Source organism: Streptomyces sp. NPDC020875 (assembly GCF_040641415.1).
Lineage (GTDB): Bacteria > Actinomycetota > Actinomycetes > Streptomycetales > Streptomycetaceae > Streptomyces.
Genome location: NZ_JBFADP010000001.1, coordinates 1 through 114014, shown reverse-complemented (window position 1 = coordinate 114014; position 114014 = coordinate 1). Strand labels below are relative to the sequence as shown.

Below are 114014 nucleotides of genomic sequence, written 5' to 3'. Positions count from 1 at the left end.
ATGGCCGGGCTCCTCGGCCAGGGCGGGGACGACCACACCGACCAGCGCGCCGTCCGGACTGACCGACGGGACGCCGGGTGCCCGGGGGGCGCCGAGGCCGCCCCGCCACGGTGGATGCGGCAGCTCCCAGCGGGTGGCGCCGTCGCCGCCGACGGCCCGTATCCGGTCCGGTTCGGCGAGTACGGCACCGTCGTCCAGGGGCGCCGCGGGGGTCTCGGCCGGGACGTCCACGCAGTGCAGCGGCTCCCCGCCGCCGAGGAAGGCCCCGGAGCCGTAGACCTCCAGCCGGTCCTCGCGCCGTACCGAGAGCCGTTCGCCCGGTTCCGGCAGGACCGGGCCCGGTGCGGTGGCCACCGTCCCGGCCGGGACGGCGTCGATGGATGTCTCCGCCGGGCTCGTCATGATCGTGATCGTGGCATGCGCCCGTCCGGCCCTCAAGGGCCGGAAGACCTCCGCAACCGGGTGGACACGGAGCTGAGACACGATCGTACGGATCCGGACGGAGCCGGTGCTCAGCGCCTCGGCGGCGGGGCGGTGGAGCCCCGGGTGACCAGCCGGACCGGGAGGTCGCCGACCGGGGGCGCCCCGCCGTCGATGGCGGCGATCAGGGCCGTCATCCCGCGCTCGCCGACCCGTTCGGCGGGCAGTGCCACGGTTGTCAGCTCCGGTTCCAGGGCCGTGGCCAGGGTCAGATCGTCGAAGCCGGTGACCGAGACGTGGTCGGGGACCCGCAGCCCCCGGCGCCGTACGGCCTTGCAGGCACCGGCGGCGATCATGTCGCTGTCGCAGACGATCGCGGTCGGCAGCGGATCCGGGCCGCCGAGCGCCGCCTCGGCCGCCGCGCGGGCCGGATCGACCGCCAGTTCCGTACGCACGGTCCGGACCGAGGCGTCCGGGGCGGCGGCCAGTGTCTCGGCCAGGGCCCGGGCCCGGACGTCGAAGGTCCAGGACCGTACCGACGAGGCCAGATGGAGGAACCGGCGGTGGCCGAGGGCGAGCAGATGCCCGGCGACCCGGCGCATCCCGTCCGCGATGTCGACATTGATCTGGGCCGCCGCGGTGCCGTCGGCGGGGTCGCTGTCCAGCATCACCAGCGGCAGCCCGGAGGAGTGCAGCGCGCCCAGGACCTCGGTCGCCATCGACGAGGCGATCACCCCGTCGAGGGCGGCCCGGGCCGAGCCGAAGGGGTCCCTGGCCCGTCCGTTGACGTCGGGGGCGGGATAGACGACCACGCCGAAGCCGCGTTCGGCGGCGACCGACGCGGCACCGGTGTAGACCCAGGCGAAGAACTCGTTGGTGAGGGCCGGGACCACCAGCAGCGCCGTACGGGTCCGGCCGAGCCGGAGGTTGCGGGCCGCGAGATTGGGGCGGTAGCCGAGTTCCCGCGCGGCGTCGCGTACCGCGTCGGCGGTCCGCTCCGAGACCCGGCCGCGCCACTTGCCGCCGAGGACCAGGGAGACCGTCGCCTGGGAGACCCCGGCGGCCCGCGCGACATCCCGGCTGGTGGGCCGGGGTGCGGCGATACCGGAGGGCGCGGCGGTGCGGTCGGCCTGGCCGTCTGCCATGGGTGCCTTTCTCGGGGCGTGGTGGAGCGCCCTCAACATAGCGCCGCCGTTCAGGGCGGCCCGTCCGGGGGCCGGGGGGCGAGGTTGTCCGGAAAGCCGTGGACCGGCGCGCCGGGGGCATGATACGTATAACCCCGTCAGTTATACGTAACACTCCGCCGACGCGGAGGGGAAGGAGCGCCATGGGCGCGGGGGGCGGGACCACCGAGGTCACCGAGGGCGCGGGGGCCACGGGATACACCGAGGTACTGAGGGCGCCGTACGCGGCGCGACTGCTCACCGGCACCCTGGTCGGCCGGCTGCCCGCGGCGACCGGGCCGGTCGCCATCGTGCTGTTCACCCGGGCGGAGGGCGGTGGCTACACCCTCGCCGGGGCGCTCGCCGCGGTCTACGGCCTCACCACAGCCGTCGGACAGCCCCTGCTGGGCCGGGCCGTCGACCTGCACGGACAGCCCCGGGTACAGCTGCCCGCGGCCGTGGTCTCCGCGCTCGGGATGGTGCTGCTGGCGGTGGCCGGGATCGGCGTACTCCCGGTCGCCTTCGCCGCGGTCGCCGTGGCCGGACTCTTCACCCCGCCGCTGGAGGGCGGGCTGCGGGCGCTCTGGCCGAGCGTGCTGAAACGGGAGGACCACGTCCACCGGGCGTACGCGCTGGACGCGGTGGCCCAGGAGGTCATGTTCACGGTGGGGCCGCTGCTGGTCACCCTGCTCGTCGCGGTCCACTCGGAGGCCGCGGCGCTGGTGGTGATCAACGTTGTGGGCGTACTGGGCGCGCTGGCGGTCGTGGCCAGTGAGCCCTCCAGGACCTGGCGGTCCGCGCCCCGCGAGGCGCACTGGCTGGGCGCCCTGCGCTCCCCGGGACTGCTGGCGCTCTTCGGCTCCTTCTTCTTCGTCGGACTCGCCCTCGGCTCGATCACCGTCGCCGGGGTCTCCTACGCCGACGACCACGGCCGGGACGAGCTCTACGGCTGGCTGCTCGCCGCCCTGAGCTTCGGCGCGCTGGTCGGCGGCGTCGGGTACGGCGCCCGGCGGTGGGCCGGGCCGCCCGAGAACCGGCTCCGGGTGATCGTCGCCCTGCTGGCACTCGGCTATCTGCCGCTGGCGCTCACCCCGGGACCGCTGCCGATGCTGGCGCTCGCGGCGCTCTCCGGGCTCTTCCTCGCCCCCGCGCTCGCCTGCTCCTTCGTCGTGGTCGACCGGCACGCCCCGAGGGGGACCGTGACCGAGGCGTTCTCCTGGCTGGTGACCGCCTTCGGGGTGGGCGCGGCGGCCGGGACCGCCGTCACCGGACCGGTGGTGGACGGCGCGGGCACCGCGTGGAGCTTCGCGGTCGCCGGGGCCGGCGGGGTGGCCGCCCTGCTGGTCCTGACGGCGACCGGGGGAGTGCTGAAGGCACCCCTGCCCCGGGCCGTCCCGGTACCCGGTCCCGGCGCTCCGGGCGCCGCCGGGCGGCCGGGCCCGGGGGAAAATGATCGCAACGGTGCGGCCGAACCCGGTTTCAGCACCGGGCGTGAGGCGTAATGTTCAGACATGGACCGCCGCATTTTCGGGCTGGAGAACGAGTACGGCGTCACGTGCACATTCAGGGGACAGCGCCGGCTGTCACCTGACGAAGTGGCGCGCTACCTCTTCCGCCGTGTCGTGTCATGGGGCCGCAGCAGCAATGTCTTCCTGCGGAACGGCGCCCGCCTCTACCTCGACGTGGGATCGCATCCGGAATACGCGACACCGGAATGCGACAACGTGACCGAACTGGTCACGCACGACAAGGCGGGCGAGCGCATTCTCGAAGGTCTGCTCGTCGACGCCGAACGCCGCCTGCACGAGGAGGGGATCGCGGGCGACGTCTATCTCTTCAAGAACAACACCGATTCGGCGGGAAACTCCTACGGCTGCCACGAGAACTATCTGGTCGCCCGGCACGGGGAGTTCTCCCGGCTCGCGGACATCCTGATCCCGTTCCTGGTCACCCGTCAGCTGCTGTGCGGCGCGGGCAAGGTGCTGCAGACCCCGCGCGGCGCGGTCTACTGCGTCAGCCAGCGCGCCGAGCACATCTGGGAGGGTGTCAGCTCCGCCACCACCCGCTCGCGCCCGATCATCAACACCCGGGACGAGCCGCACGCCGACGCCGAGCGCTACCGCAGGCTCCATGTGATCGTCGGCGACTCCAACATGTCCGAGACGACGATGCTCCTCAAGGTCGGCGCGACGGACCTGGTACTCCGCATGATCGAGGCGGGTACGGTGATGCGCGATCTGACCCTGGAGAACCCGATCCGGGCGATCCGCGAGGTCAGCCATGACATCACCGGCCAGCGGAAGGTCCGGCTCGCCAGCGGCCGGGAGGCGTCGGCACTGGAGGTGCAGCGGGAGTACTACGAGAAGGCCGTCGACTTCGTGGACCGGCGCGGCATCCGGACCGGCACCGTCGAGCAGGTGCTCGAACTGTGGGGGCGGACCCTCGACGCGATCGACGCCCAGGACCTGGACCGGATCTCCACCGAGATCGACTGGGTCATGAAGTACCAGCTGATCGAGCAGTACCGGGCCAAGCACCAGATGACCATGTCGCACCCCAGGGTCGCCCAGATAGATCTCGCGTACCACGACATCCACCGCCGCCGGGGGCTCTACTACCTGCTGGAGCGCAAGGGGCGGGCGGCCCGGATCTGCAACGACCTCAAGATCTTCGAGGGCAAGTCGGTGCCCCCGCAGACCACCCGGGCCCGGCTGCGCGGCGACTTCATCCGGCGCGCGCAGGAGCAGCGCCGCGACTTCACCGTCGACTGGGTGCATCTCAAGCTGAACGACCAGGCGCAGCGGACCGTGCTCTGCAAGGACCCGTTCCGTTCGGTGGACGACCGGGTGGAGAAGCTGATCGCCGGAATGTGACCGGTACGCCGCCGCGGCGACGGCGGAGTGTTCCGCGTCCCACCAAAAGGTGGAACGCGGCTCGGGCCCCGTACGTTCTTCGTGCGGGGCCCGAGGCACGCCCTAGAGTGTCCGGGACTCTTCACCATGACCATCTGAGATCTGAGGAACACGTGCGTCGACCTGCCGCCCTCCGGGCCGTGACCGGCCTCCTCGTCGTCCCCGCGCTCCTGCTGTCGACAGCGGCGTGCGGCAGCGACGACGACAAGGGCTCCGACTCCATCTCGTCCAAGGGCGGACTGCCCGCCATCACCGCCGGGGCGAAGTTCGGGGAGAAGCCCACCCTCGCCAAGGGGGAGGGCGCCGCGCCGAAGGAGCTGAAGATCGAGGTCATCAGCGCCGGCACCGGAGCGACCTTGAAGAAGGGCGACCACGCGCAGGTCAACTACTACGGCCAGGAGTGGGACGAGTCCGAGCCGTTCGACACCAGCTTCGGCAAGGGCCAGCTCTTCCCCGTCAACATCGGCGGCGGCGGGGTCATCGAGGGCTGGCAGAAGGCGCTCGACGGCCAGAAGATCGGCAGCAGGCTGGAGGTGTCCATCCCGCCGAACCTGGCGTACGGCGACACCGCGCGCGGTGAGATCAAGGCCAACGCCACCCTGGTCTTCGTCATGGACATCGTCAAGGGCACCAGCATCCCGGCCGCCGCCAAGGGCGTGGAGGTCCCGCAGCGGGACGCCGCCCTGCCGAAGGTCGGGGTGAACACCGACGGCAAGGCGCCCTCGGTGACCTTCCCTAAGGGGGGCGCCGCGCCGAAGAAGCTGGTCTCGGAGTACGTGATCGAGGGCACGGGCCCCGCCGTGACCGACAAGGACGACATCGTCGTGAAGTACGACGCGTTCCTGTGGGACGGCGGCCAGAAGTTCGGCGGCACGTACGGGAACGACATGACCGAGACGCTCAGCCTCGCCAACCTTCAGGTCAAGGGCCTCAAGGACGGCCCGGTCGGCAAGAAGATCGGCAGCCGGGTGCTGCTGGTCCTCCCGCCCGACCAGGCGTTCGGCGACCAGGAGCAGCAGGGCATCCCGAAGAACTCCACCCTGGTCTTCGTGATGGACATCCTGGCGAAGGTGTAAGACTGTCCCGGTTGCCCGTTCATCATTCGAGGAGCATGTAGACCGTGAGCATCGAGAAGCCCGAGATCGACTTCCCGGGCGGCGAGCCGCCGAAGGACCTGGAGATCAAGGAGATCTGGGAAGGCGACGGCGCCGAGGCCAAGGCCGGGAACTTCGTCAGCGTCCACTACGTGGGTGTGGCCTTCTCCACCGGTGAGGAGTTCGACGCCTCCTGGAACCGTAACCAGGCGTTCCAGTTCCAGCTGGGTGCCGGTCAGGTCATCGTCGGCTGGGACAAGGGCGTCCAGGGCATGAAGGTCGGCGGCCGTCGTCAGCTCACCATCCCCGCCCACCTCGCCTACGGCGACCGGGGCGCGGGCGGCCGGATCAAGCCGGGCGAGACGCTGATCTTCGTCGTGGATCTGCTCGGCGTCTGAGCGGACCCGGACTCCGGGTCACCCGGAGTCGGCGGAACCGATCGAGGGTCCGCACCCCGCGCGGGGTGCGGACCCTCGGCCCGTTCCGGGCCCGGCGCGGCCACCGCGCCCCGCCCCCGTCACCCGGCCCGCCGCCCGCCCGCGGCCCGCCCCGAACACCCCGTTCCGGTACGGCTCCCGATGGTTGTCCACAGCCCCGTCGGCCCGGCTTTCACCTTGGCGCCCCGGGACGGTACGGTCATCGAGCGGAAACGCTGGTTCGACCGGAACGATCTGAAGAGTCAGAAGAGGTGCGGGGCGTCGATGGCGATTGCCAAGGCCGAGCGGCTGATGAATCTGGCGCTGTGCCTGCTGGGGACGCGCCGCCCGCTGAGCAAGCGCGAGCTGCGTGAGTCCATCGAGGCGTATCTGGAGGCGTTCCGGCCCACCGACGCCTCGGCCGGCTCCGACGAGTCCTTCAACCGCATGTTCGAACGCGACAAGGACGACCTCCGCGAACTCGGCCTTGTCATCGAGACCGTGGAGAACCTGGACGGCGAGGTCGGCTATCTCGCCCGCCGGGACAGCAACCGGCTGCCGCCCATCACCTTCGACGCCGAGGAGGCCGCGGCCCTCGGGGTCGCCGCCCGGGTCTGGCAGCAGGCCCGGCTCGCCGGTGCCGCCAGCGGGGCGCTCCAGAAGCTCCGGGCCGCCGGAATGCCCGAGGCCGAGGACGCGTACGAGGACCGGGCCGGTGCCCTGGAGCCGCGGATCCCCGTCCACGAGGCCGCCTTCGAACCGCTGATGCTGGCCTGCCGCGACCGCCGCCCGGTCGTCTTCGAATACCGCAAGGCCAGCGCCGCCCGCCCCGAGCAGCGGCAGGTCGAGCCGTGGACCCTGGAGTGCTGGCGCGGCCACTGGTACCTCGCGGGCTGGGACCGCGACCGGGGCGCCGAGCGGGTCTTCCGGCTCTCCCGGATCACCGGCCGGGTCCGCTCCAGGGCCGGGTCCTTCACCGCGCCCGTACCCGATGTCTCCACGGTCCGGGAGACCGTGGAGAGCTGGGCCGGGGAGACCGCCACCCGGACCGCGCGGATCCGGCTGCGCACCGGCGCCGGATACCCGCTGCGGGCCAGGGCCGCCTCGGTCCGCCCGGCGGGCGACGGCTGGGACGAGCTGGAGATCCCGTACGGACACGGCCTCGACGCCTGGCTGGTGGAATTCGGGCCGGACGTCGTCGTGGTGGAACCGGCGGATCTGCGGGCCGATGTGGTGGACCGGCTGCGCGCCGTGGCCGCGGGCTGACGGCAGCCGAGGGAAGCTCAGGAAAAGGGGACCGGACCGTGGCCGCGAACGCCATCGACCAGACCAGGCGGATGCTCTCCCTGGTCACCTATCTTCGGGAACGCCCCGGCGCACGCGTCGAGGACGTCGCCCGCGCCTTCGGGATCACCGAGGACGAACTGATCTCGGACCTCGATCTGCTGCCGATGTGCGGGACGAGCTTCCGCGGCGGCGATCTGCTGGACATCGACACCGACGGCGACCGGATCTGGTGGCACAACCCGGACGATGTCGCCGAGCCGCTCCGGCTGGCCGCCGACGAGGCGACGGCCCTGCTGGTCGCCGCCCGCGCGGTGGCCATGCTCCCGGGTCTGCGGGAAAGCGACCGCGACGCGCTGCTGCGGGCCACCGCCAAGCTGGAGACCGCGGCCGGGGAGGCCGCCGGGGCGTCGTCCCGGCTGTCGGTGACCTTCGAGGCCGAGGGCGGCGTCTTCGCCGCCGTCGACCGGGCGATCACCGAGAAGCGCCGGCTCTGGGTGCGCTACTACTCCCCGGCGCGGGACGAGCTGACCGAGCGCGAGGTGGACCCGATCCGGCTGTTCGCCGTCGGTCACACCTATATGGAGGCGTGGTGCCGGCTCTCCGAGGCGCGGCGGACCTTCCGGCTCGACCGGGTCGCCGAGATCCGGCTGCTCGACGCCCCCGCCGCACCGCCCGAGATCGAACTCCGGGACCTCTCGGATCTGTCGACGGGACTCGTCCAGCCCTCCGCCGACGATCCCGAGGTGGTCGTGGAAGTGGGGCCCGGCGGCCGCTGGGTCGCCGAGTACTACCCGTACGACCGGGCCGACGAACTGCCCGGCGGCGGTCTGCGGATCACCCTGCGCACCTCGTCCCCGGCCTCGCTGCGACGGCTCGCGCTGCGGCTGGGCGCCGACGGACGGATCACCGAACCGGGGGATCTGGCGGAGAGCGCCCGCCGGGCGGCCCGGGAGGCGCTGGCCGCGTACGGGGACACCGCCTAGCCGGATTCGCGGGCGGGCCGGGCTCCGGCAAGATCCGAGCGAGACGACCCGGATCGGACGGGGCCGGGTGAGGTCCGCCGGAGGCGGCCGGGCTCCGGTCCGGAACCGGTTCGGCGCGGGCGTGGCGTGGCCGGATCGTACGAGGGCCGAGGGCGGCCGGGTCCGGCCGGAGCGGCGGGTTCCGGACGGTCTCGCCCGACCGTCGTGTTCGGTCTCCGGGAAATGTCCGGAAACGATGCCTCATCGTGGCGGGGGTTGTGTCGATTTCCGGCCGACGCGGACACGGGGCGGCCGGGCGCGGGATCATTCGGGCGGGAAGTACCGCTCACGGTTGAGGAGATTCGTGTCACATGTCGCTCATGTTCGATATCACGGCTACGGCCCCGGGTAGCGGCCCCGTGCTCTTCAGGGCCCTGTGCCCGGAGTGCCGGGCCCGCTGTGAGCTGACCGCCCAGGCGCTGCGGCTCGCCATCGGCGGCAGCCGCCGTACCACCTTCTACTCCTTCACCTGCCCCGAGTGCGACTCCACCGTCCGCCGTCCGGCGGGGGAGCGGATCGTCGAACTCCTCACCCGGGGCGGAGTCAGTACGCTCCGTCTCCAGGCCGTGGCCCCCGCGGCTCCCACCACCTCGAACGCCTAGGTACCGCCCATGTTCTGGCCCGTGCTCGCCATCGTCCTCGGTTTCCTCGGGATCGCCGTCCTCGGCGTCCTCGGTATCCGGGTCTTCCTGGAGGCCCGGCGGCTCGGGCTGGAGGTGACCAGGGCGGCCGAGCGGATCGGGGCCGCCGCCGGAGATCTGGAGCGGGCGGCCGAACGGGCGGCCGGGAACGCGAGCCGACTGCGCTGATCCGGGCCCGGCGGTCCCGGGCCCGCGAGCACCTGCCGCGTCCGCCGGGGTTCCGGCCGGGCCGACCGGGGAGCGGGTTCGCGCAGCCCGGGGACGATCCGTACCACCCCCGAACCGGAGCCGTCGGCCGACGGAATGCGAACGATCTTCGTTGGGCGGGTTCCGGCCGTGTGTACGCGCCCGCTACCAAGGGCGTTCAATTGCTAACAGCCCAGGTGAAGCCGGGGTTCCGGTCATTTGGAGGATGCACGGGCATTGCCCTGTGTTCACTGCTTGGGGTTACGATCGCTCACAACGCATCATGGTCGGACCCCTGTCCGCCCCCGGTGCCGCAGCTACACCCCAGCCGCCTCGGTGAGAAGGTACACAGTTATGTTCGGTGGACGGATCGGCCCTGCCGAGATCATTCTGGTCCTCGTCGTGATCATCCTCCTGTTCGGTGCCAAGAAGCTCCCGGACATGGCCCGTTCCCTGGGCAAGTCGGCCCGGATCCTGAAGAGTGAGGCCAAGGCCATGAAGGCCGAGAGCCAGGACTCCGCCGCCGCGGCGCCCCCGCAGCCGGGACCCGCCCAGGAGCAGCCCGCCCCGCGGACGATCAAGGCCGCGCCCGGTGATGTCACGAGCGCGCGTCCCGTGACCGAGCCGACGGACTCCGCTCAGCGCTGACACCGGGCCGCCCACAGGTCCGTCGGCCGCGACGGGCCTGCCGCACGAGATGAGGACGTGGGTTGCTCAAGCCTGCCCGCAAGAAGGAGAAGGACCCCGAGGGGCGGATGCCCCTCGTGGAGCATCTGCGCGAGCTCAGGAACCGGCTCGCGAAGGGCGTCCTGGCCATCGTGGTCGTCACGGTCGTGGCCGCCTTCTTCTACAACGACATCATCAACTTCTTCACCAAGCCGGTACTGGACTCGGTGGGCTGTGACCTGTCCTTCTCGGAGCTCCAGAAGAAGCCCGACGGGGCGACCTGTGCCCAGATCACCATCAACGGACTGCTGACTCCCTTCACCCTGATGCTGAAGGTGTCGCTGATGGCGGGCGTGGTCCTCGCCTCGCCGGTCTGGCTGTACCAGCTCTGGGCCTTCGTCGCGCCCGGACTGCACCGGAACGAGAAGAAGTACGCGCTCGCCTTCGTCGGCGCGGGTTCCCCGCTCTTCCTCCTGGGCGGCTACTTCGCCTACGTGGTCCTGCCGACCACGGCGAAGGTACTGATCGAGTTCACCCCCGTCGGCGTGGACAACCTGCTGCCGCTGGACGATCTGCTCGACCTGGTCACCAGGATGGTGGTCGTCTTCGGGCTCGCCTTCGAACTGCCGCTGCTGCTGGTGATGCTGAATATCGGCGGCGCCGTCACCGGCCGGCGGATGCTCGGCTGGTGGCGCGCGATGATCATGGGCATCACGATCTTCTCGGCCGTGGCCACGCCCAGCACCGAGCCCCTGACGATGATGGCGCTGGCCGCCCCCATCGTGCTGCTGTACTTCCTCGCCACCGGCATCTCACTCCTCAACGACCGGCGGCGACGGCTGCGGGAGCTGCGGGGACCCGGGGACGACGAGGCGGCGGAGCTGGATCTCACCCCCTCCGACATCGGCGCGGTGGAGGCGGTCGGCGCTTCGAACCGGGTGCCGGAGCAGTCGAGCCGTGAGGGCGACGGCGGCCGGGCCAACCGGGTCAACGGCTTCGACGACATCACCTGACGCGGAGAGCGTCCGACGCGCGGCCCCGGGGGCCGGACGGCCACAAGCCGTCCGGCCCCCGGGCGCGTACGGCCCTGCCCGGGCGCCCCGCGCCTCCGGGAACAGGGGGATCCCGCGCGGTGCGCCGCCGGGCCGGGCCGGGTCCGGCGACGCCCGCCCGCGCACTCTCCCCGTAGCCCTTCGGTCGCGGGAGGCCCCCGGCGTTTGCCGGGATTTCCCGAGTACCACCGGTACGAGGGGAGACGGCCCCGTGGCTCCACCGGGGACCCCCGCCGCCGTCCCGCATCGCCGGCACCGGACGCCGTGCGCCCCGCCCGCCTGGCGGACGCCGCCATGTGCCGGACCGGGTCCCGCACCGGAAACCGCGGGCGTCCACCGAACGGACGTTGCCATGAGCCGGACCCGGCCCCGGAGCCCGGTGCCGTCGGGCGCCCGGGACCGGAGCGGGGTCGCCGGTTCGTTGTTCGAGTACCGTCACCCGGGTGACTCATGAGATCACTCTCTTCGTCAACCCCACGGCGGGCCGCGGCCGGGGCGCCCATGCCGCCCAGCCCGCCGCCCGGGCCCTGCGGGACGCCGGGTTCTCGGTCCGTACCGTCCTCGGCGAGGACGCGCCCGACGCGCTGCGGCGGGCCCGGGAGGCCGTCGCCGCGGGCACCGGCGCGCTGATAGCCGTCGGGGGCGACGGACTCGTCTCCCTCGCGCTCCAGGCCGTGGCCGGAACACCCACCCCGCTCGGGGTGATCGCCGTCGGTACCGGGAACGACTTCGCCCGCACCCTCGGCCTGCCGGTCCGCGACCCCGCCGCCGCCGGACGGCTCGCCGCCGAAGTCCTCAAGGGCGGCGGGGCCCGGGAGATCGACCTCGGCCGGGCCGGGGACCGCTGGTTCGGTACGGTCCTCGCCTCCGGCTTCGACTCCCGCGTCAACGAGCGGGGCAACCGGATGGGGCGGATCGCGGGCCGCTTCACCTACGATCTGGCGCTCCTCGCCGAACTCGCCGCCCTGCGCCCGATCCCGTACCGGCTCGGCCTCGACGACGGCCCGGACCTGGAGGTCGAGGCGATCCTGGTCGCCGTCGGCAACGGCGACTCCTACGGGGGCGGGATGCGGATCTGCGCCGGAGCCGTCCCGGACGACGGACTCCTCGATGTGACGGTCGTCGCGGCCTGCGACCGCAGAACCCTGCTCCGGGTCTTCCCCCGGGTCTACCAGGGCACCCATCTCGACCATCCGAAGGTCACCGTTCACCGGGTCCGCTCCGTCCGGCTGGCCGCCGAAGGACTGACCGCCTACGCGGACGGGGAACGGCTCGGGTCGCTGCCGCTGACCGCCGAGTGCGTCCCGGGAGCGCTCCGGGTCCTGGCCCCGCACCCCGGCGAGCCCGGCCACCGCCCGTGACCGGCGTCGCGACGCGTCGTAGCGGCGCCGAGGCCCACCGGATTCCGTACGGCCCGGCCGTACGGGTCCCCGCCGGTCCGCCGCGGGGGGCTCGCGGGCGTACTCGCGCGCCGCAGGCGCGCGCCGGGCGCCCGACCGTGGGATAAGGCCGCGCTGACTGTCGTACCCGGCGGGTAGGCTCGTCAACAAGATGACCGAGGATCTCTCACCCGCCGAGCGCTACGCGGCCTCCCGCGTCCGCGCCGCAGAGCAGGCCACTGCCCTGTTCCCGTTCCGCGAGATGTACGAGTTCGATCTGGACCCCTTCCAGATCGAGGCATGCCAGGCGCTGGAGGCGGGCCGGGGCGTGCTCGTGGCCGCGCCGACCGGCTCCGGCAAGACCATCGTCGGCGAGTTCGCCGTCCACCTCGCCCTCCAGCAGGGCCGGAAGTGCTTCTACACCACCCCCATCAAGGCCCTGTCGAACCAGAAGTACACCGATCTCGTCAAGCGCTACGGCGCCGACAAGGTCGGCCTGCTCACCGGTGACAACAGCGTCAATTCCGAGGCGCCCGTGGTCGTGATGACCACCGAGGTGCTGCGGAACATGCTCTACGCGGGCTCGCAGTCGCTGCGGGGCCTCGGTTATGTCGTCATGGACGAGGTGCACTACCTCTCCGACCGCTTCCGGGGCGCCGTCTGGGAAGAGGTCATCATCCACCTTCCCGAGTCGGTGACCCTGGTGTCGCTGAGCGCCACCGTCTCCAACGCGGAGGAGTTCGGCGACTGGCTGGACACCGTACGCGGTGACACCGCGGTCATCGTCTCCGAGGAGCGCCCCGTCCCGCTGTGGCAGCACGTCATGGCCGGACGCCGGGTCTACGACCTCTTCGAGGAGGGCTCCGACCACGGCGGCCGGGGCACCGGGCGCCGCGAGGTCAATCCGGACCTGGTCCGGCTGGCCCGGACCGAGAACCAGCGGTCGTACAACCCCCGGGACCGCCGCCGGGGCAAGATGGTCCGCGAGGCCGACCGGGAGCGGGAGCGGCGCAGCCGGTCCCGGATCTGGACGCCGGGCCGCCCCGAGGTGATCGAGCGGCTGGACGCGGAGGGGCTCCTGCCCGCGATCACCTTCATCTTCAGCCGGGCGGGCTGTGAGGCCGCCGTCCACCAATGCCTCTACGCGGGACTCCGGCTCAACGACGACGCGGCCCGGGCCCGGGTCCGGGAGATCGTCGAGGAGCGGACCGCGGCCATCCCCACCGAGGACCTCAACGTCCTGGGGTACTACGAGTGGCTGGAGGGCCTGGAGCGGGGCATCGCCGCGCACCACGCCGGAATGCTCCCCACCTTCAAGGAGGTGGTGGAGGAGCTGTTCGTCCGCGGACTGGTGAAGGCGGTCTTCGCCACCGAGACCCTGGCCCTCGGCATCAACATGCCCGCCCGCTCGGTGGTCCTGGAGAAGCTCGTCAAGTGGAACGGCGAACAGCACGCCGACATCACCCCCGGCGAGTACACGCAGCTCACCGGCCGGGCCGGACGGCGCGGAATCGACGTCGAGGGGCATGCCGTCGTGCTGTGGCAGCGGGCCATGGACCCGGCCGCCCTGGCCGGTCTCGCCGGGACCCGGACGTATCCGCTGCGCTCCAGCTTCAAGCCCTCGTACAACATGGCGGTCAATCTGGTCGAGCAGTTCGGCCGGCATCGCTCCCGGGAGCTGCTGGAGACCTCGTTCGCGCAGTTCCAGGCCGACCGCTCGGTGGTCGGCATCTCCCGCCAGGTCCAGAAGAACGAGACCGGTCTCGAAGGCTACCGGGAGGGCATGACCTGCCATCTCGGTGACTTCGAGGAGTACGCGCGGCTCCGCCGCGAACTCAAGGACCGCGAGAACGAGCTGGCCAAGCAGGGCGCGGCCCAGCGGCGGGCGGCGGCCGCGGTCTCCCTGGAGCGGCTCAAGCCGGGCGATGTGATCCACGTCCCGACGGGCAAGTTCGCGGGCCTCGCGCTCGTCCTCGACCCCGGTATCCCCGCCGGGCGGACCAACGGCCACCGCGGCTTCGAACACCACGACGGCCCCCGGCCCCTGGTCCTCACCGCCGAGCGGCAGGTCAAGCGGCTGGCTTCGATCGACTTCCCGGTGCCCGTGGAGGCGCTGGAGCGGATGCGGATCCCCAAGTCGTTCAATCCGCGCTCTCCGCAGTCCCGCCGCGACCTGGCCTCGGCGCTCCGCACCAAGGCCGGTCACATCGTGCCCGACCGGCACCGCAAGCAGCGGTCCGGGGCGGCCGACGACCGTGAGATCGCCCGGCTGCGGGCCGATCTGCGGGCCCATCCCTGCCACGGCTGCTCCGAGCGCGAGGACCACGCCCGCTGGGCGGAGCGCTACCACCGGCTGCTGCGGGACACCCGCCAGCTGGAGCGCCGGATCGAGGGGCGTACGAACACCATCGCCCGCACCTTCGACCGGATCGTCGCCCTCCTGACGGAGCTGGACTATCTGCGCGAGGACGAGGTCACCCCGCACGGCCGCCGGCTCGCCCGGCTCTACGGCGAACTGGACCTGCTGGCCAGCGAATGCCTCCGCGACGACGTCTGGGACGGCCTCACCCCGGCCGAACTCGCCGCCTGCGCCTCGGCCCTGGTCTACGAGTCCCGCCAGTCCGACGACGCCGTGCCCCCCAAGGTCCCGGCCGGAGCCGCGAAGGCGGCACTCGGCGAGATGGTCCGCATCTGGGGCCGGCTCGACGCCCTGGAGGAGGACTTCAAGATCCACCAGGCGGAGGGCGTCGGCCAGCGGGAGCCCGATCTCGGCTTCGCCTGGGCCGCCTACCAGTGGGCCTCCGGCAAGAGCCTGGACGAGGTACTGCGCGAGACGGAGATGCCCGCGGGCGACTTCGTCCGCTGGTCCAAGCAGGTCATCGACGTCCTCGGCCAGATCGCGGCGGCGGCCCCCGCCGACCGGGGCACGGTCGCCAAGAACGCCCGCAAGGCGGTGGACGGCCTGCTGCGGGGCGTGGTGGCGTACAGCTCGGTCGGCTGATCGGCCTCCCGGGTCGATGGAGGCCGGTGGTCCACCCGGTGGACCACCGGCCTCCACCCGTACGGTGAGTGGGTCGCCGCGCCCTCGGTGCGAGGCGCTACGGGCATCGGCCCGCCGCCGCGACGTTTCAGGCCAGCAGCCGCCGGGTCAGCTCCGTCAGCCGGGGGACCCGCAGTGCGGGCTCGGTGAACCCCGGTAGCGGGACGTGCAGTTCGCCGAGCCACCGCGACGGGATCGCCGTGACGCCGTGGACCGCGCCCGTCAGCAGGCCCGTCACGGCGGCCACCGTGTCCGTGTCGCCGCCCAGGTCGATCGCCGCCGCCAGTGACTCCTCGTAGGAGGACGTGGTGCGCAGTGCCCAGACCGCCGAGCCCAGACACGGCCACACGGCGCCGTTGAACTCCGTGGCATCCGCCGGGGACCACTCCGGATCCAGTACGGTCTCCCACCGCTCCCGGTGTTCGGGGGCGACCGCGGCCAGCGTTCCCGGCAGCGCGGCCAGGGGGTCGTCACCGTCGAGCGCCACCCGGACCAGATCGTGCAGGATCGCCGTGCCCTCCCACGCGGCGGGGTCGCCGTGGGTCAGTGCCGCGAGGCGGCGGGCGGCCGCCATGGTCCCGGCCCGGCCCTCGGCGGCGAACCGGACGGCGGCGGTGGAGGAACGCATCAGACAGCCGTTGCCCGCCGCCCGGCCGGTGGTTTCGAAGTGCCGGGCGGCGGCCCGGTCCCACGGCTCGTCACTGGTGAGCACCTGCTCGGTCTGGAGCCCGATGTCCTTCGGATCGGCCAGCGCCCAGCGGCGGAACCGGGCGAAGACATCGGGGAGGTCGAGCCCGCCGCGCTCGGTCAGCGACCGGCCGACGAGAACCGCCATCTGGGTGTCGTCGGTGGCCTCGCCGGGGTCCCAGCCGCCGCCCCCGCACAACTCGCCCCGGCCGTCGGGGAACCGGGCCGAGAACACCCCCGGAGCACCGAACTCGAAGGGCGCGCCGAGGGCGTCGCCGACGGCCGAACCGATGACCGCGCCCAGGGCGCGGTCCGGGTAGGGAAGATCTTCGGCGGACATCCGGTCACCCTACGCGGCCCCGTGACCGGATCGGTTCAGTCGTCGAGACCGCGGGCGCGGGTGAAGCGGGCGCGGGCCGTGGCGAGGTCGACCAGGGGGGCGGGGTAGTCGAGGCGGGCCCGTTCGGACGGGGGGAGGGACGACGGGTCGTGGATCGCGCGGCCCGGGAGCGCGGCGAGTTCCGGGACCCAGCGGCGGACGTACGCGCCGTCGGGGTCGAACCTGCGGGCCTGGGTCAGGGGGTTGAGGATCCGGTTGGGGCGGGTGTCGGTGCCGGTGCCCGCGACCCACTGCCAGTTCAGCTGGTTGTTGGCGATGTCCCCGTCGACCAGCAGGGCGAGGAAGTGCGCGGCGCCGGTGCGCCAGTCGGCGTAGAGGGTCTTGGTGAGATAGCTCGCGGTCAGCAGCCGGGCCCGGTTGTGCATCCAGCCCTCGTGGCGCAGTTGGCGCATGCCCGCGTCCACGATCGGGCAGCCCGTACGGCCCTCGCGCCAGGCGTCGATCTCCTCGGGGGCGTCGCGCCAGTGGTCGTCGCGGGTGCGGTAGTCGACGGCGGCTGCGTCGGGGCGGGCCGCCAGGACCTGGTGGTGGAAGTCCCGCCAGGCGAGCTGGCGGACGAACGCCTCGGCCCCCGGGCCGCCCTTGTCTCGGGCGCGGCGGACGAGTTCGACGGCGGAGAGGGTGCCGAAGTGGAGATGGGGGGAGAGCCGGGACGTGGCGTCGCCCGCGAGGTCGTCATGGCGTTCCTCGTACGCCGTGACTCCGTCGCCGCTTCGGGCCAGCCAGCCGGTGAGCCGTTTCCGGCCCGCTTCCTCGCCGCCCTCGGCCAGGCCGGGCGACACCCCGGTGACCGAGGCGCGCCGGGGCAGTGGTTCGCCGGGGAGGTCGGGGACGGTGATCCGGCGGGGGGCCGTCACCACGGGGCGCGTACCGGCCGATTCCCAGCGGCGGAAGTACGGGGTGAAGACGGCGAAGTGGTCCCGGTTCGCGGGGGTCACCCGGCCCGGCGGCAGGGCCGTCACGACGCCGTCGTGGACGTGCAGCGCCGCGCCCGCCGGGCCGAGGGCGGCGCGCAGGGCGTCCTCGCGTGCCGTCGCGTACCGGCTGACGCCCGCCGCGACATGGACGGACTCCGCCCCCGTCTCCGCGACCACCCGGCACACCTCGTCGACGGCCGCGCCGGAGCGGACCACGAGCCGGCCGCCGCGATCGCGCAGCCCCCGGTCGAGGGAGGCCAGACAGTCGGCGAGAAAGGCCCGGCGGTTGGGCGCGTCGAAACCGGCGCCGCCGATTCCCGGGTCGCGGACGAAGAGGGGGATCACGGTATCGGCGTCCCGGACCGCGGCGGCGAGCGCCGGCTGGTCGTGGACCCTCAGATCCGAGGTGAAGAGCATGACGGAGACGGACATGAGCCGTCCCTATCAGGAACGTGGCGCGCCGGGCCGCATTTTCGGCCGGATGTCGCGGCTCGGGGCGGACCGGGGGCGGGTGCGCGGAGGGGAGCCGTACGGATAGCGATACGCGACGCTACCTAAGATGGCCGGGACGGACAGGGTCCCGGTGAGACGGCGGTGAGCGGACGTGCGGATCGGTGAGCTGAGTCGGAGAACCGGGGTACCGGTACCGACCATCAAGTACTACCTGCGCGAGGGCCTGCTGCCCGCCGGTGAGCTGACCAGCCCCAATCAGGCCGCGTACGGCCCCGGGCACGAGCGGCGGCTGCGGCTGATCCGGGCCCTGCTCGATATCGGCGGGCTGAAGATCGCCGCCATCGGCGGGGTGCTGGCGGCCGTCGACGACCCCGGCAAACCGCTCCACCACGTCCTGGGCTCCGCCTCCGATCTGCTGGTGGCGCGGCCGGTGAAGCCCGAGCCGGACGAGGCGGGGGAGAGCGCCCGGCGGACGGTCGACGCGCTGATCGACCGGCGCGGCTGGCAGGTGGAGGACGACGCGCCCGGGCCCGAACTGCTCGCCGGGGCGCTGGCCGCGCTGGCCCGGCTCGGACACGGCGACTTCGGGCGCCGGCTGCTGGACGACTACGCGGACGCCGCCGAACTGGTCGCCGACGCCGACCTCGGCTATCTCGCCGACCGGACCAGCCGGGACCAGCTCGTGGAGACCGTGATCGTCGGTACCGTCCTGGGGAACGCGGTCTTCGAGGCCCTGCGGCAGATCGCCCAGACGGACCGCTCCGCCCGGCGCTACGGCAGCCGCAGCGCGCCGCCGGAGGCCGGGACGGATACCGGTACCGGGACTCCGGGGGCGGGCGGCGAGTCGGCCGGCTGACGGGCGGCGGAGCCGGACCGGGGGCGCGGAGAGGTTCTCGTACGCCCGGATCCGGCCGCCGCCGACCGAGGGGTCAGGCCACTCGGCCGTCCGGCTCGGCGCTCTCCTGCTCGCGCTCCACCTGCTCGTTCCACGCCCGCTTCACCGCGCGCCACGCCTCGTCGTTCTGCCCCAGCCGCCAGTAGCCGGAGATCGACAGCTGGGCGCGGTCGATGCCCCGGTCCAGCCGCAGATGGCGCCGGAGCTCCTTCACACAGCCCGCCTCGCCGTGGACGAAGGCGGACACCCGGCCCGCCGGGAAGTCCAGTCCGGTGACGGCCTCGACCATCGCCTCGCCCACCGGGCGGCCGTTCCGGTGCAGCCACTGGACCGCGACCCCGGCCGGGGCCACCAGCTTCTGCTCCTCCGCCGGGTCCTCGATCTCCACGAAGGCATGGACCAGGGCGCCCTCGGGGATCCGCTCCAGCGACGCGGCGATCGCGGGCAGCGCGCTCTCGTCGCCGACCAGCAGATGCCAGTCGGCGGTCGGGTCCGGGGCGTACCCGCCGCCGGGGCCGATGATCCACATGGGGTCGCCGACCCGGGCCCTGGCCGCCCAGGGGCCCGCGAGCCCCTCGTCCCCGTGGACGACGAAGTCGATGGTCAGTTCGGCCGTCTCGGCGTCCCAACTACGGACTGTGTACGTCCGGTTGGACGGCCACTGCTCTCGGGGGAAGTCGGCCTTGATTCGGTCGATGTCCCACGGCTCCGGATACCGCACGCCCTCAGCCGGGAAGACGAGCTTCACATAGTGGTCGGTATAGCCGTCGAGCCCGAATCCCGCCAGCCCGGGGCCGCCGAAGACGATCCGCGCCATATGGGGGGTCAGACGTTCGGCATGCACGACATGGGCCTTGTAGGGCGTCGGTGACGTGCGGGCGGGTCGTTCGGTCACGGCGCTCTCCCGGGCTCGTGCTGCGCTTGCTTAGGCTTGCCTAAGTTAACACTCCGTGCCGGAAAGCTCAGCACGGGAGAGCCGCCGGTGTGCTCCGGGCCGGTGCGTACCGGTACGGGACGGGGCGAGGGGCGCGTACGGGAACGGGAGCCCCCGCGCGGGCGCGTACGGCCACGCGGGGGCACCGTATCGCCGCGGGGGCGGCCGTCGGGCGCCCGGCGGCCGGAACACGTCCGTACGGGCCGTACGCGTCAGGGGTTCAGAACGGCCAGCAGCCGCTGGAGGGAGCCGCCGAGGCCCCAGCGCTCCGCCAGCTCCTCCAGCGCCGCCGGATCACGCGGCTCGGACGGCAGCGCCGGATCGAAGGGCGGCAGCGGGACGTCCGGCGCCACCCGGACCACCTTCGGCGCGATCGCCACGTACTCCCGGGCCTCGGCGAGCCGCCGCCGCTGGGCCGGGGTCAGCCGGGACGCCGGATCCGCCACCGCCGCCATGATCCCGGCCAGATCGCCGTAGGCGTCGAGCAGCTTCACCGCGGTCTTCTCGCCGATACCGGGCACCCCGGGCAGTCCGTCGCTGGGGTCGCCGCGCAGCAGGGCGAGATCCGCGTACCCCGGGCCGTCCACGCCGTACTTGCCGCGCAGCCACGCCTCGTCGGTGATCTGGAGCGTGCCCACGCCCTTCAGCGGGTACAGCACCCGGCGCCGCCGGGCGTCGTCCACCAGCTGGAAGAGGTCGCGGTCGCCGGTGACGATGTCGACCGGGCCGGTGGCCCGCGCGGTGAGCGTGCCGATGACGTCGTCCGCCTCGTAACCGTCGGCGCCGACCCGGGCGATGCCCAGCGCCCGGAGCACCTCCGCGATCACCGGGACCTGCGGGGCGAGGGTGTCCGGGGTCTCCTCCTCGTCGGGGCCCGTATCCGTCTCCTCGGCCACCCGGTGCGCCTTGTAGGAGGGGATCAGCTCGACCCGCCAGTGGGGCCGCCAGTCGTTGTCCCAGCAGGCGACGAGATCGTCCGGCCGGTGGTCCTGCACCAGGCGGGCGATGAAGTCGAGCAGTCCGCGGACGGCGTTGACCGGTGTGCCGTCGGGGGCGCGCACCGAGTCGGGGACCCCGAAATAGGCCCGGAAGTACAGGGATGCGGTGTCGAGGAGCATCAGGCGTCGGGTCACACCCCGATCATGCCGTACGCCACCGACAGCGGCTGGGAGGCCGTACGCCGGCCGGGACCACGGACCCGGGCCGTCCGGGGCCACGGATCACGGACCACGGGCCGGCCGGCGCCGGGCCGTGAGCCGTCCCGGCGCCGCCGCACCCCGGAGTCGGCGGGCCGGTAGCCGGGCGCGTACCGGCTCCCCGGCCGCCTCCGCCGGTCCCCCCCCCGGCGGAGGCGGGGGAACCGCTCGGCCCTCTCGCGCCGCCCCTCCCGGCCGGAGGCCCCGCCGCCACCGGGGCGGCCGGTGCCGGACGGCCGGCCCGGGTCCCGGCCGCCCGGAGGCCCCGCCGCCGGGTCCCCGCCCGGCCCGCGAACCGGCTCCGGCCCTTGAGCCCGGTCCCCGCCGCCATCCGCCGAAAACCGTCAGGACGGCTCTTTCCGGCCGTCACTGTTGCGTGATGTGGATCACTGTTGCGTTTGGCGGTACAGGCCGGGGGCAGGCGCGCCGCCGGAGCCGACCCGTGGCGCCACGGCTCCGAAGCCGTGCGCGGGCCGGGGGCGGGCGGATCCCGCCGGGCTCCGCGATCCGCCCGGATGGGGGTGGCGGATCGATTCCGTACGAGACGTGAGGTGTATGTGTCCAGGCTCGAGGCGGAGCATCTGTACAAGGTGTTCGGCAGACGACCCGAAGCAGCGGTACGGCGACTCGAAGGGGGCGCGGGCCGCGACGAGCTGCGCGCCGACGGAACGACGGCGGCGGTCATCGACGCCTCGTTCACCGTCGAGCCCGGGCAGATCTTCGTGGTCATGGGCCTCTCCGGCTCGGGTAAGTCGACCCTGCTGCGAATGCTCAACGGACTGCTCGAACCCACCGCGGGCCGGGTCCTCTTCGACGGTCGTGATCTGACCGCCCTCAGCGCCCGCGAGCTGCGCTCCGTACGCTCGCGGCGGATCAGCATGGTCTTCCAGCACTTCGCGCTCTTCCCCCATCGAAGCGTGCTGGAGAACGCGGCGTACGGGCTGGAGGTGCAGGGCGTCGAGCCGGCGGAGCGGAAGCGGCGGGCCACCGAGGCGCTGGCCCTCGCCGGGCTCGCGGGCTGGGAGGACTCCTGGCCCGACGAACTCTCCGGCGGGATGCAGCAGCGCGTGGGCCTGGCCCGGGCGCTGGCCACGGACGCCGATCTGCTGCTGATGGACGAGTCCTTCAGCGCCCTGGACCCGCTGATCCGCCGGGATATGCAGGACCAGCTGCTGGAGCTCCAGAAGACCCTGAAGAAGACCATCGTCTTCATCACCCACGACCTCAACGAGGCCATGCGGCTCGGCGACCGGATCGCGGTGATGCGGGACGGCCGGATCGTCCAGCAGGGCTCCGCCGAGGACATCCTGGTCACCCCGGCCGACGACTACGTCGCGTCCTTCACCCAGGACGTCGACCGCACCCGGGTCCTGACCGCGGGCGCGATCATGGCCGAGCCGGAGACCGCGTACGGCACCCGCACCGACGAGGGCGAGGAGCTGGGCTCCGCCGAGCAGGTGATGGCCGCCGCGCCCGCCGTCGTCAAGGCGGACACCCCGATCACGGAACTCTTCACCCCCTGCTCGACCAGCGGGGTGGCGGTGGCCGTGACCTGCGAGAAGGGCGAGCTGATCGGAGTCGTGCCGAGGGCCCGGCTGCTGGCCGTGCTCGGTGAGCCGATGGCTCCGGCCGAGGAGTCCGAACCGGGGGAGACGACGGGGAGTACGGAGCCGGACGGCTCCGACGGAGCCCCCGAGTCCTCCGGCGCCGGGGCGGTGGCCCATGCCTAGACTGCCCCTCGGGGAATGGACCGACAGCGCCGTCGAATGGCTCCAGACCCATCTGACCTGGCTCTTCGACGCGATCAGTACCGTCGTCACCGGAATGTACGACGGACTGGACACGGTCCTGTCCGCCCCGGAACCACTGCTGTTCGCCGGAATCCTCGCGGTACTCGCCTGGTGGCTGCGCGGACTCCTCGCCGGACTGCTGGCCTTCGCCGGATTCGCCCTGATCGACTCGGTCGCCCTCTGGGACGAGGCCATGTCGACGCTCTCCCTGGTGCTGGTCGCCACGGTCGTCACCCTGGCGATCGCGGTACCCCTCGGCATCTGGGCGTCGCGTTCGGCGACCGTCAGCGCCGTCGTCCGGCCCGTACTCGACTTCATGCAGACCATGCCCGCGATGGTCTACCTGATCCCGGGCATCATCTTCTTCGGTGTCGGCGTGGTCCCCGGGATCATCGCCACCATCGTGTTCGCCCTGCCGCCCGGCGTACGGATGACCGAACTCGGCATCCGCCAGGTCGACAAGGAACTCGTCGAGGCGGCCGAGGCGTTCGGCACCACGCCCCGTGACACCCTGCTCCGGGTCCAGCTCCCGCTCGCCCTGCCCACCATGATGGCCGGGGTCAACCAGGTCATCATGCTCGGCCTCTCCATGGTCGTGATCGCGGGCATGGTCGGCGGCGGCGGGCTCGGCGGCGAGGTCTACAGCGCCATCGGCAATGTCGACATCGGTCTCGGCTTCGAGGCCGGTCTCTCGATCGTCATCCTCGCCATGTACCTGGACCGGATCACCGGCGAACTGGGCCGTCAGGTCTCCCCGCTGGGCCGCCGGGCGATGGCCAAGGCCCGCGCCCTGGCGGGCGGCCCGTCGATCTGGCACCACCGGCCCCAGTCGTCCGTCGCCGTGGTCGGACTGGTCGTCCTGGCGCTGGTCGCGGGCGGTTTCTCGGTCTTCGGCCCGTCCTCCACCGGCTCCACCTCGGTGACGGGTGAGGAGAACGTCGGCAAGGGCGAGAAGGTGACCATGGGTTACATCCCGTGGGACGAGGCCATCGCCTCCACCTACCTCTGGAAGGAGCTGCTGGAGCGGCGCGGCTTCCAGGCCGAGGCCAAGCAGCTGGAGACCGGGGCCCTCTACACCGGTCTCGCCAACGGGCAGATCGACTTCCAGACGGACTCCTGGCTGCCGGTGACCCACGCCTCGTACTGGAAGAAGTACGGCGACCGGCTGGAGGACCTCGGCGCCTGGTACGGGCCCACATCCCTCGAACTGGCGGTGCCGTCCTACGTCAACGGGATCGACTCGCTCGCCGACCTCAAGGGCAAGTCGTCCACCTTCAAGGGCCGGATCATCGGTATCGAGCCGAGCGCCGGGATGATGGGCCTGCTGAAGGACAAGGTGCTGAAGGAGTACGGCCTCGAAGGCGAGTACGACGTCGTCGACGGATCCACGCCCGGCATGCTGGCCGAACTGAAGCGCGCCTACGCCAAGAAGGAGCCGGTCGTCGTCACCCTGTGGTCGCCGCACTGGGCCTACAGCGACTACGACCTGAAGAAGCTGAAGGACCCGAAGGGCGCCTGGGGCAAGGGCGACGGGGTGCACACCCTGGCCCGGGACGGCTTCTCGGCCGACCACCCCGAGGTCGGGAAGTGGCTCAAGGACTTCCGGATGACCGAGAAGGAGCTGACCGACCTGGAGTCGGAGATCCAGCGCACCGGCAAGGGCAAGGAGCAGCAGGCCGTCCGCGCCTGGCTGGAGAAGAACCCCGGCTTCGTCGAGAAGACGGTTCCGGTCACCGGGTGACGTACGCGTTCACCCGGGGGTACGGGGTGGTTCCGGACAGTGTCCGGGCCACCCCGGCCGTTTTCGGCCCCCCTCGGGGGTGATCGCGGAGGTAGCCGCGCCGGAAGCTGCGTAAGGTTGTACAGAACGCAGGAAGGGGAGCCGGCGCATGGACGCTGACGCCAAGGACGGCAGGGACCCGAAGGAGACCGAGCGTCTCCGGGTCGGCACCGCCGTGCGCAGGCGGCGGCGGGCCCTCGATCTGACGCTGGCCTCCGTCGCCGAGCGCTCGGGACTCTCGGTGCCCTTCCTCAGCCAGATCGAGAACGACCGGGCCCGGCCCAGCCGCCGCTCCCTCCAGCGGGTCGCCGACGCCCTGGAGACCACCGCGGACCGGCTGATCGCTGCCTCCGACGCGGCCCGGACCGTCACCGTCTCCCGCGCCGTCGAGTCGGCCGCGACCGACGACGGAACCCCCGCCGCGCCCCGCACCCGCCGCCTGGTCTACGGACGGCATCAGCTGGAGGCGCTGGAGTTCAGCGGCGAACACGACACCGAGGGCGAGTTCCAGCACCGCAACGACGAGCTGATGTACGTCGCCGACGGCACCGTCGAGATTGAGGCCGAGGGCCGCGCCTACCGGCTGGGCCGGGGTGACACGCTGTTCCTCTCCGGTGGCGTACGGCACCGCTGGCGGGCCGGGGGCGCGGAGACCCGGGTCGTCGTGGTCACCGTCGCCGAACACATCGAGACGCCCCCCGGCGGCTGACCGGGATGCGGGTGGTCTCCCTCGTACCGTCGCTGACCGAGGCGATCGCCGTGACCGCCCCCGGGCTGCTGGTCGGCGCCACCGACTGGTGCTCCCACCCCGCCGGGCTCGACGTCGTCCGGATCGGCGGCACCAAGAACCCCGACACCGACGCCGTACTCCGGCTGCGGCCCGATCTCGTCGTCGCCAACGAGGAGGAGAACCGGGCCCCGGACCTGGACCGGCTGCGCGCCGCGGGTCTCGACGTCCTGCTCACCGAGGTCCGCGACCTCCCGGGCGGGCTGCGCGAGCTGCGCCGGGTCCTGGCCGACGGCTGCGGGGCGCCCGTGCCCGGCTGGCTGGACCGGTCCCGGGCCGCCTGGGCCGCCGTCGGGCCCGTCGCCGACCGGCCCGTACCGGCGGTGATCCCGATCTGGCGCCGCCCCTGGATGGTGCTGGGCCGGGACACCTTCGCGGGCGATCTGCTGGCCCGGCTGGGCGTGGTCAATGTCTACGCCGGTCACCCCGAGCGCTATCCCCGGATCCCCCTGGACGAACTGCGGACGTCCGGCGCCGAACTCGTCGTGCTGCCCGACGAGCCGTACCGCTTCGCCCCCGACGACGGCCCGGAGGCGTTCCCCGGACTGCCCGCCGCCCTGGTCAGCGGGCGGGCGCTGACCTGGTACGGGCCGTCGCTGGCAGCGGCGCCCCGGGAGCTGACGGCGGCGCTGCGGGCAGCGCTCCGCTGAGCAGCCCGCGCACGGTCCGCCAGCCCGCCACCGCCCAGCCCGTCACCAGCAGGGCGTAGAGCGCCGCCGCGACCACCCACAGCAGGGTCAGACCGGTCCGCTGGGCGAGCGCGGCGGCCCCGGTCACACAGGTGCCCACGGGGAAGGTGAAGGCCCACCAGCCCAGGGTGAACGGCAGCCCCCGGCGGGCCGCGCGCACCAGCATCGCCGCGGTCAGCGCCAGCCACAGCAGGGCGAAGCCCATCACGGGCACTCCGTAGCCGACCGCCACGAGTCCCGCGTAAGGCCGTCCCGGCAGTGCGTCCGCCAGCTGGTTCGCGGCGGTCGTGGACTGTCCCAGCGGCCCCAGGACCAGCAGCAGCGACGGGGTGAGCGCGAGCGGCAGCGGCCCCCGCCGGAACAGCCGGGCCAGGACCAGCGGCAACACCACGAGCGCCGCGACACCACTGGCACCGGCCAGCCCCAGACTCACCACCAGCAGGGTCCGCCGCGGTTCGCCGTCGGGGGCCGCGGCCGCCAGCAGCGGGCCGAAGGCCGCCGCGACCATCGGCGCGACCAGCGGCAGCAGCCACACCGGCGACGGTTCGTCCGCAGGGCCGCCGGGCGCCGGACGGTCCCGTACCACCAGCAGATACGGCACCGCCGCCGCGGCGAGCACGGCGACGGCGCAGCCCACCGCGAACAGGGCGACGGCGACCGGGAGCGCGGCCCCGTCGCCGACGACCTCCCGGCCCGGCCCGAGCGCGCCGATCCCGACCGCCAGGGGGGCCATCGCGGCACAGCCGTAGAACGGCACGACGGCCGGGTCGTGGAGATGGGCCCGGGCCCGGTCGCGGTGGTGGCGCCAGTGGAGCGCCCGCGCGGTCGCCACGGCGGCCAGCAGTACCGCGGAGAGCGCCCAGACGGCGGCGAGCGGGGCCCGGACCGGGCCGCCCGAACCCGTCACGGCCCATCCGGCGACGGCGACGCTGGCGGTCCCCATCACGGCGGCGTACCACTGCGGCCCGAACTCCCGCAGCCGGGGGAAGGCCCCCGCGCCACGGGGAATCGGCCCCGGGCCGTCGGCGGAGACCCGGCCGGGCGGCCCGGCCGCGGGGTTCTCCGGGTCCGCGAGTGCCACGGGGGAGGGGGTGCCCGCCGGGCCCGGGCCCGTGCTGGAGCGGCCCGGTGAGTCCGCCGTCGTGACGGCTCCCGGGACGGCCCCGGTGACGGCGGAGGCCACCCGGGCCGGGCCGGTGACGGCCGGGGCCGCGGCGTTCCCTTCGGCCGCCCCGGGGGCGGACCCCGAGCCGGACGCGGTGGCGGGCCCGACCACGGGCGCCGCCGGGCCCGGCGCCCGGTCCGGGGCGAGGCCGAGGGGACTGCCGTCGGGGTGTGCGGCGGTGGGCGAGGGGCGTACGGGCTGTGCGGCGGTGGCCATGGTCTCCACTGTCGTCGCAGGTCACCGGCGTCACCAGGGACGTATCCGCTATGACCTCATAAGCTGGGCCGATGAGCGATGGCAGCCCCGAAGGAGCGGCGGACCGGGCCGCGCGGCGTCCGCCGCTGGCGCACCGGGTCCCCGACCTGGGCGCCCTCGAACTGCTGCTGGCCGTCGCCCGGCACGGCAGCCTCGGCCGGGCCGCCCGTGAAGTGGGCATCAGCCAGCCCGCCGCCAGCGGCCGGATCCGGTCCATGGAACGACGGCTGGGCGTGGCCCTGGTCGACCGCTCGCCCACCGGCTCCCGGCTCACCCCGGCGGGCGTCCTCGTCACCGACTGGGCCCGCCGGATCGTGGAGGCGGCGGAGGCGTTCGACGCGGGCGCCCAGGCGCTCCGCGGCCACCGGGACTCCCGGCTGCGGATCGCCGCCTCGATGACCATCGCCGAGTATCTGCTGCCCGGCTGGCTGGTCGCCCTGCGGGCGCTGCGGCCCGATACCGCGGTCTCCCTGTACGCCGGGAACTCGGCCGCCGTCGCCGACCGGCTGGCCTCGGGCGAGGCCGACCTCGGCTTCGTCGAGGGGCTGCGGATCCCGGCCGGGCTCGACGGGGCGACCGTCGCCGAGGACCGGTTGCTGGTGGTGGTCGCCCCCGGGCACCCCTGGGCCCGGCGCCGTACCCCCGTACCCCCGGCGGAACTCGCCGCGGCGCCGCTGGTGCTGCGGGAACCCGGCTCCGGCACCCGGCAGGTGCTCGACGCGGCGCTGGCCCGCTACGGCGGCCCGGCGGCGCCCCTGCTCGAACTGGCCTCCACCACGGCGGTGAAGGCGGCGGCCGTCAGCGGCGCCGGGCCGACCGTGCTGAGCGAACTGGCCGTCACGGACGAACTGGCCGCCCGGCGGCTGGTGGCGGTGGAGCTGGCGGACGTTCCGCTGCGCCGGGCGCTGCGCGCGGTCTGGCGGCGCTCCCAGCGGCCCGCCGGACCGGCGCGCGAACTGCTGGCGCTCACCACCGGGCCGAGGCCCGCCGGATGACAACCGGATGACAACGGGATGAAACCCGACGGCCGCCCCAACCGGCCACAGCCGTAAGGGGATTGCCGTACGAAGCCCTTCGTGCCGCTCTGGCCTGCGGAAACGTCCTGCCGCTGAGGCTGTCCGGAACCGCGTCTCAGCATCTGGTTGTACTTGACATTAGTTCACCTTATGGAAGATAAAGATCAGGCTTTGGGTTGAACGTCGCCGCCTGTGACGAATGGGCGGTGTGCCCGGAGCATCCGTATGCCCGTACGTCCCCCCGGCTTCGTCCCCCCTTCGCCCGATGTGAGTGAGTGCCGCCGTGTCCCACCCCGCCCCCGTACCGCCGGTCAGCGACCCCGCCGGGGCCTGGGAGGAATGGCGCGCCGAGCGCCACCGGGCCGTCACCTCGCCCACCGGCAACCTCGCCCTGGTCGAGACCCGCTGGCTGCCGGCCGGGGAGCGCCCCGACCCGGCGGCGGCCGGCGCCGGACTCCCCGACGGCGACACCGTCACCACCGTCGAACGGACCGACCTGGTCACCGGCGCCCCCGAGTACGGGCTCCGCTTCTGGTCCGCCGACGCCCCCGCCCTCCGCGCCTACCAGCGCACCGAGGTCTTCCCCTACGACCCCCGCTGGGTCTTCGACGCCACCTTCACCCCCGTCCCCGGCGCCCGGCGGATCCCCTTCGAACACATCAGGGACAACGGCGGCACCCGCGACCTCGTCGTCCCCGGTGACATCGCCCTCACCCTCGACGGCCGGGAGTACACCCTCAGCGCCTTCGACGACGACGGCACCCTGCTGCTGGTCTTCGGCGACCCCACCAACGGCGCCCCCGGCGACGACGGCACCTACGGCGCCGGGCGGTTTCTCTTCGTGACCCGGACCGGGGACGGCTCCGTACGCCTCGACTTCAACCGGGCCTTCGTGCCCCCGTGCGGCTACTCCGATCAGTACAACTGTCCGATGCCGCCGCGGCAGAACCGCCTCCACCTGCCCGTCACGGCCGGTGAGAAGCGGGTCGTCAGCCGCGGCGGCGCGACCGCGACGCACTGATCCCCTCCCGCCGTACCTCCGCACGAAAGCGCAGCCCCGTCATGAGCAGCACCACCCGCACCCGCCGTCACGTCCTGCCCGCCGTCACCGCCGCGGCCCTCGTCCTCGCCCTCACCGCCTGCGGCGGCGACCCCGTCGGCGGCAGCGGCGGAAGCACCGGCGCGTACGATCCGAACGCGACCGTCACCATCGGCTCCCTCTACGAGCCGCAGAACCTCGACAACACCGCGGGCGGCGGCCAGGGCGTCACCGAGGCCCTGCACGGCAATGTCTACGAGGGCCTGTTCCGGCTCACCGACACCGGGAAGACCGAGCCGCTGCTCGCCGCCTCCCACCAGGTCAGCCCGGACGGACTCACGTACACCTTCACCCTCCGCGACGGCGTCACCTTCCACAGCGGCAAAAAGCTCACCAGCGCCGACGTCAAGCACAGCCTGGAGCGGGTGATCGCCCCCGACTCCCAGTCCGCGCGGAAGAAGAACCTCTCCGTCATCAAGACGGTCACCGCCCCGGACCCGAAGACCGTCACCGTCACGCTCTCCCAGAAGTCGATCTCCTTCGTCTACAACCTGAGCTATGTCTGGATCGTCAACGCCGAAGCCGGTGACCTGCGGGCCGCCGCCGACGGCACCGGACCGTTCGAACTCGGGAACTGGACCCGGGGCTCGTCCCTCGGACTCGACCGCTTCACCGGCTACTGGGGCGCGAAGGCCGCCAGCAAGAAGATCGTGCTGCGCTACTTCAAGGACGCGTCGGCGCTCAACAACGCCCTGCTCAGCAAGGGCGTGGACCTGGTCACCAGCCAGCAGTCGCCCGACGCGCTCGACCGGTTCAAGAAGGACCCGGCGTACAAGGTGACCGAGGGCGCCTCCACCACCAAGCTGCTGCTCGCCTTCAACGACAAGGCCGAACCCTTCACCGACGTCCGGGTCCGCCGGGCCGTCGCCGCCGCCATCGACGACAAGAAGCTGCTGGAATCCGTCTGGGGCGGCCACGGCAAGCTCATCGGCTCCATGGTCCCGCCCACCGACCCCTGGTACGAGGACCTCACCGGTACCGACCCGTACGACCCGGCCCTGGCGAAGCGGCTGCTGACCGAGGCCGGACACCCGGACGGCTTCGGCTTCACCCTCCAGACCCCGTCGTACGACCCGCACCCCACCGCCGCGACCTTCATCGCCTCCCAGCTCGCCGCCGTCGGTATCAAGGTCAAGATCGAGCCCATCACCCCCGACCAGTGGTACACCAAGGTCTACAAGAACAAGGACTTCGACGCCACGCTCCAGGAGCACGTCAACGACCGCGACCTGGTCTGGTACGGCAACCCCGACTTCTACTGGGGCTATGACAACCCGCAGGTCACCAAGTGGGTCGAGGAGGCCGAGCGGTCCTCGACCCCGGCGGAGCAGACCGAGCTGCTGAAGCGGGTCAACCGGACCACCGCCCGTGAGGCGGCCAGTGAGTGGCTCTACCTCTACCCCCAGATCGTGGTCGCCGACAGCCGGGTCTCCGGCTACCCCCTCAACGGGCTGAACTCCCAGTTCCACGCCTACGGGATCAAGAAGAACCGATGACCCGCTACGTCCTGCGACGGCTGGCCCTGCTGCTGGTCTCCCTGGCGCTGGCCACCGTCGTACTCTTCGTCCTGCTGCGGATGCTGCCGGGCGACCCCGCCAACGCGCTCACCGCCGTCGGCGCCACCGACGAGCAGATCGCCGCCGCCCGGGCGTCGATCGGCTCGGACCGGCCGCTGCCCGAACAGTTCGTCCACTGGACCGGGCAACTCGTCCGCGGCGACTTCGGCACCTCCTTCGTCAGCTCCCTGCCCGTCGGACCCGAGATCGCCACCCGGCTCCAGGTCACCCTCCCGCTCACCCTCGCCGCGTTCCTGCTGGCCGTCGCCGTCGCCGTGCCCGCCGGGTTCGTCGCCGCCCGCAAACGGCACACCTGGTACGGGGCCCTGCTCAGCGGCGTCTCCCAACTCGGCATCGCGATCCCGGTGTTCTGGCTCGGGATGATCCTGGTCGCCGTACTCGCGGTCAACGCCCGCTGGTTCCCCTCGGGCGGCTTCCCGCCCGACGGCTGGGCCGACCCCGCCGAGGCGGTCCGCGCCCTGACCCTGCCCGTCATCACCGTTGCCCTGGTGATGAGCGCGTCCCTGATCCGCTACGTACGCTCCGCCACGCTCGACGTCCTCGGCAGCGACTACCTCCGCACCGCCCGGGCCCTCGGCGCCTCCTTCGGGTCCGCGATGTGGCGGCACGGGCTGCGGAACGCCTCCGTACCCGTCATCTCCGTCCTCGGCATCGAACTCGCCTCCACCCTCCTCGGCGCGGTCGTCGTGGAGTCCGTCTTCGCCCTGCCCGGCCTCGGCTCCCAGCTCACCACCGGCATCAGCCAGCACGACTACCCGGTCATCCAGGGCGTCCTGTTCGTCTCCACCCTCGCGGTACTGCTGATCGGCTTCGCCGCCGACATCGTCCAGCGCGTGGTCGACCCCCGGCTGCGGACCGGACTCGCGGGAGGCACCCGATGACCGCCGCCACCACCGTCATCCCGCGGGCCGGTGCCCGGCCCCGGCGGTCGTACACCCTGATCACCGGGGCCGTACTCGCCGGAACCGTCGCCCTCCTCGCCCTGGTCTCCCTCTTCTGGCTGCCCTACGCCACCGACGACACCTCCGGCGGACGGCTCGCCGCGCCCGGCGGCGACCACCTCCTCGGCACCGACAAACTCGGCCGAGACCTGCTCACCCAGGTCATGAACGGCGCCACCATCGCCGTCCAGGCCGGACTCGGCTCCGTACTGATCGCCGCCGCCCTCGGCACCGCCCTCGGACTGCTCGCCGCCTTCGCCCAGGGCTGGCTCGACGACACCCTCTCCGCCTTCCTCGATCTGCTGATCGCCTTCCCCACCCTGCTGCTGGCGATGCTGATCGTGGCCGCCCGCTCCGGCAGCCTCGGCTCCGCGATCCTCGCCATCGGCATCGCCCAGAGCGCCGTCGTCGCCCGGCTCGTCCGGATCCTGGCCAAACGCGTCCTCGCCCAGGACTACATCACCGCCTCCCGGACCTCCGGCACCACCTGGCCGAGGATCGTCACCGGGCACGTCCTGCCCAACATCTGGCCCACCCTCGTGGTCAACCTCGCCCTCCAGTTCGGCCTCGCCGTCCTCGCCGAGGCGGGCCTGTCCTACCTCGGCCTCGGCGCGCCGCCGCCCAACGCCTCCTGGGGCCGGATGCTGCTGGACGCCCAGGCCACCTTCACCACCGCACCCGCCGGGGCCCTCGCCCCCGGCATCCTCCTCGTCGTCCTGGTCGTCGGCGTCAACCTGGTCGCCGACGGACTGCGCGACACCCTCGACCCCACCAGCCGCGGAAGGCGCGCATGACCCCCCTCCTCGCCGTCCGCGGGCTGACCGTCCGCACCCGCGACGGCCGCGCCCTCGTCGACGGCCTCTCCCTCGACATCGCCCCCGGCGAACGGCTCGGCCTGATCGGCGAGTCCGGCTCCGGGAAGTCCCTGACGGCCCTCGCGACCCTCGGACTGCTGCCCGGCGGACTCACCGCCGAGGGCAGCGTCCGGCTCGCCGGGACCGAGATCGTCGGCGCCCGCGAGAAGCACCTCACCGCCGTCCGGGGCCGGGACGCGGCCGTCGTCTTCCAGGAGCCGCTGACCGCCCTCGACCCGCTGATGCGGGTCGGCGCCCAGATCGCCGGACCCCTCGCCCGGCACCGCCGCCTCAAGGGCGCGGCCCTGCGGACGGCCGTCACCGCCGAACTGGAGCGGGTACGGCTCCCGGAACCGGACCGGATCGCCCGGTCCCGCCCGCACGAACTCTCCGGCGGCCAGCGCCAGCGCGTCGCCCTCGCCATGGCCCTGGCCTGCGCGCCGAAACTGCTGATCGCCGACGAACCCACCACGGCCCTCGACGTCACCGTCCAGGCCGAACTCCTCGAACTGCTGGACACCCTGGTCCGCGAACGGGACATGGCGCTCCTCTTCATCAGCCACGACCTGGCCGTGGTCGCCGCGGTCGCCGACCGGGCGCTGGTGATGAAGGACGGCCGGGCGGTCGAGGAAGGCCCGGTCCACCGGGTCGTCACCGCCCCCGGCGCGCCCTACACGGAGGCGCTGGTGGCCAGCGCCAGGACCCTGGAGAACGCCCTGACGGGACGGAGGACGCCCCGATGACCGCCACCGACGGCCGCCCGGCCACAGCCGGCCCGTCCGACACCGTCGCCGCCGGATCCCCGACGACCGCCGCCCCGGACGCCCGTACCGCCGCCGGATCCCCGGGCGGCGAGCCCGTCCTGGCCGCGGACCGGGTCTCGTACGCCTACCGGGGCGGCGCCGCGAGCGTCCTCACCGACGTCTCCCTCGCGGTCGCCCCGGGGGAGAGCCTCGCCGTGGTCGGCGAATCCGGCACCGGGAAGACCACCCTGCTCCGGCTCCTCCTCGGACTCGCCCGCCCCACCGCCGGGACGGTCCGCTACGAGGGCGCGGAACTGAGGCCCCGCGACCGCGCCCTGATCCGGCACTTCCGCCGGGGCGTGCAGTGCGTCTTCCAGGACCCGTACGCCTCCCTCGACCCCCGCCGCCGGGTCGGCGACTCCGTCGCCGAGCCGCTCCGCTCCCTCGGCCTCGCCACCCGCCGCGAGGCCGCGCCCCGGGTGGCCGCCGCGCTCACCGCCGTAGGACTGCCGCCGGACGCCGCCGACCGCTATCCGCACGAGTTCTCCGGCGGCCAGCGCCAGCGCGTCGCGATCGCCCGCGCCACCGTCTGCGACCCCCGGGTCCTGCTCGCCGACGAACCCGTCAGCGCCCTCGACGTCACCACCCGGGTCAAGGTCGTCGAACTGCTCCGCGAACTCCGCGAGGACCGCGGACTGGCCCTGATCATGGTCTCCCACGACCTGTCCGTGGTCGCCTCCCTCTGCGACCGTACGGCGGTCCTCAGCGGCGGCCGCGTGGTGGAACAGGGCCCGACGGACCAGGTCCTGACCACCCCCGAACACCCCTACACGGCCCGCCTGGTGGCCAGCGTGCCCCGGCTGCCGTCGGTCTGACGGCCGACGCCGAAGCGGTCCGGCTCTGTCCGAAGATCCGGTTCCCGGGGTATACCCATCCGTCGTATCTTCGGGTCGACCGCGACCGGCCCGGCCCCGTTCACGAGGGTTCGGCCGGAAGCCCGGTGACCGGCCGACGGGAGTGGCGATGTGGGCGTGGGCGTCCACGGACGACATAGCGACGGGGGAGCGCGCGGACTGGTTCCACGACCTGGTGTCCCGGACCGTCTCACCGCACCGGCTGGCGATCACCGACCGCGCCACCTTCACGGCCAGGGCCGGTGTCCTGAGTCTGGGATCCGTGGAGATGTCCCTCCACGCCAACTCGGGCCATCTCGCCTGGCGCACCCCGCGATTGATCCGCCAGGGCGATCCCGGGCACTATCTGCTGGGACTGATCACCCGGGGCGCCAAGTCCGTCTCACAGCGCCGCGCGGAGAGCCGGCTGGCGGCCGGGGACCTCATCCTCTGGGACACCTCCCACCCCTACGTCGCCGAGTCCCCCGCCTCCGGACAGACCTGGATGACGGTCCTCCACATCCCCCGCACGGCGATGCTCCTCCCCGGGGACCGGCTCGACGCGGTGCTGGGCGGCCGGTTCACCACCAGGATCGGGGTGGCTGCCGTACTCCGGGACTTCCTGGTGTCACTCCGCGCCCACGCGGGCGAGTGCTCCCCGGCGGAACGGGCTGAGCTGGAACGGACGGCCCTCGATCTCGTCACCGGAGTCCTCGCCCAGCAACTCGATCTGACGGACCGGGTACCGCCCGACACCCGCAAGGAGGTCATGCTGCGGAGGATCGACGCCTTTGTCGAGCACCACCTGGGCGACCCCCGGCTGACACCCGGCCTCATCGCGGCCCGCCACCACATCTCCGTCCGTACGCTGCACGCCCTCTTCCGGTCCCGTGGTGAGTCCGTGGCCGCGTCCGTGACCCGGCGGCGTCTCGAACGCTGCCGCGCCGACCTCGCCGACGCCGGTCAGGCCCACCGCCCGATCCACGAGATCGCGGTCCGCCGGGGCTTCTTCCGGCCCGACGGCTTCAGCCGGGCGTTCCGGGCCGCCTACGGGGTGTCGCCCCGGGAGTTCCGGCGGCTGGCCGGTTCGGCGGAGCCCACCAGGGGCGGGCCGGAGAGCTGAACGAAGGGGAGGTCCCCCGCCGACGGTCGACCGTTCCGACGGCGGGGGACCGGCTCGATGGGCGCGCGAGGTCAGAGCCAGACCGAGAGGCTGCCCTCCGCTCTGACGGCCCCGCTGATCGGCACCGTGGGCGAGAAGCAGACGACCCGGATGTCCGGATTGAGCCGCGAACGCGGGCAACTCGCGGAGCTGGGATAGCCGATCAGTCGGACGGAGGCTGCTACATCGACGGCCGCGCCGCGGCGATTGATCACGATCAGGGCGGCCTGTGCCGCACGTCGGTCGCTGGTCCTGAGAGCACAGACCTGGAAGTACACACCGGACACGGGTTCGGCGGTGGACGTGCAGTTGTCCTCGGGGCCGATCGTGGACGTCCACCGCTGCCACGAGGCCGTGGGACGGACCTCCTGCGCGCTCGCGGGCACGGCCGCCAGGGCGGTGGCGGCCAGGGTGGCGACGGCAAGCGCCGCCGCGGTGACAACTCTGGGCATTCTCATGGTTCCCCTCCGGGACCGGTCCGCCTGTGGTGCTGTCACCGTGACGCTATCCCCGGCCGCGGCGGGCGACTTGGCCGTGCGTGCGCACTTCTCCGGCCCTGAGCGCACGCCGTCGTTCCGCGACGTTTTTCAGCGGGACTTACTCGCCCGGACCAGGGCCTCGGTGACCGTCAGGTCGTCGCCCATCTCGGGGTGCCACTGGACGCCCAGGACCCAGGCCGGACCCGGGAGTTCCACCGCCTCGACCGTGCCGTCGTCCGCGTGCGCCGAGGCCGTCAGGGGCGGGGCCAGGCGGTCGACGGCCTGGTGGTGGTAGGTGGGGACCCGTACGGGGGCCGGGGCCGCGGCGGCGTAGCGCGTGCCGGGGACCGGGGTGACCCGGTGGCTGCCGAAGACGCCCTCGCCGCCCGTATGGCCGTCGATGTGCTGGGTGAGGGTGCCGCCGAGGGCCACGTTCAGCAGTTGCATGCCCCGGCAGATGCCGAGCAGCGGGGTGCCCGACTCCAGCGCCGCGTCGATCAGGGCCAGTTCCCAGGCGTCCCGGTCGCGGGCGGGCGGGCCGGTCCTGGCGTCGGGCACGGCCCCGTACCGTACGGGTTCCACATCGGCGCCGCCCGCGACGACCAGGCCGTCGATCCGGGCCACCGCGTCCCGCGCGGCGTCCGGGCCCGGGTCGGGCGGCAGCAGGGCCGCGAGCCCGCCGGAGCACTGGACCAGCTCCGGGTAGGCCGCGGGCAGCAGCGCGGCGGGCAGCTTCCACACTCCCCAGGCGGCCGGGTTCAGATAGGTCGTGACGCCGATCAGCGGCTTCGGCACGGCGACGCTCCTCTTCGGTGGGTGTGGTACGGGCGGTGGCGGGTCAGTTCCGGTCGAGTTCGGCCTCCGCCGCCGCGAGGGCGGCGAACTCCTCCTCCGGGGCGCTCGCCACCAGACGGTGACGGCTCCAACAGGCGAAGTAGCCGAGGGCCACGCCGTACACCAGCAGGGCGATCAGCGCCGCCACCACATCCACCAGGAACGTGGCCACCAGTGCCGAGAGCGCGAGGACGAAGGCGACGGACGAGGTGATCGCGCCGCCCGGGGTGCGGTACGGGCGGTGCAGCCCCGGCTCGCGGCGGCGCAGCACGATATGGGAGAGCGCCATCAGGGCATAACTGATCGTGGCCCCGAAGACCGCGATGTTCAGCATCCGGCCGCCGTCGCCGGTCGACGCGGCGAGGGCGAAACCGATCGCGCCCGGGATCACCAGACCGAGATAGGGCGACCGGCGGCGGCTGGTCAGGGACAGGAACCGGGGCAGATATCCGGCCCGGGAGAGGGCGAACAACTGGCGGGAGCCCGCGTAGATCAGGGAGAAGAAGGACGCCACCAGGCCCGCCAGCCCGGCATAGTTGACGATCCGGCTCAGTGTCGTCGGCTCGCCGTCCCCCTCCAATGCCACCACCAGCGGATTGCCCGCCTCCTGGATCGCGGCCGAGCCCCGGGCCCCGGTCGCGGCGAAAAAGGTGACCAGGGCCAGCAGCACCAGCACGGCCATGGCGATCGCCAGCGCCTTCGGCAGCGACCGCACCGGGTCCTTCGCCTCCTCGGCGGCGAGCGGTACACCCTCCACACCGAGGAAGAACCACATTCCGAACGGGAAGGCCGCCCAGATCCCCAGCAGCCCGAACGGCAGCCAGGAGTTCGACCCGAACGCGTCCCCGTCCACCGGGATGTCGTTCAGCCCCGACGCGTCGAAATCGGTGAAGGCGCCGATCGCGAAGATCAGCAGCGCGGCCACCGCGATCGCCGTGACGACCAGGCTGAACCGCAGGGCCTCGCCCACACCCCACAGGTGGATCCCGATGAAGACCGCGAAGCAGGCGAGATAGACCGGCCAACCCGTCTCCAGGCCGAACAGGCCCAGCGATTCGACGTAGTCGCCGATGAAGATGGAGATCGCGGCGGGGGCGAGGACGTACTCGATCAGAATGGCCGTACCGGTCAGGAAGCCGCCCCAGGTGCCGAGGGCCCGGCGGGCGAAGCCGTAGCCGCCGCCCGCGGTCGGCAGGATCGCGGAGAGTTCGGCGAGGGCGAAGACCAGACAGGCGTACATCACCCCCATCAGCAGCATCGCGACGGCGAGCCCGCCGAAACCTCCCTTCGACAGGCCGATGTTCCAGCCGGAGAAGTCCCCGGAGACGACATACGCCACGCCGAGTCCGGTCAGCAGCAGCCAGCCCGCGCTGCCCCGGCGCAGCATCCGGCGGCGGAGATAGGCGTCGTCGCGGGGCGCGGCGGGCCCGGGGAGTGACGGCTGGGTGGATTCGGGTCGGCTGGTGGTTCCTTCGGCCATGCTGGATCACTCCCGGCAGTCAAAGGTTTAGGCCGACACCATTGCGGTACGTCCGGGGGGCGCGCAAGACCCGTGCGGCGATGTCCTCCGACCGGGGCGTCCGGGCGGGGCGTCCGGGCGGAGGCGTTCCGGCCGGGGTGCCCGGCCCTGCGCGTGGCCGGGCCGGGGGCGGAGGTCTCGCGCGGACGGTCCGCCGGTCCGGGCGTCAGGACAGGAAGCCCCGCAGCAGCGCCGCCGTGCCCGCGCAGTGTTCGCGCATGGTCTCCCGCGCGGCGTCCGGGTCGCCCGCGAGCACCGCCTCCACCACGGCCGTGTGCTGCTGCTGGGAGTGCTCCAGGTTCCGGACCAGCAGCGGAATGCAGTCCAGCAGGTCGTTGAGGGTGGCCCGGACGCCCGCGTACCGCCCGGCCAGTGACGGCGAGCCGGACAGTTCGGCCAGGGTGAGATGGAGGAGCGTGTCCCGGCGGCGGTACTCCGCGAGCGGCGCGTCGTGGGTGGCCGCCAGCGCCGCCCGCAGCCGGTCCGCGCCCTCGTCCGTCAGGCCGTGCGCGGCGCACAGTTCGGCGGCGCCGACCTCCAGCACCTCCCGGAAGCGCAGGGTGTCCTCCACGTCCCGGCCCGCGAGCCTGCGCCGCAGTTCCTCCTCGCCGTAGGCGGCCGGGCGCGGCAGGACGAACGTACCGCCGTAGCGCCCCCGCCGGGGTTCGACCAGACCCTGATCGGTGAGGACCTTCAGCACCTCCCGGAGGGTGACCCGGCTGATCCCCATCAGCTCGGCCAGCTCCCGTTCCGCCGGGAGCCGTTCACCCGCCGGGACCAGGCCGAGCCGGAGCAGCTGGAGGATCTGCTCCAGCGCCTCCTCGAAGCCGTTGCCCGCCCGTACCGGCCGCAGGACGGCCGCCGGGCCGCCCGCCGCCCCGGCCCCGGCACCGGATTCGGCCGCCCCCGGCGTCCCGTACGTCTCCTGCTTCCCGTACGCCTCGCCCACCGCGCCGGTCACCGCCGCGCCCGACGACCCGTCCGCCGCATCCGCCGCCCGCCCGGCCGCCGGTATCCCCGCCGGTCCCGGTTCCCCCGGGCGTGTTCCCGTCCGCGCCACGTGACCGACCCCCTTCCCAATCAATGGTCTTCAGCAATACCTTATGGCTCCCGGCCGATCCGAGGAGGCGCGACCCCCGTGGCAGACCGCACACCCCCGCTCCCCGTCGGCGAGTTGCGCGCCCTCGTCGCCAGCGGCGAGATCGACACCGTCGTCCTCGCCTTCCCCGATATGCAGGGACGGCTCCAGGGCAAGCGGTTCGCCGCGCCCTTCTTCCTCGACGAGGTCCTCGCCCACGGCACCGAGGGCTGCAACTACCTCCTCGCCGTCGACACCGAGATGAACACCGTCGACGGCTACGCCATGTCCTCGTGGGACCGGGGGTACGGCGACTTCGCGATGCGCCCCGATCCGGCCACCCTGCGCCGGGTGCCCTGGAACGAGGGCACCGCCCTCCTCGTCGCCGACCTCGCCTGGGACGACGGCGCCCCCGTCGTCGCCGCCCCCCGCCAGGTGCTCCGCGGCCAGCTCGCCCGGCTCGCGGAACACGGCTGGACCGCGAACGTCGGCACCGAGCTGGAGTTCATCGTCTTCAAGGACACCTACGAACAGGCCTGGGACCGCGACTACCGCGGACTGACCCCCGCCAACCAGTACAACATCGACTACTCCGTCCTCGGCACCGGCCGGATCGAACCCCTGCTGCGCCGGATCCGCAACGAGATGGCCGCCGCCGGACTGACCGTGGAGTCCGCCAAGGGCGAGTGCAACCCGGGCCAGCACGAGATCGCCTTCCGCTACGACGAAGCCCTCGTCACCTGCGACCAGCACACCGTCTACAAGACCGGCGCCAAGGAGATCGCCGCCCAGGAAGGCGTCTCCCTCACCTTCATGGCCAAGTACGACGAACGCGAGGGCAACTCCTGCCATATCCATCTCTCCCTCGCCGACGCCGACGGCACCAGCGTCATGGCCGGGGACGGGCCCGGCGGGATGTCGCCGGTGATGCGGCACTTCCTCGCCGGACAGCTCGCCGCCCTGCGCGAGTTCAGCCTGCTCTACGCGCCCAACGTCAACTCCTACAAGAGGTTCCAGCCCGGCTCCTTCGCCCCCACCGCCGTCGCCTGGGGCCGTGACAACCGCAGCTGCGCCCTGCGGGTCGTCGGCCACGGCCCCTCCCTGCGGTTCGAGAACCGGCTCCCCGGCGGCGACGTCAATCCCCATCTCGCCGTCGCCGGGCTGATCGCCGCCGGGCTGTACGGAGTCGAACAGGAGCTGGAACTCCCCGAACCGTGCGCCGGAAACGCCTATACGGCGGGGTACGCCAGGGTCCCCACCACCTTGCGCGAGGCCGCCGAACTCTGGGAGACCAGCGCCGTCGCCAAAGCCGCGTTCGGCGCCGAGGTCGTCGCGCACTACCTCAACATGGCCCGGGTCGAACTCGCCGCGTACGACGCCGCCGTCACCGACTGGGAACGGCGCCGCTCCTTCGAACGCCACTGACCCCTCCGAACGGCGCCGCCCGGTCAGGGCCGCCGCCCGCGCCGTATCCCCGTACCGCCGAAAGGAACGCCGTGCCCGCCGCGTACCACGAGGTCCTCAACCCCGCCACCGGCGCACTCGTCGAACGGGTCGCCGCGACCACCCCCGCCGAGGTCGACACCGCCGTCGCCCGCGCCACGGCGGCCCAGCGCGGCTGGGCCGCCGCTGCCCCCGCCGACCGGGCCCGCCTGCTGCGCCGGTTCGCCGCCGTTGTCGACGACCACATCGAGGAACTGGCCCGGCTCGAAGTCCTCGAAGCCGGTCACCTCATCGGCAACGCCCGCTGGGAGGCGGGGAACGTCCGCGACCTCCTCGACTACAGCGCCGGGGGAGTGGAGCGACTCACCGGCCGGCAGATCCCGGTCGCCGGGGGCCTCGACATCACCCTCCTCGAACCCCTCGGCGTCGTCGGCGTCATCGCCCCCTGGAACTTCCCCATGCCGATCGCCGCCTGGGGCACCGCCCCCGCGCTCGCCGCCGGGAACGCCGTCCTCCTCAAACCCGCCGAGACCACCCCCCTCACCGCCCTCCGGCTCGCCGCCCTCGCCCTGGAGGCCGGACTCCCCGAACACCTCTTCCAGGTCCTGCCCGGTGCGGGCGACATCACCGGCACCGCCCTGGTCGACCATCCCGGCGTCGCCAAAATCGTCTTCACCGGCTCCACCCGGGTCGGCCGGAGCATCATGGCCCGCTGCGCCGGGACCGTGAAGCGGCTCACCCTCGAACTCGGCGGCAAGAGCCCCAATATCGTCTTCGCCGACGCCGACCTGGAGACCGCCGTCGCCGCCACCCCCCTCTCCTTCCTCGACAACAGCGGCCAGGACTGCTGCGCCCGGACCCGGATCCTGGTCGAACGCTCCGTCCACGACCGGTTCCTCGAACTCCTCGCCCCCGCCGTCGAAGCCGTCACCGTCGGCGACCCGGCCGACGAGACCGTACAGATGGGCCCGCTGATCTCCCGGGCCCAACGGGACCGGGTCCGCTCCTACGTCCCCGACGACCTGCCCGGCATCCGCGGCACCGCCCCCGAAGGCCCCGGCTTCTGGTTCCCGCCCACCGTCCTCACCGGACTCGGCCCCGAGGCCCCAGCCGCCCGTGAGGAGATCTTCGGACCCGTCGCCGCCGTCCTCCCCTTCGACGGCGAGGCGGACGCGATCCGGCTCGCCAACGACACCCCGTACGGCCTCTCCGGCTCCCTGTGGACCCGCGACGTCGGCCGCGCGATCCGGGTCTCCCGAGCCGTCCGGGCGGGCAACATCTCCGTCAACTCCCACTCCAGCGTCCGCTACTCGACCCCCTTCGGCGGCTATCGCCAGTCCGGCCTCGGCCGGGAACTGGGACCCGACGCCCTCACCGCCTTCACCGAGACCAAGAACGTCTTCTTCAGTACGGAGGTCTGACCGCATGCCACAGCCACAGCCCGACGCCGAATCCCCCTCCGGTACCGGCCCCCGGGACGCCGTCTGCCGCCGTCTGGTGGGCCGTACCGCCGTCGTCACCGGCGCAGGCAGCGGTATCGGCCTGGCCACCGCGCGGCGGCTCGCCGCCGAAGGCGCCCACGTCGTCTGCGCCGATCTCGACGAGACCACCGGCGAAGCGGCGGCCGACGAGACCGGCGGCCTCTTCGTCCGGGCCGACGTCACCGACCCCGAACAGGTCGAAGCCCTCTTCCGGACCGCGTACGACACCTACGGCTCCGTCGACGTCGCCTTCAACAACGCGGGCATCTCACCCCCCGACGACGACTCCATCCTCACCACCGGCCTGGAGGCGTGGCGACGGGTCCAGGACGTCAACCTCACCTCCGTCTACCTCTGCTGCAAGGCCGCCATCCCCTATATGCGCCGCCAGGGCCGGGGTTCCATCATCAACACCGCCTCGTTCGTGGCCGTCATGGGCGCGGCCACCTCCCAGATCTCGTACACCGCTTCCAAGGGCGGAGTCCTCGCCATGTCCCGGGAGCTGGGCGTCCAGTTCGCCCGCGAGGGCATCCGGGTCAACGCGCTCTGCCCGGGCCCGGTCAACACCCCACTGCTGCGGGAACTCTTCGCCAAGGACCCCGAGCGGGCCGCCCGCAGACTCGTCCATATCCCCGTCGGGCGGTTCGCCGAGGCCGACGAGATCGCCGCCGCCGTCGCCTTCCTCGCCAGCGACGACTCCTCGTTCGTCAACGCCACGGACTTCCTGGTCGACGGCGGGATCTCCGGCGCGTACGTCACCCCGCTGTAGCCGCGCCCGGGACGGGGCGGGACGGGACGGGGCGGGTCAGAGGTCAGAGGAACGTCCGCCCCTCGCCCCGGTACGTCGGCACCGACCCCACCACCCGGTCGCCCTCCACCAGATGCAGCACGTCGAACCGCTCGCACAGCTCCCCGGCCTTGGCGTGCCGGAACCACACCCGGTCGCCGATCAGCAGATCGTCCGCCGGGGAGCCCAGCAGCGGAGTCTGCACCTCGCCCGCCGCCTCCCGCCGGTCGTACCGCAGCCCCGGCGGCAGATACGGCTCCGGCAGCCGGTCCCGCCCCGCGGGCCCCGACGCCGGATAGCCGCCGCCGAGCACCGTCACCACCCCCACCCCCGGCCTGCGCACCACCGGCAGGGCGAACAGCGCCGCCGGACGCCCCTCGAAGGCCGAGTAGTGGTCGAACAGGCGCGGCAGATACAGCCCCGAACCCGCCGCGACCTCCGTCACCGCGTCCTCGGCCGCCGTGTGCTGCACACTGCCCGTACCGCCGCCGTTGACGAACTCCAGGTCCGGCACCACCGCGCGGACCGCCCGTACCGCCTCCGCGCGCAGCTCCACCAGCTGCCGCCGGGCCGCCCGCTGCATCAGCCGGATCCCCCGGGACACCACCGGATACCCCTCGACCGCGTCGCCGACCCCCGCGACATGCCCCTCGTACGCCATCAGGCCCACCAGCCGGAACCCCGGCCGCCGCGCCACGGAACGGGCCAGCTCCGCCAGCCGCTCCGGAGTGCGCAGCGGGGAACGCCGCGCCCCCACCCGCACCCGGCCGCCCAGCAGCCGCAGCGCCGTGTCCAGCTCCAGACAGACCCGGATCTCCTCCGCCCCGCCCGCCCGCGCCGCGTCGATCAGCTCCAGCTGCGCCGGATCGTCGACCAGTACCGTCACCGCCGACGCCAGCTTCGGATCGGCCGCCAGCTCGGCGAAGCCCGCCCGGTCCACCGACGGATACGCCAGCAGGACGTCCCGGAACCCGGCCCGGGCCAGCCAGACCGACTCCGCGAGCGTGAACGACATCACCCCCGCGAAGCCGTCCCGGGCCAGCACCCGCTCCAGCAGCGCCCGGCACCGGACCGACTTGCTGGCGACCCGGACCGGCTTGCCGCCCGCCCGGCGGACCAGATCCGCCGCGTTGGCGTCGAACGCCGCCAGATCGACGACGGCGAACGGCGCATCGAGCTGGGCGGTGGCCCGGTCGTACCGGGCCCGGTCTGCAGCGCGGTGAGTCATGGACCGAGCCTGCCAGACCCGATTACCGCTGGGTAGGGGGACGATCGGGGCAGATCAGCCGTTCCCGAGCCGGGCCCGTGCTCCCGGTCCCTGACCGCCCGCGACACCCCGTAGAGTGACGCACGCGCGGAGACGAACAAGCATGCTGCGAGGGGCGATCCGACGACGGCACGGGTACGGGAAAGCGGGGGCGGCATGAGTACGGAGACACCTGGCGCCGCCGGACGGACCGCCTCCGCCCCCGAGGACGCCGCCCCGCCCGCCCCCCGCTCCCGGCTCACGGACGCACTGCCGCCACCCCGGCCCGAGCAGCCGCCCACCGCCCCGACGGGCCCGTCCGGCGCCCCCACGGACCCCTCCGCGCGCCGCCCGCCCGCGCCCGTGCCGACCACCCGCCGCCGGGACGAGCCGACCCGCCCCCTGCGTACCCAGCCCCCGCGCGACCCCGCCACCGCGCGACTTCGCGCCACCCCTCCCCACCCCCGCTCCGCCGAGCCCGGCCCGCCCCGTCCGCCCGCCGCCCCCGCGCCCGGAACCGAGCCGCGCGCCGTCCGCCCGCCCGCACCGGGGGCGGCGACGGCACCGCCCCGGACGGACGCGCCGCCCACCGGCCCCGCGCCCGCGACCGGTCCCACGACGGCCCCGATACGTCCCCCGGCTCCGCCGACCGCCGCGCCCTCCCGGCCCGCCCCGGCGACCGGCCCCGTTCCGCCGCCCCGCCCGGCGACGGCCCCCGCCCCGGCCACCGCGCCACGCCCCGTCCCGGCGCCGGACGCCGGATCGAAGGCGTCCTCGGTACGGCCCCCCGCGCCGGTGCCGCCCCCCGCGCCGAACACCGCCGACGGCCCGCGTACGGCACCCACGGCCCCCGGCACTACGAACGGCGCGCCCGCGCGACGGGGCGCGGCACCCGGCGGCTCCACGGCTCCCGGTGCCGCGCCGTCCGGGACCACCGGACGGCCCCCCGCCCCCCGGAGCCCGTCCGGAACCGCCAGGTCGACGGACCGGCCCGCCGCGGTGCCCCCGCCGTCCGCCGCGAGGCCGGACGCCCCGGCACGCCGCGACACCGGGACCGCCGGGACACCGACCGCCGCGCCCTCCCGGCCCGCGCCCGCCGTCGCCGCCCCCGGGCCCGGTGCGGGCGGGAACGACCGGCCCACCGCCCCGGCTGCCCGTTCCGGTGGACAGCCGACCGCCCCGGCGGCCCCGCCCGGAACCCCGCCGCGCGCCGCACGGCCCACCGCGCCGGTACCTCCGCCGCCGACCGCTCCCGCCCGCCCCGCGCGGGCCCCGGGGCCCGCCCCCGTACGCCCAGCCCCGGACGCCCGCCCACGGCCCGCGTCCGCCCCCGCCCCGCCCGTACACCCCGCCCGGGTGCCCGGAGCCGGTGGACCCGGGACCCGTACCGAAACCCGTGCCGTGCCGGACGCGCCCCCGTCGCCCGGCCGGGCGCCCGATCCCGTACGACCGGCTCGGCCGATCCCCTTCGCCCCCCCGCCCGAGACGTACTCCGAGATCACCACCCGGCTGCGACCCGTACCCGCCCGGCGGCCCGTACGGACCGTCGCCGCCGTCGTCTGCGCCGTACTCGGCCTCGGACTCATCGGCGGGGCCGCCACCGCGGGCGCCCTCACCAGCGGCGCCGGGGCGGGCGGCGCGGACGACTCGGCCTACGACCGGGCCCACACGCTCTGGCACACCGCCCCCGTCGACGCCCTCTTCCCCAGGACTCTGCGCGGCGAGAAGGCCGGGCCCGGCAAGGCCGACCGGGTCTGGACCCGGATCGCCGTGGCGCCCGACGGCGACTGCGCGAGCGCCCTCGACCCGAAGCTGGCCGCCACCCTGACCAGGACCGGCTGCGCCCGGGTCGTCCGGGCCACCTACACCGACGCCACCTCCACCCATGTGACCACCGTCGGCCTGGTCTTCACCGGCGCCGACGAGCACGACATGGCCTCGCTCTCCCAGCGCGTCGACGCCCAGAGCCTCGACGAACGCCCCGATCTGATGCCCCGTGCCTACGGCGCCCGGGGCACCGTCGCCGAACGGTTCGGCCCCCGGCAGCGGGCCAGCTGGGCGCTGCGGGTGCTCCCCGACGTGCCCGTCGTCGTCTACGCCGTCTCCGGGTTCGCCGACGGCCGGATCCCCGAGGCACCCCAGCCCGCCGCGACCGCCCGGGACGCCAAGTCGACCTCCCCGATCGCCCAGGCCGGACTCGGCCATGAGGCCGTCGGTGTCGCCACCGGAGCCGAGCGGGCCCTGCGGTCGGCGCTCGACCCGCCATCGGAGGAGGCGAAGTGACCCCGAATCCGACTCCGGCCCCGACCGGCGGCCGGACCGAGCGATCCGGCGCGGCGGCCCATCCGGCCCGTTCCGCCCGCCAGGCCCGGAACCGGCGGCGCCGCCACCGCGCGCTCGCGCTCGCCGCCGCCGCCTCGTTCGCCCTGCTGCCCGCCGTGCCCGCCAGGGCCGACAACATAAGGGTCCAGCAGTGGGGCCTCGAAGCGCTCAACACCGACGAGGCGTGGCGGACCACCAAGGGCGCGGGCATCACCGTCGCCGTCCTCGACACCGGCGTCGACGACCAGCACCCCGATCTGCGGGAGAACGTCCTGCCCGGCAAGGACTTCATCGGCTTCGGCGCCGTCCGGGGCGATCGCGCCTGGGCCCGGCACGGCACGGCCATGGCCGGGATCATCGCCGCCCACGGGCGGGGCTTCGGCAACGAGTCCGGTGTCATGGGCATCGCCCCCGAGGCCAGGATCCTGCCCGTCCGGGTCATCCTGGAAGGCGGCGACCGGGCCCGCGAGAAGGCCCGGAAATCGCGTGGCACGGCCCTCGCCCAGGGCATCCGGTGGGCCGCCGACCAGGGCGCCGACGTCATCAACCTCTCCCTCGGCGACGACAGCGAGTCCGCCCACCCCGAACCCGGTGAGGACGCCGCCGTCCAGTACGCCCTCGCCAAGGGGGCCGTCGTCGTCGCCTCGGCCGGGAACGGCGGGGAGAAGGGCGACCGGATCTCGTACCCCGCCGCCTACCCCGGTGTCATCGCCGTCACCGCCGTCGACCGGTTCGGCAACCGGGCCTCCTTCTCCACCCGGCGCTGGTACGCCACCGTCTCCGCACCCGGCGTGGATATCGTCATACCGGACCCGGACCGTAAGTACTACGAAGGCTGGGGAACGAGCGCCGCTGCCGCGTTCGTCTCCGGCGCGGTCGCCCTGGTCCGCTCCGCCCACGGCGATCTCACCCCGGCACAGATCAAGCGGCTCCTCATCGACACCGCCCGGGACCGGCCCGATTCCGGCCGGGACGACTCCCGCGGCTACGGCACCGTCGACCCCGCCGCCGCGATCGAGGCGGCCGGATCGCTCCGCCCCGGCGACCCCAAGTCGGCCACGGCGGGCTATGCCGGAAGGCACTTCGGGCCGGGACCGCAGCCCGAGGAACCGGAGCCGCGCCCGGCCGGCTGGCTCGCCCCGCTGGTCGGGGGAGTGGGCGCGCTGGTCCTGGCGATCGCGGTCGTACTGTGGCGCGGCATCCGCCCCCGGAGCCTCTGACCGCCCGGTCAGCCGAGGCCGCGTACCGCCCGCCGGGCCGCCTCCTCGACCCGGGCGATCCCCGCCTCCTTCGACGGATGGCCGTCCGACAGCACCGCCACGAACCGCCCGCCGACCCGCCCGACCGAATGCACCACCCACAGCCCGGTCGCCCGCATCGGCATCCAGCCGTTCTTCAGCGCCGCCCGCTCCGGGCCCGCCGCCGACACCCCCCACGCCTGGTCCGGGACGACCTGCCCCATCAGACGCCGGAGATACGCGTACCGGGGCTCGCGGAACACCGTCCGCAGCAGGGTCAGCTGGTCCCGGGCGGTGGTCCGGGTGAGACCCCAGGCCGGATCGGCGTACGTTTCCGTCAGCCCCCACTCCGCACACGCCTCGTCCAGCGCTCCGGCGCCCCCGAGCACCCGCCACAGGTCCGTCGCCGCGTCGTTGTCGCTGCGCAGGATCATCGCCCGTGCCCGGGCCCGCTGCCGGGCGTCCGGCTCGGGCCCGCGCCGCAGCAGCGCGGCCAGGATCGCGACCTTCACGACGCTCGCCGCCGGGAAGTCCGGCCCGCCGCCCGCTCCGTACGGGACATCGTCCCCGGCCCCGGCGGCCACCACCGACAGCCGCACCCCCGTGCCCTCGCCCGTCCCCGTCCCTGTCCCCGTACCCATGCGCGCCAGACTAGGGCGGCCGGGGTACCCCGGGGCAGGGCCCCGGCGCGCGGGAACTAGGCTCGGTACGTGGCGCTCAAGAACATCCCGGACTCCGGCTTCTCCGACGACGACGGCTCCGCCGACCCGCAGCTCACCGCGGCGCTCGCGGCCTGGGCCGGGGACCGGACGGCGCACGGCCCCGTACTCGCCGCCCTCACCGGCGCGCGGCTGCTGGTACCCGTCGTCGCCGTCCTGGGCGAGGTCGAGACCGACGAGAACGGGCTGCGGCGCGAGAAGACCAGCGAGATGGCCGTACCGACGCTCACCGCGGGGGACCGGCGGGCGCTGCCCGCGTTCACCTCGATGGAGAGCATGGCCCGCTGGGACCCCTCGGCCCGGCCCGTCGCCGTACCGCTCCACCAGGCGCTCCAGGCCCTCGCCCACGAGAAGGCGGACACCCTCGTCCTCGATCTGGCCGGACCGGTGCCGTACCAGCTCAGCGGCGCGGCGCTGCTGGCCGCCGCGGAGGGCCGGACCACGGCCGACCCGCTGGCCGACCCGGCCGTCATCGCGGCGGTACGAGAGGTGATGGCGGCCGAGCCCGCGGTACTCCGGGTCCATCTGCTGCCCGGCGACGGCACCGACGGAACCCTCGCCCTCGTCCTCGCCGACGACGCGGTACCGGCCGAGGCGGCGGGCCGGGTCGCCCGGGCCGTCGCGGGCCACGAAGCCCTCCGGGCCCGGCTGGTCCGGGGCCTCGACCTGGCACTGCTGCCCGCCGGGGCCACCCCGCCCGGCGAACCGTTCTACGCCCGCGCCTGAGCCCGCCCGGCCCCACCCCGGCGCGCCCGTACGCCCCCGGTTCCGCCCCGGACAGCCGTACGCCCCCGGAAGGAAGCCCTCCGGGGGCGTACGCGACGGTCGGCCGGGAGGCCCGGCCGGGAGGCCCGGCCGGGAATCTCTAGCCGTAGACCGGTCCCGTGTACTTCTCGCCCGGACCCTGCCCCGGCTGGTCCGGGACCAGGGACGCCTCGCGGAAGGCGAGCTGGAGCGACTTCAGACCGTCGCGCAGCGGCGCCGCGTGGAAGGAACTGATCTCCGTGGTGCTCGCGTCCAGCAGCCCGGCCAGGGCGTGCACCAGCTTCCGCGCCTCGTCCAGGTCCTTGTACCGGTCGCCCTCCTCGGTGAGGCCCAGCTTCACGGCGGCGGCGCTCATCAGGTTGACCGCGACCGTGACGATCACCTCGACGGCGGGCACCTCAGCGATGTCGCGGGCCATGGCGTCGAAGTCGGGCGATTCGGGAGAAGACTCGCCGGGGGCGGCGGAGCCGGGAACAGGGGTCGCGTCACTCATGACGCCCACGATATGCCCCGCTCCCGGCCGCCCCGCCGGGGCCACCGGTTAGCCGGTCCCCGCCGGAGCTGATATCTTTGTGTGACGACCGGCCGGACACTCCTGTGCCCGGCCCACAAGTGGAGGCTCCGATCTCCCACCTGGCCGCTCCCCGGAGCGGCGGGTCACCGGTCAGGTGGTCACCATCGTTCCGTACGGACGATGGAGCCGCCCGATGTGCGCCCCGCGACCGTTCGCGGCGGTGCTCCGGTATTCGAGGAGCTGCCGCCTGTGTCCCGTCCGGGGCATTTTTTCTGCTCCTGCGCGGTTGGTCACCCATAAAGACGTCTCGCGGCTGTCTGCCAGTCGGCCGCGCGGTGCTACCGAGGAGGATCCATCAGCGCCGAGCCCCGCATCAACGACCGGATTCGCGTTCCCGAAGTGCGGCTTGTCGGTCCCAGCGGCGAACAGGTGGGCATCGTCCCGCTCGCCAAGGCCCTCGAGCTCGCTCAGGAGTACGACCTCGACCTGGTCGAGGTCGCGGCGAACGCCCGGCCGCCCGTGTGCAAGCTCATGGACTACGGGAAGTTCAAGTACGAGTCGGCCATGAAGGCCCGTGAGGCGCGCAAGAACCAGGCGCACACGGTCATCAAGGAGATGAAGCTCCGGCCGAAGATCGACCCGCACGACTACGACACCAAGAAGGGTCATGTCGTCCGGTTCCTCAAGCAGGGCGACAAGGTCAAGATCACGATTATGTTCCGTGGTCGTGAGCAGTCCCGCCCCGAGCTGGGCTACCGACTGCTCCAGAGGCTCGCGTCCGACGTCGAGGACCTCGGCTTCATCGAGTCGAACCCGAAGCAGGACGGCCGGAACATGATCATGGTTCTCGGGCCGCACAAGAAGAAGACCGAGGCCATGGCCGAGGCGCGTGAGGCCCAGGCCGCACGCAAGGCGGGTCGGGACCCGAAGGCTCCGGCCGACGAGGCTCCGGCCGACGAGGCCGAGGCTCCGGCCGAGACGCCCGCCGAGGGATGAGCCCCGGGGCAGCCCGACGGCGCCCCGGGTCCGCTTCCCGGACTGACAAGACGAACTGGACGCTCCCGCGTGCCCGGTGCCCGCGCACCGGGGGAGAGCGCCACTGACGAGGAGATACGGCGCGATGCCGAAGAACAAGACGCACAGCGGTTCCAAGAAGCGCTTCAAGATCACCGGCTCCGGCAAGGTGCTCCGTGAGCGCGCCGGCAAGCGCCACCTGCTCGAGCACAAGCCGTCGACGCTGACGCGCCGCCTCACCGGCAACGCCGAGATGGCTCCCGGCGACGCCAAGAAGATCAAGAAGCTTCTCGGCAAGTGATGTCGCACCCCGCCTCCGGGGACCCGTCATGACGGGGGTGAGGACGGGGAGCCGACGTCGGGACCGGGACCTATACGAATTCGGGTCGTGCCGCCGCACGCACGACCCCGCTACAAGGAGTTAACAAGTGGCACGCGTCAAGCGGGCAGTCAACGCCCACAAGAAGCGCCGGGCGATCCTCGAGCAGGCCAGCGGCTACCGCGGTCAGCGTTCGCGCCTGTACCGCAAGGCCAAGGAGCAGGTCACCCACTCCCTGGTCTACAACTACAACGACCGGAAGAAGCGCAAGGGCGACTTCCGTCAGCTGTGGATCCAGCGGATCAACGCCGCCGCCCGCCAGAACGGGATGACGTACAACCGCCTCATCCAGGGTCTGAAGGCCGCCAACATCGAGGTGGACCGCAAGATCCTGGCCGAGCTGGCCGTCAACGACGCCAACGCGTTCGCCGCGCTGGTCGAGGCCGCGCAGAAGGCGCTGCCGGCCGACGTCAACGCGCCGAAGGCCGCTGCCTGAGCGACGGCGACGCCGATCGCCGCGTGATCGTCACCGGAGCGCCCGTGCGCGCGCCCCGATGACGTCCGCCGCAGCATCCCGGACCCGCAGGCCCTGTGGCCTGCGGGTCCGTGTGCGTCCACGCCGTCCCCGGTCCGGCGGGCCCGCCCGCCCCGGGGCCGTCGTGCGTGTCCGTCTCCCGATCACCGTGTCCCTCGCGCGGACCGCGTACAGCGCGTCAGCCGCCGCGGCGACCCGTCCCCCGGAAAGTGAGCCCATGGCCGCCCCCGAGACCATCTCCCCGCGCTCCCCGCGCGTCGCCGCCGCCCGGCGGCTGGCCCGGCGGAACTTCCGCGGCAAGGAGCGGCTGTTCCTCGCCGAGGGACCCCAGGCCGTCCGGGAGGCCGCCGGACACCGCACACCCGCCGGGGAACCGACGCTCACCGAACTCTTCGCCACCCCCGAGGCCGCCGAACGCTACGCGGACATCGTCGAAGCCGCCCACGCCGCCGACGCCCGGGTGCACCTCGCCGACGAGACCGTGATCGCGGACATCTCCACCACCGTCACCCCCCAGGGGCTGGTCGGCGTCTGCCGCTTCCTCGACGCCCCCTTCGACACGATCGTCGCCGCCCGCCCCCGGCTGGTCGCCGTACTGGCCAATGTCCGCGACCCCGGGAACGCGGGCACCGTACTCCGCTGCGCCGACGCCGCCGGAGCCGATGCCGTGGTCCTCACCGACGCCTCCGTCGACCTCTACAACCCGAAGGCGGTCCGGGCCTCCGTCGGCTCCCACTTCCATCTGCCGGTCGCCGTCGGCGTGCCCGTCGAACGGGCCGTGGCCGAGCTGCGGGCCGCCGGGGTAAGGGTCGTCGCCGCCGACGGCGCCGGGGACGACCTGGACACCGAACTCGACGCCGGGACCATGGGCGGCCCCACCGCCTGGATCTTCGGCAACGAGGCATGGGGCCTGCCCGAGGAGACCCGCGCCCTGGCCGACGCCGTCATCCGGGTCCCCATCCACGGCCGCGCCGAAAGCCTGAACCTGGCCACGGCCGCCGCGGTCTGCCTCTACGCCTCCGCCCGCGCCCAGCGCGCCTAGGCCCGTCTCTTACGGACGGCCTGATCCGAAAGGACGGCCGGGCGGCCGTGACTCCGGGGCGCGGGGCTGTTGGAGGGGTGGTACAGGGGGCGCACTCGCGCAGGGGGTCCGGACCGTCACCTTGAGCTAGTAGGGTGACGGGCCCGGGTACCCACTGCGGCGCCCGGGAGAGGTGGGGGTTACGGGTATGGCGGTCGGGACCAGCAGGCTCGCGGAGACGCACGGGACGTTCCTGTGCGCTTCCACCAATCCCGAGGCCCTGGCCGTCGACCCCGACGACCTCCCGGACGGGCTGGTCGTCGCCGACGAGCACGGCCGGGTCGTCTGCTTCAACGCCGCCGCCGTACGGATCACCGCCACCCCCCGCGCCGAGGCCATCGGGCTCCCGCTGGAGCGGGCCCTGCCGCTGGAGGACCTCAAGGGCCGCCGCTGGTGGCCGCTGACCGACCCGTACGGCGGACTCGCCACCCGGGTCGGCCAGCCCGAGCGCAATCTGCTGCTCCCCGGCGGGCGCGAGGTCTTGGTCTCCGCCCGCTACGTCCGCGAGTACCCCAAGGGCCCGCTGCGCCGCCTCGTCGTCAGCCTGCGCGGCACCGAGGCCCGGCGCCGGACCGAACGCAGCCACGCCGAACTGATCGCCACCGTCGCCCATGAGCTGCGCTCCCCGCTGACCTCGGTCAAGGGCTTCACCGCCACCCTGCTCGCCAAGTGGGAGCGGTTCACCGACGACCAGAAGCGGCTGATGCTGGAGACCGTCGACGCCGACGCCGACCGCGTCACCCGGCTGATCGCCGAACTCCTCGACATCTCCCGGATCGACTCCGGCCGGCTGGAGGTCCGCCGTCAGCCTGTCGACATCGCCGCCGCCGTCGCCCGGCACGTCCAGGCCCACATAGCCAGCGGTCAGCGCCCCGACCGGTTCGCCGTTCGGATCCACCCGGGGCTGCCCGATCTCTGGGCCGACCCCGACAAGGTCGACCAGGTGCTCGCCAACCTGCTGGAAAACGCGGTGCGCCACGGCGCCGGAACCGTCACTATCGACGTAGCGCCGACCGCGGCGCGCCACGACGACGAGGAAGGGACGGCGGTCACCGTGACCGACGAGGGCCCCGGCATCCCCGAGGAGTCGATGGCCCGCGTCTTCACCCGCTTCTGGCGCGGCAGCAAACGCGGCGGCACCGGTCTCGGCCTCTATATCGTCAAGGGCATCGTCGAGGCCCACAGCGGCACGATCACCGTCGGCCGGGGGCCCGGCGGCGGTGCCGAGTTCCGATTTATCCTGCCCGTCGGCGCACCCGCTCATCTGAGCTGAGGCCGCCCTCGGGCCACCACCGCAGGCCCGGCCCCGCCGGGCCCGGGACGTACCCCGCCAGCGGGCGGGCGCCCCGCCGCCGGTTTCCGACCCTTTAGACTCAGCCATTGGCACCTCTGCGTCCTTCGGCTGCGTCCGTCGTCCGTCGTCGCCGAGCGGGGCCGCGCCCACCAAGCCAACCGGAAACACGGGAAGAGATGTCGGCACCCAACAAGTCGTACGACCCTGTCGAGGTCGAGGCACTGAAACCGGAAGAGATCGAGCGCATGCGGGACGAGGCGATCGCCGCCTTCGCCGCCGCGGGCGACCTCGAAGCGCTCGCCCACGCCAAGGTCGCGCACACCGGTGGCACCTCGCCGCTCGCACTCGCCAACCGGGAGATCGGCGCGCTCCCCCCGCAGGCCAAGGCCGAGGCGGGCAAGCGGGTCGGCCAGGCGCGCGGCGCCGTGAACAAGGCCCTCGCCGCCCGCCAGACCGAACTGGAGGCCGAGCGCGACGCCCGGGTCCTGGTCGAGGAGGCGGTGGACGTCACACTGCCGTACGACCGGATCCCGGCGGGCGCCCGCCACCCGATCACGACCCTCTCGGAGCGGATCGAGGACGTCTTCGTCGCCATGGGCTACGAGGTCGCCGAGGGCCCCGAGGCCGAGGCCGAGTGGTTCAACTTCGACGCGCTCAACATCGGCCCCGACCACCCCGCGCGCGGCGAGGCCGACACGTTCTTCGTCCGGGGCGGTGACACCAAGGACACAGAGGGCTCCGGGGTCGTACTGCGCACCCACACCTCCCCGGTGCAGATCCGCTCCCTCCTCGACCGCGAGCCGCCGGTCTACGTGATCTGCCCCGGCCGCGTCTACCGCACCGACGAGCTGGACGCCACCCACACCCCCGTCTTCCACCAGGTCGAGCTGCTCGCCATCGACGAGGGCCTGACCATGGCGGACCTCAAGGGCACCCTCGACCACATGGTCCGGGAGCTGTTCGGCGGCGAGGGCATGAAGACCCGGCTGCGGCCGAACTTCTTCCCCTTCACCGAGCCGTCCGCCGAGATGGACATGGTCTGCTACGTCTGCCGCGGCGAGTCCGTCGGCAACCCTGACCGCCCCTGCCGTACCTGCTCCAGCGAAGGCTGGATCGAGCTGGGCGGCTGCGGCATGGTCAACCCCAAGGTGCTGGTGGCCTGCGGGGTCGACCCCGAGAAGTACAGCGGATTCGCCTTCGGGTTCGGCATCGAGCGGATGCTGATGTTCCGCCACAACGTCGAAGACATGCGAGACATGGTCGAGGGTGACATCCGGTTCACCCGGCCGTTCGGGATGGAGATCTGATGCGGGTCCCGCTTTCCTGGCTGCGGGAGTACGTCGACCTGCCGGCGACGGAGACCGGCCGTGACGTACAGCGGAAGCTGATCGCGGCCGGACTGGAGGTCGAGACCGTCGAACGGCTCGGCGCCGGTCTCACCGGCCCCCTGGTCGTCGGCGAGGTGCTGTCGATCGAGGAGCTGACCGAGTTCAAGAAGCCCATCCGGCACTGCATGGTCGCCGTCGGGGCCGCCAACGGTACGGGCGAACCGCAGGAGATCATCTGCGGCGCCCGTAACTTCGCCATCGGCGACAAGGTCGTCGTGGTCCTCCCCGGCGCCGAGCTGCCCGGCGGTTTCAAGATCGCCGAGCGCAAGACGTACGGCCGGATGTCCCGCGGCATGATCTGCTCCTCGGGCGAGCTGGGCATGGGCGACGACGGCAGCGACGGCATCATCGTCCTCCCGCCGGAGTACGAGCCCGGCACCGACGCGATCGAGCTGCTGGGGCTCTTCGACGAGGTCCTCGACATCGCCGTCACCCCCGACCGCGGCTACGCCCTGTCGCTGCGCGGTGTCGCCCGCGAGACCGCCACCGCCTACGGGCTGCCGCTGCGCGACCCGGCGCTGCTGGACGTCCCCGGCCCCAACGGCCGGGGCTACCCCGTCCAGGTCGCCGACCCCGTCGGCTGCGACCGCTTCACCGCCCGCACCGTCACCGGCCTCGACCCCGAGGCGCGCTCCCCGATCTGGCTCCGCCGCCGCCTCCAGAAGGCGGGCATGCGCCCGATCTCCCTCGCGGTCGACATCACCAACTACGTGATGCTGGAGCTGGGCCAGCCGCTGCACGCCTACGACCGGTCCCTGATCGAGGGCCCGATCGGGGTCCGCCGGGCCGAGCCCGGGGAGAAGCTGACCACCCTCGACGGCGCCCACCGGGTGCTCGACGCCGAGGACCTCGTCATCACCGACAGCCGCGGCCCCATCGGGCTCGCGGGCGTGATGGGCGGTGCCCACACGGAGATCGCCGACGCGGTCACCGACCCGGAGACCGGGCAGGTCCGCGGCACCACCGACGTGGTGATCGAGGCCGCCCACTTCGACCCCGTCTCCATCGCCAGGACCGCCCGCCGCCACAAGCTGTCGTCGGAGGCGTCCCGCCGCTTCGAGCGGGGTGTCGACCCGCTGGCGGGCGCCGCCGCCGCGCAGCGGACCGTCGATCTGCTGGTCCTCCTCGCCGGGGGCACCGCCGAGCCGGGTGTCACCGAGGTCATCGCGCCCTCCGCGCCCCGTACGGTCACCATGCGCGCCGACCATCCCGACCGGGTGGCCGGGGTCGCCTACGGCCGGGAGACCGTCGTCCGCCGCCTCCAGGAGGTCGGCTGCGACGTCTACGGGCAGGACGAGCTGATCGTCACCGCCCCGTCGTGGCGCCCCGACCTGGCCGCGCCCAACGACCTGGCCGAGGAGGTCATGCGGCTGGAGGGGTACGAGAACCTTCCCTCGACGCTGCCCAGGCCCGCCTCCGGCCGGGGGCTGACCGACCGGCAGCGGCTGCACCGCCGGGTCGGCCGGGCACTGGCCGGAGCCGGTTATGTCGAGGCGCCGAACTACCCGTTCATCGGTGAGCAGGTCCTCGACAAGCTCGACCTGGCGGCCGACGACCCGGCCCGCCGGCTCGTCACCCTCGTCAACCCGCTCTCCGACGAGGAGCCGGCGCTGCGGACGACGCTGCTGCCCGGACTGCTGGCCGCCCTCCGCCGCAACGACGGCCGGGGCAGCCACGACCTGGCCCTCTTCGAGACCGGTCTGGTCTTCCACCCGGCCGCCGGGGACCGGCGGGCCCCCGCCCTGCCCGTCGACCGGCGCCCGGCCGACGAGCAGCTCGCCGCACTCGACGCGGCCCTGCCCGAGCAGCCCCGGCACGCCGCCGTGGTGCTCGCGGGCGCCCGTGAGCAGTCCGGCTGGTGGGGCAAGGGCCGCCCGGCCGACTGGGCGGACGCCGTCGAGGCGGCCCGTACCGTCGCCGGTGAGGCCGGTGCCGAACTGGCCGTCGAGCAGGCCCGGTACGGCCCCTGGCACCCCGGCCGGTGCGCCGGACTCTTCGTCGTGATCGACGGGGCGAAGACCCTCGTCGGCCACGCGGGCGAACTGCACCCCCGGGTGGTCAAGGCGTTCGGGCTGCCCGCCCGTACCTGCGCCATGGAGCTGAACCTGGACCTGGTCCGCCGGGCGGGCGAGGGCGCGGTCACCGCACCGCGGATCTCGTCCTTCCCGGTCGCCACCCAGGACGTGGCCCTGGTGGTCGACGCCGAGGTGCCCGCGGCCTTCGTCGAGCACGCCCTCGCCGTGGGCGCGGGTGAACTGCTGGAGTCCATCCGGCTGTTCGACGTCTTCACCGGTGAGCAGATCGGGGAGGGGAAGAAGTCGCTGGCGTACGCGCTGCGGTTCCGCGCCCCCGACCGGACGCTGACCGTCGAGGAGGCCACGGCCGCCCGTGAGGCGGCGATCGCCGCTGCCGCCGACGCGGCGGGCGCGGTCCTCCGCGGCGTCTGACCGGTCCGACCGGCTCGCCTCCGGCCCCCGGAACCCATCGGTTCCGGGGGCCGGAGCGTTTCCGGGACCGCACGGGCCCCGCGCGGCTGATACCCGCGGCACCCCCGCCCGGTGGGACCGGTGGTCAGTGGTGCCAGGGCAGCCGGACCGGCTCGGCGGGGATTCGCCCGGCGATCAGACCGGCCGTCAGCGCCGGGAGGCCGTACGGGTAGACGATCTCGTCCCCGTCCGCCAGCTCATCCCGGGTCCACCAGCGGTGCCCGGCGTGATACCGCAGCTCGTCCGCCCGCTGCCCGCCGATGTCCACCCGATGGGTCCCGACCCGGAGCAGGAAGAAGTCGTCCCGGAACACCCCCGAGGCCCAGCCGAGGTCCGCGTATCCGGAGGTGTACGCCACCGGCGAGCCCAGCGCCTCCGGCGGTACCGAGAGACCGGTCTCCTCGCACAATTCGCGGGCCGCGGCCCCGGCGAGGGTCTCCCCGTCCTCGACACCGCCGCCGGGTGTGGACCAGCCGAACCCGGTACCGGGGTCGTCGGGGTCGAGCCGGAATCTCAGCAGCAGCAGACGGTGCCGCCCGTCGAAGAGCAGCACTCGGGCGGACCGGCGGACGACCTCGTCGGGTTCGGACATCGCAGCAGCCTAAGCCGTCTCCTGGCCGGGACGCCTCCCGCGCCCCCGGGACGGTTCGGTCGAACCCCGCCCGGCGGCCGGTCGTACCGTACGCGGGGACGGCGGGACCCCGGTCGGTAGGGCCGCGCGGTCCGCCGCGCACGCACCGAACACCCGCCCCCGGCGTCCGTGTTCGAGGACCCGAGCCCGGTCGGGGATCCGGAGGGACCGGTGTCGTACGGCCCCGGAACCGCCCCCGCACCGTACGGACAACCCGCCCCGGCACACGGTCCCGGCAGCCGCCACCTGCGGTGCGCGGCAGTCGCGGAGAGCGGGGCGGGGGCGTCCGGGATCCGCCGCCCGGGCGTTCCGTTCCCCCGCGCGGGGAATGATCGTGACGGCACGTCATGAACATGGTGTTCGAGGGCGGGTACACGTCGTATGCTCCCCGAGGCGCCGCCGTCGCTCCCGACGGCGATTCGCTCGTTCGAGTGAGAACGGGGGAGGCTGTTCCCATCCCGCCCGCGCGATCGACACAATCGACGCGGCCGTTGGCCATGGCTGTACAGTCCCCCGCCCCGCCCGTTCCGGGGCCGCGCGGGTTCCGCCCCGCGGTCACGGACGAGGCCGTGTTCGCACAGGAGCGCCGTCCGGCCGGGGCCGGGCGGGATCCCGTGTCCACGGCCGGGGGCGCGGCCGGTGCGCCGGGCAGGGCCTATGAGGGGACCATCGGCATGAACCGCAGCACTTCCGAGCACCGCGTCCCGGCCCCGTTTCGCGGTATCCGGGCCGTCCCGTCCCGGGTGCTCCGACGCGGAACCGGGACGAACCCCAGGACCGAGCCGTCCTGCCGCCGCCCCCTGCGCCGTCGGCTGCTCACCCTCTTCCTCCCCCTCGCCTGCGGTGCCGCCGCCCTGATCGGCCGGGTCGTACTGCCCCACGACCACCCGGAGAGCCGGGGCGAACGGATCTTCGCGGGTCTCGTCCTGCTCGCCGCCGGGACCATCGGCACCGCGTTACTCCTCCGGGGCCGGCGACGGCTCCGCCGCGAACTGCGCCGGGCCCGCGCGGTGGCCCACGCCACCCAGCGCGTCCTGCTGCGCCCGCCGCCCGCCCGCCTCGACGGGCTCTCGATCGCGGCGGGCCAGCTCTCCGCCAGCCGGGGCGCGACCGTCGGCGGCGACCTCTACGAGATCGTGGCCACGCCCTACGGGGTGCGTGCCGTCATCGGCGACGTACGAGGTCACGGTCTGCCCGCCATCGGGTCGGTCGCGGCCGTCCTCGGCAGCTTCCGGGAGGCCGCGTACGACGAACCCGACCTCGGGGGCGTGCTGCGGCGGCTGGACCGGGCCGTCCAGCGCCATCTGCGCGAACGCGCCCGCGACGAGAGCGCCGGACGGATCCGGGACGAACGCGGTGAACCCGGGGCGAGCGCCCACGGCGCCGAACCGGGCGGGGACGGAACCGCCGCCGTCGGCGAGCCGGACCCGGAGGGCTGGCCCGCCGAGGAGTTCGTCACCGTACTGCTGCTGGAACTGGGCGACGGCCCGACCCGGAGCGTACGGGCCCTCAACTGCGGCCACCCGTGGCCCTACCGGCTCGGCCCCGGCGGTGTCCGGCCGCTGGCCACCGCCGAACCGCTGCCGCCGCTCGGCCCCTTCCCCCTCCCGGCCCGGCTCGATCCGTACCTCTGCGAGGGACTGGCCCCGGGCGAGGGCCTGCTGCTGCACACGGACGGCGCGGCCGAGGCGCGCGACGCCCGGGGCCGGTTCTTCGCCCTCCAGGCCGTCCTCGACCGGGTATCGGCGGCGCCGTCCGTCCCGCCCGCCGCCGTGCTCGCCTCGGTCGAGTCGGCGCTGCTGCGCCACACCGGCGGCCGGCCCGGCGACGACGTGGCCCTGTTGATGCTCCGCAACGACCATCCCGAGCAGCCCCGGACGCCCGCCCCGGGCCGCCGCCGGGAACCCTCCCGCCAGTAGCCGGGCCCGTACGTTCGATGAACCTCCGGGCCCGTGGGGTTCCGGTCCTGGGCACGGACCTGGGCCCGTCCGGCTGGCGGGACGGGCCCAGTCGGCCGCACGCTGCGAAGGTCACCCTCCGAGGGCTGCCCGTACGGCCGGCGCCGCCCGCCCTGCCGCGGAGTGTCGGGCAGATCGGCAGGGCGGACGGCGCGGTGGAGGACCGCCGCACTGTACGAGGGGGAGCCGGCGGTCCGGCCGCCTCCTTGAGAGGCATCTCAGTCAAGCCGCCCCGGCCCGGCCACGGCAGCGCGCACGGCGCCCCGCTCCTGGCGTTCCGTTCACACCCCGTGTGAACCCGCCGTCGACTACGCTGAGCTGACCGAGCCCCCGGAGCGCCCGCATGCAGCCGAACACCCTGCTCGACGCCCTGCTCGACGAGTCGGGCATCTCCCACGCGGGCCTCGCCGCCCGGGTCAACCAGGCGGGCCTGGCCAGGGGATTGACCCTGCGCTACGAGCACACCGCCGTCGCGCGCTGGCTCAAGGGCCAGCGCCCCCGGGGCCAGGTCCCCGATCTGATCTGCGAGGTACTCGCGGGGCGGCTGCGCCGCACTCTGACCCTCGGCGATATCGGCCTCGGGGTGGACGGCGCCGGGACCGCCCCGCCCGACACCCCCCTCTCCGGATTCGTGGACCGCGCGACCGCCCTCTGGCGCTCCGACGAACAGCAGCGGCGGCATGTCATCGACGCCCCCGCCGTCACCGGCACCCCGGCGGTGATCCCGGTCTGGGAGTGGGAGAACCCGCCGGAGGACGGCGATGTGTCCCGCTCCGGACTGACCCGGGTCTCCATGGCCGACGTCGCCATGCTGCGGGCCGCCCGCGCGCACTACGAGCTGATGTACCGCCGGGCGGGCGGTGTCGCGACCCGGGCCAGGATCGTCGGCTTCCTCAACACCGAGACGGCGCCCCTGCTGCGGGGTTCGTACAACGACGCCCTCGGACGGCAGCTCCACCGCGCCACCGGCGGACTGGTCGCGGTCGCCGGGATCTGCGCCTACGACTCCGACGCCCACGGTCTCGCCCAGCGCTACTTCCACCAGGCGCTCCGGCTCGCCAAGGCCAGCGGTGACCGGGGACTCGGCGCCTATGTGATCGCCCTGCTGGTCAATCAGTCGCTCTTCCTCTCCGAGCACCGGCAGGCCGTCGCCTTCGCGGAGGCCGCCCTGCGGACCGCGGGCGGGCAGATCACCCCCGCGCTCTCCGCCGATCTCTACGCGATGCAGGCCAAGGCGTACGCCCATCTCGGCGACGACGCCTCGGCGGTCCGCTGCATCCGGCGGGCCGAGACGGAGGCCGAACGGATCCATCTGGGGGACGAGCCCGACGAGACCGGCTACGTCCAGCCGGGCCTGGTCAACGTACAGGCGGCGGAGGCGCTGCTGAGCCTCGGCGATCTGGCCGCCGCCCGGGAGCACGCCTCGGCGGCGGCCGGGACGCCCGCCCACGACCGGGGCCGGGTGCACCGGCTGGCGATGCTCTGCCGGATCGAACTGCGCCAGGGCGAGGCGGACCGGGCGGCGGCCACGGCCGCGGAGATGACGGAACGGGTGAGGGGGATGGAGTCCCAGCGGCTGCGGGACCGGCTGCGGGAGGTCCGGGAACATCTGCTGGCCAGCGGCAGCGCCGACGCGGAGGAGGCGGCGGGGCTGATCGACGAGGCGCTGCGCGTCCCGTTGTGACCCGGTGACCCGGCGGGTCCGCCGACCCGTACGGATGCGGACCGTTCGGCGTCACCGTGGCCGGTCGACGACCGTGGACGATTCCGTTGAACAAGATCGACTGCTGCGATGTTGCCACCTACAGGCCGAAAGGTGGCAGAACTGTGCAGTGGACGAATCTCAACGAACAAACTGTGTATGAGAACCGGTGGTTCCGGGTCAATCTGGCCGATGTCCGACTCCCCGACGGCCGGCACCTCGACCACTTCCTCATCCGGCTCCGGGCCGTCGCCGTGGCGACCGCCGTCAACGAGGACAACGAGGTCCTCATGCTCTGGCGACACCGCTTCATCACCGACAGCTGGGGCTGGGAGCTGGCCGCGGGCGTGGTCGAGGACGGCGAGGACATCGAGTCGGCGGCGGCCCGCGAGATGGAGGAGGAGACCGGCTGGCGGCCGGGCCCCCTGCGCCATCTGCTCACCGTCGAACCCGCCAACGGCCTGATCGACGCCCGGCACCATCTGTACTGGGCGGAGGGCGCGACCTACATCGGCCACCCCGAGGACGACTTCGAGTCCTCACGCCGTGAGTGGGTGCCGCTGAAGGCGATCCCCGATCTCATCGCCCGGGGCCGGATCCCGGCCGCCAACATGGCGGCCGGACTGCTGATGCTGCATCACATGCGGCTGGGCTGAGCCCCGGTGGCCGCCGGTGCCGGGACCGGCGGCGTCGCGGGTGACCCCGGAAGGTCCCCACTTCCGCGAGGACGGCGGCGTACGCGCCCCGGGCCCGCGGCACGGTGAACCGGACCATCCGGCCGGGGCGGGCGGCAGGGCGCCCGACCCCATCCGGCAGCCGCGCGGGATCAGCGGCCGTACAGGAACAGCCGTACCACTCGGTCGTACGGATGCGGCAGCCGTACCGGGACGGTCGTCCGGGTCGGTCGTACGGGACCGCCGGCCGTACGGGATCAGTTGTACGGGTAGAACCCCGACCCGGTCTTCCGGCCGAGCCGCCCCGCGTCCACCATCCGCTGGAGCAGCGGGGGAGCGGCGTACAACGGCTCCTTGAATTCCGCGTACATCGAGTCGGCCACGGACGCCACCGTGTCGAGGCCGATCAGATCCGCCAGCTTCAGCGGGCCCATCGGGTGCGCGCACCCCAGCTCCATGCCGTTGTCGATGTCCTCACGGCTGGCGATGCCCGACTCGAACATCCGGATCGCCGACAGCAGATAGGGGATGAGCAGCGCGTTCACCACGAAGCCCGAACGGTCCTGGGCGTGGATCGCGTGCTTGCCCAGTACCTGCTCCACCATGGCCTCGGACCGCTTCACCGTCTCCTCGGAGGTGGTCAGCGCCGGGATCAGCTCCACCAGCTTCTGGACCGGGGCCGGGTTGAAGAAGTGGATTCCGATGACCTGGTCCGGCCGGGACGTCGCCACCGCCAGCTTCACCAGCGGGATCGACGAGGTGTTGGAGGCCAGGATCGCGTCCGGACGGGTCACGACCTGGTCGAGTACCTGGAAGATCTCCGTCTTCACCTGCTCGTTTTCGACCACCGCCTCGATCACCAGATCGCGGTCGGCGAACTCGCCGAGGTCGGTGGTGAAGCTCAGCCGGCCGAGCGCCGCGTCCCGCTCCTCCTCGGAGATCTTGCCCCGCTCGGCGGCCTTGGTGAGGGAGTTGTTCAGCCGGGTCCGGCCCAGTTCCAGCGCCTCGCCGGTGGTCTCGGCGACCCTCACCTCCAGCCCGCTGCGGGCGCACACCTCCGCGATGCCCGCGCCCATCTGGCCACAGCCCACCACTCCGACGCGTGCAATGTCGGCCATTGACTCCGTCACCTCGTGCCTTTCGCTGCTTTTGTGCGGGATTCCCCGTATGGTTCCGGCGCCCGCCTCGACCGTACGACGGTACTCCGGATCATCCCGGGCACGATGATCGGGGAAGGGTGGGCGCCGTCACGGTCAGCGGCCGGACGGAGCCGGACAGATCTGAACGGACCGGGGCGTATCGCTGCGGCCGGAGCGGAGAAGATACCCATGGCGCACATCACCAGAAGAGGGTTCATGGCGGCGGCCGGAGCGGTCACCGGACTGGCGACCGCGGGCGACGCCGCGGCCGTACCCCGGACGGCACCCGGCCCGGCCGGGGGGAGCCGGGCCGAGGCGGCCGAGTTCCGCGGCATGTGGCTGGCGACGATCACCAACCGGGACTGGCCGTCCGCCGCCGGACTGACCGCCGAACGGCAGCGGGCCGAACTGATCGCCCAGCTCGACACCGCCGCCGCCCGCCGGCTCAACGCGGTTGTCTTCCAGGTCAGGCCCGCCGCGGACGCCTTCTGGCCGTCGCCCTACGAACCCTGGTCCCGCTATCTGACCGGGACCCAGGGCCGCGACCCCGGCTGGGACCCGCTCGGTACCGCCGTCACCGAGGCCCACCGGCGGGGACTGGAGCTGCACGCCTGGTTCAACCCGTACCGCGTCGCCACCAGCACCGATGTCACCCGGCTCGCCGAGAACCACCCGGCCCGCCGCAACCCCGGCTGGGTCCTGCCCTACGGCGGCAAGCTCTACTACGACCCGGGGGTCCCCGAGGTCCGCGCCTTCGTCCAGAACGCCATGATCGACGCGGTCCGGCGCTACCCCGTCGACGGCGTCCACTTCGACGACTACTTCTACCCCTACCCGGTGGCCGGGCAGACCTTCGGGGACGACGCCACCTTCGCCCGGTACGGCACCGGCTTCACCGACAAGGCCGCCTGGCGGCGCGACAACATCGACCGGCTCATCCGGGAGATGTCCCGGCGGATCAAGTCCACCAGGGCCGGTGTCGCCTTCGGCGTCAGCCCGTTCGCGGTCTGGCGCAACGCCACCACCGACCCGCGCGGCTCCGACACCCGCGCCGGGATCGAGACCTACGATGATCTGCACGCCGACACCCGGACCTGGGTCCAGCAGGGCTGGATCGACTATGTCGTCCCGCAGATCTACTGGAACATCGGCTACGCCGCCGCCGACTACGCCAAGCTCGTGCCCTGGTGGAACACGCTGGTCAAGGGGACGGACGTCCAGCTCTACATCGGCGAGGCGCTCTACAAGGCGGGCGACCCGGCCCAGGGCGCGCCCTGGCAGGACCCGGGGGAGCTGTCCCGGCATCTGACGCTCGCCGGGAAGTACGGGCGGGTGCGGGGCCACTGCTTCTTCTCGGCGAAGGAGGTCGGGGCGGACCGCAACGGGGCCATGGCGCGGGTGGTGGCGGACCACTATCCGACCCGGGTACCGACGCCGTAGCGGTGGTGACGGCGAGGCGGTAGCGGTGTCCGTGTCGGGCGACCGTACGCGGGTACCGGCTCCGGCTGCGGTCGTGCGGGGCCGTGCCGAACCGCCGCCGGGGCGGAAGGTGCCGCACCGGCGCGGGGGAGTGGTCCGGGGGTCAGGCGGCGGGTTCGTGCGGCCGGACGACCGAGTCGGGCCCGGGGGACATCACCGTCTCGTGGCCGTCGTCCTCGAACCGGACGCGGTAGGGCGGCCCGCCGTCCTCGCCGTGGACCTCCACGACCTCGGCGACCCGGTCGTGATGGCCCACGGTCCTGCCGTGTACCAGCAGCTTGTCGCCAACACGTGCTCGCATCGGGAGTGACCTCCTCGAAGGCGGGGGTGGTCCGTGTGCTTCCGAGTCTACGGCCGGGCCCGGAACCACACCTTCCGGCGGGTACGGGGGCGGAGGCGCGTCCGGCGGTACAGGGGGTGGGCGCGGGCCCCGCCCCGTACCGTCCCTCCGGTGGCCGTCTCCGGGTCCCGCCCCACCCCCGCCCGTCAGCCGCGCGCCCGCTGCGTGACCGCGATGCACACCAGGACGCCCACCGCCGCCACCGGGGCGGCGGGTGACAGCTCCTCGCCCAGCAGCGCGACCGACCAGACCAGCGTCAGCAGCGGCTGGGCCAGCTGCAACTGGCTCGCCCGGGGGATGCCGATCGCGGCCATGCCCCGGTACCAGACGTACAGACCGAAGAACGTGGAGCCGCAGGCCACCCAGATCAGCCCGGTCACCCCCTGCGCCGTCAGCCGGACCGGCTCGTACGCCAGTGCCGCGGCCGATCCCGCGACGGCGAACGGCAGACAGAGCACCAGCGCCCAGCCGATCACCTGCCAGCCCGGCAGCACCGCCGCCAGCCGGCCGCCCTCGGTGTATCCGGCGGCGCACACCAGCAGGGCGCCGAAGAGATACAGATCGGCGCCCTGGAGAGCGCCGCCGCTCTCCGACACCGTGAACGCGATCACCACCGCGGCCCCGGTCAGGGCCGCCAGCCAGAACGTCCGCGACGGGCGGCGACCGGTACGGACGGCGGCGAAGACCGCGGTCGTCAGCGGCAACAGCCCCACCACCACGGCCGCGTGAGAGGTCGTCGACGAGCGCAGCGCGAGCGTCGTCAGCAGCGGAAAGCCCACCACCACGCCCCCGGCGACCACCAGCAACGAGCCCCAGTGACGGCGGTCCGGCGGCGGGACCCGCAGGGCCAGCAGCAGCCCGCCCGCGACGACGGCGGCTATGACGGCGCGCAGGGAGACCAGCGACCAGGGGCCGAAGGACCGCAGACCCCAGACGGTCGAAGGGAAGGTGAGGGAGAAGGCGACGACACCCAGCGCCGCAAGCGCCGTCCCCGTGCGGGCCGTACGTGCTGTACGGGAACTCAGCAGGCGGGCGGTACCGGCGTCGGTGGCGCGGGCCGCTTCCCCGGCGGACGGTCCGCCGACCGCTATCGGCGAATCAGCGGTAGCGCTATTCTGTGCTCTCATGAATGAGCGTAGCAGTGTCGGCGATCTCGCGGAAAAGCTCCGTGATGAGCTGATCCGCTACTCTCCTGGTGGAAAGCTGCCATCGAGCCGGGTCCTGGTCGAGCGGTATCACGTCTCCCCGGTGACGGTCACCCGCGCACTCGCGCAGCTCGCCGCCGAAGGGCTGGTCGTCACCCGTCCCGGCGCCGGGGCCTTCCGGGCCGAACGGCGCCCGGCGGCGGCGCCCGCCGGTGACACCTCGTGGCAGGAGGTCAGCCTGAGCGCCGCGGCGACCGCCGACTCCGTACCGCGTACCGTCGACGCCTCCGGTGTGCTCGCCACCCTCGCCGCGCCCCCGGCGGGTGTCGTGGAACTCAACGGCGGCTATCTCCATCCCGGACTCCAGCCCGAACGCGCCCTGTCGGCCGCCCTCGCCCGCGCCGGGCGGCGCCCCGGCGCATGGGGGCGCCCGCCCGTCGAAGGGCTCCCCGAACTGCGGGAGTGGTTCGCCCGGGGCATCGGCCCGACGGTCACCGCGGCCGATGTCCTGATCACCGCGGGCGGCCAGCCCGCCCTGACCACGGCCCTGCGCGCCCTCGCCCCGCCCGGCGCGCCGGTCCTCGTCGAGTCCCCGACCTACCCCGGTCTCCTCGCCGTCGCCCGGGCAGCCGGACTGCGCCCCGTACCGGTCCCCGTCGACGCGGACGGCGTACGGACGGAACTGCTCGCCGCCGCCTTCGAGGCCACCGGCGCCCGGGTCCTCGTCTGCCAGCCCCTCTTCCAGAACCCCACCGGCGCGGTGCTCGCGGCCGGCCGGCGGCCCGAGGTGCTGAGGATCGCCAGGGCCGCCGGGGCGTTCGTCGTCGAGGACGACTTCGCCCGGCGGCTCGGCCACGACGACGCGCCCCCGCTGCCCCGCCCGCTGGCCGCCGACGACCCCGACGGCGTCGTCGTCCATGTCGGGTCGCTGACGAAGATCTGCTCACCGAGCCTGCGGGTCGGCGCCCTCGCGGCCCGCGGCCCCGTCCTCGACCGGCTCCGGGCCATCCATGTCGTGGAGAGCTTCTTCGTCCCCCGGCCCCTCCAGGAGGCCGCCCTCGAACTCGTCGGCTCACCGGCCTGGCACCGGCATCTGCGGACCGTCGCCGCCGCGCTGAGGAACCGCCGCGACACGCTCGCGGCCGCCGTCGCCGGGAACCTGCCCGAACTGGTCCTGCCGACGGTCCCGTACGGCGGCCACCACCTGTGGCTCCGGCTGCCCGACGGCACCGACGAGGCCGCCCTGCACGCCGCGGCCCTGCGCGCCGGAGCGGCGATCGCGGCGGGGCGGCCGTACTACTCCGCCGAACCCCCGGCGGGCGCGCTGCGGCTGAGCTTCGCGGCGGTCGCGGACCCGGCGGACCTGGTCGAAGGCGCCCGCAGGCTGCGTACCGCGTACGACGAGATCCGTACCCCGCGCGCCCTCCGCGGCTGAATCCGGCGAGCACCGGGGGCGGTACGGCCGCGCCGGGCGGTCCTGTCATCCACCCCGGGGACTGCCCCCGGACCTCCTACGCGGATCCCCGGCGCCGCCGGGCCGTCCCGTTCCCCGCTCCATCGCTACCACCGCCACCGCCGACGCCCTCCGGTGTCCCGTCCCGCCGGGCGCGCCGGTGCGCCGCCACCCGCTCGCGGGTCGCGCACCGCCGAGAGCAGTAGCGTCGTACGGGACCACTGCCCAGGGTCAGGAAGACCCGGCCGCACGCCGGGGACGCGCACACCCCGCCCGGCGGGCGCTGGCGATCCCAGATCAGTACGGTCAGGGCCAGACAGGACGAGGCCAGCAGCCACTCGCCCCACGGCGCGTCGTCATGGCTGTCGAGATGCGGATGCCACGGTGAGACGCCGCCGTGCGACGTCAGCCGCAGGGGCCCCGCGCAGCGGGCCAGCAGCGCGTTCACCCGCTCCGCGGCCCGGTCGGCGTCCGGCGCGGTGAAGACCTCCCGCAGCCGCCCCGCGGCCTCCCGCAGCTCCGCCACGTCCCGGGCCGACAGCCCGTCGGCCACCTGCTCGCCGTGGTCGCGCAGGACGGCCGCGATCTCGTCGGCCACCGGATCGCCGGGGCCGTTGAGAGCGTTGACCAGAGCCGCCGTCCGTGCCGCGACCGCAGCCACGGAGTGCCGGGCCGACCATTCGGCCCGCTCGGCCCGCTCGGCCCCCTGGCCCGCGGCCTCGCCCGCCGACGTCGATACGGGTGTCGGCGCGGACGACACCCGGCGGGGGCCGTGACCGCCGCCGGACCGGGAGCCGGCTACCGGAGCCATGGGAGAACCACCATGGGGCGACCGTAGCGCATGTAACGCATCTGGTGAATGTTTGAGTTACCGACGTAACGTGCCGGGCATGCTGAAGCGTTACGGACTGGGGCGCTACGCGGCCGGTGCCGCCGCCGCCCGTACCGGCGACGAGATGTCCGGCCCCACCCTCCTGCTCGCCGGACTCGCCGCCACCGGATCGACCGTCACCGCCACCACCCTCCTCGCGGCCCTCACCGTCGCCGCCGCCGCGGGCGGTCCCCTCCTCGGAGCGCTCCTGGACCGCTCGCCCCGGCCCGGCGTCCTGCTGGCCGGGACACTCCTCGGCTACGCCACCGGCCTCCTGGCCGTCCTGGGCTGTCTGGGCCGCGCGCCACTCGGCCCGACCGTCGCCGTGGCCGTACTCGCCGGACTCCTGGGCCCCGCGATCGCGGGCGGCTGGACGTCCCAGCTACCCCGGACCGTCCCGGCCCACCGGCTCGACCGGGCCAACGCCGTCGACGCGATGACCTTCAACGCCGCCGGGCTGCTCGGCCCCCTCCTGGCCGGACTCGTCGCACACCGGGCGGGCGCCGACACCGCGGTCGTGGCCTCCGCCGCCTTCATCGGCCTGGCGCTCCCCGTAGCCCTGCTGCTCCCGCGCACCTCCCCTGCCTCTGCCCCCGCTCCCGTCACCACCGTCGGGCCCGGAGGTCCGCCCGCGCCCCGTACCCCCGTACGGGCCGATCTCGCCGCCGGATTCCGGGTCATCGCCCGCAACCGGGCGCTCTCCCGCCCCACCCTCTCCTCCGTGATCTCCTGCGCGGGCCAGGGCATGTTCCTCGCCTGCGCCCCGCTCATCGGCGAACGGGCCCTCGGCGGCCCCGCCCAGGGCGCCGCCCTGCTCGCCGTGGTCGCGGCGTCGGCGCTCGCCGCCAACGCGCTGCTCGCCCGCCGCCGAACGCCACTCCGCCCGGAGACCGTGCTGGCGATCAGTACCGCGGTCCTCGCCGCCGCCCTCGTCCTGCTCGCCACCGCCCACCCGTTCACGGTCCTCGCCGGGGCCGTTCTGCTCGGCGCGGGGGAGGGGCCCCAGCTCACCGCCCTCTTCGCGATCCGCCACCGGGAGGCACCGCGACGCCTGCGGGCCCAGATCTTCACCACCGGCGCCAGCCTCAAGATCACCGGCTTCGCGATCGGTACGGCCGCCGCCGGACCGATCGCCGCCCTCTCCCTCCCCGCCGCCCTGCTCACCGCGGCAGCCGTCCAACTCCTCGCCCTGTTCCCCCTATTCGCTCTGTTGCCCCTCGGCACCCGCCCCCGGACCCGACCGTCCGAAGGGTGCCGGGCCCCCGCCGCACGGCACCCCCGGACCCCGCCGCCTCACGCTAATCCGGCCGCCGCACCACCAGCCCCTGGACCTCGTACGACATCTCCGACACCCCGGGATCCGGGGCCGGGTGATAACGCCCCGCACAGACCGAGAGATTGACGATCAGATACGCCTGCCAGCGCCGCCCCACCCCCCGGCGATCCGCGTACACCCGCCGGCCGTTGACCCACCACACCACCGAACGCGCCCCGGCCTCCACCGCCAGATCCACCCAGCCGCCGGGCTCGATCGCGGCCTCCCGGTGGTAACGCTGCCCGCCCCGGACCCGGTTCGACAGCTCCAGCAGATCCGGATTGTCCGGGTGGTACTCGAAGACGTCGATCTCCTGACCGCCGTCCCGCCAGGTCCAGATCGCCGGCCAGGCGCCCATCTCCACGGGCAGCCGGACCCGCGCCTCCAGCACGTCGCCCGCCCGCATCATGAACCCCTGGGCACTGCCCTCCGTGGTCAGCAGCCCCGCGTCCCACTTCCCGTCGTCCCGCAGCGTCGCCCGGAACACCCCGCCCCGGCTGTACGCCGGATCCTCCACCAGATGATCCAGCTTGTTGTCCCCCGGATTCTCCGGGCCCCCGCCCGGATACGCCCACGACCGCCCGGCGACCCACTGCTCCGTCGAGGCGAAGTCCGCCGTGAACACCACCTCCCCCCGCCCGGGCCCCGAATCGTCGCCGCCACCCGGCAGCGGCCACCACCGCCTCAGCCCGCCGAACCAGCCGCTCAGCACCAGATACCTCCCGCACAAGCAGTCGATCTGTCCCCTGATCCGGTTCTGCCCGCCCCCGGCCGCCCCACGCCCAACCGCTCACGCATTGACACGAATTGATGACGGAGCGCGATACCGGCCCGGTCCGGTCCGGCCGGTACGGCGCTACGCCTCCGCCCCCAACTCCCCCTCGACGACCGTCTCCGTGATCGGCGGACGGTCCCACAGCGCCAGGATCTCGTTGACCAGGGACACCACGGCCCGCAGATCGGCGGGGTAGGGCGAGACGTCCACGGCGGCCGCCGAGAGCGTACGGGGCACCGCGCCCGCGTCGAGCAGTACCCGCCAGTCGTCGGGGCCGATCTCCAGATACTCCAGGCCGGTCAGCCGGGCGATCTCCAGGGGATCGGCCAGCGTCCCGGGAGCGGCCGTGAGGGTACGCAGCCGGGGCAGCCCCAGCACCGGGGCGAGGCTCAGCGGCGGACCTTCGTGGACACCGAGACAGAGCACCTCCAGCTCCGGGTGGGCACCCGCCTCGACGCTCGGCAGATAGGCCCTGTTGACCCGGGCCACCAGGGGAGCCCCGGCCTCGGGGGCCGCCCGCTCCGAGAGCCGGCCCGCCGCCAGATCCGTCAGGCTCGCGGCCACGAGGTCCGCGCCCAGATACCCCTCATGGCTGATCCCGATGATCTGACCGAGGTGACCACCGGGGCCGGGCGTCAGATCGACCGCCAGCCGGTCGCCGCCCCCGTTGTCCCCGAAGGCGAGCCAGCCCGGCGAGCCCACCAGCCCCTGAACGGCGGCGCCGGGCGGGTTGGTGACCGCTTCCAGTGCCGCGTGCCCCCAGGGCGCCGGGCGCGACGAGGCGTCGGCGATATAGAGATCGTCCAGCGGGAGCAGCTCGCAGCCGATCGCGTCGGCCTCCCGGTCCGCCGCCTCCGAGTCGTACGGCTGGTCCTCCCACCGCCCCCGGGTGACCCGGTAGAGCGCCTTCAGCTCGGCGGGCAGCGCCAGGCCCAGCCTCCGCTCGGTCGCGGCCAACTCCTCCTCCGTCGCCCCGACAGCTCCGGGCAGCCGCTCCCGCAGCATCCGCCCCAACTCAACGGGATCCGCCGAAGGGGCCGGTATCGCTCCCGGATCGGGCTCGGGCAGCCGCCGCCAGGGCTCGGGAACCGCGCCCTCCACCAGCGTCAGCGCCCCGGGGCTCGGGCCGCCGATCCCCGGCTCCACGGCGGGACCCGACTCCAGCAGCCGCAGCACCGCCGTCCCCGACGGCGCGAACTCCGCCACGAACGCGACCGAGCCCGTCCCGGCCTCGGCCAGCGACTCCCGGACGCGCTGAACCGCCTCCGTCTCCTCCTGGAAGTCCCGGGCCCGCCCGAGATCGAGACTCCACCACCCCCGGCCGATACTGCCGATCGCCCCGCCCGCCGCCGTGCCGTACCGCTCGACACGGTCGGCCCGGAGCAGCCGCAGCAGGGGCTCCCAGGTCGCGAAGGCGTATATCGACTGCGCGGAGGTACGGTCATCGATCATGCTCCCGACGGTATCCGCCACCACTGACACCCACCCCGGCCACGGGCCCGTCGCCGACACCCGTACCGCCGAACCCTGTCGAGGAGGAGCAGCGTGCCGCCCGCCTTCGTCCACCGGATTGCCAAGTACGACCCCGCCGACCGCGACGAACACGGCGTCTACCGGGGCGCGGAGGAGGCGGTCGGCGACCACGGGCCGGTCGAGGCCGCGTACCTGGCGGCGATCGCCGCTTTCGCGGCAGCCGCGGGCGTCGACCGGCTGGAGATCCGTGAGCCCTCCGTCGCCGGGTTCGTCCACTTCGGCACCCGGCCGCCCGCCGAGGGGCACGGCCTCGGCGGACTCTTCCCGGCGGACCTCGCCGGATACCACGACGGAGCCGATGTCTCCCTGCCGGTGGCCCTGGAACTGGTTCGTGCGATGCTCCGCGAACAGGGCGCCTGGTGCAGGCTGGAGACGGGCGAAGCCTTCGCCGTGCACGTCGGATGGGACCAGTACGTCTATGCCACTGGCGGCCTCCCCCTATGACGCGGAACCGGAGGTGACCGAGGCCGCCGACGAGGACTTCTGGACGTCGGTGCGCACCGAGCTGGCGGCGCGGCGGGGCCTGCTCCTGGAGGAGACGCGCGTCGTCAACGCCGCCCGCTGGCACCGTCTCACCACGGAGAACCTCGACGCGGTACGCGCCGGACTCGGCCCGCGCGCCCTGCTCGCGGTCTGGCCCGACCTGCGACCCGACGTCGCCGCCGTCCTGGCCGGACTGCCGTCCGACGGGACCGCCCATGTCGTCTGGGAGGCGGCGGACGGGACGATCACGGACGTGGTCGCCGACGAGACCGACCACCAGGAGCTGGCCGCCCTGGTCTCCGGCGCGCGAGCGGCCCGCGCCCTGCCGTTCTACGCCGACGAGGGCGGGCCGCTGCTCCGGGCCGCCCTCCCCGACGGGGACGGTGTGCTGCGTGCCCGGTGGTGACCCGGCGGTCACGGGTGCCGACCAGTGCGTACACCGTTCGAGTGATTGCATAAACGTGCGACGCTGCGTATAGTCATGCCATCGGCGAGGAGGCTTTCGATGGTGGTTCGGGTAGCGGTTGCGGGTGCCAGTGGCTATGCGGGCGGGGAATTGCTCCGTCTGCTGCTCGGACACCCCGGGGTCGAGCTGGGTGCTCTCACGGGGCATTCGAACGCCGGGCAGGCGCTGGGCGCGGTGCAGCCGCATCTCGTGCCGCTGGCCGGACGGATACTCCAGGAGACGACCGCGGATGTGCTCGCGGGCCACGACGTCGTCTTCCTCGCCCTGCCGCACGGCCAGTCCGCCGCCGTCGCGGAGCGGCTCGGTGACGAGGCGCTCGTGATCGACATGGGGGCCGATTTCCGGCTGCGGTCCGCCGACGACTGGGAGCGGTTCTACGGCTCCGCACACGCCGGGACCTGGCCGTACGGGCTGCCCGAGCTGCCCGGTGCCCGGCAGGCGCTGGCCGGGGCCAGGCGGATCGCCGTGCCCGGGTGCTATCCGACTGCCGTCTCCCTCGCCCTCTTCCCGGCGTACGAGGCCGGACTGGTCGAGCCCGAAGCCGTGATCACCGCCGCGTCCGGCACCTCGGGCGCGGGCAAGGCGCCCAAGCCGCATCTGCTGGGATCCGAGGTCATGGGCTCCATGAGTCCCTACGGGGTCGGTGGCGGACACCGCCACACCCCCGAGATGATCCAGAATCTGAGCGGGGTCGCCGGGCAGCCCGTCACCGTCTCCTTCACCCCGACCCTCGCGCCCATGGCCCGGGGCATCCTCGCCACCTGCTCCGCCCGGGCGGTCGACGGCACGACGGCCGACGACGTCCGGACGGCTTACGCCAAGGCATTCGCCGACGAGCCCTTCGTCCACCTCCTGCCCGAGGGGCAGTGGCCCGCGACCGCCTCCGTCTATGGATCCAACGCCGTTCAGATCCAGGTCGCCTACGACGCTGCGGCCCGGCGGGTGATCGCCATCAGCGCCATCGACAACCTCGCCAAGGGCACCGCGGGCGGCGCCGTCCAGAGCATGAACCTCGCCCTCGGACTGCCGGAGGAGACCGGTCTCTCCACGATCGGCGTCGCCCCATGAGGAACAGCGCGTCCGCACCCAGGAACACGTCAGCGGCCACGGCCGCCACAGAGGAGACCCAGTGAGTGTCACCGCAGCGCAAGGGTTCACCGCCGCGGGCATCGCGGCAGGAATCAAGGAGAACGGCAACCCCGATCTGGCCCTCGTGGTCAACAACGGCCCCCGGCGCTCCGCCGCCGGTGTCTTCACCGCCAACCGGGTCAAGGCCGCTCCCGTCCTCTGGTCCGAGCAGGTACTGAAGGGCGGCACGGTCGCCGCCGTCGTCCTCAACTCGGGCGGGGCCAACGCCTGCACCGGGCCCAAGGGCTTCCAGGACACCCATGCCACGGCCGAGAAGGTCGCCGAGGTCCTCGGCGAGAGCGCCGGCGAGATCGCGGTCGCCTCCACCGGCCTGATCGGCATCCTGCTGCCGATGGAGAAGCTGCTCGCCGGTATCGACACCGCCGCCGCCCGACTCACCGAGGACGGCGGTGAGAAGGCCGCCATCGCCATCAAGACCACCGACACCGTCCACAAGACCGCCGTCCACCGCGGCGACGGCTGGACCGTCGGCGGAATGGCCAAGGGCGCGGGCATGCTCGCCCCCGGCCTCGCCACCATGCTCGTCGTCCTCACCACCGACGCCGACCTGGACTCCGAAGCCCTGGACGGCGCCCTGCGCGAGTCCACCCGGACCACCTTCGACCGGGTCGACTCCGACGGCTGTATGTCCACCAACGACACCGTGCTGCTGCTCGCCTCCGGTGCCTCGGGTGCCACCCCCGGAGAGCAGGAGTTCGCGGCCGGGGTCCGGGCCGTCTGCGACGACCTCGCCCGCCAGCTCATCGGCGACGCCGAAGGCGCCTCCAAGGACATCCGGATCGAGGTCGTCGGCGCCGCCACCGAGACCGACGCCGTCGAGGTCGGCCGGTCCATCGCCCGTAACAACCTCCTCAAGTGCGCCATCCACGGCGAAGACCCCAACTGGGGCCGGGTGCTCTCCGCCATCGGCACCACCGGCGCCGTCTTCGACCCCGACCAGCTCAATGTCGCCATCAACGGTGTCTGGGTCTGCAAGAACGGCTCCGTCGGCGAAGACCGCGAACTGGTCGATATGCGCTACCGCGAGGTCACCATCACCGCCGACCTCTCCGCCGGCTCCGAGCAGGCCGTGATCTGGACCAACGACCTCACCGCCGACTACGTCCACGAGAACAGCGCCTACAGCTCATGAGCACCCGGAAGCACACCGCGCTCCCCAAGGCCCGCACCCTCATCGAGGCGCTGCCCTGGCTCACCCGGCACAACGGGAAGACCGTCGTCATCAAATTCGGCGGCAACGCCATGGTCGACGAAGACCTCAAGGCCGCCTTCGCCCAGGACGTGGTCTTCCTCCACCACGCCGGACTCAAGCCCGTCGTCGTCCACGGCGGCGGCCCCCAGATCAGCGCCCAGCTCGACAAACACGGCCTCGACAGCGAGTTCAAGGCCGGACTGCGCGTCACCAGCCCCGAAGCCATGGACGTGGTCCGGATGGTCCTCGCGGGCCAGGTCCAGCGGGAACTCGTCGGACTGCTCAATGAGCACGGGCCGCTCGCCGTCGGTATCACCGGAGAGGACGGCCACACGATAACCGCCACCAAACACCTGCCGACCATCGACGGAGAGCTGGTCGACATCGGCAGGGTCGGCGAGATCACCGCGATCGACACAGGAGTCGTCGAAGCCCTCCTGGAGAACGGCCGGATCCCCGTCGTCTCGTCGATCGCCCGCGCGGAGGACGACGGACATGTCTACAACGTCAATGCTGATACGGCGGCTGCGGCACTCGCTGCGGCGCTTGGCGCGGAGACGCTGATGGTCCTCACCGACGTCGAGGGGCTCTATGTGGACTGGCCCCACAGCGACGAGGTGATCAGCCGGCTCAGCGCCACCGAACTGGAGAAACTGCTGCCCGACCTCTCCAGCGGCATGGTCCCCAAAATGGAGGGCTGCCTCTACGCCGTCCGCAACGGGGTACAGACCGCGCGCGTCATCGACGGCCGGGTCCCGCACTCCATCCTGCTGGAGATCTTCACCGACGAGGGCATCGGCACCATGGTCCTGCCCGACGGCGTGACCCGGCCGGGTCACACCACCCACGACGAGGGCACCGACGACAAGGGGGAAGACGGCGAATGACCGCCAACGAAGAACACGTCCAGCGGTGGCGCGATGTGATGGCCGACAACTACGGCACTCCCGGCCTCGCCCTCAGCCGGGGCCAGGGCGCCACGCTCTACGACCCCGACGGCACCGCCTACACCGACTTCGTCGGCGGCATCGCGGTCAACGCCCTCGGCCACGCCCACCCCGCCGTCGTCGAAGCCGTCACCCGGCAGATCTCCACCCTCGGCCATATCTCCAACCTCTATATCTCCGAACCCGCCGTAGCCCTCGCCGAGCGGCTGCTCCAGCTCTCCGGCCGCCCCGGCCGGGTGTTCTTCTGCAACTCGGGCGCCGAAGCCAATGAAGCCGCCTTCAAAATCGGCCGGCTCACCGGCCGCCGCCATATGGTCGCCACCCGGGGCGGCTTCCACGGCCGCACCATGGGCGCCCTCGCCCTCACCGGCCAGCCCGCCAAGCAGGACCCCTTCCTGCCCCTCCCCGGCGATGTCACCCATGTCCCCTACGGAGACGCCGAAGCGCTACGGGCCGCCGTCACCGAGGACACCGCCCTGGTGATCATCGAGCCCATCCAGGGCGAGAACGGAGTGGTCACCCCGCCCAAGGGCTATCTCACCGCCGCCCGGGAGATCACCCGCGCCACCGGCACCCTCCTCGTCCTCGACGAGGTCCAGACCGGCATCGGCCGGACCGGCCACTGGTTCGCCGCCCAGGCCGAAGGCGTCGAAGCCGATGTGGTCACCCTCGCCAAGGCCCTCGGCGGCGGACTGCCCCTCGGCGCCACCCTCGCCTTCGGCCCCGCCGCCGACCTGCTGAAGCCCGGTCAGCACGGCACCACCTTCGGCGGCAACCCCGTCGCCTGCTCCGCCGGACTCGCCGTCCTGGACACCATCGCCGCCGAAGGACTGCTCGACGAGGTCAAGCGGCTCGGCGAGAAGATCCGCGATACCGTCGAATCGCTGAACCACCCACTGGTCTCCCATGTCCGCGGAGCCGGACTGTTGCTCGGTATCGTGCTCAACGAGCCCCTCGCACCCCGAGTGCAGCAGGCGGCTCAGCGCGCCGGGTTCCTGATCAACGTTCCCGCCCCCGATGTCGTACGGCTGATGCCGCCACTGACCATCGGAGAGGAGGCGGTGGACGCCCTCCTCCGGGCACTGCCCGGCGTGCTGGACGAGGCGGAAGGACCGAACGGGGAATGAAGACGCGATGACCGAGGCGCGAGACAGAGCCGCACAGGACGCACGCGACGCCCAGGCGGCCACCATGGCCGGACAGCTGGGCGACGCCGCCGGGCCCGCCGTGCCGCAGACCCGGATGGCCCGCCACCGGCGGATCGTGGACATCCTCAACCGCCAGCCGGTGCGCTCCCAGAGCCAGCTCGCCAAACTGCTCGCGGACAACGGACTCAGCGTCACCCAGGCCACCCTCTCCCGGGACCTCGACGAACTGGGCGCCGTGAAGATCCGCAACACCGGCGGCGAGCTGATCTACGCCGTGCCCAGTGAAGGCGGCTTCCGGACCCCCCAGGCCCCGCTGGGGGAGTCCGCCAAGGAGGAGCGGATGCGCCGGCTCTCCGCCGAGCTGCTGATCTCCGCCGAGGCATCCGCCAATCTGGTGGTCCTCCGGACACCCCCGGGAGCGGCCCAGTTCCTCGCCTCGGCCATCGACCAGGCCGAACTCCACGACATCCTCGGCACCATCGCCGGGGACGACACACTGATGCTGATCAGCCGCGACCCCACCGGAGGGCAGGCGCTCGCCGACCATCTGCTGAGGCTCGCCCAACGGGAACGCTGACCCGCACCGGAAAAACCGAAGTACACCCGACACACCTGGGGAAACCGGGAACCCGGGGATCCGGGGATCCGGGGAAAAGCAGACCGGGGCCCCTCGCCGTCCGACGCTCACCCGCGTCCGACGGCGAGGGGCCCCGTCTCCGTTCCGATCGCGATATGCGGACTCCGCTCCGGATCCACCCAGGCGAGGATCCGGGCCATGGCGTCCGCCGGAACGGAGACACAGCCCGCCGTCGGCCCCGCCCCGTTCACATGGAGAAAGATCCCGGCGCCCCGGCCCCGTACCGGACGGTCGTAGTTGAACCCCGTCACCAGGGCATGCGCGTACTGCGTGCCGTACTCCACCAAATGCTCCGCCTCCACCGCCCGGCAGTCCGCCGGCAGCCCCTCCACCCAGCGGTTGTACGAGGCCGAGTCATTGTCCTGGCACCACCAGGAGCGGTCCGTCACCGGGCGGTAGCTGATCGCCGCCCCCACCGGTGCGGCCGCGATACCGAACGCGTACGGCAGGTCGTAGAGCCCGGCCGGGGTGGTCGAGGTGCCCTGGACCCGTTTGCCGCCCGCAACCAGACCGTTCGCCCCGAACCGCGCGGGCGCCGAACCCGCCTCGGCCCACCGGCCGTCCGGGGCCCGCTCCCACCACACCACCCGGCCGGTGGTGGCCCCCGCCTCCGGAGCCACCGCGGTGATCAGCTGGGAGCCGCCACCGGTGTCGGCCATCAGCTCCGGCAGCGGCACCCCGGGGACCGGCGGCATGGCTGAAACCGGTCCCCGGCCGGGACGGGGCACGGAGACCGCGCCGACCGGCGGCGCGACCGCCGTGGAGACGGCCGCGACCAGCGACAGAACGGCGAACCGGAAGAAATGACGGCGCATGGCTCCCGACCGTACGCACCCCCGCCGACCCCCGCTCCCGCTACTGCTCCGTCCGGATCCGCGTCCCCCGTTCGAGGGCATTGACGAACCATGCGGAGCCATGCATACTTATGCCATCACCGAATGCATCGTAAGGAGAACCTCGTGACCGAGCGCGTCGTACTCGCCTATTCGGGCGGTCTGGACACCTCCGTCGCCATCGGCTGGATCGCCGAGGAGACGGGCGCGGAGGTCATCGCCGTCGCCGTCGACGTCGGCCAGGGCGGCGAAGACCTCGACGTCATCCGCAAGCGCGCGCTCGCCTGCGGAGCGGTCGAGGCCGAGGTCGCCGACGCGCGGGACGAGTTCGCCGACGAGTACTGCCTTCCGGCGATCAAGGCCAACGCCCTCTACATGGACCGCTATCCGCTGGTCTCGGCGCTCTCCCGGCCGACCATCGTCAAGCACCTGGTGGCCGCCGCCCGTAAGCACAACGCGGGCATCGTGGCCCATGGCTGCACCGGCAAGGGGAACGACCAGGTGCGGTTCGAGGCCGGGATCACGGCGCTCGGCCCCGACCTCAAGTGCATCGCCCCCGTCCGGGACTACGCCATGACCCGCGACAAGGCGATCGCCTTCTGCGAGGAGAAGCAGCTCCCGATCGCCACCACCAAGAAGTCGCCCTACTCCATCGACCAGAACGTCTTCGGGCGGGCCGTCGAGACCGGCTTCCTGGAGGACATCTGGAACGCGCCGATCGAGGACATCTACGAGTACACCTCCAACCCCGCGGAGCCCCGCGAGGCCGATGAGGTCGTCATCTCCTTCAAGCAGGGTGTCCCGGTCGCCATCGACGGCAAGCCGGTCACGGTCCTCCAGGCCATCCAGCAGCTCAACGAGCGGGCCGGAGCCCAGGGCATCGGCCGGATCGACATGGTCGAGGACCGCCTGGTCGGCATCAAGTCCCGCGAGGTCTACGAGGCCCCCGGCGCCATCGCCCTGATCACCGCCCACCAGGAGCTGGAGAACGTCACCGTCGAGCGCGAGCTGGCCCGCTACAAGCGGCAGGTCGAGCAGCGCTGGGGCGAGCTGGTCTACGACGGCCTCTGGTTCTCCCCGCTGAAGCGCGCCCTGGACGGCTTCATCAACGAGGCCAATGAGCATGTCACCGGCGACATCCGGATGACCCTCCACGGCGGCCGGGCCGTTGTCACCGGCCGGAAGTCCGAGGAGTCGCTCTACGACTTCAACCTCGCCACCTACGACTCCGGTGACACCTTCGACCAGTCGAAGGCCCAGGGCTTTATCGATATCTTCAGCCTCTCGGCAAAGATCGCCGCCCGGCGTGATCTGAACGCCTGACCGCAGACGCGAACACCGACGGCCCGTCCGGGCCGTCGGCTCGCACCGTTCCACCCGGCCCGCCACCATCGCACCAGAGGTGCGGAGCCCGCCATCCGGCAGAGGAGTAACAGCTGTGAGCAGCAACAACGGTGATGTCCGGCTCTGGGGCGGCCGGTTCGCCGACGGCCCGGCCGAGGCGCTGGCCAAGCTCTCCGCCTCCGTCCACTTCGACTGGCGGCTCGCGCCCTATGACATCGCCGGATCCCGCGCCCACGCCCGAGTGCTGCACAAGGCGGGACTGCTCACCGAAGACGAGCTGACCCGGATGATCGCCGGACTCGACCAGCTCGAAGCCGATGTCGCCGACGGCAGTTTCACCGGGACCATCGCCGACGAGGACGTCCATACGGCGCTGGAGCGGGGACTGCTGGAGCGCCTCGGCCCCGACCTCGGCGGCAAGCTCCGGGCCGGCCGCTCCCGTAACGACCAGGTGGCCACCCTCTTCCGGATGTACCTCAGGGACCACGCCCGGATCATCGGCGGGCTGATCGCCGAGCTCCAGGACGCCCTGGTCGGCCTCGCCGAGGCCCACCCCGATGTCGCCATGCCGGGCCGGACCCATCTCCAGCACGCCCAGCCGGTGCTCTTCGCCCACCATGTCCTCGCCCATGTGCAGTCCCTCTCCCGGGACGCCGAGCGGTTGCGGCAGTGGGACGAGCGTACGGCGGTCTCGCCCTACGGCTCCGGTGCGCTGGCCGGCTCCTCCCTCGGGCTCGACCCCGAGGCAGTCGCCGCCGACCTCGGCTTCGAACGGGGCTCCGCCGGGAACTCCATCGACGGCACGGCGTCCCGGGACTTCGTCGCCGAATTCGCTTTCATCACGGCGATGATCGGGGTCAATCTCTCCAGGATCGCCGAAGAGATCATCATCTGGAACACCAAGGAATTCTCCTTCGTCACCCTCCATGACGCCTTCTCCACCGGCTCCTCGATCATGCCGCAGAAGAAGAACCCGGACATCGCCGAGCTGGCACGCGGCAAGTCCGGCCGCCTGATCGGCAATCTCACCGGACTGATGGCCACCCTCAAGGCACTGCCCCTCGCCTACAACCGTGATCTGCAGGAGGACAAGGAGCCCGTTTTCGACTCCTGCGACACGCTGGAGGTGCTGCTGCCGGCCTTCACCGGGATGATGGCCACCCTCACCATCCACCGGGAGCGGATGGAGGAGCTGGCGCCCGCCGGATTCTCCCTGGCCACCGATATCGCGGAGTGGTTGGTCCGGCAGGGCGTTCCGTTCCGGGTCGCCCATGAGGTGGCGGGGGAGTGCGTCAAGGAGTGCGAGTCGCTGGGAATCGAGCTGGACCAGCTCTCCGATGAACAGTTCGCCAAGATCTCCGAGCATCTGACGCCGGAAGTCCGCGATGTGCTCCAGGTCCCCGGCGCACTCGCCTCCCGTAACGGCCGGGGCGGTACCGCGCCCTCCGCCGTCGCCGTACAGCTCGCCGAGGTCAAGGCCGATCTGGCGATCCAGCACAACTGGGCCAACGCCAAGCGCGCCTAACGCCACCACCCCGGGGGCGATGGCTTGGACGTCATCGCCCTGGGGTGCGTACGGCAGCCATGCGTATCACAGGAGCCATCGGACTACAGCGCCGTCGCCCACTCCGCCAGGGCATCGAAATCAGGTCGGGTGAGCCCGATCCGATGATCGATCCGGATCAATAGGGCGGCGGCCAGATGCCGTTGGGCCACAAACTGCCGGTCCAGCTCCGTGATGTCGTCATCCACCCAGGCGAACGGTCGGCCCGCCGCGAAGTCCAGGATGTACTGGGTCTTCCAGAAGGTGCCGCGCGGCGCCGCGCCGTGCATCACCGGCCAGTCGATGAACGGCAACTCCGGCAGCCCCAGCACCGGCGATATCCATCGGTTCGCCTCCCCCTTCCAGGTCGTCGCCCAGACCAGATCGAAGACTTCCGCCAGCGCCGTCAGCTCTTCGCCGTGTCCCGGGCAGAGCCAGACCCGGAGCGGCTTTCCGCCCGACCAGCCCTCCGGCCGCATCCGATGGGTCGTATAGCCCTCCGGACGGCGCTCCGGCTTGCCGCCGTAGGGATTGAGCGGGCCATCGACATCGATCAACAACAGTGGCCTCATCGGCGCATCCTTCCAAAGAACGATCCCCTGACGTGGGGCATCGGCATATCGAATGAGACATCCCTGTCTCATCTCGGTTAGGCTTGTCTCATGACTGTCGATCGTGAACAGGTGCTGCGTGCCGCGGCCGCCCTTCTCTCCCGTAAGGGGAGCGCGACCATGGACGAGGTCGCCCGGGCCGCGGGTATCGGGCGGGCCACCCTGCACCGGCATTTCGCCGGACGGGACGCCCTGGTCCGGGCGCTGGAGGACTACGGGCTCCATGAGCTGGAGACCGCCCTCGACGCCGCCCGGCCGGACGAGGGCGGCGCGGCCGACGCGCTGCGCCGGCTGATCGACGAGTCCGAGCGGTGTGCGCCCCTGCTGGCCTTTCTGATCACCGAGAACCAGCTCTTCGAGGGCGAGGTGGTGCACGAGGGCTGGGATCGCGCGGAGCGCCGCATCCTGGCCCTGGTCCAGCGCGGCCAGGACGAGGGCGCTTTCCGGATCGATCTGACCGCGGTCTGGATCACCGAGGCCCTGTTCGGGCTGATCAGCTCGGGCGCCTGGGCCGTCCAGTCGGGGCGGATCGCCGCCAACGACTATTCATTCGTGATCGCCGAGCTGCTGCTCGGCGGTGCCATTCGACGGAGCGTGGAGAAATGACCGGTACGACTCGGCTGACGAAGACGGAGGAGGAGGCCGTACGGGCGCCGGGCCGCTGGCTCGCGCTCGCCGTACTGGTACTGGCCGTCCTGCTGGTCGCGGTCGACGCTACCGTGCTGGGGCTGGCCACACCTTATCTGAGTGAGGATCTGCGGCCTTCGGGTACCCAGCTGTTGTGGATCGGCGACGTCTACTCCTTCGTCATCGCCGGTCTGCTGATCACCATGGGCAGCCTCGGTGACCGGATCGGCCGGAAGAAGCTGCTGCTGACGGGTGCGGTGGCGTTCGGAGCGGTCTCCCTGCTCAACGCCTATGCCTCCAGCCCGGAGATGATGATCCTCGCCCGGGCCCTGCTGGGTGTCGCCGGTGCGACCCTGATGCCCTCGACCCTCGCCCTGATCCGGAATCTCTTCCACGATCCCCGGGAGCGGAGTCTCGCGGTCGGTATCTGGGGCGCCGCGGCGTCCGCGGGTGCCGCGCTCGGCCCGCTGGTCGGCGGTGTCCTGCTGGAGCACTTCTGGTGGGGTTCGGTCTTTCTGATCAATCTGCCGGTGATGGCGCTGCTGGTGGTCGTCGGTATCAAGCTGCTGCCGGAGTCCCGTAACCCGAATCCGGGCCCGTGGGACCCGATCAGTGTCGTGCTCTCCCTGGTCGGTCTGGTCGCCGTGGTCTATGCGATCAAGGAGCTGGCGGTGCACGGCTTCGCCGCGGGCGCGCTGCTCGCGGGGACCGTCGGGGCCACCGCCCTGGTGTGGTTCGTCCGCCGTCAGCTGATCCTGCCGTCGCCGCTGCTGGATGTCAGGCTCTTCCGCAACCGGGGCTTCTCCGCCGCCGTGGTGGCGGATCTGCTGACCATTCTCGGCCTCTCCGGGCTGGTCTTCTTCCTCTCGCAGTTCCTCCAGCTGGTCCAGGGCCGTTCGCCGCTGGAGGCCGGTCTGATCGAACTGCCCGCGGCCATCGGCGCGGTGGGCGCCGGTCTGCTGGCCGGGTTCGTGGCCCGGCGGTTCTCGGTCCGGGGGACCGTGGCGGGCGGACTCGCGGCGGTCGGCGCGGCCCTTGCGGGTACGACGGTACTGACCGCGGACACCGCCGCCCCGGCGATCGGCGTAGCCCTGTTCGTCGGTGGTCTCGGGGCCGGGTTCGCCTTCGCCGTGACCGCGGATCTGATTCTCTCCAGCGTGCCGAAGGAGCAGGCCGGTGCCGCGTCCGCGGTGTCGGAGACGGCGTACGAACTGGGCGCCGCGCTCGGTATCGCCGTCCTGGGGTCGATCCTGACCGGGGTGTACCGGGACTTCACCGCTCCGCAGGGGGTGCCCGCCGAAGCCGTGGAGGGGGCCAGGGAGTCCCTGGGCGGTGCGATGGAGGCGACGGCGGCGCTGCCGCAGGAGCAGGGCGCCGCGCTGCTGGAGGCCGCGCGGAGCGCCTTCACGGACGGTTTCCATCTGGCGGGCACGGTCGGTTCGGTGGTGCTCCTGACCACCGCCGTCGCGGCCTGGTTCCTGCTGCGGGGCCAGCGCCTGGAGGACGGTATCGAGCACCCGTGACGGCATGACGGCATGACGGCAACGGCGAGGGCCGGGACCCCTGGGTCCCGGCCCTCGCCGTATCTCGTAGCCCGTATCTCCGGTTCAGGCGGCCTTCTTCGCCTTCGTGGCGTAGATGTCGACGTACTCCTGGCCGGAGAGGGCCATCACCTCGGCCATCACCGAGTCGGTGACGGCCCGCAGGACATAGCGGTCCCGGTCCATGCCCTCGTAGCGGGAGAACTCCATCGCCGAGCCGAACCGGACGGTCACCCGGCCGGGCCGGGGCAGTCCGGCGCCGCCGGGCTGGAGCTTGTCGGTCCCGATGATCGCGAAGGGGACGACCGGGGCGCCGGTCATCAGGGTCAGCCGGGCGATCCCGGGCCGCCCCCGGTAGAGGCGGCCGTCGGGGGAGCGGGTGCCCTCGGGATAGATGCCGAAGATCTTGCCCTGTTCGAGGAGCCTGCGGCCGGTGTTGAGGGCGGCGACCCCGCCGTTGGCGCCGTCCCGGTCGACGGGGACCATGCCGACCCCGGTGAAGAACCACGCCATCAGCCGGCCCTTGACTCCCTTTCCGGTGACGTACTCGTCCTTGCCGATGAAGTAGACCGGCCGGGAGCAGACCAGCGGCAGCACCATCGAGTCGATGAAGGTCAGATGGTTTCCGGCCAGAATGACGGGGCCGGATCCGGGGATGTTGTCGGCGCCCTCCACACGCGGCCGGAACATCAGGCGCAGGAACGGTCCGAGGACGGCCTTGATGAGCGACAAGCGGGACAACGGGTCCTCCGGCGGTGACCTTGTTCGGTGTCGGATCTGGGGCGGTACGGGTCGGGCGGTGGTTCGGCGCGCGGCCGGAACGGGTGGTTCCGGTGCCGGGACGGTGGTTTCACCGGCCCGGTCGCGCCGCGGCGCCGGGTTCGGCGCGGTCCGCGCAGGTGAGGACGATACTCGCGGCGCGGCCCCCGCCGCACGTCGGGTTCACGGACTCGACACAGGCCGATACACCCCGTTGACAGGTGTTCGGCCGCTGTTCGCCGGGGATCCTCCGCCCGGACGGGCCAGGTCCCTAGCGTCGGGCCGCCGGAGAGAGCCGGTGAGCAGGCGGAACACCGCGGATGACAGTGGATGACAGAGGAGGACTGCCGATGACATCGAGGCCGGAGGAAGCGGACACCCGACCCGGACGGCGTACGGTCCTGGGCGCGGCGGCGATCGGCGCCGCGGCGGCCGGGGTGGGGGGTACGGCGGGCACGGCGCGGGCGGCCGGGAGCGAGGCCGCGCCGCACGGCCTCGGCGGACAGGGCCGCGGCAGCGGCGGCGGGGGCGGCTACCGGGGGCTGCCGTACCCCACGGTGATCGCCCACCGGGGCGCCAGCGGCTACCGGCCCGAGCACACGATCGGCGCCTATCAGCTCGCCCTCGACCTCGGGGCGCATGTGATCGAGCAGGATCTGGTGCCGACCCGGGACGGGCACCTCGTCTGCCGGCACGAGAACGACATCACCGGCACCACGGACGTCGCCGCCCACCCCCGGTTCGCCGGCCGCCGGACCACGAAGACCATCGACGGCACCGCCGTCACGGGCTGGTTCACCGAGGACTTCACCCTGGCGGAGCTGCGGACGCTGCGCGCCACCGAGCGGATCCCGGCCGTCCGCCCCGACAACACCCTGTACGACGGCCGCTGGCGGGTGCCCACCTTCGAAGAAGTACTCCAGTGGGCCGAGCGGGAGGGCCGCCGCCGGGGCCGCCCGGTCTGGCTGCACGCCGAGACCAAGCACCCGACGTACTTCCGGAAGCTCGGTCTCGGCCTGGAGGAGCCGCTGGCCCGGCTGCTGCGCCGGTACGGGCGGGACCGTCAGGACTCGCCGGTCTTCCTCCAGTCGTTCGAGCCGGGGAGTATCCGGCGGCTGGCCGGGCTGGTGGACGCGCCCCGGGTGGTGCTGCTCTCCGGTGCCTCGACCCGGCCGTGGGACTTCGTGGAGGCCGGTGACCCCCGGACGGTGGCCGATCTGATCACCCCGGCGGGCCTGCGCTGGATCGCCTCGTACGCCCAGGGCATCGGCCCGACGCTGGATCTGGTCATCCCGAAGGGCCCCGACGGGCGGCTCGGCACCCCGACCGGTCTGGTCCGGGACGCCCATCGGCAGGGCCTGATCCTGCACCCGTACACCCTGCGCAACGAGAACACCTTCCTCCCCGCCGACTTCCGGCGGGACCGCGACGGCGTCCCGGGGGCCGAGCCCGGCGGGTACGGGGACGTGTTCGGCGCGTACCGCGCCTACTTCGCCACCGGGATCGACGGCATCTTCACCGACCACCCGGACACGGGCCTGCTGGCCGCCGCGGACGCCCGCCGCGACTGACGAGCCGGCGGATCGACGGTCCGACGGCCGGTCGACGGTTCGGCGGGAACGGAAGGCCCCGGGCGGCGGTACGGGCCCGGGGCCGTGCTCCGTACGGGTGATGCCGCCGCCCTCCGGAAACCGGACTGGGCGGCGGCGCGTTGCGCCGGGCATGACACCGACTTCGGACGGCGTACGGCGGGCGGGGCACGATCCCGGGCGGGCGGTGGTCGGCGCGCTGGGGCCGCTGCTGGCGGCGGAGGCCGGGGCCGAGGCGCCCGGCGCGGCCGTCGAACCCGGGGATCTGGAACAGGCGGTCTGGGTGCGGCTGTTCGAGCGGCTGGCCGGTACCGGGCCGCCCGGCGACCCGGTGGGCTGGGTACGGGCCGCGGTCCGGGCCGAGGTCCGGCGGATCAGGCGGCGCGCCGTCCGGGAGGGGGCGCTCACCGCCGACCGGGCGGCCGATCCGGCGGAGGGTACGGAATCGGCGGCGCTGCGGGCCCTGACGGCCGGGGTGGTCCGGTCGGCGGTAGCCCGTACTCCGGGTGACTGTCCACGGCTGCTTTCCGCGATGTTGTCATCGCAAGACCCCACATACCGTGAAATCGCAGGAGAGTTGAATATCTCACAGGGCAGTCTAGGGCCGAAGCGTTCCCGATGCCTGGGATGTCTGCGCAGAATGCTCGCGGCGGAGGTTGCGACTCCTGAACATGGGGGAAAGGAGCGTTAGACGGCCCCGTCGGACAATCCCAGGGAACAGGTGAGCGGGAGGCATGCGCGCATGGGCATGAGCGTGACCATCTCAGCGGCGACGGCGCCGGACGCGGAGCAGATCCTCAAGCTCCAGTACCTCTGCTACCAGTCCGAGGCGGAGCTGTACGGCGACTACGCCATCGAACCGCTCACCCAGTCGCTGGACGCCCTGCGGGCCGAGATCGCCGAGGGGCACGCGCTGGTCGCCCGGCTCGGCGACGAGGTGGTGGCGTCGGTACGCGGCCGGATCGACGACGCGGGTACGGCGCTGATCGCCAAGCTGATCGTCCACCCGAGGATGCGGCGGCACGGTCTGGGCGGACGGCTGCTGGCGGCGATCGAGGCGCATTTCGCGGCGGAGCCCGCGGCGCGGAAGTACCAGCTCTTCACGGGGCACCGGAGCGAGGGCAATCTGGCGCTCTACCGCAGCCACGGCTATGTCCCGGTGGCCCGTGAGGAGATCGGCCCCCGGCTCACCCTGGTGCGGCTGGAGAAGGAGGCCGCGGCGGGGGCGTTCGTCACCAGCGCGTGACCGCCGGTCCGCGCCCGTGGGCTCCCGGCCCGGCACGTCCTGTCCGGGCACCGGAGCCCACGGGCGCGGACCGGCGGTGGTACGCGCCGCCGGACGGATCACGGCTCTCCGCCGGGCCCGCCGGTGACCGCACGCGCCGTCAGGCGGCGGTGGCCGCGGCCGGTGCGGGCGTCCGCGACCGGCGCAGCCACAGCAGTCCGGTGACCGGCAGCAGGACCGGCAGGAAGACATAGCCCCAGCCGTACCCCGACCAGACCGTGGAGTCCGGGAAGGCGGACGGGTCCACCAGCGTCCAGGTGCCGACGATCAGCACACCCGCCAGCTCGGCCGCGCAGCAGACCAGCCCCGCCTTGCGGGCGGTCTCGCCGCCCCGGACGAGGGTGTAGGTGATGAAGACGTAGACGACGGCGGCGAAGGCCGACAGGCCGTGGGCCAGCGGAGCTTCGTCGAAGTCGGTGAGGATGTGCAGTACGGAGCGGGAGACCGCGCCGACGGACATCACGCCGTAGAGCCAGACCAGCAGCAGTCCGGGGCCCCGGACGAGCCGGGTGTCGGCCGCCGCCGGGCCGGGGGCGGCGCCTCGCGTGGTGCCGGTCGCCGCGTCGGCCCGGTCCGTGGTGGGCTCGGTCATCGTCAGCCTCCCCAGATGTCGTAGAGCCGTACTTCGAGCACCGCGAGGACGACCGCTCCGGCCGATACCGTCGCCGAACCCCAGCGGGTCCGCTCGCCCAGCGACAGCACGCCCGCCGCGGGCACGGTCGCGAAGGCGCCGATCAGATAGGCGACGAAGATCGTGGTGCCCTGGCCCGCGTCGTCCCCGCCCGCCAGTCGGACGACGCCCACCACCAGCTGCGCCAGGGCCAGCAGCGTCACCACGGCCATGCCGATGAAGTGCCAGTCCTTCGTGGGCTGGTCCCGGTAGGCGGCGTAACCGCACCAGGCGGCGAGGGCGAGCGCGGTGACGGAGATCGCGACCGTGAGGGCGTCGAGCATGGCCCCGAGCGTATTACGGCGGGCGGGGCCCGCGGTGGGCGCCCCCGGGCCCGTACCGCCGGCGGGCCGGTGCGCGCCCGTGCGCGCGTGGCCCGGCCGCCGATCCCGTACCGCCGCCGCCTCCCGTCCCGTACCGCCGTGGTCCGAGCCGGGCCCGATCGTGTCCTTGACCACAGGATCCGGCCGCGAAGGCCCGTCCCGACTGGGTCCCCGATATCCGGACTCCTCGGTGTTGTCGCAGGTCAGTGCCGGATCACGGGATTCGGCCGGGAGGTGTGGGCGTCCGACGGGAAAGACCCGGGTGTCCGCTATTCGGACGGAAGGGTTGTTCGCGGAACGGTGTCTGGTTTACTTACCGCCATGACCACGACGAGCTACCGCAGCCCTGCGACCGAGGCGGACACCACGCCCGGTGCTCGTTGTCTGTGTCGAATGTGCGCCTTCTGAGGGCCCCCGACCGTACCTCGCGCCCCGAAGTGAGAGACCGCGCAGCCGACGGCGTCCGCACCAACGGACCGTGGCTGCCCCGCGCACCCCGCGACCACCACCGTGCCACCGCCGCCCCCTGCCCGGGTCACCGACCCGGGACACCGGGACGGGCCGGAGTGCGGCCGGACGCGGCGGCGCCCTGAGGAAACGGCCACCGCACCGCACCGGTTCGCGGTGGACCGACCCGGTCCGACGGATCGACGACGAAATCCCGTGCCCGGCGACGACCTTGCCGCGCACTCGACAGTGACGGACGAACCCAGTGATCACCACAACGGGCCTGACCAAGGTCTACCGCTCGCGAGGACGCGAGATCACCGCCCTGGACGGCGTCGATCTCCATGTCCGGGAGGGCGAGGTCTACGGCGTCATCGGCCAGAGCGGCGCGGGCAAGTCGTCCCTCATCCGCTGCGTCAACCTGCTGGAGCGCCCCACCTCCGGCACCGTGACCGTGGCCGGGACGGAGCTGACGGCGCTGGCCGGCCGGGGTCCCCGGGCCGGACGCGAGCTGCGCGCCGCCCGCAGCCGGATCGGCATGGTCTTCCAGCACTTCAACCTGCTCTCCTCGCGGACCGTGCGGAGCAATGTCGAACTGCCGCTGGAGATCCTCGGACTCTCCGGCCGGGAGCGCGAGCGCAAGGCGCTGGAACTCCTCGACCTGGTCGGCCTCGCCGACAAGGCCCGCTCCTACCCCGGCCAGCTCTCCGGCGGCCAGAAGCAGCGGGTCGGCATCGCCCGCGCCCTGGCCGGCGACCCCAAGGTGCTCCTCTCCGACGAGGCCACCAGCGCCCTCGACCCGGAGACCACCCGTTCGATCCTCCAGCTGCTGCGCGATCTCAACCAGCGGCTCGGACTGACGGTACTGCTGATCACCCATGAGATGGACGTGGTGAAGTCGGTCTGCGACTCGGCGGCGCTGATGGAGCGCGGCCGGATCGTCGAATCGGGCACCGTGAGCGAGCTGCTGGCCACCCCCGGCTCGCAGCTGGCGGCCGCGCTCTTCCCGGTCAGCGGCCGGGCCTCCGGCGACGACCGGACGGTCGTCGACGTCACCTTCCACAGGGACGCGGCCACCCAGCCGGTGATCTCGCAGCTCTCGCGGACGTACAACATCGACATCTCGATCCTCGGTGCCGCCATGGACACCGTGGGCGGCAAGCAGGTCGGCCGGATGCGGATCGAGCTGCCCGGCCGGTACGAGGAGAACGTGGTCCCCATCGGCTTCCTGCGCGAACAGGGCCTCCAGGTCGACGTCGCGGACGACCCCGCGCCCGCCGCCACGGCCGCCGTACCCGCGCCCGCCACCGGGCCCGGCTCCGCCTCCGCTTCGAACCTGGTGAAGGACGGTGCCCGGTGACCTGGTCCGAGATGCAGCCGCTGCTGGAGCAGGCGAGCTGGGACACGCTCTACATGGTCGGCTGGTCCGCCCTGATCGCCGTGGTCGCCGGACTGCCGCTGGGCATCCTCCTCGTCCTCACGGACAAGGGCGCCCTGCTGGCCAATACGGTGGTCAACAAGGTGGTCGGCCAGATCGTCAACGTCACCCGCTCGATGCCGTTCATCATCCTGCTGGTCGCCCTGATGCCCTTCACCCGGGCGATCACCGGCACCACCATCGGCCGTGAGGGTGCGATCGTCCCGCTGGCGATCGGTGCCATCCCGTTCTTCGCCCGGCTGGTGGAGACCTCGGTCCGCGAGGTCGACGGCGGGCTGGTGGAGGCCGTGCAGTCGATGGGCGGCGGCACCTGGACCGTGGTCCGCAAGGTCCTCGTGCCCGAGTCGCTGCCGTCCCTGATCGCCGGGGCCACCACCACGGTCGTCGCCCTGATCGGCTACTCGGCCATGGCCGGGACGGTCGGCGCGGGCGGACTCGGCGACATCGCCATCCGCTACGGCTATCAGCGCTTCGACCCGCAGATGATGTGGATCACGGTCGCCGTGCTCGCCGTCGCCATCGCCGTCCTCCAGTTCGCCGGGGACTACGCGGCCCGCAGCCTGCACCGGCGCGGGCGCGGGGGCCCCGCGCCCCGGCTGCGGCTGCTGAGGTCGGGCCGGACCGCCGACGCGCTGGCGGTCGGGAACACCACGGCCGCGCTCGACGCCACCGGTGCCGCCGCCGCGACCGCCCCCGCCCGCCCCCTGAAGGCCGACTGAGCGACCACCACCGCGAGGCCGCCGGAGGCCCGGTCGGCCTCCGGTGAACCGCCCGGCGGTGGCTCCCGGGGACCCCTTGGTCTCACAAGTCACACCAGCCACATCGGTCACATAAACCACACAAGCCATAGAGATCCATACGGCCGCTGAGGTCACACCAGCCTCATCAGCCCCAGAGCTTTCCCTCTGCGGCGCCCCGCCGGGGCGCCATCGCACCACCCATGGAGAAAGGCACTTTTCGTGCGTAACACTGCCAAGATCACGACCGCCGTCCTCGCCGTCGGAGCCCTCACCCTCGGCCTCAGCGCCTGCGGCAAGGAGGAGAACAAGACCGGCGCGGGTGCCGATCCGGCCAAGCCGCTGGTGATCGCCGCCAGCTCCGTCCCGCACGCCGAGATCCTCGGCTTCGTCAAGGACGAGCTGGCCGCCAAGGCCGACCTCAAGCTGGACATCCGCGAGTTCGCCGACTACGTCACCCCGAACACCGCCACCCAGAGCGGCGAGGTCGGCGCCAACTTCTTCCAGCACAAGCCGTACCTGGACGACTTCAACAAGAAGAACAAGACGACCATCGTGCCGGTCGCCACCGTCCACCTGGAGCCGCTGGGCCTGTACTCGAAGAAGGCCGACAAGCTCGCCGACCTCAAGGACGGCGCCACGATCGCCCTGCCCAACGACACCACCAACGAGGCCCGCGCCCTCAAGCTGCTGGAGCAGAACGGCCTGATCAAGCTGAAGCCGGGCACCGGCAGCGAGGCCACGCCCAAGGACATCGCCGAGAACCCGAAGAAGATCAAGTTCAAGGAGCTGGAGGCCGCGGCCGTCCCCCGCGCCCTCGGCGACGTCGACGCGGCCGTCATCAACGGCAACTACGCGGTGCAGTCCAAGCTCAGCCCCAAGAACGACTCCCTGGTGCTGGAGTCCGCCGAGAACAACCCCTACGGCAACTTCCTCGCCGTGAAGGAGGGCAGCGAGAAGGACCCGCGGGTCGTGAAGCTCGCCGAGCTGCTCACCTCGCCCGAGGTGAAGAAGTTCATCGAGGACAAGTACGACGGCTCGGTCATCCCCGCCTTCTGATCCGGCCCGCGACCGTCGCGGTCCGCCGCCCGGCGGCCGGACCGGGGCCGCAAGGCCCGTACGGCACCGGCGCGGCCCCGCACCCCCACGGGTGCGGGGCCGCCGCCGTCCGCCCCGCCCCCCGTGGTGCCACCCGGACGGCCCATGCTGCATGCTGGGCCTTTCGGCAGGCCACTGGTCGCCTGTTCCCCACAGGCCATGGTTACGGAGCGGCGCATGACTACCACCTTTCCGGACGTGTCCATCAGTACGGAGCGACTGGTGCTGCGGCCCTTCGAGGAGGCCGACATCCCGGCGTACACCGAGATGATGAACGACGAGACGGTCACCGCCTGGACCCCCGTACCCCACCCCTTCACCCGCGCCGACGCCGAGAAGTGGATCCGGGAGATAGCGCCCGCGCAGCGCGCCGAGGGCCGGGGCATCGTCTTCGCCGTCACCGAGTTCCTGACCCAGCGGCTGGTCGGCACCGTACGGCTGAAGAACACCGACTGGCGGGTCCGCGCCACCGAGGCCGCGTACGCCGTCGCCCCCTGGGCCCGCGGCGAGGGATACGCCACCGAATCCGTACTCGCCGTCGCCAAGTGGCTCTTCCGCGACCGTGACTTCGAACGTCTCGAACTGCGCACCGCCGCCGACAACACCGCCTCCCAGCAGGTGGCCCAGAAGATCGGCGGCATCAGCGAAGGCGTGCTCCGCAACGCCTGGATCGTCCGGGCCCGGACGGAGGACGGCGGCTGGGCCGACCAGCGGACCGATCTGATCGTCTGGAGCCTGCTCCCCGAGGACCTGGACGGCGTGACCGACGGATCCGCCGAGTCCGGCTACGCCGACTGGAGCTGACCCGGCCCCGGACGAACCCGACTCCCGCCGAGCCCGGCCCCGGACGACGGCCCCGTCCCGGGGAGCCGTGCCGGAACGCGATCGTCCGGTGGACGGCCGCACCCCCGGCTGATTCAGTGTCCCCACTGGTTCAATAGGTGCCCCGCCCCGAGCCGCCGCCCTCGCCCCGCCCGCCGGTGGCCCCGGCCCGGAGCACCCCCTCCCGCCTGCGACGAACCCCAGGAGACTGACGACCATGGCCGACCGCGTCACGGTGATCGGCTGGGACGGCTCACCCCTCACCGCCGCGGCCCGCTCCGCCCTCTCCGCCGCCACCCTGGTGGCCGGGGCCGCCCACCATCTGGCCCTCCCCGAAGTCCCCGGCACCGCCGAACGGATCCGGCTCGGCAGCGTCTCGCTCGCCGCCCGCCGGATCGCCGGGCACCGGGGCAGCGCCGTGGTCCTCGCCGACGGCGACCCCGGCTTCTTCGGTGTCGTCCGCACCCTGCGCGCCCCCGAACACGGCCTGGAAGTCGAGGTGGTCCCCGCCGTCTCCGCCGTCGCCGCCGCCTTCGCCCGGGCGGGCATGCCCTGGGACGACGCCCGGATCGTGGTCGCCCACCCCCGCGATCTGCGCCGCGCGGTGAACATCTGCCGGGCCCACCCCAAGGTCGCCGTCCTCACCTCGCCCGGCGCGGGTCCGGCGGAACTCGCCCTGCTCCTCGAAGGCGTCCACCGCACCTTCGTGATCTGCGAGGAGCTGGGCACCGAACGGGAACGGGTCACCGTCGTCACCTCCGACAAGGCCGCCGACCACGTCTGGCGCGACCCCAATGTGGTCGTCGTGGTCGGCGGCTCGGGCACCTCCCCGGCCCCCGGCGGCGGCTGGCTCGCGGGCCGCGACCCCGGCTACCCGCCCGCCGCCCGGGGCTGGGCCCTGCCGCCCGAGGCGTACGACGCCGGACCCGGCCCCGCCGCCGGTACGGAACCGGGCCCCGGCCGCCCGGCGAACGACACGGCGCGCGAGGGCGAGGGCGCGGCCCTGCGCGCCCTCCAACTGGCCCGGCTCGGACCGCGCGAAGGCGATCTCGTCTGGGACGTCGGCTGCGGCGCCGGACTGCTCGCCGTCGACGCCGCCCGCTTCGGCGCGGCCGTGATCGCGGTCGACGCCGACCCCGGCGCCTGCGCCCGTACCGACGCGGCCGCCCGGCGGGCCGGGGCCCGGATCCAGATCGTGAACGGACGCGCCCCGCAAGTACTGGAGCGGCTGCCCGAACCCGATGTCGTACGGATCGGCGGCGGCGGCGCCAGGACCGTCGAGGCATGTGCCGACCGGCGGCCCGAGCGGATCGTCACCCATGCCGTCACCCGGGACGGCGCCGAGGCCGTCGCGGCGGCCCTCGCGGCCGGTGGCTACGAGGTGGAGTGCGTCTTCGCGCAGTCCGTCGCGTTCGACCCGCGGGGCTGGTCGGAACGGGAACGGGCGGTCGTCTTCCTGGTGTCGGGACGGTTGCCGGAGCGTGCCCCGCGACCATGATTGTCAGTCGCGCGAGGTAGGCTGACCGACCGTCGTACCGCACCGGGACGAGCCGACAATCCGATCGGCACCGCCCCGGATCACCGGAAATCGAGTGTCGTATTGGCTCCGGTTTGTGGTACGCCGTAACCGGGGGACGCGCAACGTGGCGCAGCCCACAGCAGTCCGTGCCGGAACCGACCGGTAGGGCCGCGAACGGCCGCGAGAATGCTGGAAGTCCGTGGGCCGTCGTGCCGCGCGGCGCGCGCGCTCGTTCTCGTTGACGGGCGGTCGCGCGGCGCACCGGCGAACAGGTGTCCGGGCGGATGGGCGAAGGATCACAAGCGATGGGGCGAGGGGTACGCATGACCGACACCGGCCAGATCCCGGTCGAGGGGCTGCCGGAGAACGCAGGCGTGGTGGACCGGCCGGGCGTGCCCGGCCCCGACGCGTACACCGCCCTCGACCCCTCCGGTCCGCGTCCGGCCGAGCCCGCCATGGCGGTCCGGTCCGCGCGCGCGGCGCACACCGACGACGATCTGCTGCTGATGCCGGGCGCGCAGGGCGCATGGGTCGACCCGCAGTCCGCGCCGGGCGGCCAGCAGCCGTCCCCGGCCCAGCCGCCGACGGCCGTACAGGTCGCCCAGCCCGGCCCCGGACCCGCCGCCGGACCCGCCGGTCCGCCGGGACAGGTCCCGGTGGCCGGGGTTCCGCAGCCCGGACCGTACGGAGCCGAGGGCGCCGAAGCCGTGCCGGCCGCCGTGCCCGCGCCCCGTTCGGCCGCCGACGGTACGGCTCCGGACGCCGGGCCGCTCCAGGCACCCGTCCCCGGCGACCTGCCGCAGGTGGGTGTGGTGACCGCGCCCGGGCTGGTGGCCCCGACCGATCTGGGGAGCCCCGAGTCCGCCGTACCGGCGGGCCCCGGCGCGCCTTCCATACAGGTGGTGGCCGAGGCCCCCGCCGCCGTCGATCCGTCCGCCGCCGGAGCGCCCGTGGCCGCGCCCGCGCCGGAGCAGCAGGGGCAGGAGCAGATGCCGCAGCAGAACCAGGGCGCCGCGCCCGAGCAGCCGGGGATCCCCGCTGAGGCGGCGGAGGCCGCGGCCGGTGCGGAGACCGGGGTACCGGCGGCGGCCGACGCCGTCCCCGCCGAAGCGTTCGTACCGGGCCCGCAGGGCGAGCAGTCCGCGCCCGGCTTCCCGCCGGGGTCCGCGACCCCGACCCCGCCGCCCGGACGGCGCCCCCTGCACATGGGCCCGCCGGTGCCGGACCACTCCACCGGTGTGGTGCGGTCCCTGGCCGACCGGGGCCCGGCCGGAGTCGCCCCGCATCCGCTGACCGCGCAGCCCAACTCCGGCCCGCCGACGCTGGGCCCCGAGTATCTGGACGTACCGCGCGACGAGGCGCCCCTGCCCGGGCCCCAGCTCGCCGAGATCCCGCCGCAGGCCGGTGTGCCCTGGGACGCAGTACCGCCGCAGTCCGTGGCGCCGGACCAGCCGGGGCCGGAGCCGGTGGCGGCTGGGGTCGTGGCGCCGGACGCAGCGGCCGAGGCGCCCGCGATGCCCGCCGAGGCCATAGCACCCGCCGAGGCGGCCGGGTCGGCGCCGGTCGCCGAACCTGTCGCTCCGGTGGCCGCCCCCGAGGTGGCCGAGGCCGCCGAGCCGGTGCCGCCTGTCGAGGACGCGCCCGAGCAGCAGGCCGGGGCTCCGGTGGCCGCCGACGGGGCCGCCGAAGCCGTCGAAGCACCCTCTGCCGGTACGGCCGACGGGGCCGACGCGACCGGTGAGACCGCCGAGTCCGCCGAGTCCGCCGAGATTATTGAGACCCCCGCCGAGGTGCCCGAGACCGTCTCGGTCGAGTCCGCCGCGCCCATGGCGACGGCCGCCCCCGATGCGCCCGTCGCCCCGCAGGCCGAGGCGCCTGCCGAGGCGGCCGAGCCCGGGGCTCCCGTAGCCGCCGAAGAGGTCGCCGCCGAGGCCGCCGCAGAGCAGCCGGTCCAGGAGGCCGAGGCGGCCGTACCGCAGTCGCCGCAGCCCGCCGCCGAACCCGCGACGGACCTCGAAGCGGTGGCCCCCGACGGTCCGGAGTCCGCGCCCGTCGCGGCCGGGACACCGGCCGAAGCCCCTGCTCCGGAGAGCCCGGAGGCCACGGAGGCTCCGGCGTCCGCGGAGGTCGCGGAGCCCGCCGCGGAAGCACCGGCCGAGGCTGTCCCGACCGATGCCGATGCCGACGCCGCACCCGTGACCGTCACCGCCGTTGCCGCCGGGCCGCCCGCCGAGACCGTCGCGGCGGTCGGCGCGACCGCGCCGGAGCCGCTCCCGGCCGAAGCCGGTCCCGAGGCACCGGCCGCCGATGCCGCCACCGCCACCGAGGCCGTGCCCGAGACGATCGAAGCCGAGCCCGCCACCGCCGACGCCCCGGCTGAGGCGGCGCCCGAAGCCGAGACACCCGCCGAGCCCGCCGAAGCGGTAGCGCCCGCCGGGCCCGAGGCCGTGGCGGAGACCGGGGCCGCCCCCGCGCCCCGGGCCGTTGCCGAGCCCGCCGCCGAAGAGGCCACGGCCGGGCAAGACACGGCCGAGGAGGCCACGGCCGGGGAGCCCGTGGTCCCCGCCGTCCGGCAGACGCCGCCCGCCCCCGGTTACGACGACGCCGAGCGCGAAGCCGTGCTGAAGGTGATGCGTGAGCGCCGCGACATCCGCAACGGCTTCCGCGACGACCCCATCCCGCACGATGTGCTGCTGCGCGTCCTGGAGGCGGCCCACACCGCGCCCAGCGTCGGCCACTCCCAGCCCTGGGACTTCGTCGTCATCCGCTCCGCCGAGACCCGTGCCACCATGCACGAACTGGCCGAGCGGCAGCGCGACGCCTACGCCAAGTCCCTCCCCAAGGCGCGGGCCAAGCAGTTCAAGGAACTGAAGATCGAGGCCATCCTCGACACCCCGGTCAATATCGTGGTCACCGCCGACCCGACGCGAGGCGGACGCCACACCCTGGGCCGGCACACTCAGCCGCAGATGGCCCCCTACTCCTCCGCCCTCGCCGTCGAGAACCTGTGGCTCGCCGCCCGGGCCGAGGGGCTCGGCGTCGGCTGGGTCAGCTTCTTCGACGAGCGCGAGATGGTCCGCGCCCTCGGACTGCCGGAGCATCTGGAGGTCGTCGCCTACCTCTGCGTCGGCTATGTCGACGAGTTCCCCGAGGAGCCCGAGCTGGTCCAGGCGGGCTGGTCGAAGCGCCGCCCCCTCTCCTGGGTGGTCCACGAGGAGACGTACGGCCGCCGGGTCCTGCCCGGCGCCGAACCGCACGACCTCCTCCAGGAGACCGTCGCCGCGATCCGCCCGCTCGACGCCAAGGCGCTCGGCGAGGCGTGGGAGCGGCAGAAGCGGATGACCAAGCCCGCGGGCGCCCTCGGCATGCTGGAGATCATCTCCGCCCAGCTCAGCGGCTTGTCCCGGATGTGCCCGCCGCCGATCCCGGAGCCCGCCGCCGTCGCGGTCTTCGCGGGCGACCACGGCGTCCACGCCCAGGGCGTGACCGCCTGGCCGCAGGAGGTCACCGCCCAGATGGTGACCAACTTCCTGGCCGGGGGAGCGGTGGTCAACGCCTTCGCCACCCAGGTCGGCGCCGAGGTCTGTGTGGTCGACGTCGGCGTGGCGTCCGAACTGCCCGCCCGGTCGGGGCTGCTGCCCCGCAAGGTCCGTGCCGGTACCGCCGACTTCACCGCCGGGCCCGCCCTCACCCGTGAGGAGGTCGTGGCGGCGATCGAGGTCGGCGTCGAGACCGCCCGCGACCTGGTCGCCGCGGGTAACAAGGCCCTGCTCACCGGAGAGATGGGCATCGCCAACACCACCGTGTCGGCCGCCCTGATCTGCGTCTACACCGGTGGCGACCCGGCCGAGATCACCGGCCGCGGTACCGGGATCAACGACGAGACGCACGCCCGCAAGATCGATGTCGTCCGTCGCGGTCTCGAACTGCACGCCCCCGACCCGGCCGACCCGATCGGCGTCCTCGCCGCCTTCGGCGGTCTGGAGCACGCGGCGACCGTGGGCCTGATCCTCGGCGGCGCGTCCCTGCGGACCCCCGTCGTCCTCGACGGGGTCTCCGCCGGAGCCGCCGCCCTGGTCGCCCGGGCCATCGCGCCCGAGGCGCTGTCGGCGTGCATCGCCGGACACCGCAGCGCCGAGCCCGGCCATGTCGCGGCGCTCACCAAGCTCGGCCTCCGCCCCCTGGTCGACCTCGACCTCCGGCTCGGCGAGGGCACCGGCGCGCTGCTGGCGCTCCCGGTCGTCCAGAGCGCGGCCCGCGCCATGCACGAGGTGGCGACCTTCGACTCCGCCGGGGTCACCGAGAAGTAGCGGCCCGGGGCGGTCGCCCGTACCACCGGTACCGGCGCCCGCCCCGCGCCCGCCGCCCGTCACGGCCGTCCGCCCGCCCGTCCGCCCCGGCACTCGCCGGATCCGCCGGGAACCGGGCCGTACCCCCCGCGCCGTCCGGGGCCGCGGCCGGGCCCCGCGAGTGGGCCGACCGGCCCGGCGCATACCGGGGGAGCGCTCCGCCGACCGTCGTGACCTGCTGTGATGTCGGCCGCTCGCCGTATCGCGGGCGAAAGGCGGCACCGTACAGTTAGCCGGTACACATCCCGCCGGAGCAGCGCCGGAGCCGCCGCGCTCCGATCGTCGTTCCGCCCGTGCCGGACCGTCCCGTCCACCGCCGCGCCCAGGGAGCCCTCCCGCCATGTCCCAGCCCCAGCCCCAGCAGACGCCAGCGCATTCGCACCCCGCCTACCCCGTGGGGCTGCGGCTCTCCGGCCGCCGTGTCGTCGTGGTCGGCGGCGGGCAGGTCGCCCAGCGCCGGCTGCCCGCGCTGATCGCCGCGGGCGCCGATGTCGTGCTGGTCTCCCCGTCGGCCACGCCCTCCGTGGAGGCCATGGTCACCGCCGGTGAGCTGCGCTGGGAGCGCCGCCGCTACCGGGACGGCGATCTGGACGGCGCCTGGTACGTCGTCGTCGCCTCGTCCGACCCCGAGGCCAACGACCGGATCTCCGCCGACGCCGAGGCGCGGCGGGTCTGGTGCGTCCGCTCCGACGACGCCGACGCGGCCACCGCCCTCACCCCCGCCACCGGCCACTCCGCCGGAGTCACCGTCGCCGTCCTCACCACCGAGGTCCGCGACCGCGATCCGCGCCGTACGGCCGCCGTCCGCGACGCCCTCGTGGAGGGGCTGGGCGACGGGACGATCACCGCCGGGCGGCACCGGAACAGGACCCCGGGCGTCGCCCTCGTCGGCGGCGGCCCCGGCGACCCCGAGCTGATCACGGTCAAGGGGCGGCGGCTGCTCGCCGAGGCCGATGTCGTGGTCGCCGACCGGCTCGGGCCCCGCGATCTGCTCGCCGAACTCCCGCCGCATGTCGAGGTGATCGACGCGGCGAAGATCCCGTACGGCCGGTTCATGGCCCAGGAGGCCATCAACAACGCCCTGATCGAGCACGCCAAGGCCGGGCGCGCGGTGGTCCGGCTCAAGGGCGGGGACCCGTTCGTCTTCGGCCGTGGCATGGAGGAGGCCGAGGCGCTCGCCGAGGCGGGCATCCCCTGCACCGTCGTCCCCGGGATCTCCAGCTCCATCAGTGTGCCCGGCGCGGCCGGGATCCCGGTCACCCACCGGGGCGTCGCCCATGAGTTCACCGTGGTCAGCGGCCATGTTGCACCCGACGACGAACGGTCCCTGGTGGACTGGGCGGCCCTCGCCGGGCTGCGCGGCACGCTGGTGATCCTGATGGGCGTCGACAAGATCGGCGCGATCGCCCGGGCGCTGATGGCGCACGGCCGGGACGGCGCGACACCGGTGGCCCTGGTCCAGGAGGGCACCACCGCGGCCCAGCGCAGGGTGGACGCCACCCTCGCGACCGTCGGCGAGGTCGTCGCCGCCGAGGATGTCCGGCCGCCCGCGGTGATCGTCGTCGGGGACGTGGTCGCCGTCGCCGCCCGGATCGCCGGAATCGGCCCTATCGCCCCCGCCCCCGGTAACCTTCAGTAACCGACCTCTGCCCGGGCTTTGGGCTCTGGCACCCGTCCCCGGAGAAGGCAGTACCGACCCGTGGCTGATCTGATCACCGTCGAAGACCCCGACGACCCCCGGCTGAGCGACTACACCGGCCTCACCGACGTCGAACTGCGGCGCCGCCGGGAGCCCGCCGAAGGGCTCTTCATCGCCGAGGGCGAGAAGGTCATCCGCCGGGCGAGGGACGCCGGATACGCGATGCGGTCGATGCTGCTGTCGGCCAAGTGGGTCGACGCCATGCGGGACGTCATCGACGAGAGCCCGGCCCCCGTCTACGTCGTCGACCCCGGACTCGCCGAACGCGTCACCGGCTACCACGTACACCGGGGCGCGCTCGCCTCCATGCGGCGCGAGCCGCTGCCCACCGCCGCCGAACTGCTGACCGGCGCCCGCCGGGTGGTGGTGATGGAGTCCGTCAACGACCACACCAACATCGGCGCGATCTTCCGCAGCGCCGCCGCCCTCGGCATGGACGCCGTACTGCTCTCCCCGGACTGCGCCGACCCGCTGTACCGGCGCTCGGTGAAGGTCTCCATGGGCGCCGTCTTCTCCGTCCCGTACGCCCGGCTGGACAATTGGCCCCGGGGCCTGGAGACGGTCCGCGAGGCGGGCTTCACCCTGCTCGCCCTCACCCCCGACGAGCGGGCCACCGCGATCGACGAGGCGGCCCCGCACCGGATGGAGCGGGTGGCGCTGATGCTGGGCGCGGAGGGCGACGGACTGTCGGCCCGCGCGCTGGCCGCGGCGGACGACCGGGTCCGGATCCCGATGGCCCACGGCGTCGACTCGCTCAATGTCGGCGCGGCGGCGGCCGTCGCCTTCTACGCCGTGGCGTCCGGCCGCCCCGGCGACTGACCCGCGGGAGCACGGGTCCCACCCTGCGGCCGTACGGCCTACAGCTGCTGGGCCGCCGCGATCCCCAGCGCGACGATCAGCGTCACCACGAAGAAGACCACGATCCGCTGGCGCAGCAGCCGCGGATTGGCGGGCCGCCGGCCCGTGGAAGTGGTACGCGGCCCGGGGCGCCCGCCCTGACGGCCCCGGGCGGACGACGGCGCGCCGCCGCGCGAGGCGCCCGGCCGGGAGGAGCCCCCGGTCCGCGACGGCTGCGAACGCGGACCCGCCCCGCCACCGCCGGTCCGGCGCTCACCGGTCCGCCGCTCGCGCTCCCGGGGATCGCGCTCGGTCCGCTCCAGCCGTTCCGTGCGGTCCAGCCGCTCCGTACGCTGCGGATAGCGGGCCGGCTGCCCGCCACGGGTGTCGATCCGCTCCCTCGGCACCGGCGGTCTGCTGTCGGCCGGGCCCTGCGCCTCCCGGGCCGCGATCTCCTTCAGCCGCATGGAGAGCTGGAGGGTGCTGGGGCGCTCCAGCGGATCCTTCGCCAGACATGCCCGCAACAGCGGCGCCAGCGCGTCCGGTACGCCCTGAAGATGCGGCTCCTCGTGCACCACCCGGTAGAGCATGACCTCCGAACCGCCGTGCCCGAAGGGGGAGTCGGCGGTCGCCGCGTAGGCGAGGGTGGCGCCGAGCGCGAAGACGTCGGTCGCCGGGGTGACGGCCACCCCTCGGACCTGTTCGGGGGCGAGGAAGCCGGGGGAGCCGACGGCCGTGCCGACATGGGTGAGGGTGGAGGCGCCGGTGGCCCAGGCGATCCCGAAGTCGATGATCCGCGGGCCCTTCGGCGAGAGCAGGATGTTCGACGGCTTCAGATCGCGGTGGACCACCCCGGCCTCGTGCACGGCGACCAGGCCCTCCGAGAGCGCGGCGCCGATCGCGGCCACCTCGGCGGCCGGGAGCACACCCTCCTCGTTGACCTTGTCGTGGAGGGAGGGGCCTGGCACGTACTGGGTGGCGAACCACGGCCGGTCGGCCTCCAGATCCGCCGCCACCAGCCGGGCCGTACAGCCGCCCCGGATCCGCCGGGCCGCCGACACCTCCCGGGCGAACCGGGACCGGAACTCCTGGTCCTCCGCGAGATCCGGGCGGATCACCTTCAGTGCCACCCGCTGGCCGCGCCGGTCCGAACCCAGATAGACGACGCCCATCCCGCCCGCGCCCAGCCGCCGGTGAATACGGAACGAGCCGACGACACGCGGGTCCTCGCGCCGGAGCCGCATCATCGCCATCGTCCGTCCCCTGCCTACGTGGGCGGAGCCCCACCCTGTGTGCCTCGGTGGGCGGCCCCACCCTGCTGCGCCGGACTCCCGGCCCGCCGTCCCGTGGGACCGGGCCCGACCGGCGCCGGGCCGATCTTCCGTCCCGACGTGGCACAGCTTACGTACCCCCGCCCCGGTGCGCTCATAGGCCGCGCCCTCTCGCCGCGATCGATTGTCAGTGCCCGGTGGGAGAATTGACCGGAGGTCAGGGGGTGGAGACACCGGCTCCCCGGGCTCGCGCGTGAACTCAACGGACCGTCACCCGAGGGGGATTGGATCAGTGAGAGGTGATCGCGCGGAGACCGCCTTGGCCGGGGGCGACAGCACGCGTACGTACGAAGTCGTGGCAAGCCGGGCAGGGCGCCGGGTGGAGGCCGCCGTCCACGGACGGGTGGTCGAAGTGAGGGAAGTCACCCGGAGCGGGGCCGTGGTCCGGACGGCCCGCTTCACGGCCGACCGGGGCGTCGTATGTCGTCGGTTGTCCTCGCATCGGTGGAGCGGCCCCTCCCCGGGAACGAGGCCGAAGAGCCTCCCCTCAGGGAAACCCCTCAGACCTGAGGAGGCTTCTCCACCCAGGGGAGTACATCGGAGGGTCTCGGCTCATCCTCTCGGAGGCCCGGCAATCGGTACGCGGGCATGACGTTCGGCCCCCGCCGGAAACCTAAAGTTGAGGTCAAGCGGCGGGTGCGGTACTCGTCCCCCGAGGTCGGACACCCGCCGCTGCCAACTACGACAGGAGAGGGACCATGGCGGACACGGTGACCCGGACCATGATCCGGACGCGGGAACGCCGGGCGGTCGCCCCGTTCGGCGACCGGCGGGCCGGTCGCCGCCACCCCTTGGTGGCCACGGCCATGGTCCTTCCCCTGGCGGCACTGCTGCTCTATGTCATCGGTGGCTTGGAAGCGGTAGTGACACAGGCGTCGTCCGTGGGCGTGATGCTGGGGCGCTGAGCGGCGCCCCGGGCCCGGAAGAGCGGTCCGGGTCGGGGACATCCGGCCATAACCCCGTGGGGACGGGGGTGCGGCGGACGGCAAGTGGTGGCCGGTCAGCTGGGGAGCTGACCGGCTACCGCGTTTTCGGGCTTCCCGGCTCCCGCCGCTTCTTCCGCGTGTACGGATTTCCGTGTTCTCAGCCCCTGAAGCGATCTCGGCGTCCCCCGCGCGGCGGCGTAGGCTCGCCCCGCAGCCGTATCGCACCCGGGGGAGTGACCATCAGCGCGACCGCCGCCACCGCCCCTGCCGCCGTCGACGCGCTCGTCCGGATCGCCCGGGACGCCGCGCACCCCGGACCGGGGACGGCGGCCGATCCGGCCTGCCGGGGCTGCGCCCGGGGACCCGAGGTGCTCGCGGACCGCCCCGACGGACTGGTCGTACGCCACGGGAACACCGTCGCCAAGGCGCACGACGAAGCCGCCGATCCCCGGGAACTCCGCGCCAGGCTCGCGATCGCGGCCGATCCCCGGCTCGCCGGGATCCTGCTGCCCCCGCTCTTCCCGCCCGCCGGTTCGCCCGCCGTCCCCGGGCGGCTGGTCAGCCACTGGCCGTACGGATCACCCGTGGACCCGGCCGACCCGGACGCCGCGCCCTGGGAGGAGACCGCGACCCTGCTGGCCCGGCTGCACGCGGTCCCGCCCGAGTCCCTGCCGGGACCGCCGCCCCCGGCGCGGGGCCCGGCGAAGGCGGCCCTGGCGATCGCCCGGATGCGGCGGGAGACCCGTCATCCGGCCGCCGGGGACGTCCTGCGCGCCTGGCACCGGCTGCCCGCCCGGGCCCGGGGCGAGGCCGCCGCGCCGGGGCCCGCCGGGCTCTGCCACGGCGATCTCCACCTGGGCCAGCTGGTCCGGAGCCCCGCCCCGGACGGGCCGTGGCTGTTGATCGACGTCGACGATCTCGGTATCGGCGACCAAGCCTGGGACCTGGCCCGCCCGGCGGCCTGGTTCGCCGCCGGGCTGCTGGCGCCCGAGGTGTGGGGCCGCTTCCTCGACACGTACACGGCGGCCGGGGGAGCGGCCGTCGACCCGGCGGACCCGTGGGCCCGGCTGGACGTCCCGGCCCGGGCGCTCACCGTGCAGAGCGCGGCGCTCGCCCTGGTCCGGGCGGCCCGGGAGGAACAGGAGCCCGACGAGACCGATACGGCCGTTCTGGAAGCCTGTGTCCGGATCGCCCGGCTGGCACCGGAGTTGTGACCCGGAAGCCCTCGTCGGGCGCCGCCGGGCCGACGTAGGGTGCTGCTGCGGCCGGGCACCTCAACCGGGCCGCACGGAACGACAGGCGAGGAGCTGAGCCCGACGATGCAGTGTCCCAAGTGCCACGCGCTGATGCAGACGTACAACCGCAGTGGTGTCCAGATCGAGCAGTGCGGCGGCTGCCGGGGGATATTCCTCGACTACGGCGAGCTGGAGTCGCTGACCCGACTGGAATCGCAGTGGGTCCAGCAGGCCCCGCCGCCGCCCGCGCCGCCCGCCGCCTACCCCGCGGCCCACGCGCCCGCCTGGGGCGCCCCGCAGCACGGTGGTCACCACGGCGGCCATCACGGCGGTCACCACGGCCACCGCCGGGGCTTCGGCCGGATGCTCTTCTCCTCCTGACCCGCCCCGGCCGCGGCCACCCGCGCGGCCCGGACCCCGGGAACGACGGAACCCCGGTCACCGAGAAGGCGACCGGGGTTCCGGAGGTGTGCGCGATACTGGGATTGAACCAGTGACCTCTTCCGTGTCAGGGAAGCGCTCTCCCGCTGAGCTAATCGCGCGGGAACCGACCGGGGGCGAGCCCGCCGGAAGGCGTTCGGGGCCGTACGGCCCGCGTGCGCGATACTGGGATTGAACCAGTGACCTCTTCCGTGTCAGGGAAGCGCTCTCCCGCTGAGCTAATCGCGCGGGGGATCCCGGAGGATCCGGTGGACGATACTGGGATTGAACCAGTGACCTCTTCCGTGTCAGGGAAGCGCTCTCCCGCTGAGCTAATCGTCCTTGGAGGTGGAGACGGGATTTGAACCCGTGTAGACGGCTTTGCAGGCCGTTGCCTCGCCTCTCGGCCACTCCACCCGGAGTGCGGGGGTTCGGGAAGATCCCCCAACATCGAGCGGACGACGAGATTCGAACTCGCGACCCTCACCTTGGCAAGGTGATGCTCTACCAACTGAGCCACGTCCGCCTGTCGTTTCCGGTCCGCTTCCGCGTCCCGGCGACGTGTTGAACTCTAGCGGATTCCTGGGCCAGCACAAAAACGCGTTTCCGCAGCGTGCTGACGTGTGTTCGCCCCGCAGTCGTCCGGAGGCGGCTCCAGTACGCCGCGGGGGCGGCCACCGGGACGGGTCCGGTTCCGGCGGGCGGCCCGGCACCTCGGCCGTCCCGGACGCATCCGCCCCGGTCATAGACTCGACATCGTGCACCACCACCCTCCGCTGGCCCGATTCGGGCATCTGATCGCCACCGGTCTGCGGGACGTCACCCACGATCCCGAGGCCCTGGACTCCGCGGGCTTCTGGGCCGTCTCCGCCGACTTCGAGGGCCGGATCACCTGTGCCCGGTTCGCGGACGTCCGGACCGGACCCGTGCCGCCGCCCGTCCCCGGCCGCTGGCACGGGCCGGCCGCCGCCGACTGGACCTCGTCCCTCGGCCGCGGCGCCTACACCGCCGGTGTCCGCCGGATCCGGGAGCACATCGCGGCGGGCGAGGTCTACCAGGCCAACCTGTGCCGGGTGCTCTCCGCTCCACTGCCGGAGCGGGGGGAGCGGGCCGATGTCGACGCCCTCACGGCCCTGCTCGCCCGGGGTAACCCCGCCCCCTATGCAGGAACGATTCGCCTGCCCGGTCACGGGGTGGAGATCGCCACCGCGTCGCCCGAGCTGTATCTCCGCCGCTCCGGGACCACCGTCGAATCCGGGCCGATCAAGGGCACCGGCCGGACGGCGGCCGATCTGCTGGAGAAGGACCACGCCGAGAATGTGATGATCGTCGACCTGGTCCGCAACGACCTGGGCCGGGTCTGCGCCACCGGCTCCGTCACGGTGCCCGAGCTGTGCGCCGTCGAACCCCACCCCGGACTGGTCCACCTGGTCTCGACCGTCCGCGGCGAGCTGCGGACCGGAAGCGGCTGGCGCGACCTCCTCGGCGCCACCTTCCCGCCCGGCTCCGTCACCGGCGCGCCCAAATCCAGCGCCCTGCGGATCATCGAGGCGCTGGAGACCGCGGACCGGGGGCCGTACTGCGGCGGTATCGGCTGGGTCGACGCCGACCGGGGCCGGGCCGAGCTGGCGGTCGGCATCCGCACCTTCTGGATCGACCGCGCCGACCCGGACCGGCCCCTGCTGCGGTTCGGCACCGGCGCCGGGATCACCTGGGGTTCCGACCCCGACCGCGAATGGGCGGAGACCGAGCTGAAGGCCCGCAGACTGCTCGCGATAGCGTCGGGCGACGATGGTGCGGCTGGTGCGGCGGCACCGGCGGAGGGGGCCGTGAATCCGGCCCCGGCCGCCCTGAACGCGGAAGGACGGTACTGATGAAGCTGTGGGTGGACGGTGCGCTGAGGGACGCCGCGGAGGCCCGGGTCTCCGTACTCGACCACGGTCTCACCGTCGGCGACGGAGTATTCGAGACGGCCAAGGCCGAGCACGGGCGGGCCTTCGCCCTCACCCTCCACCTCGAACGCCTCACCCGCTCCGCCCGCGGACTGGGACTGCCCGACCCGGACCACGACGAGATCCGGCACGCCTGCGCGGCCGTCCTCGACGCCAACCCGGTCGACCTGGGACGGCTGCGGATCACCTACACCGGCGGGATCTCCCCGCTCGGCTCCGACCGGGGCACCGCGGGACCGACCCTGGTGGTCGCCCTCGGCCCCGCCGCCCGCCGCCCCGACACCACCGCCGCGATCACCGTCCCCTGGGTCCGCAACGAGCGCGGCGCGCTCACCGGACTCAAGACCACCTCGTACGCCGAGAACGTCGTCGCCCTCGCCAGGGCCGCCGAGCACGGCGCGTCCGAGGCGCTCTTCGCCAATACGGTCGGGCAGCTCTGCGAGGGCACCGGGTCCAACATCTTCGTCGTGGTCGGCGGTGAGCTGCTGACCCCGCCGGTCTCCTCCGGCGCGCTCGCGGGCATCACCCGCGCCCTGACGGTGGAGTGGACCGGGGCCACCGAGACCGATCTGCCGTTCGACGTACTGGCACGGGCCGACGAGATCTTCCTGACCTCCAGCCTCCGCGATGTGCAGGCGGTCCACCGGATCGACGGCCGTGAACTGCCCGGCGCCCCGGGCCCGGTCACCGCCAAGGCCATGCGGATCTTCGAGGAGCGCGCGGCGGCCGACCCCGATCCCCGGCTTCCCTGACCCGGAAGCCGGTGCGGGACCGTCCCCGGGATGGGTAGAACACCCCGGTGACGACGACCCTGCGGCCGACCGGGCCGCCACGGAACGAGACCGGCGGCGCCCGTGCCCGCGACTACGACATCTGCGTCAACGGGCGCCGCGTCGGCGGTGTCGAGATCGCGACCCTGCCGGGTGCCGGACCCCGCACCGGCACCCTCCGGGCGCTCCATGTGGACCCGGCCGACCGGCGGCGGGGCCGGGGCACCGTGGCCGCGCTCGCCGCCGAGGAGGTACTGCGCGGCTGGGGCTGTGACACGGTCCGGGTCTCCGTACCGCCGGCCGCCGCCGAGGCGGTCCGGCTGGTCACCGCCCTCGGCTACACCGAGGACGGCCCGCCGCCGTCCGGCGCCGGGGAGACCGGGGTCCTCTGGAGCAAGCCCCTGCTGTGACGGGTGCGCCGGAAAAATACCGGGGTCTACTCCGCGAGCAGCCGGTCGGCGATCTCCTCGATGCGGGCCCGCAGCCCCTCCTGGCTCTTGCCGCCGTCCAGCCGCTCGCCGCCGACGAGATAGGTCGGCGTGCCGGTCACTCCGATCGCCTTGCCCTCGGCCTGGTCGGCGTCGACGGCCAGGATGTGCCGTCCGTCGATCAGCGCCGTGTCGAACTCGCCGTCGTCGAGGCCCAGTTCCCGGGCGGTCGCCACCAGGAACTCCTCGCCGCGCCGGTTCAGCTCGTCCACCCCGGCGAGCACGGCCCCGGCGTACTCCCAGCCCCGCCCCTGGGCCGCCGCCTCCTCGGCGGCCTGCGCGGCGGCGAAGGCGTACTTGTGCTTCTCCAGCGGGAAGTGCCGCAGCCGTACCTCCAGCCGGTCGCCGTACCGCTCGCGCAGGGCCCGCAGATCGTCGAGGGCGGTCAGACAGTCGGGGCACTGCAGTTCGCACCAGACGTCCAGGACGACGGGCGCGGGCGGCACGGCGGACGGCGCGGGAACGGAGGAGGGTGTGGAGTCGTTCATACGGTGAGTCTCCCAGCCGGGCCGCCCGGCCCGGGTGAGGGCCCCGCCCCTGGGACGATCCCGTCCCGGAGATCCCCCTGAGACCGGCCCGTCCCCGTGGCCCCGCCGCCGTCGGTCGGTGCAGGATGGAAGGGACACAACCGGCGAGTGCGGCGGATCGCCGACGCGCGCCGCCCGGTCGGGTCGGCAGTGGCAGCAGGATGGACGGGCGCCGGGTACCGGCGCCGAACCGAGCAGGAGGACCGGATGATTGCCGAGACCATATGTTCCGCGGTGGCCGCGGCGGGCCTGGGCATCGCCGGGGTGACGGCGTACCGCAGGCGTTTTCTGACGGCCGCGCGGATCGCCGCGTACTCCCTGATCCCGCTCGGTCTGGTGCTCACCGGCGCGGTCGCCTGGGCGGTCGACACGGCCTTCAGCCCGACGGCGTGGATCGGGTTCGGGCTGCTCGGCGGGGCGTGGGCGATGTTCATGGGCATCCGGGGCGTGGAGCGGCGCAAGGGTCTGCCCGGCCGTAAGGAGCGCCGGGCGGCGAAGGCGGCGGCCCGGCGGGACGCCGTGGCGCCCGCCGCCTCGGCCCCGTCGCTGGGCGCGGGACAGGCCCGGCCGGGGAAGCGTTCGAAGCCCGCCGGGGCCGCGTCCGGTGGCAAGTCGTCCGGCGGGGGCGCGGGCGAGGACTTCAGCGACATCGAGGCGATCCTCAAGAAGCACGGCATCTGACGGCCCGCCGGAGGCGCCGTTTCTGTACCGGTCGGTCGGAACTTCTCAAGGGGTGAGACGACGGGGCGGGATGTGATGAACTCCCGCCCCCACTATGTGTGTTGAGCGATCAAGGGGCCGCGCTCTGCGTCATCATCACCCCGAGATGCTCGATACCTCGCGGGGGAATCCCGTACCGACACCAGAGCCGCAGCAGCCGCAGGAGCCCAGGGGCTGTCTCTTCGCGCTCTCCCAGCCGCCGCTGATGATCTTCCTGACGGTGATCGGCGTGCTGTTGCTGATGGCCGCCGTCCACGATCTGTTCCTGTTGTGAGGGCTTGCCGGGGGGCCGCGGGTGCCGGTGGTCTGCCGTCCGAACCGGACCCGTCCCGTGCCCGCGCGAACGGTTTCCGTACGGCCTCTCTCCGCTCAGCCCGCCGCTTCCTTGCGGCGGGCCCGGTAGGCGGCCACATGGAGCCGGTTGCCGCAGGTCCGGCTGTCGCAGTAGCGGCGGGAGCGGTTGCGGGACAGATCGACGAAGGCCCGGCCGCAGTCCGGTGCCTCGCAGCGCCGCAGCCGCTCCTGCTCGCCCGCGACGACGATGAAGGCGAGGGCCATCCCGCCGTCCGCCGCCAGATGGTCCGCCACCGAGGCGCCCGGCGCGAAGTAGTGGACGTGCCAGTCGTAGCCGTCGTGATCGGTCAGCTGGGGAGTGGTACCCGCCTCGGCGACCAGATCGTTCACCAGCTCCGCCGCCGCCCTCCGCTCGGAGGCGGCGAAGATCTCCGCGAACCGGTCCCGGACCCGGCGGACGGCGTGCAGATCGCGGCCCCCCAGCTCGCCCACATCACTGATGGAGTGCGCCTGTACGAAGGTTTCGAGGGCGGCCACGTCCGCCAGCCTCTCCTCGGTGACCCCGGCGCCGTGATCGTCCTGCGGCGCCGTGTTCACCAGGTCCACCACCATGTCGAGGGCGAATCTGGTGTCGTGAGGGATCAGCACGATGCGCTCCATGGCCTGCCGCGGGCCGGTGCCCGCCGAATTCCGGTGCACTCTAGCGGTTCGCCCCGGAACGCAGCGGTGCCGTCACCGCGCGGACGCGGTGACGGCACCGGTGTGTCACCTATGGGAGGGTCCGCTCGGCGCCGTCTCCCCGAGTAGGACGGCGCCGGGCGGTTCCCGGCCTGCCTCAGCTCTCGGCCAGGATGTGGGACAGTTCCGTGTCGAGATCGAAGTGGCGATGCTCGGTACCCGGTGGTACCGCGGCGTCGGTCCGCTTGAGGAACGACTCCAGGGCCCGGGCCGGGGCCTCCAGCAGCGCTTCGCCCTCCGGAGAGCTCAGCGCGATGCAGACGACGCCCTGACCGTGACTGCGGGACGGCCAGACCCGGACGTCGCCGGTGCCGGTGGGCCGGTGCAGCCCCTCGGCGAGCAGATCGCGGGCGAAGACCCATTCGACCGTCTCTTCGGCTCCGGTGTGGAAGGTGGCATGCACGGCATAGGGATCGGCCGTGTCGTACCGCAGGCCCGCGGGTACAGGCAGTGATGACTCGCTCGACACAACGAGGCGCAGGTGCAGCTCGCAGCTGACCGTGGTGTTCATAAGCGCCAGGGCCTTTCGCTCAGTGTGCGCTCGGGGATTCGCACGTCGGCGAAATCGACATGCCACCTACGGTGTCGTTGTAAACCCCTCTGACCGTTTTGTGATCCTTCATGTCGCTCGTACGGCCCTGCATTACTTTGCGTTATACGTCCAATCCGGTGAACCGGGAGGGTGATCCGGTACGTTTGAACGCATGAAAACGGAGAGCGAGCGGGGGGAGAACCTGGTGACTCAGGACTCGGCTTCCGTGACGGGGGCGGCGGGGGCCGCCGACGGCGCGCCCGGTACGGGCAAGGACCCGGAGGAACAGCCCGAGCCGGTACTCGGTTCCAAGGCGCCGGCCTTCATCAAGCGGTCGAAGGCGCTCCACCTGAGCTGGCAGGTCGGGGTGTTCCTGGTCGGCCTGGCGGTCGTCGGCGCCGGTGTCGCCATGCTGGTCCTGCCCGGCCCCGGCTGGGTGGTGATCTTCGCCGGTATGGCGATCTGGGCGACCGAGTTCGTCTGGGCGCAGCTGGTGCTCCGCTGGACCAAGCGCAAGGTGAGCGAGGCGGCACAGCGCGCCCTCGATCCCCGCGTACGGCGGCGGAACATCATCCTCACCTCGGTCGGGGTGGCCATCTGCGCCGTACTGGCCGGGATCTACCTCTGGAAGTTCGGCATCGTGATGCCGTGGAAGATCGAGACATAACACGTGCCACCGGGGCCGTCCGGCCGGTGGGTGACCGCCGTCCGGCCGGGTGGTCCGGAGCCCCGCTGACATGGGGTAATGTTGGCGGCGCGTTCCCGGGCGATTAGCTCAGCGGGAGAGCGCTTCGTTCACACCGAAGAGGTCACTGGTTCGAACCCAGTATCGCCCACACAGATGCTCGGCCACCGCCGCGAAAGCCCGCAGCTGCGCCAGGCTGGGCTGCTTGCCCCGGTTCGCCGTGACCATTGATACC

General features: G+C 73.3%; 104 protein-coding genes, 6 tRNA genes and 2 pseudogenes (1 of these 112 running past the window's edge). 77 read left to right on the top strand and 35 right to left on the bottom strand.

The annotated features are described in order from the left end of the window. Both AB0G74_RS00560 and AB0G74_RS00555 read right to left on the bottom strand, forming a co-directional pair. Positions 1 to 402, bottom strand: partial view of a hypothetical protein gene (locus tag AB0G74_RS00560; RefSeq protein ID WP_361138611.1) — the start only. It extends 690 nt beyond the left edge of the window; the window shows 402 of its 1092 coding nt (coding positions 1-402); it begins with the start codon at positions 400 to 402; the stop codon falls past the left edge of the window. Between the two features lie 110 nt (positions 403 to 512). After that, complete coding sequence (locus tag AB0G74_RS00555) at positions 513 to 1565, bottom strand: LacI family DNA-binding transcriptional regulator (protein WP_361138607.1); 1053 nt, start codon at positions 1563 to 1565, stop codon at positions 513 to 515. 182 nt (positions 1566 to 1747) lie between these two features. Between AB0G74_RS00555 and AB0G74_RS00550 the strand changes: the two genes are divergently transcribed. The 12 genes from AB0G74_RS00550 (at position 1748) to AB0G74_RS00495 (ending at position 15239) form a co-directional block, all read left to right on the top strand. Beyond that, positions 1748 to 3085, top strand: coding sequence for an MFS transporter (locus tag AB0G74_RS00550; protein WP_361138604.1), 1338 nt, complete (start codon positions 1748 to 1750; stop codon positions 3083 to 3085). 9 nt (positions 3086 to 3094) lie between these two features. After that, on the top strand, positions 3095 to 4456 hold the full coding sequence (pafA, locus tag AB0G74_RS00545) for a Pup--protein ligase (RefSeq protein ID WP_358827417.1): 1362 nt from the start codon (positions 3095 to 3097) through the stop codon (positions 4454 to 4456). Positions 4457 to 4608: 152 nt separating this feature from the next. Next, positions 4609 to 5571, top strand: coding sequence for an FKBP-type peptidyl-prolyl cis-trans isomerase (locus AB0G74_RS00540; RefSeq protein ID WP_361138600.1), 963 nt, complete (start codon positions 4609 to 4611; stop codon positions 5569 to 5571). Between the two features lie 44 nt (positions 5572 to 5615). Beyond that, positions 5616 to 5987: an FKBP-type peptidyl-prolyl cis-trans isomerase gene (locus AB0G74_RS00535; protein ID WP_361138597.1), complete on the top strand. Its 372-nt coding sequence runs from the start codon at positions 5616 to 5618 to the stop codon at positions 5985 to 5987. A 303-nt stretch (positions 5988 to 6290) separates the two neighbouring features. Further along, a complete protein-coding gene (locus tag AB0G74_RS00530) occupies positions 6291 to 7271 on the top strand; it encodes a WYL domain-containing protein (protein ID WP_361138594.1) in 981 nt (326 codons plus the stop codon). A gap of 38 nt (positions 7272 to 7309) precedes the next feature. Continuing rightward, positions 7310 to 8275 carry a WYL domain-containing protein gene (locus AB0G74_RS00525; protein ID WP_361138592.1) on the top strand — a complete coding sequence of 322 codons (966 nt, stop codon included), beginning with the start codon at positions 7310 to 7312 and terminating at the stop codon, positions 8273 to 8275. 350 nt (positions 8276 to 8625) lie between these two features. Further along, entirely contained in the window at positions 8626 to 8916 is a 291-nt protein-coding gene (locus AB0G74_RS00520) for a hypothetical protein (protein ID WP_361138588.1), read from the top strand. 9 nt (positions 8917 to 8925) lie between these two features. Then, positions 8926 to 9123: a hypothetical protein gene (locus AB0G74_RS00515; protein WP_361138585.1), complete on the top strand. Its 198-nt coding sequence runs from the start codon at positions 8926 to 8928 to the stop codon at positions 9121 to 9123. 372 nt (positions 9124 to 9495) lie between these two features. Next, a complete protein-coding gene (gene tatA, locus AB0G74_RS00510; protein ID WP_358827424.1) occupies positions 9496 to 9789 on the top strand; it encodes a Sec-independent protein translocase subunit TatA in 294 nt (97 codons plus the stop codon). A 62-nt stretch (positions 9790 to 9851) separates the two neighbouring features. Continuing rightward, positions 9852 to 10820 carry a twin-arginine translocase subunit TatC gene (gene tatC, locus AB0G74_RS00505; RefSeq protein ID WP_361138582.1) on the top strand — a complete coding sequence of 323 codons (969 nt, stop codon included), beginning with the start codon at positions 9852 to 9854 and terminating at the stop codon, positions 10818 to 10820. 482 nt (positions 10821 to 11302) lie between these two features. Then, positions 11303 to 12220 carry a diacylglycerol kinase gene (locus AB0G74_RS00500; RefSeq protein WP_361138579.1) on the top strand — a complete coding sequence of 306 codons (918 nt, stop codon included), beginning with the start codon at positions 11303 to 11305 and terminating at the stop codon, positions 12218 to 12220. 190 nt (positions 12221 to 12410) lie between these two features. Continuing rightward, positions 12411 to 15239 carry a DEAD/DEAH box helicase gene (locus AB0G74_RS00495; RefSeq protein WP_361138576.1) on the top strand — a complete coding sequence of 943 codons (2829 nt, stop codon included), beginning with the start codon at positions 12411 to 12413 and terminating at the stop codon, positions 15237 to 15239. 127 nt (positions 15240 to 15366) lie between these two features. Here AB0G74_RS00495 and AB0G74_RS00490 read toward each other — a convergent pair whose 3' ends face one another. Together AB0G74_RS00490 and AB0G74_RS00485 are read right to left on the bottom strand one after the other, a co-directional pair. Further along, positions 15367 to 16305, bottom strand: coding sequence for an ADP-ribosylglycohydrolase family protein (locus AB0G74_RS00490; RefSeq protein WP_361138574.1), 939 nt, complete (start codon positions 16303 to 16305; stop codon positions 15367 to 15369). 35 nt (positions 16306 to 16340) lie between these two features. Further along, complete coding sequence (locus tag AB0G74_RS00485; RefSeq protein WP_361138571.1) at positions 16341 to 17714, bottom strand: deoxyribodipyrimidine photo-lyase; 1374 nt, start codon at positions 17712 to 17714, stop codon at positions 16341 to 16343. Positions 17715 to 17886: 172 nt separating this feature from the next. Between AB0G74_RS00485 and AB0G74_RS00480 the strand changes: the two genes are divergently transcribed. Next, positions 17887 to 18591, top strand: a complete 705-nt coding sequence (locus AB0G74_RS00480) for a MerR family transcriptional regulator (protein ID WP_361138569.1) — start codon at positions 17887 to 17889, stop codon at positions 18589 to 18591. A 73-nt stretch (positions 18592 to 18664) separates the two neighbouring features. Here AB0G74_RS00480 and AB0G74_RS00475 read toward each other — a convergent pair whose 3' ends face one another. Next, positions 18665 to 19525: a siderophore-interacting protein gene (locus tag AB0G74_RS00475; protein ID WP_361138567.1), complete on the bottom strand. Its 861-nt coding sequence runs from the start codon at positions 19523 to 19525 to the stop codon at positions 18665 to 18667. 251 nt (positions 19526 to 19776) lie between these two features. After that, complete coding sequence (locus tag AB0G74_RS00470) at positions 19777 to 20682, bottom strand: 5'-3' exonuclease (protein WP_361138955.1); 906 nt, start codon at positions 20680 to 20682, stop codon at positions 19777 to 19779. Between the two features lie 635 nt (positions 20683 to 21317). Here AB0G74_RS00470 and AB0G74_RS00465 point away from each other — a divergent pair. The 4 genes from AB0G74_RS00465 to AB0G74_RS00450 all read left to right on the top strand — a co-directional run bounded on the left by AB0G74_RS00465 (position 21318) and on the right by AB0G74_RS00450 (position 25767). After that, positions 21318 to 22490 carry a glycine betaine/L-proline ABC transporter ATP-binding protein gene (locus AB0G74_RS00465; protein ID WP_361138565.1) on the top strand — a complete coding sequence of 391 codons (1173 nt, stop codon included), beginning with the start codon at positions 21318 to 21320 and terminating at the stop codon, positions 22488 to 22490. Next, positions 22483 to 24291 carry an ABC transporter permease/substrate binding protein gene (locus tag AB0G74_RS00460; RefSeq protein WP_361138563.1) on the top strand — a complete coding sequence of 603 codons (1809 nt, stop codon included), beginning with the start codon at positions 22483 to 22485 and terminating at the stop codon, positions 24289 to 24291. The genes AB0G74_RS00465 and AB0G74_RS00460 overlap by 8 nt, the downstream gene beginning before the upstream one ends. Before the next feature lie 148 nt (positions 24292 to 24439). Further along, a complete protein-coding gene (locus AB0G74_RS00455) occupies positions 24440 to 25039 on the top strand; it encodes an XRE family transcriptional regulator (RefSeq protein WP_361138561.1) in 600 nt (199 codons plus the stop codon). Positions 25040 to 25044: 5 nt separating this feature from the next. Beyond that, the gene (locus AB0G74_RS00450; RefSeq protein WP_361138559.1) at positions 25045 to 25767 is read left to right on the top strand and encodes a helical backbone metal receptor; all 723 of its coding nucleotides are present in this window, start codon (positions 25045 to 25047) and stop codon (positions 25765 to 25767) included. Here AB0G74_RS00450 and AB0G74_RS00445 read toward each other — a convergent pair. Beyond that, the gene (locus AB0G74_RS00445) at positions 25679 to 26815 is read right to left on the bottom strand and encodes a C4-dicarboxylate ABC transporter (protein ID WP_361138952.1); all 1137 of its coding nucleotides are present in this window, start codon (positions 26813 to 26815) and stop codon (positions 25679 to 25681) included. The genes AB0G74_RS00450 and AB0G74_RS00445 overlap by 89 nt on opposite strands. Before the next feature lie 443 nt (positions 26816 to 27258). Between AB0G74_RS00445 and AB0G74_RS00440 the strand changes: the two genes are divergently transcribed. From AB0G74_RS00440 to AB0G74_RS00405, 8 genes are all read left to right on the top strand, one after another. Further along, a complete protein-coding gene (locus AB0G74_RS00440; RefSeq protein WP_361138555.1) occupies positions 27259 to 28221 on the top strand; it encodes a LysR family transcriptional regulator in 963 nt (320 codons plus the stop codon). Positions 28222 to 28525: 304 nt separating this feature from the next. Then, positions 28526 to 29263 carry a DUF1684 domain-containing protein gene (locus AB0G74_RS00435; protein ID WP_361138552.1) on the top strand — a complete coding sequence of 246 codons (738 nt, stop codon included), beginning with the start codon at positions 28526 to 28528 and terminating at the stop codon, positions 29261 to 29263. 41 nt (positions 29264 to 29304) lie between these two features. Beyond that, positions 29305 to 30837, top strand: coding sequence for an ABC transporter substrate-binding protein (locus AB0G74_RS00430; protein WP_361138549.1), 1533 nt, complete (start codon positions 29305 to 29307; stop codon positions 30835 to 30837). Next, on the top strand, positions 30834 to 31799 hold the full coding sequence (locus tag AB0G74_RS00425) for an ABC transporter permease (protein WP_361138546.1): 966 nt from the start codon (positions 30834 to 30836) through the stop codon (positions 31797 to 31799). The genes AB0G74_RS00430 and AB0G74_RS00425 overlap by 4 nt, the downstream gene beginning before the upstream one ends. Continuing rightward, complete coding sequence (locus AB0G74_RS00420) at positions 31796 to 32653, top strand: ABC transporter permease (RefSeq protein WP_361138543.1); 858 nt, start codon at positions 31796 to 31798, stop codon at positions 32651 to 32653. The genes AB0G74_RS00425 and AB0G74_RS00420 overlap by 4 nt, the downstream gene beginning before the upstream one ends. After that, a complete protein-coding gene (locus tag AB0G74_RS00415; protein WP_361138541.1) occupies positions 32650 to 33456 on the top strand; it encodes an ABC transporter ATP-binding protein in 807 nt (268 codons plus the stop codon). The genes AB0G74_RS00420 and AB0G74_RS00415 overlap by 4 nt, the downstream gene beginning before the upstream one ends. Beyond that, the gene (locus tag AB0G74_RS00410; RefSeq protein WP_361138538.1) at positions 33453 to 34331 is read left to right on the top strand and encodes an ABC transporter ATP-binding protein; all 879 of its coding nucleotides are present in this window, start codon (positions 33453 to 33455) and stop codon (positions 34329 to 34331) included. The genes AB0G74_RS00415 and AB0G74_RS00410 overlap by 4 nt, the downstream gene beginning before the upstream one ends. A gap of 148 nt (positions 34332 to 34479) precedes the next feature. Then, the gene (locus AB0G74_RS00405) at positions 34480 to 35472 is read left to right on the top strand and encodes a helix-turn-helix domain-containing protein (RefSeq protein WP_361138535.1); all 993 of its coding nucleotides are present in this window, start codon (positions 34480 to 34482) and stop codon (positions 35470 to 35472) included. 71 nt (positions 35473 to 35543) lie between these two features. Here AB0G74_RS00405 and AB0G74_RS00400 read toward each other — a convergent pair whose 3' ends face one another. The 4 genes from AB0G74_RS00400 to AB0G74_RS00385 form a co-directional block, all read right to left on the bottom strand. Then, entirely contained in the window at positions 35544 to 35963 is a 420-nt protein-coding gene (locus AB0G74_RS00400) for a hypothetical protein (RefSeq protein ID WP_361138532.1), read from the bottom strand. Positions 35964 to 36098: 135 nt separating this feature from the next. Beyond that, complete coding sequence (locus tag AB0G74_RS00395; protein ID WP_361138530.1) at positions 36099 to 36785, bottom strand: gamma-glutamyl-gamma-aminobutyrate hydrolase family protein; 687 nt, start codon at positions 36783 to 36785, stop codon at positions 36099 to 36101. A gap of 43 nt (positions 36786 to 36828) precedes the next feature. Beyond that, the gene (gene eat / locus AB0G74_RS00390) at positions 36829 to 38211 is read right to left on the bottom strand and encodes an ethanolamine permease (RefSeq protein ID WP_361138949.1); all 1383 of its coding nucleotides are present in this window, start codon (positions 38209 to 38211) and stop codon (positions 36829 to 36831) included. A 298-nt stretch (positions 38212 to 38509) separates the two neighbouring features. After that, positions 38510 to 39196, bottom strand: coding sequence for an FCD domain-containing protein (locus AB0G74_RS00385; RefSeq protein WP_361138946.1), 687 nt, complete (start codon positions 39194 to 39196; stop codon positions 38510 to 38512). Positions 39197 to 39481: 285 nt separating this feature from the next. Between AB0G74_RS00385 and AB0G74_RS00380 the strand changes: the two genes are divergently transcribed. The 3 genes from AB0G74_RS00380 to AB0G74_RS00370 all read left to right on the top strand — a co-directional run bounded on the left by AB0G74_RS00380 (position 39482) and on the right by AB0G74_RS00370 (position 43114). Further along, positions 39482 to 40846, top strand: coding sequence for a glutamine synthetase family protein (locus tag AB0G74_RS00380; RefSeq protein WP_361138527.1), 1365 nt, complete (start codon positions 39482 to 39484; stop codon positions 40844 to 40846). Between the two features lie 71 nt (positions 40847 to 40917). Further along, positions 40918 to 42285, top strand: a complete 1368-nt coding sequence (locus tag AB0G74_RS00375; RefSeq protein WP_361138524.1) for an aldehyde dehydrogenase family protein — start codon at positions 40918 to 40920, stop codon at positions 42283 to 42285. A gap of 4 nt (positions 42286 to 42289) precedes the next feature. Beyond that, on the top strand, positions 42290 to 43114 hold the full coding sequence (locus AB0G74_RS00370; protein ID WP_361138521.1) for a 3-oxoacyl-ACP reductase: 825 nt from the start codon (positions 42290 to 42292) through the stop codon (positions 43112 to 43114). Positions 43115 to 43157: 43 nt separating this feature from the next. On the opposite strand, the gene AB0G74_RS00365 is transcribed toward AB0G74_RS00370, so the two are convergent. Next, entirely contained in the window at positions 43158 to 44360 is a 1203-nt protein-coding gene (locus tag AB0G74_RS00365) for an amino acid deaminase/aldolase (RefSeq protein WP_361138518.1), read from the bottom strand. A 1419-nt stretch (positions 44361 to 45779) separates the two neighbouring features. Here AB0G74_RS00365 and AB0G74_RS00360 point away from each other — a divergent pair. Beyond that, complete coding sequence (locus AB0G74_RS00360) at positions 45780 to 46661, top strand: hypothetical protein (protein WP_361138516.1); 882 nt, start codon at positions 45780 to 45782, stop codon at positions 46659 to 46661. Positions 46662 to 46804: 143 nt separating this feature from the next. Continuing rightward, positions 46805 to 47920, top strand: coding sequence for a type VII secretion-associated serine protease mycosin (gene mycP / locus AB0G74_RS00355; RefSeq protein ID WP_361138943.1), 1116 nt, complete (start codon positions 46805 to 46807; stop codon positions 47918 to 47920). 8 nt (positions 47921 to 47928) lie between these two features. Here mycP and AB0G74_RS00350 read toward each other — a convergent pair whose 3' ends face one another. Beyond that, positions 47929 to 48579 (bottom strand): serine hydrolase, encoded by a 651-nt coding sequence (locus tag AB0G74_RS00350; protein ID WP_361138514.1) that lies wholly within the window; start codon positions 48577 to 48579, stop codon positions 47929 to 47931. A 69-nt stretch (positions 48580 to 48648) separates the two neighbouring features. Between AB0G74_RS00350 and AB0G74_RS00345 the strand changes: the two genes are divergently transcribed. Next, the gene (locus AB0G74_RS00345; protein WP_361138512.1) at positions 48649 to 49383 is read left to right on the top strand and encodes an SseB family protein; all 735 of its coding nucleotides are present in this window, start codon (positions 48649 to 48651) and stop codon (positions 49381 to 49383) included. A 139-nt stretch (positions 49384 to 49522) separates the two neighbouring features. Here AB0G74_RS00345 and AB0G74_RS00340 read toward each other — a convergent pair whose 3' ends face one another. Then, positions 49523 to 49915 carry a DUF1844 domain-containing protein gene (locus AB0G74_RS00340; RefSeq protein WP_361138509.1) on the bottom strand — a complete coding sequence of 131 codons (393 nt, stop codon included), beginning with the start codon at positions 49913 to 49915 and terminating at the stop codon, positions 49523 to 49525. A 375-nt stretch (positions 49916 to 50290) separates the two neighbouring features. On the opposite strand from AB0G74_RS00340, the gene infC reads away from it, so the two are divergent. The 7 genes from infC to pheT all read left to right on the top strand — a co-directional run bounded on the left by infC (position 50291) and on the right by pheT (position 58014). Then, positions 50291 to 50932 (top strand): translation initiation factor IF-3, encoded by a 642-nt coding sequence (gene infC / locus AB0G74_RS00335; RefSeq protein WP_361138941.1) that lies wholly within the window; start codon positions 50291 to 50293, stop codon positions 50930 to 50932. Between the two features lie 124 nt (positions 50933 to 51056). Further along, entirely contained in the window at positions 51057 to 51251 is a 195-nt protein-coding gene (gene rpmI / locus AB0G74_RS00330; protein WP_003959822.1) for a 50S ribosomal protein L35, read from the top strand. 127 nt (positions 51252 to 51378) lie between these two features. After that, the gene (gene rplT / locus AB0G74_RS00325; RefSeq protein ID WP_358827461.1) at positions 51379 to 51765 is read left to right on the top strand and encodes a 50S ribosomal protein L20; all 387 of its coding nucleotides are present in this window, start codon (positions 51379 to 51381) and stop codon (positions 51763 to 51765) included. Positions 51766 to 52021: 256 nt separating this feature from the next. Beyond that, on the top strand, positions 52022 to 52846 hold the full coding sequence (locus AB0G74_RS00320; RefSeq protein ID WP_361138506.1) for an RNA methyltransferase: 825 nt from the start codon (positions 52022 to 52024) through the stop codon (positions 52844 to 52846). 187 nt (positions 52847 to 53033) lie between these two features. Then, a complete protein-coding gene (locus AB0G74_RS00315) occupies positions 53034 to 54158 on the top strand; it encodes an ATP-binding protein (RefSeq protein ID WP_361138503.1) in 1125 nt (374 codons plus the stop codon). A 197-nt stretch (positions 54159 to 54355) separates the two neighbouring features. After that, the gene (gene pheS / locus AB0G74_RS00310) at positions 54356 to 55486 is read left to right on the top strand and encodes a phenylalanine--tRNA ligase subunit alpha (protein WP_361138500.1); all 1131 of its coding nucleotides are present in this window, start codon (positions 54356 to 54358) and stop codon (positions 55484 to 55486) included. Then, on the top strand, positions 55486 to 58014 hold the full coding sequence (gene pheT / locus AB0G74_RS00305) for a phenylalanine--tRNA ligase subunit beta (RefSeq protein ID WP_361138497.1): 2529 nt from the start codon (positions 55486 to 55488) through the stop codon (positions 58012 to 58014). The genes pheS and pheT overlap by 1 nt, the downstream gene beginning before the upstream one ends. A gap of 124 nt (positions 58015 to 58138) precedes the next feature. Here pheT and AB0G74_RS00300 read toward each other — a convergent pair whose 3' ends face one another. Beyond that, a complete protein-coding gene (locus AB0G74_RS00300) occupies positions 58139 to 58645 on the bottom strand; it encodes an NUDIX domain-containing protein (protein ID WP_361138494.1) in 507 nt (168 codons plus the stop codon). 713 nt (positions 58646 to 59358) lie between these two features. Between AB0G74_RS00300 and AB0G74_RS00295 the strand changes: the two genes are divergently transcribed. From AB0G74_RS00295 to AB0G74_RS00285, 3 genes are all read left to right on the top strand, one after another. Further along, positions 59359 to 60603, top strand: coding sequence for a PP2C family protein-serine/threonine phosphatase (locus tag AB0G74_RS00295; protein WP_361138491.1), 1245 nt, complete (start codon positions 59359 to 59361; stop codon positions 60601 to 60603). A 382-nt stretch (positions 60604 to 60985) separates the two neighbouring features. Then, positions 60986 to 62326, top strand: coding sequence for a transcriptional regulator (locus AB0G74_RS00290; protein WP_361138489.1), 1341 nt, complete (start codon positions 60986 to 60988; stop codon positions 62324 to 62326). A 143-nt stretch (positions 62327 to 62469) separates the two neighbouring features. Next, positions 62470 to 63000: an NUDIX hydrolase gene (locus AB0G74_RS00285; RefSeq protein WP_361138486.1), complete on the top strand. Its 531-nt coding sequence runs from the start codon at positions 62470 to 62472 to the stop codon at positions 62998 to 63000. 275 nt (positions 63001 to 63275) lie between these two features. On the opposite strand, the gene AB0G74_RS00280 is transcribed toward AB0G74_RS00285, so the two are convergent. Further along, the gene (locus AB0G74_RS00280; protein WP_361138484.1) at positions 63276 to 64136 is read right to left on the bottom strand and encodes a 3-hydroxybutyryl-CoA dehydrogenase; all 861 of its coding nucleotides are present in this window, start codon (positions 64134 to 64136) and stop codon (positions 63276 to 63278) included. 210 nt (positions 64137 to 64346) lie between these two features. On the opposite strand from AB0G74_RS00280, the gene AB0G74_RS00275 reads away from it, so the two are divergent. After that, positions 64347 to 65597 (top strand): family 10 glycosylhydrolase, encoded by a 1251-nt coding sequence (locus tag AB0G74_RS00275; RefSeq protein WP_361138482.1) that lies wholly within the window; start codon positions 64347 to 64349, stop codon positions 65595 to 65597. A gap of 142 nt (positions 65598 to 65739) precedes the next feature. Here the strand turns inward: AB0G74_RS00275 and AB0G74_RS00270 are convergent, their stop codons facing one another. Together AB0G74_RS00270 and AB0G74_RS00265 are read right to left on the bottom strand one after the other, a co-directional pair. Next, positions 65740 to 65937, bottom strand: a complete 198-nt coding sequence (locus AB0G74_RS00270; protein WP_361138479.1) for a DUF1918 domain-containing protein — start codon at positions 65935 to 65937, stop codon at positions 65740 to 65742. Between the two features lie 185 nt (positions 65938 to 66122). Further along, positions 66123 to 67103 carry a DMT family transporter gene (locus tag AB0G74_RS00265; RefSeq protein ID WP_361138478.1) on the bottom strand — a complete coding sequence of 327 codons (981 nt, stop codon included), beginning with the start codon at positions 67101 to 67103 and terminating at the stop codon, positions 66123 to 66125. Between AB0G74_RS00265 and AB0G74_RS00260 the strand changes: the two genes are divergently transcribed. After that, positions 67102 to 68556, top strand: a complete 1455-nt coding sequence (locus tag AB0G74_RS00260) for a PLP-dependent aminotransferase family protein (RefSeq protein WP_361138475.1) — start codon at positions 67102 to 67104, stop codon at positions 68554 to 68556. The genes AB0G74_RS00265 and AB0G74_RS00260 overlap by 2 nt on opposite strands. Positions 68557 to 68632: 76 nt before the next feature. Here AB0G74_RS00260 and AB0G74_RS00255 read toward each other — a convergent pair whose 3' ends face one another. After that, positions 68633 to 69235 carry a CGNR zinc finger domain-containing protein gene (locus tag AB0G74_RS00255; RefSeq protein WP_361138938.1) on the bottom strand — a complete coding sequence of 201 codons (603 nt, stop codon included), beginning with the start codon at positions 69233 to 69235 and terminating at the stop codon, positions 68633 to 68635. A gap of 229 nt (positions 69236 to 69464) precedes the next feature. Between AB0G74_RS00255 and AB0G74_RS00250 the strand changes: the two genes are divergently transcribed. Continuing rightward, positions 69465 to 70847 (top strand): MFS transporter, encoded by a 1383-nt coding sequence (locus AB0G74_RS00250; RefSeq protein ID WP_361138472.1) that lies wholly within the window; start codon positions 69465 to 69467, stop codon positions 70845 to 70847. On the opposite strand, the gene AB0G74_RS00245 is transcribed toward AB0G74_RS00250, so the two are convergent. Both AB0G74_RS00245 and AB0G74_RS00240 read right to left on the bottom strand, forming a co-directional pair. After that, positions 70744 to 71388, bottom strand: coding sequence for a beta-glucanase (locus AB0G74_RS00245; RefSeq protein ID WP_361138935.1), 645 nt, complete (start codon positions 71386 to 71388; stop codon positions 70744 to 70746). The two genes, AB0G74_RS00250 and AB0G74_RS00245, sit on opposite strands and share 104 nt — an antisense overlap. A gap of 228 nt (positions 71389 to 71616) precedes the next feature. Beyond that, entirely contained in the window at positions 71617 to 72987 is a 1371-nt protein-coding gene (locus AB0G74_RS00240; RefSeq protein ID WP_361138469.1) for an SMI1/KNR4 family protein, read from the bottom strand. 93 nt (positions 72988 to 73080) lie between these two features. Between AB0G74_RS00240 and AB0G74_RS00235 the strand changes: the two genes are divergently transcribed. The 7 genes from AB0G74_RS00235 to AB0G74_RS00205 all read left to right on the top strand — a co-directional run bounded on the left by AB0G74_RS00235 (position 73081) and on the right by AB0G74_RS00205 (position 79030). Next, on the top strand, positions 73081 to 73512 hold the full coding sequence (locus tag AB0G74_RS00235; protein ID WP_361138467.1) for a hypothetical protein: 432 nt from the start codon (positions 73081 to 73083) through the stop codon (positions 73510 to 73512). Next, positions 73487 to 73957: a hypothetical protein gene (locus tag AB0G74_RS00230; protein ID WP_361138464.1), complete on the top strand. Its 471-nt coding sequence runs from the start codon at positions 73487 to 73489 to the stop codon at positions 73955 to 73957. Before AB0G74_RS00235 ends, AB0G74_RS00230 begins: the two co-directional genes overlap by 26 nt. 99 nt (positions 73958 to 74056) lie before the next feature. Further along, positions 74057 to 75085 carry an N-acetyl-gamma-glutamyl-phosphate reductase gene (gene argC / locus AB0G74_RS00225; RefSeq protein ID WP_361138461.1) on the top strand — a complete coding sequence of 343 codons (1029 nt, stop codon included), beginning with the start codon at positions 74057 to 74059 and terminating at the stop codon, positions 75083 to 75085. A 61-nt stretch (positions 75086 to 75146) separates the two neighbouring features. Beyond that, complete coding sequence (gene argJ / locus AB0G74_RS00220; RefSeq protein WP_361138458.1) at positions 75147 to 76298, top strand: bifunctional glutamate N-acetyltransferase/amino-acid acetyltransferase ArgJ; 1152 nt, start codon at positions 75147 to 75149, stop codon at positions 76296 to 76298. Next, positions 76295 to 77245 (top strand): acetylglutamate kinase, encoded by a 951-nt coding sequence (gene argB, locus AB0G74_RS00215; protein WP_361138456.1) that lies wholly within the window; start codon positions 76295 to 76297, stop codon positions 77243 to 77245. The genes argJ and argB overlap by 4 nt, the downstream gene beginning before the upstream one ends. Next, positions 77242 to 78432, top strand: coding sequence for an acetylornithine transaminase (locus AB0G74_RS00210; protein ID WP_361138453.1), 1191 nt, complete (start codon positions 77242 to 77244; stop codon positions 78430 to 78432). Before argB ends, AB0G74_RS00210 begins: the two co-directional genes overlap by 4 nt. 64 nt (positions 78433 to 78496) lie before the next feature. Then, positions 78497 to 79030, top strand: coding sequence for an arginine repressor (locus AB0G74_RS00205; protein WP_358828744.1), 534 nt, complete (start codon positions 78497 to 78499; stop codon positions 79028 to 79030). A gap of 107 nt (positions 79031 to 79137) precedes the next feature. Here the strand turns inward: AB0G74_RS00205 and AB0G74_RS00200 are convergent, their stop codons facing one another. Then, positions 79138 to 79785 carry a L,D-transpeptidase family protein gene (locus tag AB0G74_RS00200; RefSeq protein WP_361138931.1) on the bottom strand — a complete coding sequence of 216 codons (648 nt, stop codon included), beginning with the start codon at positions 79783 to 79785 and terminating at the stop codon, positions 79138 to 79140. Between the two features lie 264 nt (positions 79786 to 80049). Here AB0G74_RS00200 and AB0G74_RS00195 point away from each other — a divergent pair, with 264 nt between their 5' ends. Continuing rightward, entirely contained in the window at positions 80050 to 81246 is a 1197-nt protein-coding gene (locus tag AB0G74_RS00195; RefSeq protein ID WP_361138450.1) for an argininosuccinate synthase, read from the top strand. Between the two features lie 115 nt (positions 81247 to 81361). After that, positions 81362 to 82792 (top strand): argininosuccinate lyase, encoded by a 1431-nt coding sequence (gene argH / locus AB0G74_RS00190; RefSeq protein ID WP_361138447.1) that lies wholly within the window; start codon positions 81362 to 81364, stop codon positions 82790 to 82792. A gap of 83 nt (positions 82793 to 82875) precedes the next feature. Here the strand turns inward: argH and AB0G74_RS00185 are convergent, their stop codons facing one another. Then, a complete protein-coding gene (locus AB0G74_RS00185) occupies positions 82876 to 83382 on the bottom strand; it encodes an HAD domain-containing protein (protein ID WP_361138445.1) in 507 nt (168 codons plus the stop codon). Positions 83383 to 83472: 90 nt separating this feature from the next. Between AB0G74_RS00185 and AB0G74_RS00180 the strand changes: the two genes are divergently transcribed. Further along, positions 83473 to 84027, top strand: a complete 555-nt coding sequence (locus AB0G74_RS00180) for a helix-turn-helix domain-containing protein (protein ID WP_361138442.1) — start codon at positions 83473 to 83475, stop codon at positions 84025 to 84027. Beyond that, entirely contained in the window at positions 84024 to 85571 is a 1548-nt protein-coding gene (locus tag AB0G74_RS00175) for an MFS transporter (protein WP_361138439.1), read from the top strand. The genes AB0G74_RS00180 and AB0G74_RS00175 overlap by 4 nt, the downstream gene beginning before the upstream one ends. A gap of 84 nt (positions 85572 to 85655) precedes the next feature. Here the strand turns inward: AB0G74_RS00175 and AB0G74_RS00170 are convergent, their stop codons facing one another. Next, complete coding sequence (locus tag AB0G74_RS00170) at positions 85656 to 86366, bottom strand: lysophospholipid acyltransferase family protein (RefSeq protein WP_361138928.1); 711 nt, start codon at positions 86364 to 86366, stop codon at positions 85656 to 85658. A gap of 332 nt (positions 86367 to 86698) precedes the next feature. Between AB0G74_RS00170 and AB0G74_RS00165 the strand changes: the two genes are divergently transcribed. From AB0G74_RS00165 to AB0G74_RS00155, 3 genes are all read left to right on the top strand, one after another. After that, positions 86699 to 87919 (top strand): glycerophosphodiester phosphodiesterase, encoded by a 1221-nt coding sequence (locus AB0G74_RS00165; protein ID WP_361138435.1) that lies wholly within the window; start codon positions 86699 to 86701, stop codon positions 87917 to 87919. Positions 87920 to 88070: 151 nt separating this feature from the next. Beyond that, positions 88071 to 88628, top strand: a complete 558-nt coding sequence (locus AB0G74_RS00160) for a sigma-70 family RNA polymerase sigma factor (protein WP_361138432.1) — start codon at positions 88071 to 88073, stop codon at positions 88626 to 88628. A 51-nt stretch (positions 88629 to 88679) separates the two neighbouring features. Continuing rightward, complete coding sequence (locus tag AB0G74_RS00155; RefSeq protein WP_361138429.1) at positions 88680 to 89183, top strand: GNAT family N-acetyltransferase; 504 nt, start codon at positions 88680 to 88682, stop codon at positions 89181 to 89183. A 139-nt stretch (positions 89184 to 89322) separates the two neighbouring features. Here AB0G74_RS00155 and AB0G74_RS00150 read toward each other — a convergent pair whose 3' ends face one another. Further along, entirely contained in the window at positions 89323 to 89814 is a 492-nt protein-coding gene (locus AB0G74_RS00150; RefSeq protein ID WP_361138426.1) for a hypothetical protein, read from the bottom strand. Between the two features lie 2 nt (positions 89815 to 89816). Beyond that, positions 89817 to 90176: a hypothetical protein gene (locus AB0G74_RS00145; RefSeq protein WP_361138424.1), complete on the bottom strand. Its 360-nt coding sequence runs from the start codon at positions 90174 to 90176 to the stop codon at positions 89817 to 89819. A 751-nt stretch (positions 90177 to 90927) separates the two neighbouring features. Between AB0G74_RS00145 and AB0G74_RS00140 the strand changes: the two genes are divergently transcribed. The 8 genes from AB0G74_RS00140 (at position 90928) to AB0G74_RS00105 (ending at position 103143) form a co-directional block, all read left to right on the top strand. Continuing rightward, a complete protein-coding gene (locus AB0G74_RS00140; RefSeq protein ID WP_361138421.1) occupies positions 90928 to 92022 on the top strand; it encodes an ATP-binding cassette domain-containing protein in 1095 nt (364 codons plus the stop codon). After that, positions 92019 to 92819, top strand: a complete 801-nt coding sequence (locus tag AB0G74_RS00135) for a methionine ABC transporter permease (protein WP_361138418.1) — start codon at positions 92019 to 92021, stop codon at positions 92817 to 92819. Before AB0G74_RS00140 ends, AB0G74_RS00135 begins: the two co-directional genes overlap by 4 nt. Positions 92820 to 93059: 240 nt before the next feature. Further along, positions 93060 to 93896, top strand: coding sequence for a MetQ/NlpA family ABC transporter substrate-binding protein (locus AB0G74_RS00130; RefSeq protein ID WP_361138416.1), 837 nt, complete (start codon positions 93060 to 93062; stop codon positions 93894 to 93896). A gap of 216 nt (positions 93897 to 94112) precedes the next feature. Continuing rightward, complete coding sequence (locus AB0G74_RS00125; protein ID WP_361138414.1) at positions 94113 to 94739, top strand: GNAT family N-acetyltransferase; 627 nt, start codon at positions 94113 to 94115, stop codon at positions 94737 to 94739. Between the two features lie 235 nt (positions 94740 to 94974). Then, positions 94975 to 96255 carry a precorrin-6y C5,15-methyltransferase (decarboxylating) subunit CbiE gene (cbiE, locus tag AB0G74_RS00120; RefSeq protein ID WP_361138411.1) on the top strand — a complete coding sequence of 427 codons (1281 nt, stop codon included), beginning with the start codon at positions 94975 to 94977 and terminating at the stop codon, positions 96253 to 96255. Positions 96256 to 96599: 344 nt separating this feature from the next. Next, positions 96600 to 100586, top strand: coding sequence for a nicotinate-nucleotide--dimethylbenzimidazole phosphoribosyltransferase (cobT, locus tag AB0G74_RS00115; protein WP_361138408.1), 3987 nt, complete (start codon positions 96600 to 96602; stop codon positions 100584 to 100586). A gap of 379 nt (positions 100587 to 100965) precedes the next feature. After that, positions 100966 to 102264 (top strand): uroporphyrinogen-III C-methyltransferase, encoded by a 1299-nt coding sequence (gene cobA / locus AB0G74_RS00110; protein ID WP_361138405.1) that lies wholly within the window; start codon positions 100966 to 100968, stop codon positions 102262 to 102264. Positions 102265 to 102324: 60 nt separating this feature from the next. Next, positions 102325 to 103143, top strand: coding sequence for an RNA methyltransferase (locus AB0G74_RS00105; protein WP_361138402.1), 819 nt, complete (start codon positions 102325 to 102327; stop codon positions 103141 to 103143). A gap of 38 nt (positions 103144 to 103181) precedes the next feature. Here the strand turns inward: AB0G74_RS00105 and AB0G74_RS00100 are convergent, their stop codons facing one another. Continuing rightward, the gene (locus tag AB0G74_RS00100) at positions 103182 to 104414 is read right to left on the bottom strand and encodes a serine/threonine-protein kinase (protein ID WP_361138398.1); all 1233 of its coding nucleotides are present in this window, start codon (positions 104412 to 104414) and stop codon (positions 103182 to 103184) included. A 310-nt stretch (positions 104415 to 104724) separates the two neighbouring features. Between AB0G74_RS00100 and AB0G74_RS00095 the strand changes: the two are divergent. The 4 genes and pseudogenes from AB0G74_RS00095 to AB0G74_RS00080 all read left to right on the top strand — a co-directional run bounded on the left by AB0G74_RS00095 (position 104725) and on the right by AB0G74_RS00080 (position 107034). Then, a pseudogene (locus tag AB0G74_RS00095) lies at positions 104725 to 105002 on the top strand (hypothetical protein). Positions 105003 to 105190: 188 nt separating this feature from the next. Then, positions 105191 to 105397: a hypothetical protein gene (locus AB0G74_RS00090; protein WP_361138395.1), complete on the top strand. Its 207-nt coding sequence runs from the start codon at positions 105191 to 105193 to the stop codon at positions 105395 to 105397. A 254-nt stretch (positions 105398 to 105651) separates the two neighbouring features. Next, positions 105652 to 106632: a phosphotransferase gene (locus tag AB0G74_RS00085; protein ID WP_361138392.1), complete on the top strand. Its 981-nt coding sequence runs from the start codon at positions 105652 to 105654 to the stop codon at positions 106630 to 106632. 105 nt (positions 106633 to 106737) lie between these two features. Continuing rightward, positions 106738 to 107034 carry a zf-TFIIB domain-containing protein gene (locus tag AB0G74_RS00080; RefSeq protein WP_361138389.1) on the top strand — a complete coding sequence of 99 codons (297 nt, stop codon included), beginning with the start codon at positions 106738 to 106740 and terminating at the stop codon, positions 107032 to 107034. An 89-nt stretch (positions 107035 to 107123) separates the two neighbouring features. Here the strand turns inward: AB0G74_RS00080 and AB0G74_RS00075 are convergent. The 5 genes from AB0G74_RS00075 to AB0G74_RS00055 form a co-directional block, all read right to left on the bottom strand. Beyond that, a tRNA-Val gene (locus AB0G74_RS00075) sits at positions 107124 to 107195 on the bottom strand. A 55-nt stretch (positions 107196 to 107250) separates the two neighbouring features. Next, a tRNA-Val gene (locus tag AB0G74_RS00070) sits at positions 107251 to 107322 on the bottom strand. 21 nt (positions 107323 to 107343) lie between these two features. After that, positions 107344 to 107415: transfer RNA gene (locus AB0G74_RS00065), tRNA-Val, on the bottom strand. A 1-nt stretch (position 107416) separates the two neighbouring features. Beyond that, positions 107417 to 107490: transfer RNA gene (locus AB0G74_RS00060), tRNA-Cys, on the bottom strand. Between the two features lie 36 nt (positions 107491 to 107526). Further along, positions 107527 to 107599 (bottom strand) — tRNA-Gly (locus AB0G74_RS00055). 232 nt (positions 107600 to 107831) lie between these two features. Between AB0G74_RS00055 and AB0G74_RS00050 the strand changes: the two genes are divergently transcribed. From AB0G74_RS00050 to AB0G74_RS00040, 3 genes and pseudogenes are all read left to right on the top strand, one after another. Continuing rightward, positions 107832 to 108947, top strand: a complete 1116-nt coding sequence (locus tag AB0G74_RS00050; protein ID WP_361138386.1) for a chorismate-binding protein — start codon at positions 107832 to 107834, stop codon at positions 108945 to 108947. Next, positions 108947 to 109777, top strand: coding sequence for an aminodeoxychorismate lyase (locus AB0G74_RS00045; RefSeq protein WP_361138383.1), 831 nt, complete (start codon positions 108947 to 108949; stop codon positions 109775 to 109777). Before AB0G74_RS00050 ends, AB0G74_RS00045 begins: the two co-directional genes overlap by 1 nt. A gap of 47 nt (positions 109778 to 109824) precedes the next feature. Continuing rightward, positions 109825 to 110148 (top strand): annotated as a pseudogene (locus AB0G74_RS00040) (GNAT family N-acetyltransferase); the annotation flags it as partial. A gap of 83 nt (positions 110149 to 110231) precedes the next feature. Here the strand turns inward: AB0G74_RS00040 and AB0G74_RS00035 are convergent. Then, positions 110232 to 110771, bottom strand: coding sequence for a DsbA family protein (locus AB0G74_RS00035; RefSeq protein ID WP_361138380.1), 540 nt, complete (start codon positions 110769 to 110771; stop codon positions 110232 to 110234). A 246-nt stretch (positions 110772 to 111017) separates the two neighbouring features. On the opposite strand from AB0G74_RS00035, the gene AB0G74_RS00030 reads away from it, so the two are divergent. Continuing rightward, positions 111018 to 111491, top strand: a complete 474-nt coding sequence (locus AB0G74_RS00030; protein ID WP_361138378.1) for a hypothetical protein — start codon at positions 111018 to 111020, stop codon at positions 111489 to 111491. A 145-nt stretch (positions 111492 to 111636) separates the two neighbouring features. Further along, positions 111637 to 111804, top strand: coding sequence for a hypothetical protein (locus AB0G74_RS00025; protein ID WP_361138375.1), 168 nt, complete (start codon positions 111637 to 111639; stop codon positions 111802 to 111804). Between the two features lie 95 nt (positions 111805 to 111899). Here AB0G74_RS00025 and AB0G74_RS00020 read toward each other — a convergent pair whose 3' ends face one another. Next, positions 111900 to 112472 carry a CGNR zinc finger domain-containing protein gene (locus tag AB0G74_RS00020; RefSeq protein ID WP_361138373.1) on the bottom strand — a complete coding sequence of 191 codons (573 nt, stop codon included), beginning with the start codon at positions 112470 to 112472 and terminating at the stop codon, positions 111900 to 111902. 187 nt (positions 112473 to 112659) lie between these two features. Continuing rightward, on the bottom strand, positions 112660 to 113073 hold the full coding sequence (locus tag AB0G74_RS00015; RefSeq protein WP_003959770.1) for an SsgA family sporulation/cell division regulator: 414 nt from the start codon (positions 113071 to 113073) through the stop codon (positions 112660 to 112662). A gap of 193 nt (positions 113074 to 113266) precedes the next feature. On the opposite strand from AB0G74_RS00015, the gene AB0G74_RS00010 reads away from it, so the two are divergent. Both AB0G74_RS00010 and AB0G74_RS00005 read left to right on the top strand, forming a co-directional pair. Further along, positions 113267 to 113761, top strand: coding sequence for a TIGR02611 family protein (locus AB0G74_RS00010; protein ID WP_361138370.1), 495 nt, complete (start codon positions 113267 to 113269; stop codon positions 113759 to 113761). Positions 113762 to 113858: 97 nt separating this feature from the next. Further along, positions 113859 to 113930: transfer RNA gene (locus AB0G74_RS00005), tRNA-Val, on the top strand. The last annotated feature ends 84 nt before the right edge of the window (positions 113931 to 114014 follow it).

Coding starts and splice junctions, on each gene's coding strand:
- AB0G74_RS00555 (WP_361138607.1), bottom strand. CDS start 1,565: ATGGCAGACGGCCAGGCCGACCGCACCGCCGCGCCCTCCGGTATCGCC.
- AB0G74_RS00485 (WP_361138571.1), bottom strand. CDS start 17,714: ATGTCCGTCTCCGTCATGCTCTTCACCTCGGATCTGAGGGTCCACGAC.
- AB0G74_RS00455 (WP_361138561.1), top strand. CDS start 24,440: ATGGACGCTGACGCCAAGGACGGCAGGGACCCGAAGGAGACCGAGCGT.
- argC (WP_361138461.1), top strand. CDS start 74,057: ATGGTGGTTCGGGTAGCGGTTGCGGGTGCCAGTGGCTATGCGGGCGGG.
- AB0G74_RS00430 (WP_361138549.1), top strand. CDS start 29,305: ATGAGCAGCACCACCCGCACCCGCCGTCACGTCCTGCCCGCCGTCACC.
- AB0G74_RS00150 (WP_361138426.1), bottom strand. CDS start 89,814: ATGACCGAGCCCACCACGGACCGGGCCGACGCGGCGACCGGCACCACG.
- AB0G74_RS00420 (WP_361138543.1), top strand. CDS start 31,796: ATGACCGCCGCCACCACCGTCATCCCGCGGGCCGGTGCCCGGCCCCGG.
- AB0G74_RS00530 (WP_361138594.1), top strand. CDS start 6,291: ATGGCGATTGCCAAGGCCGAGCGGCTGATGAATCTGGCGCTGTGCCTG.
- AB0G74_RS00290 (WP_361138489.1), top strand. CDS start 60,986: ATGCAGCCGAACACCCTGCTCGACGCCCTGCTCGACGAGTCGGGCATC.
- AB0G74_RS00370 (WP_361138521.1), top strand. CDS start 42,290: ATGCCACAGCCACAGCCCGACGCCGAATCCCCCTCCGGTACCGGCCCC.
- AB0G74_RS00180 (WP_361138442.1), top strand. CDS start 83,473: ATGACTGTCGATCGTGAACAGGTGCTGCGTGCCGCGGCCGCCCTTCTC.
- AB0G74_RS00035 (WP_361138380.1), bottom strand. CDS start 110,771: ATGAACGACTCCACACCCTCCTCCGTTCCCGCGCCGTCCGCCGTGCCG.
- AB0G74_RS00405 (WP_361138535.1), top strand. CDS start 34,480: ATGTGGGCGTGGGCGTCCACGGACGACATAGCGACGGGGGAGCGCGCG.
- AB0G74_RS00515 (WP_361138585.1), top strand. CDS start 8,926: ATGTTCTGGCCCGTGCTCGCCATCGTCCTCGGTTTCCTCGGGATCGCC.
- AB0G74_RS00275 (WP_361138482.1), top strand. CDS start 64,347: ATGGCGCACATCACCAGAAGAGGGTTCATGGCGGCGGCCGGAGCGGTC.
- pheS (WP_361138500.1), top strand. CDS start 54,356: ATGTCGGCACCCAACAAGTCGTACGACCCTGTCGAGGTCGAGGCACTG.
- AB0G74_RS00315 (WP_361138503.1), top strand. CDS start 53,034: ATGGCGGTCGGGACCAGCAGGCTCGCGGAGACGCACGGGACGTTCCTG.
- AB0G74_RS00125 (WP_361138414.1), top strand. CDS start 94,113: ATGACTACCACCTTTCCGGACGTGTCCATCAGTACGGAGCGACTGGTG.
- AB0G74_RS00270 (WP_361138479.1), bottom strand. CDS start 65,937: ATGCGAGCACGTGTTGGCGACAAGCTGCTGGTACACGGCAGGACCGTG.
- AB0G74_RS00450 (WP_361138559.1), top strand. CDS start 25,045: ATGCGGGTGGTCTCCCTCGTACCGTCGCTGACCGAGGCGATCGCCGTG.
- AB0G74_RS00210 (WP_361138453.1), top strand. CDS start 77,242: ATGACCGCCAACGAAGAACACGTCCAGCGGTGGCGCGATGTGATGGCC.
- cobT (WP_361138408.1), top strand. CDS start 96,600: ATGACCGACACCGGCCAGATCCCGGTCGAGGGGCTGCCGGAGAACGCA.
- AB0G74_RS00410 (WP_361138538.1), top strand. CDS start 33,453: ATGACCGCCACCGACGGCCGCCCGGCCACAGCCGGCCCGTCCGACACC.
- AB0G74_RS00460 (WP_361138563.1), top strand. CDS start 22,483: ATGCCTAGACTGCCCCTCGGGGAATGGACCGACAGCGCCGTCGAATGG.
- rpmI (WP_003959822.1), top strand. CDS start 51,057: ATGCCGAAGAACAAGACGCACAGCGGTTCCAAGAAGCGCTTCAAGATC.
- AB0G74_RS00015 (WP_003959770.1), bottom strand. CDS start 113,073: ATGAACACCACGGTCAGCTGCGAGCTGCACCTGCGCCTCGTTGTGTCG.
- AB0G74_RS00175 (WP_361138439.1), top strand. CDS start 84,024: ATGACCGGTACGACTCGGCTGACGAAGACGGAGGAGGAGGCCGTACGG.
- AB0G74_RS00495 (WP_361138576.1), top strand. CDS start 12,411: ATGACCGAGGATCTCTCACCCGCCGAGCGCTACGCGGCCTCCCGCGTC.
- AB0G74_RS00415 (WP_361138541.1), top strand. CDS start 32,650: ATGACCCCCCTCCTCGCCGTCCGCGGGCTGACCGTCCGCACCCGCGAC.
- AB0G74_RS00155 (WP_361138429.1), top strand. CDS start 88,680: ATGGGCATGAGCGTGACCATCTCAGCGGCGACGGCGCCGGACGCGGAG.
- AB0G74_RS00160 (WP_361138432.1), top strand. CDS start 88,071: ATGACACCGACTTCGGACGGCGTACGGCGGGCGGGGCACGATCCCGGG.
- AB0G74_RS00520 (WP_361138588.1), top strand. CDS start 8,626: ATGTCGCTCATGTTCGATATCACGGCTACGGCCCCGGGTAGCGGCCCC.
- AB0G74_RS00145 (WP_361138424.1), bottom strand. CDS start 90,176: ATGCTCGACGCCCTCACGGTCGCGATCTCCGTCACCGCGCTCGCCCTC.
- AB0G74_RS00230 (WP_361138464.1), top strand. CDS start 73,487: ATGCCACTGGCGGCCTCCCCCTATGACGCGGAACCGGAGGTGACCGAG.
- AB0G74_RS00440 (WP_361138555.1), top strand. CDS start 27,259: ATGAGCGATGGCAGCCCCGAAGGAGCGGCGGACCGGGCCGCGCGGCGT.
- AB0G74_RS00425 (WP_361138546.1), top strand. CDS start 30,834: ATGACCCGCTACGTCCTGCGACGGCTGGCCCTGCTGCTGGTCTCCCTG.
- AB0G74_RS00185 (WP_361138445.1), bottom strand. CDS start 83,382: ATGAGGCCACTGTTGTTGATCGATGTCGATGGCCCGCTCAATCCCTAC.
- AB0G74_RS00205 (WP_358828744.1), top strand. CDS start 78,497: ATGGCCGGACAGCTGGGCGACGCCGCCGGGCCCGCCGTGCCGCAGACC.
- AB0G74_RS00260 (WP_361138475.1), top strand. CDS start 67,102: ATGAATGAGCGTAGCAGTGTCGGCGATCTCGCGGAAAAGCTCCGTGAT.
- tatA (WP_358827424.1), top strand. CDS start 9,496: ATGTTCGGTGGACGGATCGGCCCTGCCGAGATCATTCTGGTCCTCGTC.
- AB0G74_RS00320 (WP_361138506.1), top strand. CDS start 52,022: ATGGCCGCCCCCGAGACCATCTCCCCGCGCTCCCCGCGCGTCGCCGCC.
- AB0G74_RS00100 (WP_361138398.1), bottom strand. CDS start 104,414: ATGGCGATGATGCGGCTCCGGCGCGAGGACCCGCGTGTCGTCGGCTCG.
- AB0G74_RS00265 (WP_361138478.1), bottom strand. CDS start 67,103: ATGAGAGCACAGAATAGCGCTACCGCTGATTCGCCGATAGCGGTCGGC.
- AB0G74_RS00080 (WP_361138389.1), top strand. CDS start 106,738: ATGCAGTGTCCCAAGTGCCACGCGCTGATGCAGACGTACAACCGCAGT.
- AB0G74_RS00400 (WP_361138532.1), bottom strand. CDS start 35,963: ATGCCCAGAGTTGTCACCGCGGCGGCGCTTGCCGTCGCCACCCTGGCC.
- AB0G74_RS00090 (WP_361138395.1), top strand. CDS start 105,191: ATGGCGGACACGGTGACCCGGACCATGATCCGGACGCGGGAACGCCGG.
- AB0G74_RS00010 (WP_361138370.1), top strand. CDS start 113,267: ATGAAAACGGAGAGCGAGCGGGGGGAGAACCTGGTGACTCAGGACTCG.
- cobA (WP_361138405.1), top strand. CDS start 100,966: ATGTCCCAGCCCCAGCCCCAGCAGACGCCAGCGCATTCGCACCCCGCC.
- AB0G74_RS00030 (WP_361138378.1), top strand. CDS start 111,018: ATGATTGCCGAGACCATATGTTCCGCGGTGGCCGCGGCGGGCCTGGGC.
- pafA (WP_358827417.1), top strand. CDS start 3,095: ATGGACCGCCGCATTTTCGGGCTGGAGAACGAGTACGGCGTCACGTGC.
- AB0G74_RS00165 (WP_361138435.1), top strand. CDS start 86,699: ATGACATCGAGGCCGGAGGAAGCGGACACCCGACCCGGACGGCGTACG.
- eat (WP_361138949.1), bottom strand. CDS start 38,211: ATGCTGCGCCGGGGCAGCGCGGGCTGGCTGCTGCTGACCGGACTCGGC.
- AB0G74_RS00350 (WP_361138514.1), bottom strand. CDS start 48,579: ATGGGTACGGGGACAGGGACGGGGACGGGCGAGGGCACGGGGGTGCGG.
- AB0G74_RS00200 (WP_361138931.1), bottom strand. CDS start 79,785: ATGCCGCCGGTCCCCGGGGTGCCGCTGCCGGAGCTGATGGCCGACACC.
- AB0G74_RS00365 (WP_361138518.1), bottom strand. CDS start 44,360: ATGACTCACCGCGCTGCAGACCGGGCCCGGTACGACCGGGCCACCGCC.
- AB0G74_RS00250 (WP_361138472.1), top strand. CDS start 69,465: ATGCTGAAGCGTTACGGACTGGGGCGCTACGCGGCCGGTGCCGCCGCC.
- AB0G74_RS00025 (WP_361138375.1), top strand. CDS start 111,637: ATGCTCGATACCTCGCGGGGGAATCCCGTACCGACACCAGAGCCGCAG.
- cbiE (WP_361138411.1), top strand. CDS start 94,975: ATGGCCGACCGCGTCACGGTGATCGGCTGGGACGGCTCACCCCTCACC.
- AB0G74_RS00470 (WP_361138955.1), bottom strand. CDS start 20,682: ATGCTCCTCGACACCGCATCCCTGTACTTCCGGGCCTATTTCGGGGTC.
- AB0G74_RS00490 (WP_361138574.1), bottom strand. CDS start 16,305: ATGTCCGCCGAAGATCTTCCCTACCCGGACCGCGCCCTGGGCGCGGTC.
- argB (WP_361138456.1), top strand. CDS start 76,295: ATGAGCACCCGGAAGCACACCGCGCTCCCCAAGGCCCGCACCCTCATC.
- pheT (WP_361138497.1), top strand. CDS start 55,486: ATGCGGGTCCCGCTTTCCTGGCTGCGGGAGTACGTCGACCTGCCGGCG.
- AB0G74_RS00550 (WP_361138604.1), top strand. CDS start 1,748: ATGGGCGCGGGGGGCGGGACCACCGAGGTCACCGAGGGCGCGGGGGCC.
- AB0G74_RS00340 (WP_361138509.1), bottom strand. CDS start 49,915: ATGAGTGACGCGACCCCTGTTCCCGGCTCCGCCGCCCCCGGCGAGTCT.
- AB0G74_RS00300 (WP_361138494.1), bottom strand. CDS start 58,645: ATGTCCGAACCCGACGAGGTCGTCCGCCGGTCCGCCCGAGTGCTGCTC.
- AB0G74_RS00240 (WP_361138469.1), bottom strand. CDS start 72,987: ATGATCGATGACCGTACCTCCGCGCAGTCGATATACGCCTTCGCGACC.
- AB0G74_RS00045 (WP_361138383.1), top strand. CDS start 108,947: ATGAAGCTGTGGGTGGACGGTGCGCTGAGGGACGCCGCGGAGGCCCGG.
- AB0G74_RS00280 (WP_361138484.1), bottom strand. CDS start 64,136: ATGGCCGACATTGCACGCGTCGGAGTGGTGGGCTGTGGCCAGATGGGC.
- AB0G74_RS00295 (WP_361138491.1), top strand. CDS start 59,359: ATGAACCGCAGCACTTCCGAGCACCGCGTCCCGGCCCCGTTTCGCGGT.